This is a genomic window from Nonomuraea sp. NPDC049714, from assembly GCF_044465295.1.
Lineage (GTDB): Bacteria > Actinomycetota > Actinomycetes > Streptosporangiales > Streptosporangiaceae > Nonomuraea.
On record NZ_JBITLM010000003.1, the window covers coordinates 657,079 to 769,436 of the forward strand.

Below are 112,358 nucleotides of genomic sequence, written 5' to 3' on the forward strand. Positions count from 1 at the left end.
CATGGCCAGGGCGGGGAGCAGGACGGTGCTGCGCGTCGGCGGCCCGGCGACCGCGATCGGCCTGGTGGCCGTGGCGTTCGCGCCGAACCTCCCCCTGCTGCTGGCCGCGGCGGCGCTCTTCGGCATGGCCTTCGGGATGATCGACATCGCGATGAACGCCCAGGGCTCGACCGTCGAGCGCGCCCACGGCCGGCCGTTGATGAACGGCATGCACGCGGGCTGGTGCGTCGGCGCGATCGCGGCGGGGGCGACGGGCAGCCTGTCCATCGCCCTGGGCCTGTCGTTCACCGCCAACGTGGCGCTGATCGGCCTGGTCTCGCTGCCGGTCATGGTCATGCTCGGCCGCACCTACCTGCCGGACGCCCCGGTGGCGGGGTCGGCCGGTGCGGCTCGCCGCCGGCTGCCGCCGGTCGTCTACCTGCTGGGCGCGCTGATGTTCTTCGCGTTCATGGTCGAGGGCACGGTCGCGGACTGGAACGGCCTGTTCATGCGGGACACCCTCGGCGCGCCGGAGGCGCTGGCCGCGCTCGGCTACCCGATCTTCGAGGCGGGCATGCTGATCGCCCGGCTCAGCGGTGACCGGCTGCGCTCCCGGTTCGGCGTGCGGGGCATGCTGACCGTCTCCGGCCTGGCCACGGCCGGGTTCTTCGCGGTCGTGCTGGCCGCTCCGGCGCCGATGGTGGCGCTGGGCGCGGTGTTCTTCGTCGGGCTGGGCGTGGCGACGATCTCGCCGTTGACGCTCTCGCTGGCGGGCACCGCCACCGACACCCCCGGCCCGGCGATCGCGCAGGCGGGCGCGATGGGCTATGCGGGGCTGCTGCTGGGTCCGGTGGTGATCGGCTTCCTGTCGGACGCCACGTCGCTGCGTACCGCGCTCGGGCTGGCGGTCGTGCTGGGCCTGCTGATCGCGGCGGCCGCGCGCTTCCTGCCGCGTGAGGAGCCGGTGGCGTCGCCGCCGGTTCCGCTGCGCGAGCCCGCCACGGTCGGCTGAACGGTGACGAATGTCATGGCGCGACGCTGCGAACCTCCCTGCTCATAGCTGAGATCGCACACTGCCGGAGGGTGGCGGCCCACCGGCAGTGTGGGGCAGATGAACACGACAGCGATCGAGGTGCGGGATCTGCACCAGAAGTACGGCGACTTCGAAGCCGTCAAGGGGATCGGCTTCGAGGTCGGCCGTGGCGAGTTGTACGCGCTGCTGGGCACCAACGGCGCGGGCAAGACGACGACCCTGGACGTCCTGGAGGGTTACCACGCGCCGACGAGCGGCCAGGTGCGGGTGCTCGGGCACGACCCGCTCACCGAGCGGGCCGAGGTGCGGCACCGGATGGGCATCGTGCTCCAGGAGGCCGGCTTCTACAAGGACCTCACGGTCGCCGAGACCGTGGACGCCTGGCGGCGGTGGACGCCGCACGCCCTGGACCGGGGCGAGGTGCTGGATCGGGTGGGGCTGGCGCACCGGCGGCCGGTGCGCGTCACCCAGCTCTCCGGCGGGGAGAAGCGGCGGCTGGACCTGGCTCTGGCGGTGCTGGGGCAGCCTGACGTGCTCTTCCTGGACGAGCCGACCACCGGCCTGGACCCGGAGGCGCGGCGCAACGTGTGGGAGCTGGTGCGCACGATGGTCGCCCAGGGCACGACCGTGCTGCTCACCACCCACTACCTGGACGAGGCGGAGCAGCTCGCGCAGCGCCTGGCGATCATGCACGAGGGCCGGATCGTCACCGAGGGCACCCTCGCGAACGTGCTCGCCGAGCGTGGCACCCGCATCACCTTCCGGCTGCCCGCCGTGCGGCCCAGTGAGCTGCCGTACGGTCCCGGCCTGGCCCTGCGCTCGGTGAAGCAGGACGGCGAGGCGTTCACCGTCGAGACCCACGAGCCGCAGGAGGACCTGCGCACGCTGCTGGCGTGGGCGTACGACAAGGGTTTCGAGCTCGGCGGCCTAGAGGTGCGCAGGCCGTCGCTCGAAGAGCTCTTCCTTGAGGTCGCGGAGACGGAGAGGGTCGCGCCATGAGCTGGTTGTCGATGGTGTGGGCGCAGGCGAGGCTCAACCAGACGGTCCTGCTGAGGCAGCGCGGCATGGCGTTCAGCGTGCTGCTGCTGCCGCTGTTCCTGGCGTTCGTCAACACGGCCAACGCGCGGCCGGAGGACCTGGTGAACGGCGTGCCCGCCACGGCGTTCGCGGCTGTGGGGGCGATCGCGGTGGTCTTCCCGTTCTCGTACATGACGATCGCGACGAGCATCGTGGTGCGGCGCGAGGAACGCGTCTACAAGCGGCTGCGCGGCAGCGCCCTGCCCACGAGCGCGATCTTCGCGGGTGACATCCTGCACGCGACGCTGGTGGGCGCGGTGCAGGCCGTGGTCATCCTGGTGTACGCCGTCGCCGTGGTGGACGCGCCGATGCCGCGGAACATCCCGCTGATGCTGCTGGCCTTCCTCCTGGGCGCGGCGGTGTTCGCGGCGCTGGCGATCGGAACGGCAGGGTTCATCCCCAATTACGAGGTCGCCCAGCTCGTGGCGCTGCCGGTGCTGTTCATCAGCCTGGTGGCCGCGGGGGTCATGTTCCCGCTGTCGATGCTGCCCGAGTGGGGGCAGCAGATCTCGGAGCGGCTGCCGCTGACCCCGGTCGTGTCGATCTTGCGGACCGCCTTCCTGGGCCGCGACTTCGCCCGGGAAGGCGCCCCGGCGATCGACTTCCTGGAGTCCTTCCAGGTCTCGGCGGCGGGGCTGGGGATCGGCCTGCTCTGGATCGGGCTGGGATTGTGGCTGACCCGTCAGTACTTCCGGTGGGATCCCCGCCGGGCATGACCGTCATAATGCGACCAATGACTGCACCAGTCGTGAGTACCAGGGTCATCGCCGCCGTGGCGGTGGCCCTGTTCGCCGGTTCCATGGTCACGGCGCTCGCCCTGCCCACCGTCTCCCTTGCGATGGAGACGGGAGTGGGCTCGGCTCTGCCGATGGCAGGCGTGTTCGGCGTGCTGCTCACCGCCTGCTACTCGCGGGTGCTGTGGGCGGCGTTCCTGCGCCGGCTGACCTGGCGGCACTATCTCGACGTGAGCGTGGTCGGGGTCTTCGCCTACGGCATGCCGCTCTTCGCGGGGCCGGAGTGGATCGCGCTGCCGATGGCGTTCATCTCCGTGGCCACGGTCGTGTTCACCAGGCCCGCCGTCACCTGGGCCGTCACGCTCACCTCGATCGCCGCCACACCGCCGCTGCTGCTCTTCGTCGGCCTGCCGCTGCCGCTGGCGCTGCTCTACGGGCTCGGGGTGCTGCCCTTCATCGCGCCGATGACGTACGGCGTGGCCTGGCTCTGCCACGTGATCGACGACCTGCGCGAGGCGCGCGCCGAGCTGGCGCGCCGGGCGGTGGACGAGGAGCGGATCCGCTTCGCCCGCGACCTGCACGACACGCTCGGCCACACCCTGCACGCCATCGCGCTCCGCGCCGAGCTGGGCGAGCGGCTGATCACCACGGACCCCGGCGGCGCGGGCGCGGAGCTGGCCGAGATCCAGCGGATCGCCCGCACCGCCGTGCACGACGTGCGGGAGGTCGTCCGCGGCTACCGGGCCACATCGCTGGCCACCGAGCTGGACGGGGTCGCGGCCGTGCTCCGGGCCGCCGGCATCGCCTGCGACCAGCCCGAGCTCCCCGACGGTCTGCCGGGCCATGTGCACGAACCGCTCGGCTGGGTGGCGCGGGAGGCGGTCACGAACGTGCTGCGGCACAGCGCCGCCACCTGGTGCGAGGTCACCGTGCACACCGAGGAGGGGAACGTGGTGTTGGAGATGGCGAATGACGGCGGGCCGGCCAGCGCCCGGTTCGCCCACGGCAACGGGCTGACCGGCCTGGCCGAACGGGTCAAGGCGGCCGGCGGCACGCTGGTCGCCGAGTCGGGCGGCGGCCGGTTCCGGATCAGCGCGACCGTCCCTCTGGAGGCGCCGTGATCAAGCTGCTGCTCGCCGAGGACCACCACCTGGTACGGGGCGCGTTCGTGGCGCTGCTGGGCGCCGAGCCCGACATCGAGGTCGTGGCCGAGACCGGACGCGGCGACGAGGCCGTGCGGCTCGCCGTGGAGCTGCGGCCGGACGTGGCGATGCTCGACATCGACATGCCGGGACTCGACGGGCTCACCGCCGCCGAGCGGATCCACCAGGATGCGCCCGGCTGCCAGGTGGTGATCGTGACCGGGCACGGGCGGCCCGGCTACCTGCGCCGGGCGATGGCGGCGGGCGTGCGCGGCTTCGTCGGCAAGGACAACCCGGCGGCCGCGCTGGCGAAGGTGATCAGACAGGTGCACGAGGGCGGCCGCTACATCGACCCGGAGCTGGCGGCGGACGCGCTGTCGATGCGCGAGTGCCCCCTGACCCCACGTGAGCTCGACACCCTCCGCGCGGCCTCCAGCGGGGCTCCCGTGTCGCGGATCGCCCGCGAGCTGAGCCTGTCGGAGGGCACCGTGCGCAACTACCTGTCCTCGGCGGTGACCAAGCTGGCCGTCGAGAACCGGCACACCGCCGTCCGCCGTGCCCGCGACATGGGCTGGCTGTGAACCTGTGAGTTCCCGGTGAGTCGGGCGCCCCTCCTCCCCTGACGCTCCACCCCTCACAGAACCCTCACAGACTCCCTCAGATCGCCTCCAACCCGGCAGGCCAGGCTGGCCGCATGATTCAGCTGAACCAACTGACCAAACGCTACGGCGAAGTGACCGCCGTGGACCACCTTGACCTGACCGTACGGGCCGGCGTGGTCACCGGCTTCCTGGGTCCGAACGGCGCGGGCAAGACCACCACGATGCGCATGATCCTCGGGCTGGACCTGCCCACCTCGGGCTCGGTGACCATCGACGGGCGGCTCTACCGCGACCTGCCGACGCCGCTGCGCGAGGTGGGCTCGCTGCTGGACGCCCAGGCCGTGCATCCGCGCCGCAGCGCCCGCGACCACCTGCTCTACCTGGCGCAGAGCAACGGCATCAAGGCCGGCCGGGTCGCCGAGGTGCTCGACATCGTCGGGCTCTCGGACGCGGCCCGCCGCAAGGCCGGGGACTTCTCCCTCGGCATGTGCCAGCGACTGGGCATCGCCGCCGCCCTGCTCGGCGACCCGCCCGTGCTGCTGTTCGACGAGCCGGTCAACGGACTCGACCCCGAGGGCGTGGTGTGGATCCGCACCCTCATCCGCTCCCTGGCCGCCGAGGGGCGCACGGTGCTGGTGTCCAGCCACCTGATGAGCGAGATGGCGCTCACCGCCGACCGCCTCGTGATCGTCGGGAAGGGCCGGCTCATCGCCGAGGCGGACACCGCCGAGTTCACCACGACCGGCGAGGAGGTGTTCGTCCGGACCGACGATCCCGCCTTCGCCCGGCGGCTGGAGCTCGTGGGCGCCCAGGTGCTGTCCCAGGAGGGCGGATTCGTCGTCGCCGGCATCACCGCGCCCGACATCGGCCGGCTGGCCGCCGCCGAGGGCGTGACCCTGTACGAGCTGACACCGCGCCGTACCTCGCTGGAGACGGCGTTCATGGAGCTCACCCGCGACAGCGTCGAGTACAGCGCCGGACAGGGGGCCGCGCGATGAGGGGCATGCTGCTGGCCGAGTGGACCAAGTTCAGGAGCGTGCGCTCCACGCCGATCCTGGCCGCCGCCATCGTGGTGATGTCGGGCGTGTTCGGCTGGATGTTCGGCAACGTGGGCGCCACCCGTTATCTCGAGGGCACGGTGCAGGAGCAGCTCGACTTCGTGCCGCTGCACGCCGGGACCCGGGGAATCCTTCTGGTGCAGCTGTTGGTCGCGGGGCTGGGCGTGCTGGTGGCCACCTCCGAGTACAACTTCGGCACGATGCGGGCGAGCGTCGCCGCCGCGGGCCGCCGGGAGCGGCTGCCCGTCGTCAAGAGCGTGCTGGTCGTGCTGGTCGTGCTGCCCGTGGGGCTGGTGTCCGCGCTGACGGTGTTCCTGACGAGCCAGACGACGCTGGCGATGGCCGGGGCGCCACGGGCCTGGTTCGGCGACCCCATGGTGATCAGGTTCCTGCTCCTGACGCCGGTTGTCCTGGCGCTGCTGGCGCTGTTCGGGCTGGCGCTCGGGTTCCTGCTGCGGGGCACTGCCGCCGCGGCGAACGTGAGCACCGCGTTCCTGCTGATCCCGGCCCTGAGTGAGATAGCCCCCGCGGTGCACGGCTTCGTCGTCATCTACTGGCCGAACGCCGCCGGCTTCCAGGCCATGGCCATGGTCGAGGCCTCCAAGCTCGGGATCTGGGCCGGGCTCGGCCTGCTGCTCGCCTTCGTGGCCGCCATGCTGACCGCCACGCTCGTACGGTTCCGCACCCGCGATGTCTGACTCCCTGTGGGGGGCGTTGACCGGGGTGGTGGCGGTGCTCGCCATGACGGCGGTCGCCGCCGCCGGCCTGGCCCAGACCGGCCTCGGCCTGGAGACCCTCCCGGAGGCGCTCACCCTGGCCGTGGGCGCCACCACCTCCCTGACCGGCCTGAGCCTCCCCCTGCTCGTCGACGGCATGCCCCTGGGCATCACCCTGACGGGCGCGGCGGTGCTGTCCCTGATGCTCCCCCACGGCATCGCCCCTTCGGCGGGCGCGCGGGGGTTCGGGTTGCGGGCCGGTGGGGCGGTGGGTGGGTTCCTGGTGGCGCTGGCCATCTTCTCGCCGCCCGCCCTCGGGGCGGGGGCCGCGTGGGTGGTCGTGGTGCTGGGGCTGACGTGGCTGGGCTCGCGGCGGGCGCCGCTGCCCGGCGCCGTGGCCCGGTGGGTACGGCCCGCGCTGCCGGCGGCGTGTGCCGTACTCCTCACGCTGGCGGCGGTCACCGTCGCCGGCGGGCAGGTCGTCGCGGCCGTCAACGGGCCGGTCGGCGGCGGGATCATGCTCGCCGGGCCGAACCTGCTGGCGGCCGTGCTGTCGTCGGGCAGCGGCGTGACCTGGACGCTGTCCGTCCCCCGGCAGCTCGGCGGCGACCTCCTGCCCGGCCTCGGGGTGACGGCCCTCGCCCTGGCCGCCGTGGTGACGGTCATCGCGGCGCAGGCCACCCGTCAGGCGGACCACCCGGCGCGGCCGGCCGGCGAGATGGCCGGTGGGACGGCGGGTGGGACGGCGGGTGGGACCGCCAGTGGGACGGCTGGGGTCGGCCGCGTGGCGTGGCTGGGCGGTGGGATGGCCGTGGTCGGCGGCGCGCTGCCGGCGGTGCTGACGTGGGTCGCCGAGGTGTCGATCTCGCTCGGCCCGGTGTCCTTCGGCGCTGCCGGGCGGCTCGCGCCGCTGTCCGTGCCGGCCGCTGCGGCGCTGGGGGCGCTGGCCGGATTCGGCGCCGCACTCGTACGGCCTCGTAAGGTGAAGACGGGCTGAAGGGGAGGGCCATCGGGTGCGTGCGGAAACAGGCGAACGGCTGCTCGTGGTCGACGACGAGCCCACCGTCAAGGAGCTGCTGTCGGCGACGCTGCGCTTCGCGGGCTTCACCGTGACCTCGGCCGACAACGGCAGGCAGGCCCTGGAGGCGGCCCGCCGCGAGCCGCCCGACCTGGTGCTGCTCGACGTCATGCTGCCGGACCTCGACGGGTTCGAGGTGATCCGCAGGCTCAGGTCCCTGCCCCGGGGCGGCGGCAGGCCGGGCCCGGTGCCGGTGCTGTTCCTGACCGCCCGCGACGGCACCGCCGACAAGATCAACGGTCTGCGGCTGGGCGGCGACGACTATGTGACCAAGCCGTTCGACCTGGAGGAGCTCCTGGCCCGGATCAGGGCCATCCTCCGGCGCACCGGCGCGTCGCCGGGCAACCACACGCTGAAGGTCGACGACCTGGAGGTCGATCCCGACGGCCACCAGGTGACCAGGGCGGGAAGCCCGGTGCGGCTGTCGCCGACGGAGTTCAGGCTGCTGCACTACCTGGCGGAGAACGCGGGGCGGGTGCTGCCGAAGGCGGAGATCCTGCAGCAGGTGTGGCGCTACGACTTCGCCGGCGACTCCAGCATCGTCGACACCTACATCAGCTACCTGCGCCGCAAACTCGACACCGGTGACGTCAAGCTCATCCACACCGTGCACGGCGTCGGCTACGTCCTGCGGAAGCCCAAACGATGATCGCACGGCTGTCGCTGCGCGCCCGGCTGCTCGCCATCACGGTGGCGCTGCTGGTGGCCGGGCTGGCCGTGATCAGCTCGGTGGTGGTCCGGCAGCTCGAAACCCAGCTCCTGGCCAGGATGGACGCCCAGTTCAGCCCCCTGGCCTCGGCCCTGGCCGCGCTCTCTCCCGAGGTTCTGGCTCAGTGGCAGCAGCGGGCCGCCGCCATCCCGGCGCGGCTGAGCGTGGACGAGTTCGCCCTGGCCGACAAGGCGTACATCGCCTTCCTGGCCGCCGACGGCACGCTGGTCCAGAAGATGGGCATGGGCGGCGAGGTCGCGCTGCCCAGGCTGGACACCGCCGCCGTCAAGGCAAGGGGGAGCCACCCCTTCACCATCGACGACGCGACGGGCGAGCGATGGAGGGTGCTGGCGGTGCCCTCCCGCGCGGGCGAAGGGGTGTCGCCCTTCCTGAACCTGAGACAGGAGGCGTCGCCCTCCGAAACGCCCGCAGAAGCGCCCGCCGAAGCGCCCTCAGAGGCGCCCGCCGACGCCCCCGGCTACGCCACGGTCGCGGTCGCGGTCTCGCTGGAAGCGATGGACTCCACCGTCGACCGGCTCCGCGCGGCCAGCCTGGTGGCCGGCTCGCTGCTGCTGGCCGTACTCGCCGTGGTGGGCGGGGTGGCGATCCGCGCGGGGCTGGCGCCGCTGCGGCGGGTCGAGGAGACGGCGGCGGCGATCGCCGCAGGGGACCTGACCCGGCGCGTGCCCGAGCCCGCCGCGCCCGGCACCGAGGTCGGCCGGCTGACCCGCTCGCTGAACGGCATGCTCACGCAGATCGAGCAGGGCTTCGCGGCCAGGGAGGAGTCCGAGGCCCGGATGCGCAGGTTCGTCGCGGACGTCAGCCACGAACTGCGCACTCCGCTGTTCGGCATCAAGGGTTTCTCCGAGCTCTACCGGATGGGCGGCACGGACGCCGAGGCGGCGCTGGCCCGCATCGAGAGCGAGTCCGGCCGCCTGGCCCGCCTGGTGGACGACCTGCTGCTGCTGGCCGCCCTCGACGAGCCCGAAGGCGTGGCCGCCGCCCTGGAGCCGACCCCCATGGACCTGCGCACGCTGGCCGCGGACGCCAGGCACGACTTCGCCGCCCTGGACCCCTCCCGGCCCATCACCTTCACCGGCCCGGACGGCGGCCCGGCGGCGAGCGCCCCGGTGCTGGGCGACGAGGCCAGGCTGCGCCAGGTGGTCAGCAACCTGGTCGGCAACGCCGTCACCCACACCCCGGCGGGCACCCCGGTCCGCATCGGCGTCGGCACCGTGGGTGCCGAGGCGGTGCTGGTCATCGAGGACTCCGGCCCCGGGCTGAGCGCGGAGGAGGCCGCCAGGGCCTTCGACCGCTTCTACCGGGCCGACACCTCCCGCGCCAGGACGACGGGCGGCGCGGGCCTCGGGCTGGCCATCGTCCGCTCCATCGTCGCCGCCCACGGCGGCCGCGTGGAGATCCGCTCGACGCCGGGCCGGGGCGCGGCCTTCCAGATCCTGCTTCCGGCCGTCACGTCGTGAGGCGGTAGTCCCGGCTCAGTGCGCTGGACAATCCACTCGATATCCAGTTATCCACACCGTCTCTTGTCCGTTGATTCTTTACTCCGAAGATCTCACCGCCCGGACGCGCCCCGGATAGCATCGGCGCCAGAAACAGGCTCCCCGAAAGGGATGGAATTCATGGGCAAACACGAGAAGAAACCCGCACCCGCGAACCGACCGGTCGAGAAGCCGAAGCCGGACCCGGCGCCGCAAACCAGCCCCGCAGAGCCCGGTAAACACGGAGGAAAAGACGGCTGATGAATATCGGTGAGCGTATTGCCGCCCTCACCGACTCATCTGCGGGCCTTGACGACCGGTGGCGGGAGGCGATGCATGCCGTTCCCCGCCACCGGTTCGTGCCGGACAGGGCCTGGTGCCATCCGGACAACGGCTCCGGCCACCTGATCGACAGGAGGACGGGTCCGGAGAGATGGATCGAAGCCATTTATTCCGACGCGGCGATCGTCACCCAGATCAATGACGGGGCGGCCGACGTAGGAAGCGGCAAAGGCGATTACACATCCTCGTCGTCCGCACCCGGCATCGTCGCCGCCGAGCTCGGACTTCTCGCCCCCGGCGACAATGACAAGATTCTGGAAATCGGCCCGGGAACCGGCTGGACGGCGGCATTACTGGCACATCGTCTCGGCGACGCGAATGTGACCAGGAGCCGACGTGGCCATCGCGGGGCTGCTGCCAGATCTGTACGACGCGCATGCCGATGAGGAAGACGGTGGCTTCCGGCTGTGGCTGTGGTCGGACGACTCCGAGGCGCAGACCCTTCAGGCGCCCGGCTACGACCGATTCTCGGTCTTCCAGCGAGGGCCGCACGACCTGTGGGACGAGCTCGAAGTCGCATACCGGCAGTGGCTCGCGTGGGGAAGTCCCGGCCGGGACAGGTTCGGCATGAGCGTTACCCCGGAGGGGGCAGTACGTCTGGCTCGACTCGCCCGACCGACGTGTACGGCTCCGCGCGTAGGCGGAGCCGTACACGAAGGAACTACTTGCGCTTGTTCACCTCGTCGGTGAGCTGGGGGACGACCTGGTGCAGGTCGCCCACGACGCCGTAGTCGGCCAGCTCGAAGATCGGCGCCTCGGGGTCCTTGTTGATCGCGACGATGGTCTTCGCGGTCTGCATGCCGGCCCGGTGCTGGATGGCGCCCGAGATGCCCGCGGCGATGTAGAGCTGCGGGGAGACCGTCTTGCCCGTCTGGCCCACCTGGAACTGGTGGGGGTACCAGCCCGCGTCCGTGGCGGCGCGGGAGGCGCCGACGGCCGCGCCCAGCGCGTCGGCCAGGCCCTCGATGACCGAGAAGTTCTCGGCCGAGCCGACGCCACGGCCGCCGGAGACCACGATGGCGGCCTCGGTCAGCTCGGGGCGGGCGCCCTTCTCCTGCTTGACGCGCTCGACGACGCGGGCGGCCTTGGCGGAGTCGGACAGCGTCACCGAGACCTCCTCCTCGGCACCGGCCCCGGCAGCGGCCTCGGGGGCCGTCGAGTTGGGGCGTACGGCGACGATCGGGGTGCCTCTGGTGACCTTGGCGTGCACGTTGACGCCGCCGCCGAAGATGGACTGCTCGGCGACGAAGCCCTCGCCGAGGCCGACGGCGTCGGTGATGACCCCGGAGTCGGTCTTGACGGCGAGCCGTCCGGCGACCTCCTTGCCCTCGGCCGTGGCGGCCACCAGCACGGCGGCCGGCGACTTGGCGGCCACGAGCTGGGCGAGGAGCTCGGCCTTGGGGGCGACGACGTAGCCGACGATGTCCCCGGAACCGGCGACGTAGATCTTGTCCGCGCCGTACTCGGCCAGCTTGGCCTTGGCCTCGGCGGTGATGCCGGGGCCCGCCCAGACGGCGGCGGGCGTGCCGAGGGAGCGGGCGAGGGTCAGCAGCTCCAGCGTGACCTTCTTGACCTCTCCGTCGACCTGCTCAACGAGAACGAGAATCTCCGACATATCAGTAACCCCCGTTCTCAGATGAACTTCTTGGCGGCGAGGAACTCGGCGACCTTGGCGCCGCCGTCACCCTCGTCCTTGGCGATCGTGCCGGCGGCGCGTGGCGGCGCGGCGGCGAAGTCGACCACCTGGGACCAGGAGGCGCCGAGGCCCACCTGGGAGGCGTCGATCTCGGCGTCGGCGATGGCCAGCGTCTGAACCGGCTTCTTCTTGGCCGCCATGATGCCCTTGAAGGACGGGTAACGCGGCTCGTTGATCTTCTCGACCACGGAGACGACGGCCGGCAGCGTGGCCTCGACCTTGTCGAAGCCGTAGTCGGTCAGCCGCTGGACGGTGATCGACGAGCCGTCGACGTCGACCTTGTTGGCCAGCGTGAGCTGCGGCGCGCCGAGGCGCTCGGCCAGCATCGCGGGCAGCACGCCGGTGCGCGCGTCGGTCGACTCGGAGCCGAGGATGACCAGGTCGAACCCGATCTTCTTCAGCGCCTGGGCCATCGCGTAGGAGGTGCCGAGCGCGTCGGAGCCGTGCAGCCCGTCGTCGAAGAGGTGGACCGCCTTGTCGGCTCCCATGGCCAGGGCCTTGCGGATGGTCTCGGTGGCCTTGCCCGGACCCATGGTGAGGACGGTCACCTCGCCGCCGTGGGCCTCCTTGAGCTTGAGCGCCTCCTCGACCGCGTACTCGTCGAGCTCGTTCACCACGCCGTCGACCGCGTCACGGTCGAGCGTGTTGTCTTCGGACCGCAGCTTGCGCTCGGTCGCCGTGTCGGGGACCTGCTTCACGCAGACGACGATGTTCATGGCCGGTGGCCGACCTCCCGTATTCGCGTGCGCCTCCGCGACGTTGCGGTGGGCGCCGGATGCATGCTGTCCAGACTGCCAGGTGCCCCGTGGGGGCGGTGACAGCGGGTGCCCTCGGCCCCCGCGGTCATGTTACCCACGAGTAGCTTACGCGCAAACACGCGAAGCCCCTTTCGGCACCACCATACCGAATTATGTTCCGTTGCTGGGCAGCGGGGCCGATCAGGCGGAGAGCAAGAAGACGATCCCCACCACCAGCGCCGTGCCGGCGAACAGCGCCAGCACCGCCGTGCTGAAGAAGGCGCTCAACGCCAGCGAGAGCCCCAGCGTCCCCGCCACGCCGGTGAAGTCGGCGACGATCCTGCCCTTCCTGAACGGCCCTTTGGTGACCAGCGCCACCCCCGCGTCCACCACCACGGCCAGCGCGAACGCGGCCAGCAGGAACAACGCCACCTCCGGCAGCGGCTCCTGGGCCGCGGCCGCCAGCAGCGACACGAACAGACCCGACCCGACCAGCCAGCGCCTGCGCACCTTCTCCCGGTGCCGGGCCCTGGACAGCTCCGCCGACTCCACCCGCCGGTCCCGGCCCGGCCGCCATTCGCGCGTGGACAGGTGGTGAACGTCACTCTCCTCGCGCCGCGCCGTACCCATGGAGAACCGGGACAGGCGGCGGGCGCGCGGGGCCGCCGCCACGCCCAGCCGGGCGCAGATCCCCGCGGCCGTGGGCCGGGCCGCCGGGTCGACGGACAGGCACTCGCGCAGCAGCGGCTCCAGCCAGCCGGGCACGCCCTCCAGATCGGGCTCGTGGTGGACGACGCGGTAGGCGACCGCCGACGCCGGCCCCTGCCCGTACGGCTGGCGGCCGGTCGCGGCGTAGGCCAGCGTCGCGCCGAAGGAGAACACGTCCGCCTCCGGCCCCGCCGCACCGCCCTCCAGCACCTCCGGTGCTAAGTAGCCCGGCGTGCCGACCACCGCGCCGGAGGCGGTGACCGACAGGGAGTCGAGCGCGCTGGCGATGCCGAAGTCGATGACGACGGGGTCGCCCTCGGTCATCATCACGTTCGCGGGCTTGAGGTCGCGATGCACGACCCCCGCCTCGTGTACGGCCAGCAGCGCGTCGGCCAGGCCGGTCGCCAGCGCCCGCAGGTCGGCCACCGGCACCGGGACGGAGCTCAGCGGCCTGCCCTGGACGTAACGGGTGACGAGGTAGGGCCTGGCGCCCTCCAGCGAGGCGTCGAGCACCTCCGCCACGTGCGGCCCGCCCACCCGCCGCATGGTCTCCACCTCGCGGGCCAGCCGCGCCAGCGCGCCGGCGTCGGCCGCCACATGTGGGTGCAGCACTTTGACGGCGACCGTGCGGCCGTCCGGGTCCAGGGCGAGGTGCACTTGGCCGAACCCGCCCGCGCCCAGCCTCGACAGCAACTCGTAGGGGCCGAGGTGCTCGCTCATACCCCTTCTCTCCCCCCGCCGCGGGGCGGGGACACTCAGGACCAGGGAGACAGGAACCCGAGGTTCAGGTCCTTCAGAAGGTCGTCGACCAGGCCGGTGATCAACCCGGTCGCGCTGTTGCGGGCGCTGGCGGTCAGCTCGTCGATCACCGTCTCGGGGGCCCGCCACGGATCCCACACGGTCTCCGCGCCCAGCGCGAACATCACCGCGAACAGCGCGACCGTGCCGGCGACCATGGCGGCCGCCAGGGCCGCGCCCGGAGTGCGCAGCACGCCGGTGAGCGTGCGGGTGACCGCCTTGCGCGGCGCCCCGCCGCCCGGCAGCACGAACAGCCCGGCCGTGAAGGCGCCGGCCGCGTAGGCGGCGGCGTCGTTCACGGAAAGCCCGCCGCCCCACCGCAGCACCCCCCAGACGCACGCCCCGAAGGCGATGGCCAGCGGAACGTGGACCAGGCTCACCAGAGAGGCCTTGACCAGCGCCCATGGCGTGCCCACCAGCACGAGCAGCGGATCGGCGGCACTGCTGCCACGCACCTGACGCCGCTTCACCATGTCACCGAACAGGTATTCGCCCACCCTGAAGACCACCGCGAGCGCGATCGCCACCGCGCCCACCATGACAGGCATCATCACGGTCAGCGCGATCAGCGAGACCAGCAGCAGCAGCCCGACGAACTGGCTGCCCGCCAGATAGCGCTTACGCTCGGTCGCCGGCGCGGGAGGCGGCGTGTAGGGCCTGACCTGCTGCTGAGGCGCCGGCGGCTGCGCCGGCTGGTAGGCCGTCGGCCGCGGCGCGGGGTAGCCGGCCACGCGCTGGTCGGCCCTGGGCGGCCTGGCCGACATCGGCGCCGGGATGTAGGGCGGCGGCCGCTCCTGCCTGGCCGGCTTCACCTCACGCGCCGGGCGTTCGTACTCGACGGGCGGCAGCAGGTCGGAGTAGGCGTCCATGGTCCGCGTACGGGACGGCACCCGCTTGGTGCGGCCCGGCCCGTCGTCCGGCGCCGGTTGGTTGAACGTGGTCACCGACGGGTCCAGCGCGCGGGCCATCTTCAGCAACTCGTGGGCGTTGGGCCGGGCGGCGGGATCCACCTGGAGGGCCCGGAGCAGCCAGCCGCGCAGCCACACGGGCGCCTTGTCGAGCTGTGCCCGCCCTTCCATGATGTTGTAGCAGACCGCTTCGAAGGTGCCGGTGCCGAACGGCGGCGCGCCGACCGCGGCGAAGAACACCGTGGAGGCCAGCGAGTGCACGTCGGCCGCCTGAGTGATCTCGGAGTCCCGGATGATCTCGGGCGCGAGATAGCCGGGAGTGCCGACGAACATCCCCGTCTGGGTCAGCCGGGTGGCGTTGACCAGATGGGCGATGCCGAAGTCGATGACCAGCGGCTCGCCGTCGACGAGCATGACGTTGGAGGGCTTGAAGTCGCGGTGGATCACCTCGGCGGCGTGGATGGCCACCAGGGCCTGGCAGAGCCCCTGGGTCAGCCTGATGAGCTGGCGCGCCGACAGCGCGCCCTCCTCCAGCACCGTCGCCTCCAGCGTGCGGCCGGGAGCGAAGCGGGTCACGACGTACGGCTGACCGCCGACGAGCTCGGCGTCGACCACCTCGGCGACGTGCGGGCTGCGCACCCGGCGCATCGTCTCGACCTCGCGGGTCAGCCGGTCGCGTGCCTTGAGGTCGGCCGCGACGTGCGGGTGCAGCACCTTGACGGCGACCTCGCGGCCCTCACCGTCGAGCCCCAGGTGGACAACCCCCATGCCGCCCTCGCCGATCTTCCTGACCAGCCGGTAGGGCCCGAGCCGCTCTGGCGTCTGGGTGTCGCCCGTGCTCATCGGCACCTGCCCCGCGTCATCCCCCCGAGTCCCCCTTCAGATCGTTGAGCAGCCCGACCACCGGTCCGACGTCCACCGGAGCCCATATGGCCCTCCTCGTGTTGTCCCCGAACGTGCTGACTGCGAGGATCAGCGAGAGCGCGGCTCCTGCCGCGAAGACTCCCGCCATCACCATCGCCGCTGTTCTCGAGGGTACGAGGGACGACAGCGTCCTGCGCATCTGTCTGCCGGGCCCCTCCACACCCGGGCCCGCGCAGACGGTCCACAGTGCCACCGCGCTCCCCCACGCCAGAGCGTTGTACGGGCTCATCCCCGCCACCACCGTGAGCAGGAGCGTCACCGGCAGTCCAAGGATGAGCGCGTAGAGGAACAGGGCGAGCGTGATGCCCGCCGATTTGGCCAGCGCCTTGGGGAAGGCGAACACCCTGATGACGTCGAGCGACGCCGCGCCGGTCGCCCGGAGCTCCGGCTGGGCGAGGTCGGCGGCGCGCAGCAGCACCGCGACCGGGATCGCCAGGATCGCCACCACCACCGGGGCCAGGGACGCCAGCACGATCATGATGATCAGCAGCATCGCGCCCGCCACGCCGTACGCCGCCGAGCGCTGCAGCGCCTGCCCGGGGATCGCGCCGGGGATGAACGGCTCGCGCTTGGTCCTGAGGTCGGGCTGGAACTGACCCTGCACCGGGATGTAAGGCGGCGGCTGGACCGGGTTGCCCCTGCCGTAGTCGGGCCCCTCGGGACGCACCCGCCTGGTCGGCATGTCGCCCTCACGCGACGGCCCCGCCTGCCCGTGGCTCGCCTCGCGGGGCGGGGCGGCCTGGCCGTGGCTCGCGGCCTGCGCGGGCGCCTGCTGCCAGGGCAGGCTCGGCTGGGACGCCGCCTCCCGCTGCATCTGGCGCAGCTCCTCCGGGCTCACCCTGCGGGTGGGCCACGGGTCGCCCTGTTCGGGCAGCAGCGAGACGTACTGGTGGTCCTGGCCCGGCGGCCCTTGCTGGACCGGGGGCTGACCGTGCGGGTGCTGGCCCTCGACGAGCTTGCGCGGCGTCATCGGCGGCGTGGAGGCGTCCCACGGCGGCTGGGCCGAGGACACGTCCTGCGGGCGCGCCCAGCCGTCCCCCGGCGCGTCATGCGGCCCGCTACCGGGCTGCACCCCACCGCTGGACTGGTGCCCGCTGCCGGACTGGAACGCGCCGCCGGGCTGGGGCCCGCTGGGCTGCGACCCGCCTCCAGGCTGGGGCGCACCGCGAAACTGGGGGCCGCTGCCGGGTTGGGGGCCGCTGCTGGGCTGAGGGGCGATGCGGGGCTCGTAGGGGCGATCGGCGCCGTACGGCGGCGTGACGGCGGGATCGCGCGGCGGGAGCAGGCTCTCCACGGGCGGCGGCTCGGCGTCGGGGCGCGGCACGGTGGAGATCTCGTCGGGCATCCCGCCCGGCGGCTTGGTGAGCATCCGCGCGGTCTGCTCGGCCAGCTCGGCGGCCTTGGGCCGTTTGCCAGGGTTGCGCTGGAAGGCGGCCTTGAGCAGCGGCTGGATGGCCGCCGGGGCGGCGCTGACGTCGGCCTTGCCCGCGGTGATGTTGTAGAAGATCATCTCCAGCGTGCCCTTGCCGAAGGGCGGCTGGCCGGTCCCGGCGTACAGCAGCGTGCCGGCCCAGGCGTGGATGTCGACCTCGGGCCCGGCCTCCTGCCCCTCGATGATCTCCGGCGCGAGATAGCCGGGCGTGCCGATGAACATGCCCGTCTGGGTCAGCCGGGTCGCGTCGACCGCCTGGGCGATGCCGAAGTCGATCAGGACGGGCTCGCCGTCGAGGATCAGCACGTTGCCCGGCTTGAGGTCGCGGTGGATGACGCCGACCGAGTGCACGGCGGCCAGCGCCACGGCGATCCCATGGCCGATCCGCACCAGCGCGGGCAGGTCGAGCGGCCCGTCGTTCTTGATGATCTCGTCGAGCGGCCGGCCGGCCACGTAACGCGTGACGATGTAGGGGCGATGACCGGTCACGTCGGCGTCGAGCACCTCGGCGATGTACTTGCTGCGCGCCCGGCGCATCGTCTCGACCTCACGCGAAAGCCGCCGCCTGGCGACTTCGTCACCGGCGACTTCGGCGCGCAGGACCTTGACCGCCACCTGCCGTCCCTGAGGGTCGACAGCGAGGTGGACAACGCCCATTCCGCCTTCACCGAGCCGCCTGAGCAGCCGGTAAGGGCCGAGTCGGTCATCGTTCATGGCATGAAGCACCATACCGGCTTAATCCCCGCCCACGAGATGAACCACGAGGCCACATTCCCAGTCGTACAACGTCCAGACAGGGCCCATCGGTTTCCCAATCAACGGTCTCGAATTGGCTTCAGTTGGCCAAACTGATCACGTCGGCACTCTTCAGCGAGGCCAGGGCGGCCCCGGAAACGGCGAGCTTGGAGCGGCGCACCCCGCTGCCGATGACCACGTCCGGGTGGTCGGCGACGGCCGCGTCCACCAGGATCGGCCAGTCGTCGGGCAGTCCGATCGGGGTGATGCCGCCGTACTCCATCCCGGTGAGCTCCACGGCCTGTGCCATCGGCGCGAAACTCGCCTTGCGCGCGTCCAGGTGTTTGCGCACCACGCCGTTCACGTCCACCCGCATCGTGGCCAGCACCATGCAGGCGGCGTAGCGGACCTCGCCGCCGCGCCTGGCCGCGACGACCACGCAGTTGGCCGACGCGTCGAGCGCCACGCCGTAGCGCTCGCAGAACGCGGCCGTGTCGGCCAGCTCGGGGTCGATCTCGGCCACCCTCGCGCCGTCGACCTCCCGCACGGCACGCGCCACCGGATCGGCCAGCAGGTCGTCCCGGTCGGTGGCGGGCACCCAGTCCAACGTCATCCCAGCTCCTCGATCGCTCTCCCAGGACCCTACGCCGGTCACGGGAGCGGCGTGCGCCGTCACGGCGTCCGCAGCACCCGCTGGTGCAGCTGGGTGACGGCACTGCGGGCCGACTGCATGGCCCCCGCCTGCCAGGCGATCAGATGGGTGAGCCAGTCGCCCGCGAAGTACACCCTTCCGCTGGGACGTTGCAGAAGAGTGAAGGACGAATCAATGGCCGGCCAGCGCACCCAGCCGCCCTGGATGTGCTCCTGGCGCTCCCAGGCGATGGAGGCGGCCGACAGCACGTCGCCGCGGTACTTCTCGCCGTGGATCTTCTTGCCCTGGGTGAGCGCGCGCCGCCGGCGGTCCTCGGGGGTGAGCGCGCCGTACAGCTCGGCCTCGGCCCCGGTGTTGTAGTAGCCGACCACTACGCCGCGGGTGGCGTGGTAGTCGTGCGAGGGGTACCAGATGTGCGTGATGTCCAGGTCGGTCTCGGTGATGCCGCCGTAGATCCGATCCTCGATCTCCCACCAGCGCCTGCCGTACTCCAGGCCGATCTTGCCCGCGGCGACGGGGACGGGCGTGCGGAGGGCGGCCGTGACGGGCTCGCCCAGGTTGTGCGGGATCTTCGCCAGGACGTGCGGCGGGAGGGTGGCCACGCAGTAGTCGGCCGTCATCCGGCCGCCCCGCCAGGTGACCTCGACGCCGTCGGCCAGGCTGGTGATCTGGGTGACCTGGGCGCCGGTCCTGATCCGGTCCGCGCCCACCGCCTCGACGAGCCGGGTGACGATCGCGTCCATCCCGCCGACGGGCTGGAACATCGGTGTGGCCTGGTCGTAGCCGAAGTCGTTGGTGATCGCCCGGCCGGTGCCGGCGGCGAGGACCTGGCTCAGCGTGCCCGGCGCGCCGAGCGGGGCGCCGGCCTCAAGGCCGGGGAGTTCGGCGTAGCCGCGCCTGGTGGAGCCCTGATAATCGAGCTTGGGGCCGAGGTCGCCGAATCTCCTGAGGAAGTCCAGCAGCCGCTCCCGGTCGCTTTCGGTGAGCTTCTTGTCGAGCGCGCCGAGGTCGGTCGCCTTGGCGAGCAGCTCGGCGACATATCCGTACATGTCGGCTCGGGCCGCTCCCGACCGCATCGTCTGGCCGCTGGTGTGCACGTAGGCGTGCGCGTTGCGGTTCACGAACGTCTCGATGGGGATGCCCAGCTCGCGGCAGTAGTCCAGGGTGACCATCCACGGCGCGATCCGGGCGGGCCCGGCGTTGAAGTAGACCCCCTCGCCGAACGTCACCTGCTGCGGCGGCCCGTTCAGCTCGGTCAGCCGGTCCCCGCCGCGTAACGTGCGGTTCCGCCCTCCGGCGCTGCCCCTGGCCTCCAGCACTGTGCAGTCGTAGCCGGCCTTGCCCAGCTCGTAGGCCGCGGTCAGCCCCGCCACCCCGGCCCCGAGGATCACCACCTTGCCCGCGGCCCTGCCCCGCAGCGAGAAGTCGCTCGCCCGCGGCGGCGTGAACGCCCTGTCCTGCTCGCCCGGCGCCAGCCCGAGCGCCCCCATGGCGGCGTACATCGCGCCCGCGCCCCCGGCGGCCCCGATGCCCACCAGCAGCCCGCGCCTGGTCAGCGCCGCGCCTTCCATGTCAGCTACTCCCGGACGCTCAGCCGTACGGACCGCTGCCGCAGGCGACCTGGCCACCGATGGTGGCGAAGATGCCGAACAGCGCCATGATCTCCGTGTAGTCGTCGGTGGTGAACTCGGTGTGCCGCGACCCGACCGACTTGACGCCGGGAACCAGCGCCACAGCGGCCGCGATGGCGGTGGAGTTCCACTCCACCCCCAGCGTGTACGGCGCGGGAATCGTGTAGGGCGTGAAGTCGCTCAACCGATTGAGTGCTTTCACCGTGGCCTCACGGATGCGGGCCTGGGCCACGCTCGGCGGCAGCAGCTCGGCCGAGAACTTGTCGATGCCCTTCTTGACCGCCACGGTCTCCACGTCGCCGAGCAGCTCACGCGCCTCCTCACCGACCGCCTCGTCCCCGGTCACCAGCACGACGGGCACGCCGTGGAAGCCGGCGCACGCCGCCACCACCCGCGTCTCGCCGCACTCCTCGCCGTTGAGGTAGACGTTCTGGATCTCCTTGCCCATCCAGGTGTGGTTGAGCACGCCGTGCCGCACGCCGGCCCGCGCGTGGTAGCCGACCAGGCAGGCGGCCTGGAAGGACCCGTCGAGCCCCTGCGCCATCCGCTGCGCCTTGCCCGGCCCGCGGATCAGGCTGGCACGCGGGTCGAGCAGATCGATCCGCAGGTTCTTGGTCGACCCGTGCGCGTCGTTGACCAGCGCCCGGTCGGCGCCCGCCGCGAACGCGCCGTCGATGACGGCGTTGGCGTCGGCCGTCATCAGCTCGCACCCGCGGTCGTAACCGCGCTTGCCCGCGTGCATCTCCTCCGGATCGGTCAGTCCGGTGACGCCTTCCATGTCGACCGACAGGTAGACCCTCATTCGCCGCTCCCGTTCATTTCACCGCATTCTTCCGGCTGGGCGGCGCGGGTCCACCGGCGGTGCCCCACGTCTCCACCCGGAGCGCCTCCTCCCGCGTCATGAGGCCGACCTCCGACGTCATGAAGGCGGCCGCCCTGCCGCGCCAGGGGGCGGCGATCTCCTCGATCGCGGGCGGGTAGCAGTGGTCGAGCCAGGTCGTGGACTCCTCGGTGGCGTCGAAGTGGTGCATGACCCCGCCGAAGAGGGTCCGCTCGATGCCGGGGACGCGGGCGAGTCCGTACTCGACCATCTCCTGACCGCCGTACGGGGGCGGGCGGAGCCACTTGGCGGCTCGCGGATGGTCGGCGGTGATGGGCGTGTCGAGCGGGCGGCGCTCGACGGCGGCCTGGATGAGCTCCTTGTACAGGCACTTGGCGCAGGTGCGGCAGGGGCCGGTGGCGCCGGTCAGGCACCACCGGACCTGGTCCTTGAGGTCGGACTCCAGGGCCAGGCGCATGGTGACGGCCTCGCTCACGCCGCCCACCGGCAGCACGATGTGCACGCCCGCCGAGGCGAACAGCCGTCCCCACGCGCCGTGCGGCGCCCACATGGGGTTGTCCGGGGTGTACCGCTTCAGGTAGCGGCCGCCGCCCAGCCAGCGGGAGCCGAGCTCGTAGCCGAAGGCCAGGCCGCCGAGGTCCAGCCGGTCGGCCAGCAGCAGCGCCCCCGCCGCGACCGCGTGGTGCTCGGGGTAGCCGGGCCTGGGCTCGGCCAGGGTGAACTCCAGGTCGGACGGCACGACGGAGAGCTCGCGCCCGGTCTTGCCCGCGAGGTCGGCCAGCACGTCGGAGCGGTAGTGCGGCCAGCGGTTCGGCACCCGGTCGTGCGAGACCCGTTTGAAGTGCACGAACGGCGCTTCGGGGTAGATCGTCGCGGCGGCCACGGAGTCGGCGCCACCGCTGTAGGAGATCGCCAGCCGCCGCCCGGCCGGGCGCGGCTCGGCGCCCACGGGCCCGGCCTCGATCCCCCAGCCGTCGTGCAGCGCGGCGGCGAGGTCGGCGGAGACGGCCCGGTCGAAGGTGATCCGGCGGCGCGTCCACGGCGCGACGACGGTCCAGGCGGCGACCGCGAACAGGTCGGGGTGCGCCTCGTCCGGCACGTCGTGCACGGTGCAGGTGTTGATGGCGAGCTTGACCGGATGCCCGTCCGCGGCCCTGCCGGTGATCTCGTCCTCGGGGTCCAGGCGGAAGGTCAGCCTGCCCCCGTCCCAGCTCACGCGCACGGCCGCTCCCCGCCGGCGGGCAGCCGGGATCTGATCTCGTCGATCGCCTGCCAGACGAGCACCTCGTTGCGCAGCAGCCCGTCGAGCGCCTTGGCGGTCTCCTGGGTGAGCTTGCGCGTCTGCTCGAAGGTGGCCTTGTCCACCCCGCCCTTCACCGGCGGCCCGGCGCTTCTCAGCCGCTCGACCTCGCCCTGGAGGGCGGCCATCTCCCGGCGCAGGGTCTGCACCTCCCACAGGGCGTCCCTGATGTCCTGACGATGGTCAGTTACGGAGATGTAGCGGGAGTCGAACCAGCTGCGCACCGCCGAACGCAGCCGGGCGGGGACGAGGACGCGCTTCATGAAACGCCACCATAGTGGCAAACCAGCCCCGGCCAGGACGCGCTTGTCAAGATCGGCATGGGTGCCGCAACTGACCGTTCCGGGGACGGAGACCTTGACACGGGTGTTGACGTGAGCGCCGTCCCCGCTTACGTTTTCCGACGTTCGGCGAAATTTATCGTTACGAACCCGAAACTTTCGGAGGCGCCCATGTTAAGAGGCGTTGTCGCGACCGTCCTGCTCGGCTTCACGGCGGTCAACCCGGCCCACCCCGGCGATCCGCCCACGATCACCGTGCACGAACACGTCCGGCACCAGCGGATCGACGGGTTCGGCCTGTCCCAGGCCTTCCGCCGCAACGAGCTGCTGCGCGCGCTGTCGCCGGAGCAGCAGCGCGAGATCCTCGACCTGTGGTTCGACCGCCGCAAGGGCGCCGGACTCAGCATCCTGCGCCTCGGGATCGGCTCCTCCCCCGCGGGCAGCCCGTACGACCACATGGTCTCCATCCAGCCCGAGGACCCAGGCGGCCCGGAAGCGCCGCCGAAGTACGTCTGGGACGGCGACGACAACAGCCAGGTCTGGGTGGCCAAGGAGGCCAAGGCCTACGGCGTGCGACGGTTCTTCGCCGACGCCTGGAGCGCCCCCGGCTACATGAAGGACAACGGCGACGACAAGAACGGCGGCACCCTGCTGCCCGAGTGGCGCGAGGCGTACGCCCGCTACCTGACGCAGTACACGAAGTTCTACGCCCGCGAAGGGATCAGGATCACCGATCTCGGGTTCACGAACGAGCCCGACTACACCGCGTCGTACGCCTCCATGCGCTTCACCCCCGAGCAGGCCGCCGAGTTCGTCAAGGTGCTCGGGCCGATCGCCAGGGGCGTCAAGGTGACCTGCTGCGACTCCTTCGGCTGGAACGAGGCCAAGGCGTACACGGCGGCGATCGAGGCCGATCCGCAGGCGCGCCGCTGGGTGAAGGTCCACACCGGCCACACCTACGCCAGCCCGGTCGACGGCCCCCTGCCGACCGGGCGGCACACCTGGATGTCGGAGTGGAACCCGAACGGCGACACCTGGAACGAGAACTGGGACGACGGCAGCGGCTACGACGGCCTCACCATCGCGCAGGCGGTGCACGACGCGCTCACCCTCGGCAACGTCAACGCCTACGTCTACTGGTTCGGCGCCTCACGCGGCGCCACCCGCGCCCTGATGCAGATCGACGACGTGGCCAAGACCTACCGGGTGTCCAAGCGGATGTGGGCGCTGGCCGCCTACAGCAGGTTCATCAGGCCGGGCGCGGTCCGCCTCGGCGCCTCGGCGGCCGACCCCGCGCTGAAGGTCTCGGCGTTCCGCAACCCCGACGGCTCCGAGGTGATCGAGGTGCTCAACACCGGCGCCACGGCCCTGACCTGGAAGGGCGTGCGCGGCAGAGCCACCTCCTACCTCACCGACAACGCCAACTCGCTCACCCCACGGCCGGTCGACGGCTCGACGGTCACCCTCCAGCCACGCGCACTCACCACCATCGTCGTCAAGGGACACAGATGAGACCACTGATCCTCGCTCTGACGCTGGCACTCGCCGTGCCGGCCATCGCCTTACCCGCGTCCGCCACCGGACCCGAGCACGGGCCCGAGCACGGGCACCACCGCGTGGACGACCTGCGGGACCTGGCGCGCAAGCTCCACATCAGCATCGGCTCCGCCGTGGACGTCGCCGCCCTGCGCGCTGAGCCGGACTACCAGGCCAGGCTCAACCGTGAGTTCGACCACATCACCGCGGAGAACGCGATGAAGTGGGAGTCGGTCGAGCCCGAACGCGGCGTGTACGCCTGGGAGGACGCCGACGAGGTGGTGCGCAACGCGCGCCGCCACGGCCAGCAGGTGCGTGGGCACACGCTGGTCTGGCACAACCAGCTCCCCGCCTGGCTGACCGGCGGCGTCGAGGACGGCACGATCGACGCCACCGAGCTCAGGAAGATCCTGCGCGACCACGTCACCACCCAGGTCCGCCGCTACAAGGGCAAGATCCGAGCCTGGGACGTGGTCAACGAGGCCCTGAACGAGGACGGCACGATGCGGCAGAGCATCTGGCTGACGCACCTCGGCCCCGGCTACATCGCCGACGCCTTCCGCTGGGCGCGCCGCGCCGACCCGCGCGCCAAGCTCTACCTGAACGACTACAACGTGGAGTGGAACGCGCCCAAGATCGAGGGCACCCTCAATCTCATCAAGGAGCTGCGGGCGCAGCGGGTGCCGATCGACGGCATGGGCTTCCAGGGCCACCTCGGCATCCAGTACGACTACCCGGGCGACTGGGCGAACGTCATGCGGCGCTTCGCGGACCTCGGCCTGGAGATCGCCGTCACCGAGCTCGACGTGCGCATGGTGCTGCCGGTGACGCCGGAGAAGCTCGCCACCCAGGCGGAGTACTACGGCAGGGCGCTGAGCGACTGCCTCAGCGTGCGGGCCTGCCGTGAGTTCACCGTCTGGGGCTTCACCGACCGGCACTCCTGGGTCCCGGGCTGGTTCGACGGTGAGGGCTCGGCGTGCCTGCTGGATGAGAACCTCGCGCCGAAACCGGCCTACGACACGCTGCTGACCACCAGAAGGGTCAGCGGCCCGTGAACTTGGGGGTGGACTTCTCGGTGAACGCCCCCATGCCGATCTTCGCGTCATCCGTCGCGAAGAGCCCGGAGAACTGGAGTCGCTCGATCTCCAGCCCGGTGTCGAGGTCCACCTCCAAGCCCTGGTCCACGGCCTGCTTGGCGGCCTTCATGGCGACCGTGGGGCCGCCGGTGAAGGTGGCGGCCCAGTCGCGGGCCGCTTGGTAGACGTCGGCGTCGGGGACGACCCGGTCCACCAGGCCGATGGCGAGGGCTTCAGCGGCCGGCACGTGCCGGCCGCTGAAGATGAGGTCCTTGGCCCGCGCCGGGCCGATCAGGCGGGGCAGCCGCTGGGTGCCGCCGGCGCCGGGGATGATGCCGAGCTGGATCTCGGGCTGGCCCAGCTTGGCGGACTCCCCCGCGACGCGGAAGTCGGCGCACAGGGCGAGCTCGCAGCCGCCGCCCAGGGCGTAGCCGGTGACGGCCGCGATGACGGGCTTGCCGACGTGGGCGACGGCGGTCAGGCAGTCCTGCAGCGCGCGGGAGTGGGTGGCCATGTCGGTATAGGACATGGCGCCCATCTCCTTGATGTCGGCCCCCGCGGCGAAGACCCGCTCGCCGCCGTAGAGGATGACCGCGTGCACCAGCGGGTCGGCGTCCACGGCCCGCGCCGCCTCGGCGATCTCCCGCTGGACCTGGGCGTTGAGCACGTTCATCTTGGGACGGTCCAGCTTGATCGTGGCGATCTGGTCGGCCACCTCGACGTTCACGAACTCAGCCATGATCCGACCCTACAATGCCATGGCTGAAATATTCCTTCGCAAAAACTCTCGCCGAAGAAGGAAATCATTGAGACGCTGACTCGGTCCAGAACCCCCCAGTCAAGGAGCGGTACATGCGCAGAGCGCTGGCGATCGCCGCGGTCGCCATCCTGCCCTTAGTGAACACCCCGGTCGCGCGGGCCGCGGAGCCGGACGACCGGCAGCGGGCCTTCAGCGCGGCGGCCGAGGAGTTCCAGGTGCCCGAGAGCGTGCTGCTCGGCGTCTCCTACCTCGAGTCACGCTGGGACGCCCACGCCGGGCGGCCCAGCAACGACGCCGGATTCGGGCCCATGCACCTGACCGACGCCGCCGCCTACACCGGGACCAACCACCACACCGAAGGCGCGGAGGACCCGCGAGGCGACGACAGCCGGCCGCAGCCCGCCCCCGCCCACACACCCGCCCCGGCCGAGATCCCCGCCGCGCTGCGCACCATGGAGAAGGCCGCCCAGCTCACCGGGGAGAGCCACGAGGAGCTCCGCACCGACCCGGCGGCCAACATCAGGGGCGGCGCGGCCCTGCTGGCCGACTACCAGAAGTCCCTCGGCGCGCCGCTCAGCGACGACCCCGGCCAGTGGTACGGCGCGGTCGCCCGCTATTCGGGGGCCGCGGAGTCGGAGGCGGCCAAGTTCTTCGCCGACGAGGTCTTCGCCACCATCAAGGCGGGCGAGGAGCGCGTCACCGACGACGGCCATCGGGTCAGGCTCGCGCCGGTCCCCAGGCTGTCCACGGTCTCCGCCTGGCTGGAGAAGATGGGCCTGCGCCCGCCGCGCCGTGACGGCGTGGAATGCCCGCGCACCATCTCCTGCGAGTGGATGCCCGCCGCCTACCAGGAACTGCCGCCGGACGACTACGGCAACCACGACCTGGCGAACCGTCCCGTCAACCAGAAGATCGACTACATCGTCATCCACGACATGGAGGGCTACTTCGCCCCCTCGATCGGCCTGGTCCAGGACGCCACCTACGGCGCGAGCTGGCACTACTCCCTGCGCTCCACCGACGGGCACATCGCCCAGCACATCAAGACCAAGGACGTCGGCTGGCACGCCGGCAACTGGTACGTCAACGCCAAGTCCATCGGCCTGGAGCACGAGGGCTTCCTCGCCGAGGGCGGCTCCTGGTACACCGAGGCGATGTACCGCACCTCGGCCAAGCTGGTGCGCTACCTGGCGGCCAAGCACCGCGTGCCACTGGACCGGGCGCACATCATCGGCCACGACAACGTGCCAGGCACGCTGCCGACCACGGTCAGGGGCATGCACGAGGACCCGGGCCCCTTCTGGGACTGGGCGCACTACTTCAAGCTGCTCGGCGCCCCCCTGCGCCCGTTCGGCGGCCCGAAGTCGGGCAGCGTCATGATCAGGCCCGACTTCGCCACCAACAAGCCGCACTTCTACGGCTGCGACCGCGCCGACCCGGAGGCGGACTGCCCGCCGCTGAGCGCCGGCACGGTCTGGCTGCGCACCGCGCCGCGCGAGGACGCGCCGCTGGTCAAGGACATCGGCAAGCACCCGACCGGCGAGTCCCTCTACAGCGTGTACGACCACAGCGCCAGGGCCAGCACCGGTCAGCGCTACGCGGTGGCCGAGCGGCAGGGTGACTGGACGGCGATCTGGTACCTCGGCCAGAAGGCCTGGTTCCACAATCCCGCCGGGGCACGGACCGCCATCCCGTCGGCGGGGCCCGTGGTGACGCCCAGGCCGGGCCTGGCGACGGTCCCGGTGTACGGCAGGGCTTACCCGGAGCAGGAGGCCTACCCCGAGGGCATCCCGTACCAGGCGGTCACCCCGCTGCAGTACACGTTCTCGGCGGGCGAGAAGTACACGCTGTCCGGGCCTGCGGCGGCGGAGTACTACCGGGCCGTCACCTTCGACCCGGCCGGCCACACGGTGGTCCGGGGCACCACGAAGTATCTGCAGATCCAGTTCGGGCACCGGGTGATGTTCGTCAAGGCTGACGACGTGCGGGTGTCGTTCGCCTGGTGAACTCCGCGACGGCGCGCCTGGTGCTGGTGAGAGCCTCCTGCGAGGAGTCGAACGTGCGCTGGGCGACGCCGACGAAGACGCAGTCGACGACGAGGAGCTGACTGATCCTGCTGGCCAGGGCGCCGGGGCGGAACTCCGTCTCGCGCCCGGCCGAGATGAGCACGTGCTCGGCCAGCTCCGCGATGGCGGAGCGGGGGTTGTTGGTGATCGCGACGGTGGTCGCGCCGGCCTCCCCCGCCCGCCGCAGCGGCTCGATCACGTCGGGCGTCTCGCCCGAAGTGCTGATGCCGATCGCCACGTCACCGGCCTTGAGCAGCACCGCGCTGGTCAGCGCCAGGTGGGCGTCCTGGAAGGCGTGGCTCGACAGGCCGATGCGCAGCAGCTTCTGGGCCATGTCCTCCGCCACCAGCCCCGAGGCGCCCACACCGTAGGCGTCGACCCTGCGGGCGCCCACGATGGCGTCGACCACCAGGCCGAGCCGCTCCGAGGTGAGTTGGGCGACCGTGTCGTTGATCGCCTCGGACTCGGCCCTGGCCACCTTCTGGATGACCTCCGACAGCGGGTCGTCGGGCGCCAGGTCGCCGGGCACCAGCCTGTCGGGCTGGGCGGCGGCCGCCGCCAGGGCCAGCCGGAGCTGTGGATAGCCGGCGAAGCCGAGCAGCCGCGCGGTGCGCACGATCGTGGCCTCGCTGGTGCCGGAGGCGGCCGACAGCTCGGTGATGGTGCTCTTCGCCACGGTCGCCGGGTCTTCGAGGATCAGGCGGGCGACGGTCCTGGCGGCCGGCGTCAGCGACGGCAGCACACCCCGGACCGTGGCCACCAGATTGTCTGCCCGCAGGCTGTTGCCGCTGTCGTCCACAGTTCCGATTATGCCGGTGCCGGTGCATTGGTCCACCGGCACCGGATCACCGCAGGATGCCGTTGGTCATGCCGGCGGGCTCCTCCGGCACCGCGATGAGGCCCAGCTCGGCCCGCGCGGCGGCCAGTGGGTGGTGCGGGACGGCCCGGACGGTGTAGCCGAAGGCGCCGGTCCGATCCAGCGGCACCACACCGCTGTAGTGGGCCCGGCCGTCGTCCTCCACCTCGCCGGCGGTCAGCTCCAGATAGGCGGGACGGATCAGCTCGTCGTGCGGGCCGACCTTGCCGTACGCGGCCTCCACCAGCAGGTCGCCCGGCTCCAGGTCGCCCAGCGCGACGGTGGCGCGCAGCTCCAACGCCGCGCCCACCTCCGGGGTGTCGCCGACGCCGGAGGCCTCCACGTGCTCCACCCGCACGCCCGGCCAGGCCCTGGTGACCCTGAGCCGCCAGGCGGCGAACGCCTTGGCGGCGGCGTGGGAGTCGGCCGACAGCGCCTGGGCGGCGCGGGCGGCGGGCGAGTAGAGGCCCACGACGTAGTCGCGCAGCATCCGCCCGGCCAGCACCTTGGGCCCGAGCGAGGTCAGCGTGTGCTTGACCATCTCCATCCAGCGGCGCGGCAGCCCGTCGCCGGCCCGGTCGTAGAAGCGGTCGGCCACCTCGTGCTCGATCAGGTCGTAGAGGGCGGTCGCCTCCAGCTCGTCCCGCCGGTCGGGGTCGTCCACCCCGTCGGCCGTGGGGATGGCCCAGCCGTTGGTGCCGTCGTACCACTCGTCCCACCAGCCGTCGCGGATGGACAGGTTGAGGCCGCCGTTGAGCGCCGACTTCATGCCGGAGGTGCCCGAGGCCTCCAGCGGGCGCAGCGGGTTGTTGAGCCAGACGTCGCAGCCCTGGACCAGGAGCTGGCCGAGCGTCATGTCGTAATCGGGCAGGAAGACGATGCGGTGGCGCACCTCGGGACGGTCGGCGAACTTGACGATCTGCTGGATCAGCTTCTTGCCGCCCTCGTCGGCCGGGTGCGCCTTGCCGGCGATCACGATCTGCACGGGCTTGTCCGGGTCCAGCAGCAGCTCGGTCAGCCGCTCCGGGTCCTGCAGCATCAGCGTGAGCCGCTTGTAGGACGGCACTCGCCGGGCGAACCCGATCGTCAGCACCTCGGGGTCCAGCACGTCGTCGACCCAGCCGAGCTCGGCAGGGGACGCGCCCCGGTCGCGCCAGGACCGGCGGAGCCTGTCCCTGGCACCCTGGACCAGGCGGGCCCGCAGGACGCCCCTGATGTTCCAGATCTCGGCGTCGGGGATCTTCTGGACGTTCTCCCAGCCGCGCCCCTTCTCCAGCAGCGAGGGCACCTCGCGGGCGGCCAGCTCCATGAACTCGCGCCCCACCCAGGTCGGCGCGTGCACGCCGTTGGTGATCGAGCCGATCGGCACCTCGTCCAGGTCGAATCCCGGCCAGAGTTCTTTGAACATGTCCCGGCTGACCTCGCCGTGCAGCTCCGAGACGCCGTTGACCCGCTGCGCCAGGCGCATGCCCATGACGGCCATGTTGAACCTGGCGGGGTCGGCCTCCGCGCCGAGCGCGAGGATCCGCTCGACCGGCACGGTCGGCCAGGCGTTGTCGCCGCCGAACTGGCGGGCGATCATGTCGACGGGGAAGCGGTCGATGCCCGCCGGGACCGGCGTGTGCGTGGTGAACACTGTGCCGGCGCGCACCACCTCCAGCGCCTCGTCGAAGGAGAGCCGGGCCTCGGTGAGCTCGCGGATGCGCTCCACGCCGAGGAAGCCGGCGTGGCCCTCGTTGGTGTGGAAGACCTCCGGCTCGGCGTGGCCGGTGACGCGGCAGTAGGAGCGGATGGCCCGCACGCCGCCGACGCCCAGCAGCAGCTCCTGCATCAGCCGGTGGTCGGTGCCGCCGCCGTAGAGGCGGTCGGTGACGTCACGGGCGGCGTTGTCGTTCTCGGCGACGTCGGAGTCGAGCAGCAGCAGCGGCACCCTGCCGACCTGCGCCACCCAGACCTGCGCGTGCAGCGCCCGCTCGCCGGGCAGCCCGATGCGGATCTTGACCGGGGCGCCGTCGTCCTTGAGCAGGCTCAGCGGCAGCCCGCCCGCGTCCAGCGACGGGTAGTGCTCCAGCTGCCAGCCCTCCGGCGACAGCGACTGGGTGAAGTAACCATGGCGGTAGAGCAACCCCACGGCCAGGATCGGCACGCCCAGGTCGCTGGCCGCCTTGAGGTGGTCTCCGGCGAGGATGCCGAGACCGCCGGAGTACTGCGGCATGGCGGCGGCGATGCCGTACTCGGGGGAGAAGTAGGCGATGGCCCGCGCGCCGTCGGGTTGCGTCTGGTGCCATCGGGGCGCGGTCATGTACTCCCGTAGGTCGTCGGCGGCGTCGGCCAGCCGGCGCAGGAATCGACGGTCGGCGGCCAGCTCGGCCAGCCTCTCGTGACTCACGGCGCCCAGCAGCGCGACCGGGTCGTGGCCGACCTGCTCCCAGAGGCCGGGATCGACCTCGGCGAACAGGTCCAACGTCTCTGGATGCCAGGACCAGCGCAGGTTGTGCACGAGCTCGCCTAGTGCGGCCAGCTCCGCGGGCAGGACGGTCCGGACGGTGAACCGGCGGATAGCTCTCACAATTTCGAACCCTACGGGCTAGGAGGGACCTCTGAGTCCTTCACCCCCAGCAGAGACGTTCAAACCCCTTTCCTGGACGAAGCATGAAGACGGACGATTGGGGCAACTTTCTCCAATGTCGGCTCTCCCGGTGACACTCGGGAGGTACATCCACTGCTGCCCAGAATTTACATGCAAGGATCGTTCCTGTAACGGAAAGCCTCCGGCGGTACCGAGTGTGCCGTCGCAACCTTGAAATGCGATGATCGGACGAATTCCCATCACGGACATCTCCCCCGTCGTCGACTGCGGGCAGTGGCCCGCCAAGGCGGTCGCCGGCGAGACCTTCGGGGTCTCGGCGACCGTGTTCAGAGAGGGCCACGACGCCGTGGCCGCGGGCGTGGTGCTCACCGCGCCCGATGGGCAGCGCGGCCGGCTGAGACGGATGCGCGAGCTCGCGCCGGGCACCGACCGCTGGGCGGTCGAGGTCTGCCTGCCCAGCGAGGGCGACTGGCTGTTCCGGGTGGAGGCGTGGAGTGATCCGATCGCGACGTGGCTGCACGACGCCGAGATCAAGATCCCTCGTGGCCTGGACAGCGATCTGATGTGCGAGGAGGGCGCCCGGCTGTTCGAGCGGGCCGCCAAGGCCGTACGGCCGGCCGACTGCCCGGGGCCCAACGGGCACCCGGCCGGCCAGCCGGCCACGGCCGCCAAGAAAGGCAACGGCAAGGCCGCCAAGAACGGCACCAAGAACGGCAACGGCGGCAACGGCGACAGCCCGTGCGGGCACCGGGCGGCGCTGCTGGCGGTCGCGGCCACGCTGCGTGACGAGGAGCTGGACCCCAGGGCCCGGCTGTCGGTGACGCAGCTTCCCGAGACGGCCTCGCTGCTGGAGGCGCATCCGCTGCGCGACATGGTGACCAGGGCCAGGCAGCAGCGGGTCAGGGTCAGCAGGCGCAGGGCGCTGTACGGCTCCTGGTATGAGTTCTTCCCCAGGTCCGAGGGCGCGGTGGTGAACGAGGCCGGCATCAGCAAGTCCGGAAATTTCCAGACTGCTGCCAAGCGTCTGCCCGCGATCGCCAAGATGGGCTTCGACGTCGTCTACCTGCCGCCCATCCATCCGATCGGCACCACGTTCCGCAAGGGCCGCAACAACACGCTCAGCCCCGAACCGGACGAGCCGGGCTCGCCGTGGGCGATCGGCTCGGAGGACGGCGGCCACGACGCCGTCCATCCCGACCTGGGCACCCTGGCCGACTTCGAGCAGTTCGTGAGCCGTACTCGTGAGCTGGGCATGGAGGTCGCGCTCGACTTCGCGCTGCAGTGCTCCCCCGACCACCCGTGGGTCAAGGAGCATCCGGAGTGGTTCACGATCCGGGCGGACGGCACGATCGCCTACGCCGAGAACCCGCCGAAGAAGTATCAGGACATCTACCCGATCAACTTCGACCGGGATCCCGAGGGCGTCTACACCGAGGTCAAGCGGGTGCTGCGGCACTGGATGGACCACGGCGTGCGGATCTTCCGGGTGGACAACCCGCACACCAAGCCGGTGTCCTTCTGGGAGCGGCTGATGGCCGACATCCACGCCACCGACCCGGACGTGCTCTTCCTGGCGGAGGCGTTCACCCGGCCGGCGATGCTCCAGACGCTGGCCAAGGTGGGCTTCCACCAGTCCTACACGTACTACACCTGGAAGAACTCCAAGGCGGACGTGGAGGCGTACCTGTCGGAGCTGGCGCACGAGACGTCGTCGTTCCTGCGGCCCAACCTGTTCGTCAACACGCCGGACATCCTTCACGAATACCTGCAGCACGGAGGCGTACCGGCCTTCAAGATCAGAGCCGTGCTGGCCGCTCTCGCCTCGCCGACCTGGGGCGTGTACTCCGGCTACGAGCTCGCGGAGAATATCCCAGTACGTCCAGGGAGCGAGGAATATCTAGATAGTGAAAAATATCAGTACAAACCTCGTAATTGGGTTCTAGCGGAGCGAGAGGGGCGCAGCATGGCACCTCTCATCACGCATTTGAATTTGTTTCGAAGAGCCCATCCCGCACTGCAGGAATTGCGTAATCTACGATTCCACCGGGTCGACCAACCGGACATCATCTGCTTTTCCAAACGACTCCCGGGCGCCTATGACACGGCCACACGAAGGCACGGGCTGGGCGACGTCGTTCTGGCGGTGATCAATCTGGATCCGCACCACACCCACGAGGCCACGGTCGAACTCGACCTGCCCGCGATCGGGCTCGACTGGAACGCCGAGTTCGTCGTCGACGACGAGCTGTCCGGAGAGTCCTACCGCTGGCGCCAGAGCAACTACGTGCGCCTCGACCCTCACATCCAGCCTGCCCACATTCTCACCGTACGAGCCTCGCCACGGTAGAACTGAATTCAGCGGGGAGTCTTCAACGTGTGTGTTAGCGCCTCCCTCATGAGCCCCCAAGGGGAGAGCTCATGAGCTCCACACCCATACCCAACTCCTTCGACGAGGAGAAGCCGCGCGATCCTTACTGGTACAAACGCGCGGTCTTCTACGAAGTCCTGATCAGGGGCTTCGCCGACTCCAACGGAGACGGCACGGGCGACGTCAAGGGCCTGATCGAAAAGCTCGACTATCTCCAGTGGCTCGGCGTGGACTGCCTGTGGCTGCTGCCGCTGTACGAGTCCCCGCTGCGCGATGGCGGTTACGACATCGCGGACTTCATGAAGATCCTTCCCGAGTTCGGCGATCTCGGAGATTTCGTGAGACTCGTCGACGAGGCGCACAAACGCGGCATGCGCGTCATCGCGGACCTCGTGATGAACCACACCAGCGACGCCCACCCGTGGTTCCAGGCCTCCCGGCACGACCCCGAGGGGCCGTTCGGCGACTTCTACGTCTGGTCCGACACCGACACCGCCTACTCCGACGCCCGGATCATCTTCATCGACACCGAGACGTCCAACTGGACCTACGACCCGGTGCGCGGCCAGTACTACTGGCACCGCTTCTTCCACCACCAGCCGGACCTCAACTACGAGAACCCGGCCGTGCAGGACGCGATGCTGGAGGTGCTGCGCTTCTGGCTGGACCTGGGCATCGACGGGTTCCGGCTGGACGCGGTGCCCTACCTGTTCGAGGAGGAGGGCACCAACTGCGAGAACCTGCCGAGGACGCACGAATACCTCAAGCGGGTCCGTAAGGAGGTCGACCGGATCTACCCCGACCGGGTGCTGCTCGCCGAGGCCAACCAGTGGCCCTCCGACGTGGTCGAGTACTTCGGCGATCCGGTGGGCGGCGGGGACGAGTGCCACATGGCCTTCCACTTCCCGCTGATGCCGCGCATCTTCATGGCGGTCCGCAGGGAGTCTCGTTACCCCATCTCGGAAATCCTCGCACAAACCCCGAAAATCCCTGAAAACTGCCAATGGGGGATTTTTCTCCGCAACCATGACGAGCTCACCCTCGAAATGGTGACGGACGAGGAACGCGACTACATGTACACCGAGTACGCCAAGGACCCGCGGATGCGGGCCAACGTCGGCATCCGCCGCCGCCTGGCGCCCCTGCTGGAGAACGACCGCAACCAGATCGAGCTGTTCACCGCCCTGCTGCTGTCGCTGCCGGGCTCGCCGGTGCTCTACTACGGCGACGAGATCGGCATGGGCGACAACATCTGGCTGGGCGACCGCGACGGCGTGCGCACCCCCATGCAGTGGGACCCCGACCGCAACGCGGGCTTCTCCGACTGCGACCCGGGTCGGCTCTACCTGCCGGTCATCATGGACCCGATCTACGGCTACCAGGCCCTGAACGTCGAGGCGCAGCAGAAGAGCGCCGGCTCGCTGCTGCACTGGACCAGGCGCATGATCGAGATCCGCAAGCGCCATCCGGTGTTCGGGCTGGGCGAGTTCGCCGAGCTCAACTCCTCCAACCCGAGCGTGCTGGCGTTCGTCCGCGAGCTGGGCGACGACCGCATGCTCTGCGTGAACAACCTGTCCCGCTTCCCGCAGCCGGTGGAGCTGGACCTGCGGAGGTTCGTCGGCGTCTCCCCCGTCGAGACCATGGGCGGAGTTCCTTTTCCACCGATTGGCGAGCTTCCGTATCTTTTGACACTTCCTGGGCATGGGTTCTACTGGTTCACCCTCCCACCGGCCATCACCCAGGAGGAGTAAGACGTGCTGGACGAGCTCCTTGCCGCATGGATCGGACATCAGCGCTGGTTCGGTGGCAAGGGGCGCCCGATCGACAGTCTGTCGATCGATTCCGACGTCGCCATCGAGGCCGGTGACCCCGGCCTGCGCCACCTGATCGTGTCGGTGTGGCAGGAGGGCTCCCGCGAGCGGTACCAGCTCCTGCTCGGCATGCGCACCGAGCTTCCCGACACGCTCCAGCACGCCCTCATCGGCCAGTGCGGCCCGTACGCCTTCGCGGACGGCCCCTCCCACCCGTGGTGGCACGTGTACGACGCCGCCCACGACCCGGTGCTGACCCGATGGGTCCTGGAGTCCATGGCGGGCGACACCGAACAGGGCACCGAACATGGCCGGGTGCGGTTCGAGCACCTGCCCGGCGTCGAGATCGACCCCGGCATCCGCAGCATGGTGCTGGGGGCCGAACAGTCCAACACCTCGCTCGTGTACGGCGAGACGTACATCTGCAAGCTGTTCCGCCGGCTCATCCCGGGCGTCAACCCCGAGCTGGAGGTCGTCACCGCGCTGGCCGCCCGGCACGCCCCGCACATCGCCCAGCCGTACGGGTGGATGGAGACCGACCTCGACGGCACCGCGACCACGCTGGCGATCCTGCAGGAGTTCCTGTCCAACTCCACCGACGGCTGGGACCTGGCGCTCACCAGCGTGCGTGACCTGTACAACTCGCTGCCCGGCGTCACCGCGGCGGAGGCCGGCGGCGACTTCGCCGCCGAGGCGTCCCGGCTGGGCGCCGCCACCGCCCGCGTCCACCACGAGCTGGCCGAGGCCTTCCCGACGGACACGGTCGAGACGCACGAGATCAAGCGGATGGCCGAGGGCATGCGGCGCAAGCTCGGCCGGGCGGCGGCCGAGGTGCCGGAGCTGCGCGAGCACGTCGGCATGCTGGAGGACGCCTACCACCGGGTCGAGGAGCTGACCACCGAGGTGCCCGTCCAGCGGGTGCACGGCGACTATCACCTCGGCCAGGTGATGCGCACCACCGCCGACTGGGTGGTGCTCGACTTCGAAGGCGAGCCGGGCCAGCCGCTGGCCGAGCGCAGGGCACTGTCGTCGCCGCTGCGCGACGTGGCCGGGATGCTCCGCTCCTTCGACTACGCCGCCAGGCATCTGCTGGCCGGCCATGCCGAGGCGGACAAACTGGAGCCCAAGGCCGACCAGTGGGCCGAGCGCAACAAGGCCGCGTTCCTCGACGGATACGTCGAGGGGGGCGGCACGATCACGGTCTCGGACGCCGCCCTGCTGCACGCGTTCGAGCTGTCCAAGGCGGTGTACGAGGTGGTCTACGAGTCCCGCAACCGGCCCTCGTGGGTCGGCATCCCGCTGGCCGCGTTCCGTTAGCCCAGCTCCTCCTGGAGGATGGGCGCGCCCTCGACGACGCTGTGGATGCCGATGACGCTGACGATCGCGAGCACCTCCATGATCTCCTCGGGGGTGGCGCCGTACCCGATGGCGTTGCGCATGTGCAGCTTGAGCCCCGGCTGGTAGAGGTGCGTGGCGGCGGCGTCGAAGGCGATGTAGATCAGCTCCTTCACCTTCGGCTCCAGCACGCCGGTCGTCCACGGCACACCGGAGAAGTCCAGGTACGCCTCGAACAGGTCCGGGTCCAGCTCCAGCAGGCCGTCCCAGAAGTCGTGCCAGTAGCCGCGCTTGTGGGTGAAGTCGGCCTTCAGGCGCTCCCGGCGCTCGTCGAGCGGGGCCGGTCCGGTGCGCAGCCCCTCCTCCTCCAGCACTTCCAGCAGCAGCGGCACGCCGATGTTGCAGGCGTGGATGCCGAGGGTGGCGGTCAGCTCCAGCACCTCCATGATCTCCTCGGCGGTCGCGCCGTGGCTCAGGGCGGCGCGGACGTGCTGGCGGATGCCGGGGTGGTAGAGGTGGGTGGCCGCGGCGTCCATGGCGATGTAGACGAGCTCCTTGACCTTGGCCGGCAGGTGCTCCCTGGTCCAGGGCACCGCGGACAGGCGCAGGTAGGACTCCAGGAAGCCGGCGTCCAGCCGGAGCATGCTCTCCCACGACTCGCCCCAGGTGCCGCGCACCCGGATGAACTCGTCCTTGATCTTCTGCTGCTCGGGGGTGAGCGTCATCGGGTGGGTTCCTTTCACTCGTCAGTCCGCCGGCGTCCACGCGCCCGCGCCGCCGCCGCGGGTCACGGTGTTGACCATGAACGCGCCGCCGTCCGCGGACACGACCTCTCCGGTGACGTACGCCGCGTCGTCGCCGAGCAGGAAGGCGACCACGCCGGCGATCTCGTCAGGGGTGCCGACCCGCCGCATGGGCACGGTGCCGCCCCGCAGCGACAGCGTGCGGACGCGGTCGGCGTGGCCGGACGAGGCGAACAGGCCGGTCGGCACCAGGCCGGGGGCCACCGCGTTCACCCGCACCCCGCGCGGCCCGCCGTACATGGCGGCGCCGTGCACCAGGCCCAGCACGCCGTGCTTGGACGTCTGGTAGGGAAGCTGGTCGTCGGCGCCGCGCAATGAGGAGATCGACGCGGTGACGACCACCGCGCCGCCCGTCTCCTGGTCGCGGTAGCACCGGAAGGCGGCGCGCAGCCCGAGGAAGACGCCGCGCAGGTTGACCGCGATGACCTGGTCGAAGTCGGCCGCCGCCACATCGGGCAGGGGCGCCATGGTGCCGAGCACGCCGGCGTTCAGGTGGTGCAGGTCGATCTTGCCGAACTCGTCCAGGGCCGCGGCGATGTAGGCGTCCACGCCCTCCTCGGTGGCGACGTCCGCGGCCACCGAGACGGCCAGACCGGGCAGGCCGTCCACCACCGAGGCGGCGGCGTCGCCGTCGACGTCCACCACGACGACGTCCGCCCCGTCCCGTGACAGGCGGCGGGCGGTGGCCGCGCCGATGCCGCTGCCGCCGCCGGTGACCACGGCCACCTTCCCGGCCAGCGAGCTCCTGAACTGCTCCTGCTCCAGCCCCTGTCCCTGCTCCTGCGGCTGCTTCTGCTGCTGCTCCTGCTGCTGGTCCTGCTGCTGGTCAGCCAACGCGCACCACCTGTCCGCCGGCGCCGAGCAGCGGCGGGAAGCGCCGCATCACGTCGGCGTCGTGCCCCGCCACCAGCACCTCGCCGGGCTCGCCGGTCATCTCGCGCAGCTGCTCGTAGGCGCGGTAGGTGCCGGTCAGGTCGGTGAGGTAGGTGAACGGGCGGTCCAGATCCACCTCCTCGTAGAAGTGCGCGGCGTCGGAGGCGAGCACGGCGTGGCCCGTCTCCGTCGCCACCCGCACGACGAGCTGCCCCGGCGTGTGGCCGCCGACCGGGATCACCTCGATGCCGGGCGCGACCTGGGTGGCACGTTCCACGAGCGTGGCCCGCCCCTGCGCGCGGACCTCGCGCAGGTGCGCGATCTCGTTCTCCTCGACGGTGCAGGCGAACTGCGGGCGATCGGCGTACGGGCCGGTCCAGAAGTCGAACTCCGCCTGCGCGATGACCACCTCGGAGGAGGGGAACGCGTCCAGGTTGCCCATGTGGTCGTAGTGGGCGTGCGTGATGATCACCTGGGGGGAGGCCTCGGCCCGCACGTTCAGCGCGGCCAGGGCGGCGAGCGGGTCGGCCAGCTCGACGCGCGGCAGGCGGTGCGCCTTGGTGGCGGCGTTGTAGCCGGTGTCGATCACCACGGTGTGCTGGTCGTTCCTGGCCACCCAGAGGTAGAAGTCCAGGTCGATGGGCGAGTCCGCCTCGCGGTACACGTGGTGGTTGAAGAAGGTCGCGGCGCGTGAGGTCGCGCGGGTGCCGTAGCGGATGGCCAGCACCTCATACGTGGTGCCGCTCATCGGCTCACCAGCCCGCCCGCGTTCGTGCCGAGCATGCGGCGGACGTCGCCCTCGGGCAGCCCCGCGTCCAGGAGGCCGCGCGCCCCGCGCCGGAACAGCGTGACGGGCAGCGGGTTGTTCTGCTGGCCGGAGTCCGACGACAGCACGGTCTGCTCGGTGCCGACCGCCTTGATGAAGGCCAGCAGCTCGTTCAGGTCCCTGCGGCGCTCGGGACGGCCGAAGTACATCACCAGGCAGTGCTCGATGTGCGCGCCCTGCCGGGCCCACTGCGCGGCCTGCTCGACGGAGGCTCCGACGACGAAGCAGGGATGATTGACCAGCATCCGCTGCACGCCCTCCTGCTTCGCGGCCTCGATCAGCTTGGTCGTCTCCTCGACGCCCAGGTGGCCGCAGGTCATGATCGCCTGCTCGGCCGCGATGACCGACAGGATGTCGCGCACCTCGGGCAGCACCTTGCCGTCCGGGCCGAGGATGGTGATCACGTCGTTGGGGCGCAGCTGCACGACGGAGGTGGGGAAGCCGGTGTCGTGGGTGCGGTGGTGGTCGATGTGCGCCGCCGAGGACAGGGTGGGGAACCACACCACCCGGCCGCCCATCCGCAGGGCCAGCTCGACGGCGTGCGGGTTCAGGCCGCCCACGGTCTGGTTGAGCGCGATGCCGCCGAAGACCCGTACCGACAGCTCGTCCAGCCCGGCGGGGCCGAGCGCCAGGATGTCGGTGACCATGCTGTGGTGGTGGGACTTGGCGACGATCGCCTCGAAGCCGGCGCCCTCGGCGTCCGTGGCGGCGTCCAGGAGGGTCATCCGCCTGGGGAACGGGCTCGGCCCGGGGTGCTGGTGCAGGTCCACGGCGCCAACGAGGAGCGCGTCTGCCTCCGGGTCGGGGTTGAGCCGGTCGCCGTCGAGCTCCGGGTCGAGCAGCGAGGCAGTGGGCGGGGTCATGCGGTCTCCTCGTTCGGATGTGAATCGGTCGACGCGGTCACCAGCACCTGGTGGGCGGGGTCCCAGTAGGCGGTCACGGTGCTGCCGGTCCTGATGCCGGTCATGATGTCGGGGGAAAGAACGGCGCAGCCCGTCGTGCCGTCGCCGTAGTCGAGCTCGGCGCGCTGGTGGGTGCCCTGGAAGAACACGCCGGTCACCCTCGCCGGGACGCTGTTCGCGCCGGTGGGCACGTCGGTGGGGGCGGCGGCCAGGCTCAGCCGTTCGGGGCGGACGACCAGGTCGCTCTCGGCGGGCACGCCGTCGCCGTCGCGCACGGCCCACTTGTGCCCGGCCCACTCGTACACGCCGCCGGGGCGCAGCCGGCCGGTGAAGAGGTTGGACTCGCCGAGGAAGCCGGCCACGAACCGGGTGCCGGGGTCGCGGTAGAGGTCGGCCGGGGTGCCGATGCGCTCGACGCGTCCGGCGTTGAAGACCGCGATGCGGTCCGACAGCGACATGGCCTCGTCCTGGTCGTGCGTGACGAAGACGAAGGTGAGCTTCAGCTCCTCGTGCAGGCGCTTGATCTCCTGCTGGAGGGTCTGCCTGAGCTTGCGGTCCAGTGCGCTGAGCGGCTCGTCGAGCAGCAGGACGGTGGGCGAGAAGACCACCGCCCTGGCCAGCGCGACCCGCTGCTGCTGGCCGCCCGACAGCTCGCTCGGCCGCCGCCCGCCCATGCCGGCCAGGTCGACCAGGCGCAGCGTCTCCTCCACCCGCCGGGTGATCTCCTCCTTCGGCACCTTGCGCTCACGCAGGGGGAAGGCCACGTTCTGCGCGACCGTCATGTGCGGGAAGAGCGCGTAGCTCTGGAAGACCATGCCGAACGCGCGCCGGTGCGGCGGCAGCGGCGCGATGTCGCGCCCGTTCAGCTTGATGGCCCCCGAGGTGATGTCGGTGAAGCCGGCGATCATGTTGAGCGTGGTGGTCTTGCCCGAACCGCTCGGCCCGAGCAGGGTGATGAACTCGCCCGGCGCGATGTCGATGTTCACGTGGTCCACGACGAGGGGCCCGGAGCCGTACCTCTTGCACAGATCCGTCAGCTCGATGCGTCCGTCTCCGGTGGTCATTGCCTACCTGCCTTTCCTCGGCGCGCGCCGATCACCTGCGCGAGCAGGATGGGGACGCTGACCAGCACGACCATCAGGCTCGATGCCGCCGAGATGGTGGGGTCGATCTGCACGGTCACACTGTTGAACATCTGGACGGGGAGAGTGAGCGTGCTGGGCGACTGCAGGAACAGTGCGATCACCACCTCGTCGAAGGAGGTGATGAAGGCCAGGACCGCGCCGGAGAGCACGCCCGGCAGCGCCAGCGGAAGGGTGATCTTCCTGAAGACGGACAGCGGCCCCGCGCCGAGGCTGGTGCCGGCCTTCTCCAGGGACGCGTCCATGCCCTGCAGGCGGGCTGTCACCGCGATCACCACGAACGGCAGCGCGATGGCCGTGTGCGCCAGCGCGATGCCGATCAGGGAGCCGGTCAGCGAGAGCCGCAGGAAGGCCGAGAAGACCACCAGGGCGATGAGGATGTTGGGGATGATGATCGGGGACAGCAGGAACCCGGTCGCCACGCCACGCGTCCTGGTGCCCAGCATGCCCAGACCCAGTGCCGCGGCGGTGCCGAGGGTGGTGGCCAGCAGGGTCGTCAGCAGCCCGACCTGCAGGGAGTTCAGGATGGCCGTGCTCCACTCGGGCGAGGTGAACAGCCGCTCGTACCACTGGAGCGACCAGCCCTCGGGCGGGAACTTGAACGTCTGCGACGAGGAGAAGCTCATCGGGATGACGACGAGCGTCGGCACCGTCAGGAACAGGCCCACGATCACGGACACGATCTTCAGCCAGGGACGCGCGTTCATCTGTCACCTCCTGCGGCCACGGCGTGCGCGGCGACCGCCGTGCCCGCGCCCGCCAGTCGCCTGCTGGCGCCCAGCGCGATCAACGTCACGACCAGGATGAGGACGCCCATCGCGCCCGCGCCGCCGAAGTCGAGCAGGTCCCTGGTGCGGACGCTGATGATCTGGGCGATGAGCGCGCTCTGCGGGGAGCCGAGCAGCGCCGGCGTGACGTAGAAGCCGAGGGCCAGCACGAAGACCAGCGACGCGCCCGACACCACGCCGGGGAGCGACAGCGGCAGGTACACCTTGCGGAAGGTCGACATGCGGCTGGCTCCCAGGCTCTGCCCGGCGAGCAGCAGGCGACGGTCGATCTGCTGCATGACGCTGAACATCGGCAGCACCATGAAGGGCAGGAGCACCTGGGTCATCGACAGGGCCACGCCCGTCGCGGTGCCGAGCAGCGTGACGCCGCTCAGCCCGACCAGGCCGAGGATGCCCTGCACCACGCCGCCGTCCTGGATCAGGACCATCCACGCGAAGTTGCGCGCCATCATGCTCGTCCAGAAGGGCACCAGCACGACCGTCACCATCACCGCCCGCGTGGTGGGACCGGCCAGCGTCATCATGTAGGCGTACGGGTAGCCGAGCAGCAGGCCCACCAGCGTGACGATCAGGGCGACGAGCAGCGTACGGCCCAGCACGCGCAGCGTGTAGCCGTCGGTGAAGAGCGAGAGGTAGTTGCCCAGGCCCGGTTCGGGGTCGGTGAAGCTGCCGATGATGATGTCGAGCAGCGGCAGCACGAAGAACAGGACCAGGGCGACGAGGGCGGGCAGCAGGAGCAGCAGCGCTGCGGCCCGCCGCCGCCGGGCCGCTGGGTGGCGGCCGGCCGGCGGCGCGGGGGCGGCGGTCGGCGGAGACGCGGTAGAGGCCGGCATCGTGGTTACCTAGCTGACCTTCCAGCTCGTCCAGCGCTTCGTGACCATGTCGGTGTTCTCGATCCACCAGGGCTTGTCCTGCTCGAGCAGGGTGCCGCGGTCGGGCAGGAACGCGTTGAAGTTCTTCTGCACGTCGCTGTAGCCGATGCTGGTGATGTCCACGTCGGTGCGCGCGGGCGCCGTCCCGGTCAGCTTGGCGTACGCCGTGGCCTGCGCCGGTTCGGTGATGAAGGCGAGCGCCTGCTGGGCCAGCGCCTTGTTGGCGGTGCCCTTGGGGATCACCAGGGCGCCGATGTCGACGGTGGTGAAGTCCCAGACGGCCTTGAGGTTGGCGCCGCTCTGGGCGGTCACGATGCTGCGGGCGGTCACGGTGAGGACCATCGAGCCCTGCTTGTCCACCATCATCTGCTGGATCGCGCCGTAGCTGGGGGCGAAGACCAGGGACGACTTGATGGTGTCGAGCTTGCGCAGCGCCCGCTCCAGGTCCAGCGGGTACACCTTGTCAGGCGCCACGCCGTCGGCCACCAGGGCGGCTTCGAGCAGGCCGCTCTTGGGATAGTCGTGCACGATGCGCTTGCCGGGGAAGCGTTCGACGTCGAAGAAGTCCGCGATCTTGCTGGGGGCTTCGCCCTTGAACATGTCGGCGTTGTAGCTGAACACGTTGGCGTAGCGGTAGGTCGGTACGAAGCAGTCGTGGGTGGTCCCGGGCGGGAACTTGCTCCGGTCGAGCTTCGGGTCGTCAAGCTTCTCGTAGAGCTCCCCGCAGTAGGCACCGGCGTAGATCCAGCTCATGTTGGCCAGGTCCCAGCTGGTGTTGCCTGACGCGACCATGGCCTTGACCTGGGCGGCGTCCGCGGGGCTCACGTTGACGAACTTGGTGCCGGTCTTGGCCGTGAAGGGCTCCTGCAGAGCCTTCTTCTCGTCCTCCTGGAACTGGCCTCCCGTGCTGGCCCAGGTCAGAGTGTTGGCGTTCGCGTCGGTCGAGGAGTTCGAGCCGCACGCCGCCGTGGCGGCCAGCAGCGCACCGGTGGCCATCAGGGCCAGAAGTTGGTTGTGCCTCATGTCGTTGCCTTTCTTGAGTGGAGAGCCGTCACGGCCAGGGGGACGTCACGGCTCCGGGTCCACCCCCGTCACTCGTCCGCGGCCGGCGCGCACCGGACCACGGCTGCGGGAGAGCGGTCGGTCACTCTCCCGCGCGCTCGAGTGAAGCGCTCAGTGCCTGGTGGATGGCCTGCGCGCCCTCACGCAGCGTCATCACCACATCGCTGTCGTCCTCTTCCGGTACGAGCTGGGTCACGCCGACCACTGCCAGCGCGGCCACGACACGGTCGGCGGCGTCCCGGATGGGCACCGCCACCGCTCGCACTCCCTCGTTGGCGCTCGATCGGATGGCGACGCCGGTCCTGCGTACCTCTTCAAGCCCGTCGGATTCCTGCCCGGCTTCCGCCGCCTCATGACGGAAGCGGTAGAAGGACTGGTCCTGGAAGGCGCGGAAGATACAGTCCTGGGCCGTCCCCGCCCGCAGAACGCTTCCTGTCCTTATCGAGACGTGAGCCGTCCGGCTGCTGTCCTCGTGCACCTGGGCCACCACCGCCTGCCGGCCGTTCCAGATCGTGAGGACGACCGTGTGCCGGACCCGCAGGCTGATCTCCTCCATGACCGGGCGAGCCAGGTTGACCACGCCCAGCCGGGACAGGGCCATGGTGCCCATCTCGGCGAGCAGCGGCCCGAACTCGTAGCGGTTGCGGTCACGGCGCTGGAGCAGGCCGTGGTTCTCCATCGAAGCCAGGTAGCGGTGCGCCGTGGACTTCCCCACGCTCAGCTCCTGGGCGGCGGACACCAGATCGATGGTCCCGGCCTCGCCGAGCAGCCGCAGCAGCTGGACCACTCGGGCGACGACCTGGAGGTCACCGCTGGGGATGTCGGGGATTGTCACGTGCGGCCCTCCCGCGTTCGACCCGGATCAACTTGTGTCCCGCAATGCGGTTCTTCGGTTCGCTCATCCGGTACGTCGGACTGTAGAACACGCCCCACCGGGGCCGTCAAGGTTTCTGCGACATTTCGACTTCAAGAAAAGTAGGTGTTCAAACAGGACTCTTGACGCAGAGCATCCAAAAGCCTACCGTCGCCCCTATCCCGCTTACTAGAACTCTCATCCCTCATAGAGGGACAGGAGGATCCATGCGCATGCTCCAACGCCTCCGCGAAAGCAACCGGTGCCTGATCGGGACCTGGGTCAAGATCCCCGCGCTGGAAACCGTCGAGCTGCTGGCCCGCGCGGGCTTCGATTTCGTGGTCGCCGACATGGAGCACAGCCCCATGACCCTGGAGTCCACCTACCGCGCGGTCGTCGTCGCCCAAGGGCTCGGCATGCACGCCCTGGTACGCGTGCCCGATGCCGGCGGCAGCCACCTGCAGCGCGTCCTCGACACCGGCGCCGACGGCATCCTCGTCCCGCACGTGACCGGCCCGGACGACGCCGGGCGCGCGATGAACGGCATGCTCTTCCCCCCGCGTGGCGGGCGCGGCCTCGGCACCACCTCCCGCGCCGGCGCCTGGGGGCTCGACTCCACCGCTGACTACGTCCGGCGAGGCGACGAGGAGACCCTGCGCATCCCGCAGCTCGAAGACCTCTCCGCGCTCGAACAGGCCACGGAGATCCTCGACACGCCAGGGCTCAACGCCGCCTTCCTCGGCATGGGCGACCTGACGATGTCCACCGGCCTGGCCGCCGACGACCCGCTCCTCCAGCGGCACACCGGCGAGCTCCTGGAAGCCGCCCGCGCCCGGAACGTGCCGCTCGGCACCGCCTGCCGGGACGCCGCGGCCGCGCGCCAGGCGGCCGAGCGCGGCTTCTCCTTCGTCATGATCGGCAACGACGCGGGCATCTTCGGCACCGCCGCCGCCGCGATCCGCCGCGACGCCGCCGTCTCCCACCCCTAGAAAGGACCCCACCATGCCCTACGATCCGAGCGACGCGCGCTCAGCCCTGCCCACCGCGACGGCGACGCGGAAACCGGCCGGCGTCTACTCGCCCGCGAGCCACGTGAAGTTCTACGAGCTGCCCCCCACCACCACCGACGGGGACACCCGCACCTGGTACGGCCGCAGCCAGCACCTGGTGATCGGCTACACCGACCTGGTCACCCCCACCGGGTTCACGGTGCCCGAGACCTCCGACGAGTGCGCCGTACTGATCCCCGAGGCGGACGCGTCCGCGACGATCACCATCGACGGGACGGCCACAAAGGTCGGCGGGCAGACGCTCACGTTCATCCCGCCGGGCGCCGCCGACGTCCGGCTCGACGGCGGCGGCCGGGTCATCACCATCTTCACCGCCCGCTCCGGAGCCGCCCCGGCCGAGGCCGCCAACGCCGCCGCCTACGACGAGCCGCACCCCGGCGTCGCCCCGCTGATCTCGTGGCCCGACCCGGTCGGCGGGTTCCGGCTGCGCACCTACGACCTCGACGTGCCCGGCCTGACCGAGCCCGCCTTCCGCATCTTCCGGTGCAGCTCGTTCATGGTGAACTTCACCCATCCCCGCACCGGCCCGCGCGATCCCGCCCGGATGTCCCCGCACTCGCACGACGACTTCGAGCAGTGCTCGCTCGTCATCGACGGCGCGTTCACCCACCACCTGCGCTGGCCGTGGACCACCGACCTGAGCCAGTGGCGCGACGACGAGCACGAGCACTGCGACAGCCCGTCGCTGACGATCATCCCGCCCCCCGCCGAGCACACCAGCCAGGCGACGGCCGCCGGCGTCAACCACCTGATCGACATCTTCTCCCCGCCCCGCACCGACTTCTCCCTCATGGACGGCTGGGTGCTGAACGCCGCGGACTACCCGATGCCCGAGGCCGCCTCATGAGCCGGATCCCCCCGATCGGCCCCGACGACCTCGACGCCCGGCAGTGGAGCATCTACGACGCGCTGGTCAACGGCCGCCGCGCCACCCAGACCAGGGCCTTCCCCATCGTGGACGAGAGCGGCGCCCTCACGGGACCGTGCAACGCCTGGCTGCTCAACCCCGCGATCGGCAGCGCCTTCGAGCAGCTCGGCGCGGCCGTCCGGTTCGAGATCTCACTCAGCGCCCGCAGCCGCGAGCTCATCATCCTCAGCGTCGCTCAGCACCGCGACAGCCCGTACGAGCTGTACGCCCACCGGCTCGCCGGTCCCGCCGCCGGACTGTCCCAGCAGGAGGTCGACGCGCTGTGCGACGGCACGGACCCCGGCTTCACGGACGAACGGGAACGCGCCGTGCACAAGACCGCCCGCATCCTGCTGCGCACCGGAGGGCTCGACGACGACGCCTACGAGCGCGCCGTCACCGCCCTCGGCACCGACGGGCTCTTCGAGGTCACGGTGATCGTCGGCTGGTATCAGCACATCGCCACGCAACTGGCCGTCTTCGACGTCCGGCCACCGGTCCAGCCCTGAAAGGGGGCCAGCTCGTGCCCGGAGGAACCAATGTGGCGATCATCGGCGGGGGCTTCGGCGGCATCGCCGCCGCCGTCAAGCTCCAACAGGCCGGGATCACCGACTTCACCATCTTCGAGCAGTCACCGGCCCCCGGCGGAACCTGGTGGGACAACCGGTACCCGGGCTGCGAGGTGGACATCCCCTCGCACGCCTACTCCTTCTCCTTCATGCCCTACGACTGGCCGCGCACCCACGCGACCCAGCCGGAGCTGCAGGTCTACGCCGAGGCGGTGGTGGACCGCTTCTCGCTGCGGCCCCGCTTCCGGTTCGGCGTCCGGGTCGAGTCGGTCGTCTGGGACGACGACGCCGGGCACTACCTGGTGACCACCGACGACGGCGAGCAGCGGCCGTACCGCTTCGTGATCAGCGCCGTCGGGCTGCTGAACGTGCCCCGCTACCCGTCGTGGCCGGGCCTGGACGAGTTCGGCGGCGTGTCGTTCCACACCTCCCGCTGGGACGCGGAAACGGATCTGACCGGCAAGCGGGTCGCCGTCGTCGGCACCGGATCCACCGCGGTGCAGATCGTGCCCGCCATCGCCCCGCTGGTCGAGCGGCTGGAGGTCTTCCAGCGCGAGCCCGGCTGGGTGGAGCCCAAGGGCGAGCGGACCTTCACCCCGGCCGAACGGGTCCGCTTCCAGCGGCTGCCCGCGCTGCGCCGGCTCTACCGGCTCAAGCTCTTCCGCGACTCGATGCGGCGCTTCAAGGCCTACGACACGGGCGGGCGCGAGCAGCGCAGGATGCGTGAGCTGTGCCTGCGCTACATCGACTCGGCCATCGACGATCCGGCCGTGCGCGCCGCGGTCACCCCCTCCTACCCGTGGGGATGCAAGCGGCCGATCTTCGCGAGCGGCTTCTACCCGGCGCTCAACCGGCCCAACGTCGACCTCGTGCCGCACGCGGTCACCAAGGTCACCGAGAAGGGCGTGATCGACGACCAGGGCACCGAGCACCCGATCGACGTGCTCATCCTGAGCACCGGCTTCCAGCCCACCAGGTTCCTGTCCGGGTTCGCCGTGACGGGCCGGCGGGGCAAGGAGATCCAGGAGTTCTGGGGCGAACGCCCCCGCGCCTTCCTCGGCGTGACCGTGCCCGGCTTCCCCAACTTCTTCATCATGTACGGCCCCAACACCAACGGCGGCTTCTCCATCATCGCCCAGCTCGAACGCCAGGCCGAGGTGGCCGTACGGGCCATCCGCCGGGTCCACAGGAGCGGCGCCAAGCTGGTGGACACCGACGAGCGGGCGTTGGACCGGCACGTGAGCTGGGTGGACCGCCAGCTCGCCAAGCACGCCTCGGCCATGGACGCAGGCTGCAACAACTACTACCACTCGTCCTCGGGCGCGAACGTCACCCAGTGGCCCCGCACCCACCTCGTCTACTACCTGCTGTGCCGCACGCTGCCCAGGCGCGGCCTGGTCTACCAGGGATGGCGGGCATCACCGGAGAGGAAGTCATGACCAGCAGATTCGAGGGCGCGGTCGCCGTCGTCACCGGAGCCGCCTCCGGCATCGGCGCGGCCACCGCGAGCCTGCTGTCGCGCCAGGGCGCGTCGGTCGTCGTGGTGGACGTCGAGCTGGAAGGCGCCCGGCGGGTCGCCGACGGGCTGGCCGGTCCCGCGCTCGCCGTACGCGCCGACGTGTCCGACCCCGACGACACCGACGCCTACGTGGCCGCCGCCGTCGAGCGGTTCGGCCGGGTGGACCTGCACCACCTCAACGCCGGCATCGTCGGCACCTTCGACCGGCTGCCCGAGATCAGCGTCGAGGACTTCGACCGGGTCGTGGCGGTCAACCTGCGCGGCGCCTTCCTCGGCGTCCGCGCCGCCTTCCGCCAGTACGCCGCACAGGGCGCCGGCGGGGCCATCGTGCTGACCGCGTCGATCGCCAGCCTGCGCGGCAGCCACGACCTGCTGCCGTACGAGTCCTCCAAGCACGGCGTGCTCGGCGTCATGCGCGGAGCCGCGATGTACGGCGGCCCGCAGGGCGTGCGGGTCAACGCCGTCGCGCCGGGGCTCGTCCCCACCGGCCTGTTCGCGGGCTCGGCCGGCAGCCCCGGCGCGGGCGACGACCTCAGGCGACGGGGCACGACCGTCCCGCAGCGGCGCACCGGCACCTCCGAGGAGGTCGCCGCGGCGGTGGCCTTCCTGCTCAGCTCCGACGCCTCCTACGTCAACGGCGAGGTGCTGTCGGTGGACGGCGGCTCCGCCTGGGTCAACACCGTCCGCCCCGGCGGCGGCGCCGGAGCGTGGGATCCCACCGCCGTGGACGAGGCGGCCCGCGTCATCACCCCGAAGGGAGCCGGTGCGTGAGCGATCACCACGAGAAGGGACGGCGCATGAGCGTCGGATTCGTCGGCCTGGGGAACATGGGCGGCCGCATCGCCCGCCGCCTGACCGACGCCGGGCACCCCGTACTCGGCTACGACCCCGCGCCCGGCAGCGCGGAGCGCGCGGGCGCGAGCCCGGCACGCGACCTCGCGGAGATCGCGGGCGCCGCCGACCAGATCCTGCTCTCGCTGCCCGACAGCCGGGCCGTGGAAGCGGTCGTGCTCGGCGAGGGCGGCCTCCTGGAGCACGCCCGAGCCGGCCAGACCATCGTCGACCTGAGCACCACCTCCCCCGGCTCCACCCGGCGCATCGCCGCGCTCGTGGCCGCCAAGGACGCCCGCTATCTCGACGCCGGTGTCTCCGGCGGCGCCGCCGCGGCCGAGCGGGGCACGCTCACGCTGATGACCGGCGGCGACCAGGAGGCGCTGGACCGGATCCGGCCCCTGCTGGAGACGTTCGCGCAGAAGATCTTCCACCTGGGCGGGCCGGGCACGGGCCACTCGGCCAAGCTGCTCAACAACTTCCTCAACGCGGTCAGCCTGGCCGCCACCAGCGAGGTCATGGTCGCGGGCCGCAAGGCGGGGCTCGACCCGCGCACCCTCCTGGACGTGCTCAACGCCTCCAGCGGCGCCAACTGGGCCACGGCCAACCGCTTCCCGCACATCGTCGAGGGCGACTACCTGGAGGGCGGCCTGACCTCCACCCTGATGACCAAGGATCTCGTCCTGTACGTGGACCACCTGCACGACCTCGGCGTCCCCACCCTGAACGCGGCCGGCCCGCTGGCCGCCTTCGGTCTGGCCGCCAACCTCGGCTACGCCGACCAGATCAGCAACCGCGTGGTCGACGCCATCGGCGACGTCTCCGGCGGAGTACGCGTACACGGAGGAACGTCATGAGAATCGTCCACGGACGCGCCGCCGGAGAGGTGTCCGTCGTCAAGTCCGCCACGTTCGTCGGCACCGTGTGGGCCGACCCGGTGCTGCCCACCACCGACGGCACCACGATCAACCTCGTCACCTTCACCCCGGGAGCCAGGACCAACTGGCACGAGCACGCGGACGGCCAGATCCTCCAGGTGCTGGCCGGGCAGGGCTGGGTCTGCGCCGAGGGCGGCCCAGCGGTCAAGCTGCTGCCCGGCGACACGGTCTGGGTGCCGCCCGGCGAGCGGCACTGGCACGGCGCGACCGACACCACCCTGATGACGCACACCGCCATCTCCCTCGGCCCCACCCACTGGTACGACGAGGTCAGCCCCGCCGACTACACCGCTGCCCACGATGAGGAGAACCGATGAGCGACCGTTTCGAAGCCGGCCTGGCGATGCGCAAGGAGGTGCTCGGCGAGGCGCACGTCGAGCGCTCGCTCGCCGCGGTGACCGACTTCAGCCGGCCCGTGCAGGAGCTGGTCACCGAGTACTGCTGGGGCGCGGTCTGGACGAGGGAGGGCCTGGACCGGCGTACCCGCAGCCTGCTCAACCTGGTCATGCTCACCGCGCTGAACCGTGGGCACGAGCTGGCGGTGCACGTACGCGGTGCGATCACCAACGGCGTCACGGAGGCGGAGATCCAGGAGGCACTGCTGCAGACGGCCGTCTACGTCGGCGCGCCGGCCGCCCTGGAGTCGTTCCGCATCGCCGAGCGCACCCTCGGCGAGCTGCGCGAAGAAGGGGTGAAGAGCCCCTGAACGCCACCCCGCTCCGCCCCGGCGACGACGACCGTCCCCTGAACGGCACCCCGCTCCGGCCCGGGGCCACGATCGGCTTCGTCGGATTGGGCAACATGGGGCTGCCCATGGTCCGCCGGCTCATCGCGGCCGGCTACCGCGTCAACGGCTACGACCGGGCCGAGGCCGCGTCCGAGGCCCTGGTCGCGGCGGGCGGCACCGCCGTGCCCGCCGCCTCCGCCACCGCCCGCGACGCCGAGGCCGTGGTGCTCATGCTGCCCGACTCCGCCGCGGTGGAGGCCGTCATGGACGGCGACGGACTCCTTCAGGCGGCCGCGTCCGGAACCGTCGTCATCGACATGGGCTCGTCCCGTCCTCTGAACACCCGGGCCCTGGCGGCGCGGGCGGCCCTGAGGGGCGTCCGGCTGGTGGACGCGCCCGTCTCCGGCGGCGTCAAGGGCGCCGGGAACGGCACGCTCACCGTCATGGCCGGAGGCGAGCCGGCCGACGTCGACCGGGTGCGCCCGCTGCTGGAGGCCGTCGGCCGGCGTGTGCTGCACCTCGGGCCCGCCGGCGCCGGGCACGTGCTGAAGGCGCTGAACAACCTCATGTCGGCCACCCACCTGCTCCTCACCAGCGAGGCCATGCTCGCCGGGCAGCGCTTCGGCCTGGACCCGGCGACCATGCTGGAAGCCGTCAACGGCTCCAGCGGGCGCAGCGGCTCCACCGAGCGCAAGTGGCCGGACCACATCCTGCCGGAGACCTTCGACTCGGGCTTCGGCCTGCGCCTGATGCTCAAGGACATGCGCATCGGGGTCGAACTGGCCGAGGCCACCGGCGTCACCCCGAGACTCGGCCGGGCGGCGACCGAGCTGTGGTCCGACGCCGCCGACCACCTACCCCCCACCGCCGACCACACCGAGATCGTCAACCGCCTGCGCCAACTCCTCGACGAGGGTTGACCACCCGCTACGCGCACGGGCTCCAGCCGCCGCTCAGCGCAGTTCCTCGATCAGCCCCTGCAGCCCTTCGGCGCCGTGGCCGCGTGCGACGCGCTGGTCGATGATCGCCTTCAGGGGCAGGAGCAGGTCGGGCTTGACGCCCTGCTCCTCGAAGGCACGCACCAGGCCGGCCGCGCCGACCCGGTTGATCTCCAGGTTCGACACGTCGGTGCTGTAGTCGCCCGCCTCGATCTGCTCGGCCAACTGAGGCATGGTGCTCGCCATCGCGTTCAGCCACGGAACCAGCAGCGTGCTGGTGAACTCGACCACCGGCACCTTCTCCGAGGCCACCAGCGCCACGGCCTCCAGGACTCCGGCGAACTGGCCGTACATGCCGGTCAGCATGGCCAGGTCCAGCAGCGGGGCCAGGCCCGGGTCGGCGCCCACGAAGCGCGGCTCGGCCATGATCCCCAGCGTGTCCCGATGCCCGTCGAAGGCGGCCTGCGAGCCGCTGTAGAGGATCAGCGCGCCGGGGTTGCCGATCATCTGGGGGACGGCCATGACGCCGCCGTCCAGGTAGTCGCCACCCCGCCCGGCCACCAGCCGAGCCGTCTCACGGGCTTCCGAGGGGCGGCCGTTGGTGAGGTTCACCAGGACGCGGCCGTCCAGCGGGACGTCCGTCAGCAACGCGTGCACCGCCACGTAGTCCAGCACGCACACGATCACCAGCGGGCTCGCCGCCACCGCCTCGGCCACCGTCGCCGCCCGTGTCGCGCCCCTGGCGACCAGGTCGTCGCCCTTGCCCGCCGAGCGGTTCCACACGGTGACCTGGTGGCCCGCGTCCAGGAGGGAGCCGGCCAGCGCCTGCCCCATGAGACCGAGGCCCAGGATCGAAATAGAGTTCGACATTTCCGCATTTCCTTCTACGAGGTGTTGGACTGACACCACGATGCGGAACGACGGTTATGGTGCGGTTCGGAGATGGTTATGGGGGGGCGGATGAGGTTCGGGGTGCTGGGGCCCCTGGCCGTGTGGACGGCGGCCGGGGAGCCGGTCCAGGTGCCCGAGGTCAAGGTCCGCGCGCTCCTGGCCGACCTGCTCGTGCACCGGGGCGTGCCCGTGTCCACCGACCGGCTGATCGAGGACCTGTGGGGCGACCGTCCGCCCGGCAACGCGCCCGCCGCACTCCGCGTCAAGGCCTCCCAGCTGCGCAAGGCGCTGGCCGACCGCGACGTGGTGACCTTCCAGCCGCCGGGCTACCTGCTCCGGGTGGCCGCCGAGGAGGTGGACGCGGGCCTGTTCCAGGCCCTGCTCGGCCGCGCCGGGCACACGACCGACCTCACCGTACGACGTGCGCTGCTGACCCGGGCCCTGGAGCTGTGGCGAGGAGAGGCGTACGGCGAGTTCGCCGACGAGGAGTTCACCAGGACCGCCATCGCCAGGCTGGACGAGCAGCGGCTGGTGGCGATGGAGTCTCTCGCCGAGACCCGCCTCGGCCTCGGCGAGCACGACCTGCTGGCGGCGGAGCTGACCGACCTGGTGCGACGGCACCCGCTGCGCGAACGCCTGCACGCCGTACACCTGCGCTCCCTCTACCGCGCCGGCCGTCAAAGCGAGGCCCTCACCCGTTACGCCGCCCTACGCGCCCGACTGGCCGACGACCTGGGCATCGATCCCGGTCCGGAGCTGGCAGCGGTACACCAGGCGATCCTGCGCCAATCGCCCGACCTCCACACCCCTGCCCTCCCCCGCACCGAGCTTCCCACCCTGCCCACCGGCCCTCGCACCAACCTCCCCGCGACACTCACCGCCCTGGTCGGCAGACGGGAAGCGGTGGCAGAGGTCCGCTCCCTCCTGACCACCACCACCAGGCTGATCACCCTCACCGGCCCCGGCGGCGTCGGCAAGACCCGCCTGGCCCTGGAAGTCGCCAACCACCCCGAACCCACCCCCACCGGGCACGTGGGGGTGGCAGATCCCCTCTCACCCCCGGCCCAGCACCCTGCCCGAGAGACCGCTGGCATGGGGTTCGGGGGCGGGGTGTGGCTGGTGGAGTTGGGGGCGGTGCCCGTACAGGGGCGAGGGGGTGTGGCGGACGCGGTGGCGAAGGTCCTGGGGGTGCGGGACGACATGCCCGGCTCCTTGACCGACCGGCTGGCCACGGCGTTGCGGGGCGGGCGGACGCTGCTGGTGCTGGACAACTGCGAGCACGTGGTGGACGAGGTCGCCGAGCTGGCGGGGGCGTTGCTGCGGGCGGCGCCGGGGCTGCGGGTGCTGGCGACGAGTCAGGAGCCGCTGCGGGTCGCGGGCGAGACGGTGTGGAGCGTGCCGCCGCTGACGCGTGAGGCCGCCGCCGAGCTGTTCCGCGCGCGGGCGGGCGTCCGGCTGGACGACGACGCCGCGGTGGCGGAGATCTGCGAGCGGCTGGACGGGATCCCGCTCGCGCTGGAGCTGGCCGCCACCCGGATGCGGGCGCTGACCCCGCGCCAGCTGGCCGACCGGCTCGACGATCGGTTCCGGGTGCTCGCCTCGGGCCGGCGAGGCGCGCCCGCCAGGCAGCAGACGTTGCGCGCGATGATCGCCTGGAGCTGGGAGCTGCTCACCGACGCCGAACGCCTGGTGCTGCGCCGCCTGGCCGTGCACACGGGCGGGTGGACCCTGGAGGCGGCCGAGGCCGTCTGCGCGGACTCGGACCTGGACGTCGTGGACGTGCTGACGCGCCTGGTGGACCGATCCCTGGTGGTGGCCGAGCCGGCACAGCCGCTCGACGGCCCGTCGGAGGTGGCCCGATCAACGCACTCCGTCCACCGCCCGTCGGAGGTGGGTGGGCGGCGTTATCGGCTGCTGGAGTCGGTGGCCGCTTACTGCCGGGAGCGTTCGGCCGAGGCCGGGGAGCTGGACGTGGTGCTGCTCCGGCATACCCGCCACTACGCCGACCTGGCCGAGCGCGCCGAGCCGCACCTGCGCGGGCGCGAGCAGCGCCGCCTGCTCGCCGTCCTCGACGCCGAGAGTGACAACATCCGCGCCGCGATCGAGGCTTCGGTACGTCTCGGCGCGGCGGAAGAGGCCGTCCGGCTGGTGAACGCGACCGCCTGGTACTGGGTGCTGCGCGGCAGGCTGGGCGAGGGCCGTCGGGCGCTGGAGTCGGTGGTGGCCATCTCCGGCGACGCCCAGGCCCGGATCTGGCTGACCGGCCTGTCCCTCCTCGCCGGAGACCCCCGGCAACCCGGCACGACGCAGCCCGTCACCGAGGACAGGACATCGGGTCAGGGTGAGTTGCGGTGGTTCGATACCGGGTTGTTCGAGGCTGTCGAGGATCCGCTTGCGCGGGCCAGGGCGCGGTGGTTCGCGGGGTTCACGTTGTTCGGGTTCGACGACCTGTCGGCGAGTGTGCGGCTCATCGACCAGGCGCTGGGTGAGTTCCAGGCGCTGGGCGACACCTGGGGCACCGCCGCGGCGCTGAACGTACGGGCCAGATGGGCGGCGATGCGCGGCGACGTGGCGGCGCTGCGGGAGGACGGCGAGCGGGGGCTGGTGCTGTTCCGCGAGGCGGGCGACCGGTGGGGTGAGATGCGGGCCGTGGAGAACCTCAGCACGCACGCCGAGATCACCGGCGACTACGAGCGCGCCGCCGAGTTGCGACGCGAGGGACTGCGCAGGGCCGAGGAGCTGGGGCTGTGGAGCGCGGTGTCGGACGCGCTGTCCCGGCTGGGCCGGATCGCCCTGCTGACCGGCGACCACGCGCTGGCGGAGGACTACCACGAGCGGGCCAGGGTGCTGGCCGTGTCGCAGTCGAACCGGCCGGCCGAGGAGTTCGCCGAGGTGGGGCTGGCGCTGGTGGCCAGGAGGCAGGGGCGGCTGGATGAGGCGGAGCGCCGGCTGCGCTCCCAGCTGGGGTGGGTGCGCGAGGTGTCGGGCGATCCGGGGGCGGCGCTGATCCTGGCGGAGCTGGGTTTCGTCGCCGAGCGGCGCGGCGACGCGGCGGGCGCGCTCGGCCTCCACCAGCAGAGCCTGGCGGCTGCCCGCAAGGTCGGTGACCCGCGCGCGGTGGCGCTGGCGTTCGAGGGGCTCGCGGGGGCTCGGGCGCTGGAGGGACGGCACGAGGAGGCGGCGCGACTGCTGGGCGGGGCCGCCGCGCTCAGGGAGTCGGTGGGAGCGCCCCTGCCTCCCGCCGAACGCGGCGACGTCGACCGCATCACCGAGGCTGTACGCCAGGCCCTCGGCGACGAGGCGCTCACCGCCGCGCTGACGGCCGCCGCCCAACCCAACGAAACCTTCTGAATCGGACCGAGGGCTGCCCGGAAGGCTGGAGGTGCGGGTAGGGCGCGTCACTCAGCCGAGTGCGCCGGTTCCCGGACCAAGGGCTCTTCGGACGGCTGGAGCGCGGATGGGGGGACGTGGCGGAGGGTGGTCACGGCGAGGGCCGCCGCCGCCATCAGCACCACGGCGCTCACCGCCGCGGTGACGGCCAGGCCGTCGGTGAAGGCCGCGCGGGCGGCGGCGAGCAGCGCGTCCGCCACCTCGGCCGGCCGGCCGCCGGCCACCGCCACCGCACCGCCGAGGGTGTCCGTGGCGACCTCCGCCGCCTGCGCGGGAACGCCTTCCGGTACGTCGAGCACGCTGCGGTAGACGGCGGCGGCGATGCTGCCGAAGACGGCCAGCCCGACCGCGCCGCCGAACTCCTGGACCGTCTCCGACAGGGCCGCCGCCGAGCCCGACCGTTCGGGCGGCGCGGAGCCGATCACCATGTCGGTGCCCAGGACCAGCATCGGAGCCGCCCCCAGGAAGAACACGAACTGCCCGGCGACCAGCAGCCAGAGCCCGGCTTCCGGCCCGGCGGCGGAGAGGGCGGTGAGCAGCAGGATGCCGGCGGCCGAGAGCACCAGGCCGGTGGCCGCGACCAGGCCGGGCCGGAGCCGCCGGGCCAGCATCGGCGCGAAGACGAACCCGGCGATGACCGCCAGGGTCGGCGGCAGGCTCCACAGCCCTGCCTCCAGCGGTGACAGGCCGAGCACGAGCTGCATGTACTGCGCGGCCAGCAGACCGATGCCCGGCCCGGTCAGGATGACCAGCATGAGCGTGCCCAGTGATCCGCTGAAGCGCCGCTCGGCGAAGAGCTTCAGGTCGAGAAGAGGGCCGGGGATCGTCCGCTGTCGCCGTACGAACACCAGGGCGAGGACGAGGCCGGAGAGCAGCGCGGCGAGCGCGGCCACGCCGGGGCCTTCGGCGGCGAGCTCCTTGAGACCGTAGATGACCGCGAGGGCGGCCACGATCGACAGGCCGACGCTGGCCAGGTCGAGGCGGTCGACGGCGGGCGCCCGGTATTCGGGCAGCAGCAACGGCCCGGCGACCAGCAGCACGACCATCACCGGCACGCCGAGCAGGAACACCGACCCCCACCAGAAGTGCTCCAGCAGCAGGCCGCCCACCAGCGGCCCGATCACCATGCCGCCGGTGAAGCCGACCATCCACACGCTGATCGCGGTGGTGCGCTGGGCGGGGTCGTGGAACATGTTGCGGATCAAGGACAGCGTCGACGGCATCAAGGTGGCCCCGGCCACGCCCAGCAGTGCCCGTGCCGCGATCAGCACCTCGGCGCTGGGCGCGAAGGCGGCCAGCGCCGAGGCGACGGCGAACGCGGCCGCGCCGATCAGCAGCAGGCGCCTGCGGCCGATCCGATCGCCCACCGTGCCCATCGTGATCAGAAAGCCGGCGATGAGGAACCCGTAGATATCGTTGATCCACAACAGCTGCGCCCCGGTCGGCCGGAGGTCCGCGCTCAGCGCGGGCACCGCCAGGTGCAGCACGGTCACGTCTATGGACAGCAGCAAGGTCGGCAGGATGAGGACGGCCAGGCCGATCCACTCCCGCTTGCCCGCACGTTTCATGTTCATGCATGGAAGGCTAGGAGCTCAAGCAAACTTGAGGTCAACTGATCGAAGTGGTGTTTACGGGCCGGATAAACCCAAGATTCAGCACTTTCGGTGATTGTCGCGGTGAATGCGGGCAGTGGCTGGGTTGGACGGTCGCCGTAGGGCAGGGTAAGGAACATGCCGATGAGGACAGAGCTCGACCGCCTCGCGGGCGGGGCGCATCATGATCCGCACTCCGTGCTGGGAGCGCACCCCGTCGCGGGCGGGGTCACTTTCCGCGCGCTGCGCCCGCTCGCCGAACGTGTCCAAGTGGTGCTGGAGGACGGCACCACGCATGACATGAGACACCAGGCGCATGGGGTGTTCGAGACCACTGTGCCGGGACTGGACAAGGTCCCCGGCTACACCCTGAGCGTTCAGTACGCCGGGGGTGAGCCGCATGAGACGAGCGACCCCTACCGCCACTGGCCCACGCTGGGCGAGGTGGACCTGCACCTGATCGGCGAGGGCCGGCACGAGCGGCTGTGGGAGGTGCTCGGCGCGCGGGTGATGGAGCACCAGGACGCGGCCGGCACGGCGTTCGCCGTCTGGGCGCCGAACGCCCGTGGCATCAGGGTCGTCGGCGACTTCAACCACTGGGACGGCACCGCCTACCCGATGCGCTCGCTGGGTCGTTCGGGGGTCTGGGAGTTGTTCGTCCCGGGCATCGGGGCGGGTGAGCGGTACAAGTACCAGGTGCTGGGCGCCGACGGCGTGTGGCGGGACAAGGCCGACCCGATGGCCAGGCGGACCGAGGTGCCGCCGCAGACGGCGTCGGTGGTGGAGCAGTCCCATTACGTCTGGCAGGACGCGGAGTGGATGGCCGAGCGCGGCGACAGGCAGGCGCAGCGCAGCCCCACCAGCATCTACGAGGTGCACCTGGGCTCGTGGCGGCCCGGCCTGTCCTACCTGGAGCTGGCGGACCAGCTCTCGGAGTACGTCGCGGACCTGGGGTTCACGCATGTGCAGCTGATGCCGGTGGCCGAGCACCCGTTCGGCGGGTCATGGGGTTACCAGGTGACCTCCTACTACGCGCCGACGGCCAGGTTCGGCACGCCGGACGATTTCCGCCGGTTCGTGGACGAGATGCACCGGCGGGGCATCGGGGTGCTCCTCGACTGGGTGCCGGCGCACTTCCCGATGGACGACTGGGCGCTGGCCCGCTTCGACGGGACCCCGCTGTACGAGCACGCCGATCCGGGGCGGGGCGAGCACCCCGACTGGGGGACGTACGTCTTCGACTTCGGCCGCAGGGAGGTGCGTAACTTCCTGGTGGCCAACGCCGTCTACTGGCTGAAGGAGTTCCACATCGACGGCCTGCGGGTGGACGCCGTGGCCTCGATGCTCTACCTGGACTACTCCCGGCGCGAGGGCGAGTGGACGCCGAACGTCTACGGCGGCCGGGAGAACCTCGACGCGGTCGAGTTCCTCAAGGAGATGAACGCGGTCTGCTACCGGGAGGCGCCCGGCATCATCACCGTGGCCGAGGAGTCGACGGCCTGGCCGGGTGTGTCGCGGCCGGTGCACCTGGGCGGGCTCGGGTTCGGCTTCAAGTGGAACATGGGCTGGATGCACGACACGCTGGAGTATCTGCGGCACGAGCCGATCTTCCGGCAGTATCACCACCACCAGATGACCTTCTCCCTCATCTACGCCTACTCCGAGAACTACGTGCTGCCGCTGTCGCATGACGAGGTGGTGCACGGCAAGGGCTCGCTGATGGGCAAGATGCCGGGCGACGAGTGGCAGCGCTTCGCCCAGTTGCGGGCCCTGCTGGCCTTCATGTGGGCGCATCCGGGCAAGCAGCTGCTGTTCATGGGCGGGGAGTTCGGCCAGGGCTCGGAGTGGTCGGAGGAGCGCGGGCTCGACTGGTGGGTGCTGGAGTTCGACGGGCATCAGGGCGTGCAGCGGCTGGTGCGCGACCTCAACCGGTTCTACCGTGAGACGCCCGCGATGTGGGAGCAGGACACCCAGCCGGAGGGGTTCCGGTGGATCGACGCCGACGACGCGCCGGGCAACACGCTGTCGTTCCTGCGCTACGCGGACGACGGGTCCGCGGTGGCGTGCGTGGTCAACTTCAGTGGCGGGCCGCACGAGAGCTACCGGCTCGGCCTGCCGTACGGCGGGCAGTGGACGGAGGCGGTCAACACCGACGCCTACGAGTACTGGGGCAGCGGGGTGGGCAACCTGGGCTCGGTGGATGCCGTCGAGGAGCCCTGCCACGGCCTGCCGTACTCCACGACCCTGCGGGTGCCGCCGCTGGGGGCGGTGTGGTTGTCGAGGCCGGCGCCGAGCGGCGGTACGACCTGAAAGTCTGATGAGAAAGGGTTTGCAGGGGCTGTGCGGTCCTGACAAATCACCGTAAACTCCGAGATCATCCCGTCTCGGAGGACGCCGGTGCGACTTCGCCCCCTGATCGTGTGCTCGATGGTGCTGGCTCTGCTGCCCGCGGTGCCCGCCTTCGCCGATGATCCGACGCCGACGCCCACCCCCAGTGTCGCCCAGAGCGCTGAGGAGAAGGTGGAGGAGGGCTTAGCCGTCGACGGCGGCACCGTGCGCGCCATCGTCGAGCTGACCGACCCGGCGCAGCACGCGCCGGTGGCCGGCCGGGCGGCGGCCGACAGCGTGGAGGTCCTCCTCCAGCCGGCGAGCCAGCCGTTCATGGTCGTCGAGGGCACGGCCGAGGAGCTGGCCGCGCTCGCCGAGGACTCCCGGGTGACCTCCATCCACCGGGATCGCGCCTATCCGCCGTCGCTGGCCTCCAGCCTCAAGCTGATCGGCGCCGACCAGGCGCACGCCGCGGGCCACACCGGCAGCGGCCAGAACATCGCCATCCTGGACACCGGCATCGACCGCGATCATCCGTTCTTCGCGAACCGGATCGTCGCCGAGGCCTGCTTCTCCGCGACGGACTCGGACCTGGGCGCCGAGTCGCTCTGCCCGAACGGGCAGATCAGTGAGACCGGGCCCGGCTCGGCCGACGCCGCCACCGCCAAGTGCCAGGCCGGCGGCGTGAACCTGTGCGAGCACGGTTCGCACGTCGCCGGCATCGCGGCCGGCAGCGGCGGCGTGGCGCCCGGCGCGGGGATCATCGCGATCCAGGTCTTCAGCCGGGTCAACGACGAGGAGATCTGCGGCGAGCCGTCCTGCCTGCTGGCTTTCGAGTCGTCGCTGCGGCTGGCCATGGAGCACGTGGCCGCGATGAGCGAGCCGATCGCGGCGGTGAACCTGAGCCTGGGCGGCATGCCGTCCGACGTCTCCTGTGACGACAGCGAGGAGGCGCGGGCCTTCAAGCCGTCGATCGACGCCCTGCTCGCCAAGGGCACGGCGACCGTGGTGGCCGCGGGCAACGAGTTCTTCGAGGGGGCCTCCTTCCCCGCGTGCATCTCCTCGGCGGTGGCGGTGGGCGCCAACGACGACGGCGACGCCATCGCCGACTTCTCCAACCGGGGCGCGCTGGTCGACCTGTTCGCGCCCGGTGTGGACATCGAGTCGTCGGTGCCGGACGACCAGATGGCCGTGCACAGCGGCACCTCGATGGCCGCCCCGCATGTGGCGGGCGCACTGGCGCTGCTGAAGGTCCAGTCGCCGCAGACACCGATGCCCGAGCTGATCGACAAGCTGAAGACCACCGGCAGGCCGTACGTCTATCAGGTGGACGGCGCGGAGGTCCGCACGCCACGCCTGGACGTGGCCGCCGCGCTGAACGGCACGGCCCCGCAGCCGGAGATCAGCCAGAACCCGCCGTCCGCTCCCGGCCCCGGCCCTGACGACCCGAACCCCGACCCGGATCCCGGCACCGACCCGGAGCCGGACCCGACGGGCAGCGGGCCCACGCCCGAGCCTCCGGTGGACGACGAGCCGGACCCGACGCCGATCCCGCTGCCGACCGTCACGGTCACGGTGACCGTCACGGTGACGCCGACGCCGACCACCACCGCGAAGGCCCCGGCCGTCTGCACGCGTGGCACGGCCACCAAGCGGATGACGGCCAAGCAGTGGGCCGTGGAGATCCACCGGAACAGCGGCAAGATGTCCGACCCGACGCTCACCTGCTATCTGCAGCTGGCGCACAAGGCCAGCAAGGTCTTCCCCGAGCTGACCAAGGCCTCGTCGCTGGGCAAGGCCTACCGGGTGCTGAAGGGCGCCAAGGCCGCCAAGCGGCAGCTGGACAGCGCCCTGCTCACCGGCTGGCTCAACTGGGCCCACGGGGTGAACAGCACCAAGACCCTTAAATCCTCGGAAAAGGTACGGCTGACCAGTAAGTCCACGAGCGCGGCCCTCAAGCGGGCAGCCACGAATATCACTAAATCTCGCTAAAGAGCACCTTGGCGGTTGCCTACCTCCGCCAACATTCGCATCTCTAACCTCCGTCACTTCGACAACCGAGGCATCACCGACAACACCCGTGGGGATCTTCGCCAGGACTTCCCCCGTCCGTCTGTGCTACCTCGGAGGATCGGTGCGTTCACGCTCACTCACGGCAGGCGTCCTGGCGCTCGCCACGGCCACGGCGGTGCTCACCGCAGCCCAGCCCGGCTATGCCCATGCCCACGTCCCCGACGTCGGTGACCCGACCATCAGTCCCGGCCTGATCGCCGAGCTCAGCAGCCGGCCGAAGGTGCGCTCGATCGTCGAGCTGAACCCGGGCGAGAGCGTCAGCACCGTCGCCGGCGACGTCGAGAAGATCTCCGCCACGGCCAGCGTGCTGGAGGCCACCCGCTCCCCGCACTTCTTCGTCGCCGAGGTCGACAGCGCCACACTGGCCGGGCTGCGGAAGGACCCCCGGGTCAGGTCGGTGTACCCGGACACGCTCAGCCAGGCCTTCCTGGACACCAGCACCAGGGCGATCTCGTCGGACGTCGCCAACGCGGCCGGCTGGACCGGCACCGGCACCACCGTGGCCGTCCTGGACACCGGGATCGACCGTGACCATCCGTTCATGGCCGGCCGGATCGTGGACGAGGCCTGCTTCTCCACCTCCGACCCGAGCTCCGGGGCCGTGTCGCTCTGCCCGAACCGCCAGTCCAGCCAGACCGGCCCCGGCGCGGCCGACGCCGAGACCGCGCAGTGCCTCGTCGGCGGCGCCAACCGGTGCGCCCACGGCACGCACGTGGCGGGCATCGCGGCGGGCCGGGCGGTGGCGGGGGCGCCCGCCAACGGCGTCGCCCCGGCCGCCGGCATCCTGCCCGTCCAGGTCTTCAGCCGCTTCGACGACATCCAGACCTGCGGTGGCGCGGCGCCCTGCTACATGAGCTACACCTCCGACCAGAAACTCGCGCTGGAGTACGTCGCCCGCGTGGCCAGGACGCACAACGTGGCCGCGGTCAACATGAGCCTCGGCGGAGGCGGCCCGCACCGGCAGCACTGCGACGCCGACCCGCAGGCCGCCGCCCTGAAGCCCCAGTTCGACGCGCTGCTGGGCGCCGGGGTCGCGCCGATCGTCGCGGCGGGCAACGCCGGCTGGCGGGACGCCGTCGCCTCCCCCGCCTGCATCTCCAGCGCGGTCGCCGTGGGCGCCACGAACGACAACGGCCAGGTCGTCACGTTCTCCAACCGGGGCAGACTGCTGGACCTGCTCGCGCCGGGCGTGCGCGTCACCTCCTCGGTGCCGGACGACGCCTACCGGTCGCTGAGCGGCACGTCCATGTCGACGCCGCATGTGGCCGGGAGTTTCGCGCTGATGAAGCAGGCGTACCCCACCCTCAGCCCGGCGCAGGTCCTTCAGCGGATGCAGGCGACCGGCACCCCGATCACCTACAACCTCTTCCCTCCGCGCGTCACCACGGTTCAGGTCAACGTCGGTGCCGCCACCGCCGGAGCACGCGTCTGAGCCGGTGTCCGCTTCGGCAGTAGTTGGCCGCCCATGGCCGACTACTGCCGCTTAGGGTGGCTCTATGGACGCAGGCAAGGCGATCTTCGAAGGCATCGACAAGCTCCGTCAGCGGCGCACCGCGCCCCTGGTTCTCGAGCTCGACCTCACCGAGGGGCTGACGGAAGGACCGCCTTCCGACCCGCTCGCCGCGGTGCTGTCCATGCGCAAGCCCCGTCTGGCCGACGTGCTGTCCGGGCTCAAGCGGGCCGTCAAGGACCCGCGGGTCAAGGCGCTGATCGTGAAGATCGGCGGCAACCCGATCGGGCTGGCGATGGTCCAGGAGCTCCGCCAGGCCGTGGTCGCCTTCCGCGCCTCGGGCAAGCTGACGGTCGCCTTCGGCGAGACGTTCGGCGAGTTCGGCGGCGGCACCGTGCCCTACTACCTGGCCAGCGCCTTCGAACGCGTCTACCTGCAGCCCAGCGGCGACATCGGGCTGACCGGCGTGGCCCTGGAGCAGCGGTTCGTCAAGGGGGCGCTGACCAAGCTGGGCGTCGACTACGAGATGGGCCAGCGGCACGAGTACAAGACCGCCGCCAACACCTTCACCCAGGACCACATGACCGAGCCGCACCGCGAGTCCATGGCCCGCATCGTGGAGTCGGTCACCGAGCACCTCGTCGCGGGCATCGCCGAGGGCCGCCGGCTCGACCCGGCCAAGGTCCGCGAGCACATCGACCGGGGCCCGTTCATCGGCCGCGAGGCGCTGGAGGCCGGGCTGGTCGACGGGCTGGCCTACCGGGACGAGGTGTACGACGAGGTCAAGCAGTCCACCGGCGGCGACACCCACCTGCTGTACGTCTCCCGCTACGCCCGTGGCGCCGCCGCACGCAAACTGCCGCAGCCGACCGCCGCCGGCATCGCCCTCATCCACGGCATCGGCCAGATCCGCACCGGGCGCAGCGGCCGCAGCCCGCTCGGCGGAGGCGGCGCGATGGGCTCCGACACGATCAGCGCCGCACTGCGGGCCGCCCGCCGCGACGAGCACGTCAAGGCCGTCGTCTTCCGGGTGGACAGCCCCGGCGGTTCGTATGTCGCCTCCGACACCGTCTGGCGGGAGGTCGTGCTCACCCGCAAGGTCAAGCCGGTCATCGTCTCCATGGGCGACCTGGCCGCCTCCGGCGGCTACTTCGTCGCCATGGCCGCCGACATGATCGTCGCCCAGCCCGGCACGCTGACGGGCTCCATCGGCGTCTTCGGCGGCAAGCCGGTGCTCTCCCAGCTCCTGGAGCGGATCGGCGTCAACACGGAGCTGGTCGCCGAGGGCGCCAACGCCGGCATGTTCTCCACCTCACGCGCCTTCTCGCCGGAGCAGTGGGAGCGGGTCAACGCCTGGCTGGACCGCATCTACGACGACTTCGTCGGCAAGGTGGCCCAAGGCCGCGACCTCACCCGCGACCGGGCCCACGAGCTGGCCCGGGGCCGCGTCTGGACCGGCGCCGACGCCCACGCCCGTGGGCTGGTGGACGAGCTCGGCGGCCTGGAGGACGCCATCGCCCTGGCCAGGAAGCGTGCCCGCCTGTCCGACGACGCCCCGGTGCGCACCTTCCCCCGCCTCAACCCGCTGGAGCGGCTGCGCGGCCCGGACTCCAGCGACGACCGGGCCGCCGCACTCACCCGGATCCGGCTCGACGCCTGGGGCCCCCTGGCCCGCCTCTCAGCCGAACTCGGCCTCCCGGCCACGGGCCCCCTCACCCTCCCGGCGTGGTACACGATCCGCTGACCGGGTACGCCGGCCACCCGGCCATGACATACTCCCCCGGTCGGCATGGGCTCCATTACCAGGGCGTTGCCGATATCGTCGGCAACGCCCTCAGCGTTGGTCGGGGTGGGTGACCGGCTCCACTGTGAGCAGGCCCTCCAAGCCCTTGAAGTCGCCGGGATTGACCGTGTAGAGCGGCAACCGGTTGGCCACCGCCACGGAGGCGATCAGCAGATCAGCGGTGTTGCTTCTGGGATTGCGGCCTGCCTCTTTGACGGCCGTGTAAACCCGTCCGAAGGCGCGAGCCGCCGCGACGTCGAACGGGATCGGCTCGAACTCCGACTCTACGCGGGCGAGCACGTCCTGCCTGCTGGCCCGCTTGAGGGGGTCGTCAGCCACCAGCGGCCCCACCGCGAGCTCGGCCAGCGTCACCGTGCAGATGGCGGGACGCTCCGGCAACTCCGCCGGATCCAACCGCGCAGCGAGAACCAAGATGTTGGTGTCGAGAAGCCCGGCCTCCTCGCCGATCACGTGGCGCTCCTCTTGGCACGCTCCCAGGGATCGTAGTCCTCGTCGTTGAAGGCGGTCCGCACGTCGTCCTCGAACTCCTTGTCGTCAATGACCGGAGCATTCGCGAAAACCGCCATGAGCCGTTCTTTCGGGACGAAGGTCCGGCGGCGGCTTATGGGGGTGACGGTCGCGATCTTGTGACCGTGGCGTGTCAGCGTGAAGGACTCGCCTCGCTCGACGGCGTCCATGATCTCGCTCGCCCGGTTCTTCAAATCGCGCTGGTTGATCTCGGGCGGCTCGTGCCATGCCTCGCTCATGGGAAAATCATATCCGGCCATCCCACAGCGTGCCACCTGGTGGGACAAAGGTGGATGAGGCGGACATCATCCGCATGGAGAGCTAGCCGCCCACCGCGCGATAACGGCCGCGTAGGCGTACCAAGGGCTGGAGGGTGGGGGTCACGTACGAGACGGCGAGGACGGTCGCGATGAAGAGGGTGTGGTCGCCGGCGGGCACCACCTGGGAGGTCTCCGCCTCCAGGGCGGCGACGCCGCCCTCCACCACCAGCGCGTCCGAGTGCGGGCCGCGGTGGTGCGGGGTGCCCGCCACCAGGTGGCGGGCGCCGGGGCGGCCGGCGGCGGCGAACCTGCTGGCCATGGCCGCCTGGCCGGAGGACAGCAGGGAGCACGCCCAGCGGTCCCGCCGGAGCAGGACCTCGTTGAGGTAGCCGCCGCTGTCCAGGCTGACCAGGACCAGCGGCGGCTCCAGCGAGACGGAGGCCAGCGCCGAGACGGTGACGCCCAGGTCGTCGCGGCCGTCGCGGACGGTGATGACCGCCACGCCCCCCGCGAGCTGTGCCATGGCGTCGGTGAACTCGCTCACGGCGAAGGCCTCCTGGGAACGGGACGGGTCAGCCGAGGCCGTTGGCGGTCAGCCATTCCTTGGCCACCGTCGCGGGCTCGTCCTTGTTGACAGAGATCTTCTGCATCATCTCCAGCAGGCCCTCGGTCGTCAGCTTGGCGGAGACGCCGTTGAGGGTGGTCCTGACGGTGTCGGTGGCGCCGGCCTTGTAGAGCAGCGGAGTCACGTTCTGGGCGGGGAAGATGTTCTTGGTGTCCTCAAGCGGCACCAGGTCGTTGGCAGTGATCTTGGGGTCGGTGGAGAAGACGTTGCCGACCTGGATCGAGCCGTCCTTGATGGCGTCGGCCGTGGTGGGGCCGGTGGGCTTCCACTGCTTGAACTCGATGCCGTAGACGTCCTTGAAACGCGTCTCCCAGCGCTTCTTGAACTCCGGCGGACCGCCCACGATCATGCCCTTCGACACCTTGGCCAGGTCTTCCATGGTGGTGAGCGACTGCTTGGTCTGGGTGTCCTTGGTGACCGACAGGGTGTCCTTGTCCTCGGCCGCGGCGGCGTCGAGCACTTCCAGCTCGGCCGGGAGCTTCTCCTTCAGCGCGGTGTTGATCTCCTCGGTGGTCGCCGCCGTGGTGGCCGGGTCGATGAAGGCCAGCAGATTGCCGTTGTACTCGGGCACCAGGGTCAGCCCGCCGCTCTTGACCTGGTCGTAGACGACCTCACGGCTGCCGATCCGCGGCTTCTCCTCCACCTGGACGCCCTTGGCCTCCAGCGCCTGGGCGTAGATCGACCCGAGCAGCACGCTCTCGTCGAAGTCGAACGAGCCGATCACGACCGGGCCGCCGGCGGCGGCCGACCCCGTGGCCGAGCCCGTGGGCACCGCGCTCGTGGTCTGCAGCGGATTGCCGCCGCCACCGCCGCAGGCGGACAACGCGAGTGTCGCGGACAACAGCATGGCCGCCGCGCTGAACATACGTCTCACAAGAAAACTCCTTTGGTACGACACATCAACGAACCTTCAACCGCTGGCTCACCCCCGGGGAGACGGTCACCCTCTGCGCGAGCATGAAGGCGAGCTGCACCACGAGTGCGAACAGCACAATCAACACAGAACCACCGACAACGCTGGAGTAATCCTGGGTCGCGAATCCATCGATCATGAAGCGCCCCAGCCCGCCCAGCCCCGTGTAGGCGGCGACGGTCGTGGTCGCCACCACCTGGATGGCGGAGAGCCGGAGCCCGAGCAGGATCAGGGGCAGCGCCACGGGCACCAGCACCCGCCCGAGCACCTGCCCGCCGCGCAACCCCATCCCGTACGCCGCGTCACGCAGCTCGGGGTCTACTCCCCTGATGCCCTCAAAGGTGTTGACCAGGATCGGCGGCACGGCCAGCAGCACCAGCGGAATGATCACCGGCCAGATGGACGCGGTGCCGAGCAGCAGCACGAACAGAACGAGGATGCCGAGCGTGGGCAGCGCCCTGGCCAGGTTGGCCGAGACGACCACGAGCACCTCGCCCCGGCCGGTGTGGCCGATCAGCAGCCCGAGCGGGATCGCGATCAGCATGGCCAGCGCGAGGGCCAGGACGGAGAACTCCAGGTGCTCCAGCAGCCGGACGGGAATCCCGTCGGGCCCGGACCACCGGGCGGGGTCGCCGAAGAAGTCGCTCAGCCAGTTCACGACGCCCTCCTCGCCCGCACCCACGGCGTGAGCAGCCGCTGGCAGAGGATCAGCAACCCGTCGACGACCAGCGCCAGCACCACGATCAGCACGATCCCGACGATGACCGGCGGCAGGAACGGGTTCTGGTAGGCCCTGGTGAAGAGCATGCCGAGGCCGCCCTGGCCGATCAGCGCGCCCACGCTCACCAGGCTGATGCTGGAGACCGCCACCACGCGCAGCCCGGCGAGCACCACGGGCGCGGCGATCGGCAGCTCCACCTGGAGCAGGCGGCGCAGCGGCGTGAAGCCCATCGCCACCGCCGACTGGCGGACGTGGTCGGGCACCGAGCCGAGCCCGTCGACCACCGCCGGGATGAGCACGGCCATGGCGTAGAAGGTCAGCGGGATGATCACGGTGATCGGGGAGAGCCCGGTGACCGAGATCAGCAGCATGAACACCGGTAGCGACGGCAGCGCGTAGATCACGTTGAACAGGCCCGACGTCGGCTGGTAGAGCCACCGCCAGCGCACGCTGGCCAGCCCGAGCGGCAGCGCGAGGACGAGCCCGGCCACGATGGGCACCAGCGACATCAGCAGGTGGTCGCCGAGCAGGTCGCTGATGCTGCCCACCCGGCCGGTGGCCCAGTTGCGGGCGAACCACTCCCAGAGTGTGGGCGGGCCGTCATCCATCGGCGGCCTCCGCCATCGCCTGGTCCAGCGCCTTCCTGGTGAGCACGCCGGCGACCTGGCCCGTCTCGTCCACGGCCACCGCGTTGCCCGACGGCGACAGCAGCGCCGCGTCGAGGGCCGAGCGCAGCGGGTCCTGGCCGTACAGGAACGAGCCGAACCGCTCCAGCTCGCCGGGCCGCTCCTTGGCGATCCAGCCCACCGGCCGGTCGTCCGGGGTGACGGCGAGCAGCCACGGTTCGTCCGTACTGCCCTCGAACCCCTCCGGGACGGTCAGGTCCGTGCGCAGCGGCAGGCCCGCGGTGGACACGAACTGCAGGCGGCGGATGCCCCGGTCACGGCCGAGGAACTCGCGGACGAAGTCGTCGGCCGGCTCCGACAGCAGCGTCTTCGGGTCCGCCAGTTGCGCGAGCGTGCCGCCGACGCGCAGGACCGCGACGCGGTCGCCGAGCTTGATGGCCTCGTCGATGTCGTGGGTGACGAAGACGATGGTCTTGTTCAGCTCCGCCTGGAGCCGGAGCAACTCCTCCTGCAGGCTGGTGCGGACGACCGGGTCCACCGCGCTGAACGGCTCGTCCATCAGCAGCACGGGCGGGTCCGCGGCCAGCGCCCTGGCCACGCCCACGCGCTGCTGCTGGCCGCCGGAGAGCTGGAACGGGTAACGCTCGGCCAGGCCCACGTCGAGGCCGACGCGCTCCAGCAGCTCCATGGCCCGGTCACGGGCCTTCTTGCGGCTCCAGCCGAGCAGGAACGGGACGGTGGCCACGTTGTCCACGATCTTGCGATGCGGGAAGAGCCCGGCCTGCTGGATGACGTAGCCGATGCCCCGGCGCAGGGTGGGCGGGTCGATGCTGCGCACCGGCTCGCCGTCGAGCAGGATCTGTCCTTCCGTTGCGTCGATCATCCGGTTGATCATCCGGAGAGACGTCGTCTTGCCGCAGCCCGACGGGCCGACGAACACGGTGATCTCGCCTGTAGGAGCCTCCAGGCTGAGACCGTCGACGGCGACGGTCCCGTCTGGATAGCGTTTGGTGACAGCGTCGAACGTGATCACGCGCGACCTTCCGCTTCAGGGCAGGGTCGCGGCCCCCCTGCCACGACCGCCGCATGATCTCTTGGGCCCCAGACTACGGCGATCCGACCGGGTCTGTCCTGTCGCCCCATGCTTAAACGCTTCACTGACCAGCTATTCCCTACGAATTATCGATCTGGTAGTGCGCCGGACCAGGGTGTGTTGGCATGATTGCCTCCATAAACCTCCGACGCCCCCCAAAGCGTCCGCTTCTCCACTAAGAGGGACCGGTCACGTGACTCACTCGATCACCGAGCAGCGCTCGCGCCCCGAGCTGGTCGCAGAGCTGTACGACCGGCACGCGGCCGGGCTGTTCGCGTACTGCGCCGACCAGCTCGGCGACCTGGGCTCCGCGGGTGACGTCCTGGTGGCCGTCCTCGGCGGCGTGCCCATGACGGGCGGGCAGCCGGCGCCCCCGCGTGCCGCCCTCTACGCGTTCGCCCGGCGCGAGATCCACCGGCGGGACGTCGTCTACGCGCCTCCCGTGGTCGACCCGCTCATCGACCCCGCCTCCGCCCTGGTCGAGCGGGCGCTGAGCGAGCTGCGCCTGCAGCAGCGCGAGGTGCTGCTGCTGACGCAGGTCTGCGGGCTCAACCGGACCGAGCTGGCCTGGGTGCTCGACGTGGCGCCCGACACCGCGGAAGAGCTAGCGGTCAACGCCGCGAACCGGTTCAAGCAGTCGCTCGGGCAGGCGCTGGCCGCCGCCGAGAAGCGGGTACCCAAGCCGATCGCCGACATCTACATCGCGCTGAGCGTCGCCCCGCTGCGCGACGTGCTCGGCCGCCTGCCGTGGCCGACGCCGCCGGGCACCCTGCGCATCCACTTCGCCGGATCGCTCTCGGCGGCCCCGGCGCCGCTGTTCGTCAAGCCGCGCTGGCCGGTGCCGCCCAACTGGCCGCTGCCGCTGGGCGAGGCCGACCCGGCGAGCACCACCAGGCTCTTCCCCGCCGAGCTGCTGACGCCCCCGTCGTCGTCGCGCACCCCCGAGCACGACGCCACCACGGCGCCGATGCCGAAACTGCGCCACCCCGGCGCCGAAGGCCCGGCGCCGTTCCCGTCGCAGGTCCGCTTCGGCGAGAAGCCGACGCCCTTCGCCGCGTTCGAGCCGCGCCGCAAGAAGCCCGGCGGGCAGCCTCCGAAGGCGCAGGACGAGCGGCCGTTCGTCATGCGGACACCGATGCCCGCCGACGTGCTCGACGACCTGCCGCCCAGGCCGCAGGCGGCGCCCGCGACCGGTGACGTGATCCTGCCCATGGACGTGCCGCCCGCGACGGGCGATTTCCTCCTGCCCAGGGACGCCGGCCCGCTGTTCACCCCCCGGTCACCGGCGAAGGAGCGCGACCGGGAGCCGGTCTACCGGATGCCGATGCCCGCCCCCGCCGACACCCAGCCGATCGCCGCCGTATCCATGACCGCCGCGACCGCGGCGCGCGAGCCCGAGGCCGTCAAGAGCGAGTCCTGGCCGCCGCCCCGCACGGCCGCGACCCCCAAGCCGTCCGGGCAGCAGAAGGCAGCGGCCGGCAAGAAGCCCGGCAGCACCAGGCCCGGACTCGACTCGCACGACACCCGCAAGCCCGTGGTCCGCAAGGCGCGGCCGGCCCAGGGCCCGCCCAAGCGGCGTCCGAGCAAGAAGCGGCGCTCGCGCCACCTCGACTGGGCCTGGGAGCTGATCGGCTTCGTCATCTGCGTGGTGATCGCGATGATCGTGTTCTTCTCGGTGCCGACGATCCTCAGCCCCTGACGCTCAGGGAGCCGACAGGATCAGGCCGCTGGTCGGCACCCCGGTGCCGGCCGTCACCAGCACGTTGGCGACCCCGCCCACCTGGTTGACGGACGTGCCCCGGATCTGGCGCACCGCCTCGGCGATGCCGTTCATCCCGTGGATGTACGCCTCGCCGAGCTGGCCGCCGTGCGGGTTCACCGGCAGCCGGCCGTCGAGCTCGATGCCGCCGTCCTTGAGATAGTCGGCGGCCTCCCCCTTGCCGCAGAACCCGAGCTCCTCCAGCTGGGTCAGCACGAACGGGGTGAAGTGGTCGTACAGGATGGCGGTCTGGATGTCCGCGGGCGTCAGCCCGGACATCTCCCACAACCGCCTGCCGACCACTGACATCTCCGGCAGGCCGGTCATGTCGTCGCGGTAGTAGCTGGTCATCATCATCTGCCCGGCGCCGGCTCCCTGGGCCGCCGCCGTGATCACCGCCGGGGACCGGCGCAGGTCGCGGGCCCGTTCGGCGGACGTCACCACCAGCGCCACCGCGCCGTCGCTCTCCTGGCAGCAGTCGAGCAGCCGCAGCGGCTCCACGATCCACCTGGACTCCTGGTGCTCCGCCAGCGTGATCGGGCGCCCGTGGAACCAGGCGGCCGGGTTCGTCGCCGCGTGCCTGCGCATCGCCACGGCCACCCGCCCGAAGTCCTCGGAGGTGGCGCCATAGGCGTGCATGTACCGCTGGGCGAACATGGCCACCCAGGCGGCGGGCGTCATCAGCCCGTACGGCACGTGCCAGCTCATCTCCAGCCCCTGCGACGACGGCTGCCCGCCGACCCGGGCGTCGGGCTGGCCGAAGCGCCGGCCCGAGCGCTCGTTGAAGGCCCGGTAGCACACGACCGTGTCGGCGGCCCCGGTCGCCACGGCCATCGCCGCGTGCGCCACGGTGCCGCAGGCCGCGCCGCCGCCGTACTCCACGCGGGAAAAGAAGCTCAGCTCGCCGATGCCCACCTCCCTGGCGACCGCGATCTCCTGGTTGGCGTCCTGGGTGTAGGTGACCAGGCCGTCGACCTCGGAGGGCGACAGCCCGGCGTCATCCAGGGCGGCGAACACCGCCTCGGCCGCCAGCCGCAGCTCCGACCGGCCCGAGTCCTTGCTGAAATCCGTGGCGCCGATGCCGGCGACGGCCGCGCGGGCTCTCAACACGTTCGCTCCTTGCGTGATGGCGCGGCCGTCACCGGCGTGCGGGAAGGACGAGGGCGACGGTTCCGGTGGCGTGATCCCCGAGGCTGACCTTGCCGCGGACCTCGACCGTGATCTCGCCGGACTCGATCGAGGTGACCGCGCCGGTGAAGAGCAGCCGGTCGCCGGCGTAGGCCGGGACGCCCAGCTTGACGTTGATCCGCCGGATCACCGCCTCCGGGCCCGCCCAGTCGGTGACGTACCGCTCGACCAGCCCCATCGTGGTCAGGATGTTGAGAAAGATGTCCTTGGAGCCCTGCGCGCGAGCGCCTTCGACATCGTGGTGCACGGGGGTGAAGTCCATCGTGGCCAGCGCGGTGGAGACGACCACCGTGGGCGTGAGGTCGATCGACAGCTCGGGCAGCACCGAGCCGAGCACGACCTGATCTTCGCTCAACGTCCGCATCACGGCTCCCGTGGCGCCCACATGGGCAGAACCAGTTCGTCATCCATCGAGCGGTACGTGACCCGCACCGCCATACCGATACCCACTGCCTCGGGCGGGCAGTCCACGATGCCGCCCACGATCCGCACGCCTTCGGGCAGGGCCACCACCGCCACGACGAAGGGCGGCTCCAGCCCCGGCACCGGCGGATGGTGGTGCACCACGTAGCTGTAGACCGTGCCCTCGCCGCCGGCGACGACATACGCGCGGTCGGTGGAGCGGCAGTGGGGGCAGACCGGGCCGGGTGGATGGCGCAGCTCACCGCAGCCGGCACAGCTCTGCACGCGCAGCTCACCCTGCCGCACGCCGTCCCAGAAGAACGCGGTGTCCCTGTTGACGGCGGGCCTGAGCGGATACGGCTCGCGCGGCACCACCGCCGCCGGCGGGCGGAACTTGAGCACCCGGAACATCATCTCCGCCACCGCCTCGCCCGACTCGGCATACCAGGTGATGTTCCAGGTGGCGAAGTACCCCTCGCCGAGCGCCGTCCGTTTCGGCCCGGCCAGATCGGTGAAGCGGGTCGCCGAGGTCAGGCGCTCGCCCAGCCGCGCGTACCGGTGGTAGACCTGCTCGCAGTTGGTCGCCACCACGCCGGTGAAACCGGCGGCGTCCAGCGCGGCCATGACGTCGTCCACCGGCGAGTGCTGCCCGGCGTCTCGGCGCACCCCCTGCATGGTCCACACCTGCGCCATCGCCGGCGGCGCGATCCCCTGGTCGAGGTAGACGGGATTGGTGTCGCCCATCGCGTCCAGCCAGTGCCTGATCATGGGGACGTTGACCGGGTCCGCCGCCGGGGCGCCCGGCACCTGCCCGAGCGCGGCCTGCTTGACGGCCAGCTCGTGCAGGTCCCTGTCGATCTTGTCATCCATCGGGTCACTCATCGGGGCGGCCTCGGCAGGTTCAGGCCCAGCATGGCGATCAGCTCCCGCTGCACCTCGTTGACGCCGCCGCCGAAGGTGAGGACGACCGCGCCCTTGGCCCCGTGGTCCGTCAGCTCGATCAGCCGGGCCGTCTCCGGGTCGGCGGGGTCGCCGTAGCGGGCCAGGATGTCGCCGATCAGCCTGCCGGTCTCCTGCATCCGCTCCGAGCCGTAGATCTTGGTGGCCGACGCGTCGGGCGCGCCCAGCCAGCCGAGGTCCATGTTGGCGGCGACCTGCCAGTTGAGCAGCTCGTTGGTGCGGAAACTCGTCCGTACCACGCCGAGCGCTCGCCGTACGTCGGGCTCGTCCGCCAGCCCGGTGCGGCGGGCCCAGGCGAGGAAGCGGTCGTAGGCCTGGCCGAGGTTGCCGGCGGGGCCCAGGGTGACGCGCTCGTGGTTGAGCTGGTTGACGATCAGGTCCCAGCCCTTGTCCACCTCGCCCACGACCATGTCCACCGGGACGCGCACATCGGCGTAGTAGGTGGAGTTGGTGTGGTGGCGGCCGTCCATGGTGACGATCGGGGTCCAGGAGTAGCCGGGGTCGGCGGTCGAGGCGATCATCATGGTGATGCCCTTGTGCTTCTTCGCCTCGGGATCGGTGCGCGTGGCCAGCCAGATGTACTGGGCGTAGTGGGCGCCGCTGGTGAAGATCTTCTGGCCGTTGACGACGTAGTGGTCGCCGTCGAGCACCGCCGTGGTCCGCAGCGAGGCCAGGTCGGTGCCCGCCTCGGGCTCGCTGTAGCCGATCGCGAAGTGGCACTCGCCCGCCAGGATGCTCGGCAGGAACCGGTCCTTCTGCTCCTTCGTGCCGTACTGCATGAGGGTGGGTCCGACGGTCTGCACGGTGATGATCGGGTACGGCACGCCGGCGCGGGCGATCTCGTTGGCGAAGATCTGCTGCTCAAGGGGGCCGTGGCCACCGCCGCCGTACTCCTTGGGCCAGCCGAGGCCCAGCTTGCCGTCCCTGCCGAGCCTGCGGCAATGCGCCATGTACGCCTCGCCGAACGGGTCTTCGGCGATGTTCTTACGGTCCTCGGCGGTCAGGCAGCCGGCGAAGTACTCGCGCAGCTCATCGCGGAGCCTGCGCTGGTCAGGGGTCAGGTCGATCAGCATCAGGCGAGCCCTCCGATCAGGTCGAGCTGGACGTCTCCACTGCCGAGCCGGTGGGCCAGGTGCATGGCGTGCGCGAAGTAGCGGTGCAGCGGGTAGGTCACGTCGAGCCCGAGGCCGCCGTGCAGGTGCTGGCAGGTGTAGAGCGCCTTGACCGCCTCGCTCGTGTGGAACGCCGCGATGGCCAGGTCCTCCTCGGCGGGGAGTCCCTCCGCCAGCCGCCAGGCGCCCGACCACATGGCCACGTCCAGCGCGCGGCCGGCGATGTAGACGTCGGCGATCTGCATGGTCACCGCCTGGAACTCGGCCAGCGCCCGGCCGAACTGCTTCCGGGTCCTGATGTACTCGGTGGTGAGCCGCAGCGCGCCCGCCAGCACACCGGAGGCCTGCGCGACGGCGGCCGCCGTGTACAGCTGCCGCACCCCTTCGATCGCCTCGGGCCCCGCCACCCGCTCGGCCGGGGTGCGGTCGAGCGTGATCGTGGCCGTGGGCTCCCCGGTGGAGGCGAACTCGGGCGCCGCCGGTGGCGCGTGCACCAGGAACAGACCCTGATCGGCCGTCACCAGCACATCGCCTTCGGCATGGGCCACACCGCTCTTGCGCCCGCTGAGCAACCAGCCGCCGGCCACCGGACCCGATCCGCCCGCCCCCGCCACCGGCTCGGCCGCCACCGGGCCTGATCCGCCTGCCACCGGCTCGGCCACGGTCGTGGGAGGGGCGGTGAGCGCCCGGCCCGGCTCCCTGATCGCCACCGTGGACACGGCCGTCCCGGCCACCCGCCGTTGGTGCTCGCGGGAGCCGTACCTGCTGACGGCCAGCGTGCTCACCAGCGTGGCCGCCAGGGGCCCCGGCGCGGCCCGCGCCCCCGCCTCCCGCAGCACCACGGCCAACTCGACCGGCCCCAGCCCCGCGCCGCCGGCGTGCTCGGCCGCGCAGACGGCCGTCAGGCCGGCCTCCCGCAACGCCTTCCACAACCTCTCGTCGTACGGCCTGCCGCTCTTCTCGTGCGACTCCAGCCGCTCGTGAGAGGCCTCTTTCGCCAGTACGTCCGAGGCCAGGGCGCGCAGCTCCTCCTGGGTCTCGTCAAGCTTGAAATCCATCAGTGCCGCCCCAGGGGACCGTCGCCTTGAGGCGACGGGGGAATCGGGAGCGGGAGGGCCGTCAAGGCCCGAGCGTGCCCTGGCCTGTCTGGTTCGCGCATCACGGATGTCCTTCCTGGTTTTGTCGGCGCCGGCCGATATCGTGGTTGTCATTACCGAGCGTGATGGGAGGTGGGTGTGCGCAGGTCGTTCAGGTTCGTGTTGCGTCCCACCGCCCGGCAGGTTGCGGCGCTGGCGGCGTGTCTGGAGGATCACCGGCAGCTGTACAACGCCGCCCTGGAGCACCGCCGTGCCGCTTACGCCAAGGCGGGCGTGAGCATCCGGTACGGCGACCAGTCCGCCGAGCTGAAACACATCCGGGGCGATGACCCCGATGGGCAGGGCCGGTGGTCGTTCTCGTCCCAGCAGGCCACGCTGCGCCGTCTGGACAAGGCGTTCCCTGCGTTCTTCGACCGCGTCAAGGTCGCCCGCACGCCGGGGTTCCCCCGGTTCAAGGGCCGGGGCCGGTTCGACACGGTTGAGTGGCCGAAGGACGCAACGTGCGGGCACACCGCGCACGCCGACGTGAACGCGGCGATCAACATCTTGAGGGCAGGGCTTGCCCTTCGCCAGGCTGCACAAGCGGCTTAGCGAGAAGCCGCTCTCTTCAGGGAGCGGAGGAGTCACCAATCCTCCAGTAGGTGGTGCCGGCCATGCCGGATGAACTCGCCCTCGATCGCCGCGACGTCCTCCGGCCCCAGTAATCGCGGCTCGGCACGGGCTCCCGGCCACCACCAGACGGGGTCGGGGGTACGCCAGGCCTCCTTGGCCAGGAGCCGCTTGATGACCTTGTGCGAGGGCGTCTGGGGCAGCGCGCGGCACAGCCGTACATAACGGGGCAGCGCCTTCGCCCCGAGATCCCGCCGCGCAGCCAGGAAGGCGGCGAACGCCTTCGGATCGAACCCCGCAGGATCGGACGCGGCAGGAACGGGCAGTGCGGAGTCGGACAACGCGGAGTCGGACAACGCGGGGTCGGACGCTGCCGGGTGGGGCGTCTCTGTGGCGGTGCTCAGCACCAGGGCCGCCATCACCTGGTCGCCGGCCTGGGCGTCCGGAACCGGGTAGACCGCCGCCTCGACCACGCCTGGGAACTCCCGTACCGCCGCCTCTATCGGGGCGACGGCCAGGTTCTCCCCGTCCACCCGGAGCCGTTCGGAGCCGCGCCCGGCGAAGAACACGTAGCCGTCGCCGTCGGCGTAGGCCAGGTCGCCGGACCAGAACGCGCCGTCGCGGACGCGCTCGGCGTCGGCCTCCGGGTCGTTGTAGTAGCCCTCGAACAGGCCCAGCCCCGCCACGTTGACCAGCTCGCCGATCGCCTCGTCCGGGTTGCGCAGCCGTCCTTCCTCCAGCACCGCCGTGGCGCACCGCTCGCCGGTGTACGGGTTGCGCACCTCGACGCCCTCCGGGAGCCTGCCGAGGCTGCCGGGCGGGCCCGACGGGTCGGGAGAGACCGAGATCGCCGTCTCCGTGGACCCGAACGCGTCGATCACCCGGCAGCCGAAGCGCTCCCCGAACCGCCGGGTCGCCGACGCGCTGCCCTCGTTGCCGAAGGCGATCCTCAGCGGGTTGGCGGCGTCGTCGGGCAGCTCCGGGGTGGCCAGCACGTAGGACAGCGCCTTGCCCACATAATGCAGGTACGTGCCCCCGTACCGTCTGATGTCGGGCAGGGTGCTGGAGGCGGAGAACGTCCGGCGCAGCGCCAGCGCGGCCCCCGAGACCACCGCCGGGGCGTACGCGGCCATGATCGCGCCGGAGTGGAAAAGCGGCATCGAGCAGTAGACGACGTCGTCGGGGGTGAGGAGCGCGGCCAGCGACATCCCCGGCAGCGCGATCTTGCGCTGTGTGACGCGGACGGCACGCGGGCGCCCGGAGGTGCCGGACGTGAAGATCAGCATCACCAGCTCACCCGGCCTGGGCACGCCCATCACACGCCGACCCGGGCCGCGCCGACCCGGGCCGTGCCGACCCGGGCCGTGCCAACCCTGCTCATGCCCGCCCGGATCGGGCTCGTCCGGGCTGAGGCCGTTCTGCTCGGTTCGGGCTTGGGGTGGGTGGGACAGGGCCGAGACGGGGACGGGCTCCACGCCGGTGTCGTGGGCGACCTCACGAGCCAGGGCCTCGTAGGGCTCGTCCCACAGCAGCACGTCCACGTCGGTCGCGCGGGCGTCGCGGGACAGCTCGGCCACCGACCGGGTGCGGTTCAGCGCGACCACCACGTGCCCCGTCAGCGCCGCCCCGCCCAGCAGGAAGACCAGCTCGGGCACGTTGTCGCAGAGCACGCCCGCATGGACGGGACGGTCCTGGCCGGGGCGGCCACGCCGGTCCAGCCAGGCCCCAGCCCGCCGGCAGGCGCGCACATACTCGCGCCACGACCATCGCCGATCCTCGAACAGCAGCCCGGGACGGTCGTCCTCCTCCCGGGCCGCCAGCAGGGCGGCGAGGGTGTCCGCGGTCATGGTGCCTCCACCAAGCGCTCGGTCGAACCGCAAACTAGAACAGATTCTAAAATCTGTCCAGAGGTAACCCGTTACGACAAGTCCCGATATATGCCTGTAGCGCTAGAGACATGCATCTATAGGCGCCGTTTGTGACCGACGAGTAACAAGCCCGGCCGCTGACAAATCAAGTAACGTGTTCTCATGCGCACCCCGCAGGCGGCCATCGCCACGCCCCCCAGCGACACCGAGGGGACCATGGAGCACGAGCCCAGCAGCGGGCACACCAGTGGGCCCGGCGTTGGGCCCGACAGCGGGCCCGACAGTGGACCCAACGCCGGGCACAGCGTCCGGACGCGTAGCCAGCACCAGCGCCGCAAGCGCATCGTCCAGGCGGCCGCCGCGCTGGCCTCACGCGGCGGCGTCGAGGCGATGCAGATGCGCACGGTCGCCGAGCGTGCCGGCGTGGCGCTCGGCACCCTCTATCGCTACTTCCCGTCCAAGATGGACCTGGTCGTGGCGGTCGTCGGCGAGGAGATCGACCTGCTGGAGAGCAGCATCGAGCGCAGGCCGCCGAGCGCCTCCACCCCCGCCGGGCGCGCGGTCGACGTCCTGATGCGCGCCACCCGCGGCCTGATGCGCGAGCCGGAGCTGGCCGACGCGCTGATCCGCTCGCTGATCCTGGCCGAGGTCGAGACCCCGTTCGGCGACCGGATGGCCGGCCTGCTGCTCCGCGTCTCGGCCGGCGGCATCGGCCGTGACCAGGCGAGCGAGGAGCAGATCGCGCTGGCCGGCTCCCTGTCGAGCATCTGGGTGCAGGAGCTGCTGGAGATGCTGCGCGGGCGCCGCACCTACGAGCAGATCCAGCGCCGCATCGAGATCGCCTCCGACCGGCTGCTGAGCGACTTCTAGACAGGCGTGGGAAGCGTAGGCGTGGAGAGCATGTCCGGGGGCGTGGGCGATGGCGTGGGCGGGGAGAGCTTGAAGGTGCGGCGGTAGGCGTGGGGTGAGACACCGACCGCCGCGTGCAGGTGCTGCCGCAGCGAGGCCGCGGTGCCGAGACCGGCGCGCTCGGCGACGGCGTCCACCGGCAGGTCACTGCTCTCCAGCAGCCGCCTGGCCAGCTCGACCCGCTGCAGGGTGAGCCACTGGCCGGGGCTGGTGCCGACCTCCGAGCGAAAGCGCCTGGTGAACGTCCGCCTGCTCATGCCGGCGTGCCGGGCCAGATCCTCCAGCCGGAGCGGCTCGCCCAGCCGCTCCAGGGCCCAGGCCCTGGTGGGGGCCGTCCCTGAGTCGGACAGCTCGGGCATCGGGCGTTCGACGTACTGCGCCTGGCCGCCGTCCCGCCACGGCGCCACCAGGCACATGCGTGCCACCTGGTTGGCGACCTCGCTGCCGTGGTCGCGGCGCAGCAGGTGCAGGCAGAGGTCCACACCGGCGGAGGCGCCCGCCGAGGTGAGCACGTCGCCGTCGTCCACGAACAGCACGCCGGGGTCCACCCGCACCTGGGGGTACAGGCGGGCGAAGTGCTCGGCCTGCTTCCAGTGGGTGGTCGCGGACCGGCCGTCCAGCAGGCCCGCCGCCGCCAGGACGAAGCTGGCGACGCAGATCGACACCACCCGCGTTCCGGGACGCAGGGAGGTCAGCGCCGCGAGCAGGCCCGGGGGCAGCTCCTCCGGGCCGGTGATGTCGGAGAAGGCCTCAACTGCGGGAATGACCACGGTGTCGGCCGTCGCGAGCGCGGCGGTGTCGTGCTCGACCATCACCGAGTAGTCGGCGGCCGTCACGACCGGGCGGCCGTCGAGCGAGCAGGTGACCACCTCGTAGCGCGCCTGGCCGTCGGGGGTGAACGCGCCGCCGAAGATCCGGGACGGGATGCTGAGCTCGAACGGGATCACACCGTCGAGCGCGAGGACGGCTACACGATGCATGGCCCGATTTTTGCACATATTGGCCTTCGGGTCACTCGCCGAACGCCGCCGCGTCCAGCAAGCTGGTCCACATGAAGATGCGTGCGATCAGCCAGGACACCGCAGGCGGTCCAGAAGTGCTGAAGATGGTGGAAGTCGACAAGCCCGCCCCCGGGCCGACCGAGGTGCTCGTGCGGGTGAAGGCGGCGGGAGTGAACCCCACCGACTGGAAGAGCCGGGCCAGTGGCAACGTGTGGGGCACGCCGCCCCCGTTCGTGCTGGGCTTCGACGTCTCGGGTGTCGTCGAGGCCGTCGGATTCGGCGTGGCCCTGTACAAGCCGGGCGACGAGGTCTTCGGCATGCTCCGCTACCCGGTGGCTCATGGCGCCTACGCCGAGTACGTCACCGCGCCGTCCAGGCACTTCGTCCGCAAGCCCGCCGGCATCGACCACACGCAGGCGGCCGCGATCCCGCTCGCCGCCCTCACCGCCTGGCAGGCGCTGGTGGACGTCGCGGGGGTGACGGCCGGCAGGCGCGTGCTCGTGCACGCCGCCGCCGGCGGGGTCGGGCACCTCGCGGTGCAGATCGCCAAGGCGCGCGGCGCGTACGTGATCGGCACGGCGAGCGCCGGCAAGCACGACCTGCTGCGCGGTCTCGGGGCCGACGAGCTCGTGGACTATCACGAGCAGGACTTCGCCGAGGTGGTACGCGACGTCGACGTGGTGCTGGAGGCCATCGGCGGCGACTACGCCATGCGTTCCCTGCAGACGCTGCGCGAGGGCGGCACGATCGTGTCCCTGCTGGGGATGAGCGAGGAGGTGGCGGCCCGGGCGGCCGAGCTGGGCATCCGGGCGGAGGCCATACTCGTCGAGCCCGACCACGCGGCGATGCGGGCCCTGGCGGCGCTGATGGAGGCGGGCAAGCTGCACGCGGAGATCGCCGCGGCCGTGCCCCTGGCCGAGGCGGCCAAGGCCCACGAACTCGGCGAGACGAACCGTACCACCGGCAAGATCGTCCTCACCGTCCCGGACTGACCCGAATCCCTTACGACCTGCACCCCGAAGAAGGACGGGATCCCGGTCTGCCGATGGCCCGGCCCCGGCCCGCGTCCCGGTCTGCCGGCGGCTTGGCCTGGTTCCCGTCTCAGTCTGTCGATGGCTTGGTCTGGGTCCCTTCTCAGTCTGTCGGTGGCTTGGCCTATACAGGAGGTATGAGCGACAAGCCATCGAGCGAAGATTTCCTCCGCCTGGCTGATCCCATGCGACGTGAGCTGCTCGCGCACTGCTACCGCATGCTCGGCTCGGTGCACGACGCCGAGGATCTGGTGCAGGAGACCTACCTGCGGGCGTGGCGCGGCTACGAAGGCTTCGAGGGCCGCTCCTCGCTCCGCACCTGGCTCTACCGGATCGCCACCACCCAGTGCCTCACCGCGCTCGACAGCCGGGGCCGCCGGCCGTTGCCGACCGGTCTCGGCGCGCCGGCCGCCGAGCCGACCGCGCCGCCGGTCGAGCGGGGTGAGGTGCCGTGGCTGGAGCCGGTGCCCGACGGGATGGTGGGCGCCGGGGGCGACGACCCGGCCGCGATCGTCACCGCCCGCGAGAGCATCCGGCTCGCGCTCGTCGCGGCCCTGCAGTATCTGCCGCCGCGCCAGCGGGCGGTCCTCATCCTCCGGGACGTGCTCAAGTGGCGGGCGGCCGAGGTCGCCGAGGTGCTCGACACCACCACCGTCGCCGTCAACAGCATCCTGCAGCGGGCCCGCGCACAGCTCCAGGAGGTGGCGCCCAGCCTCGACGACCGGCCGCAGCCGCTGACCCAGGAGCAGCAGGCCCAGCTCGACCGCTACATGAAGGCGTTCGAGAGCTACGACATGCGCGCCATCACGGAGCTGCTCACCAAGGAAGCGATCTGGGAGATGCCTCCCTTCGACGGCTGGTACCAAGGCGTGGAGGCGATCGTCGCGCTCATCACGACCAACTGCCCGGCGCGCGGCCCCGGTGATCTGCGACTGGTGCCCACCTGGGCCAATGGGCAGCCGGCGTTCGGCATGTATCTGCGCGAGGGCGACCACTATCGGCCGTTCGCGCTGCCCGTGCTCACCTTCACCGGCTCGCTGATCAGCCACGTGTCCATGTTCTTCGACCTCAGCTTGTTCGAGCTGTTCGGCCTGCCCAGCACCCTGGACGGGGCTTTCGCGACAAAGTAGAACGGGTTACAGTCTCGGCCAGAGCATCGTTCTGGAGGCGACTGTGGGCACACCGGTGATCGTCGAGGCCGTCCGTACTCCCATCGGCAAGCGCGGCGGCCTGCTGGCCGACCTCAAGCCGCAGCAGGTGCTCGCCACCGCGCTGAACGGCCTCCTCGATCGTTCAGGGATTGACCCCGCCCTGGTCGAGCAGGTGTTCGCCGGGTGCGTCACCCAGGCGGGCGAGCAGGGGGGACACGTCGGGCGGCACGCCTGGCTGTATGCGGGGCTGCCCTACCAGGCGGGCGTCACCACCGTCGACGCGCAGTGCGGGTCCTCGCAGCAGGCGGTGCACCTCGCCGCGGCGCTGATCCGCGCCGGCGTGATCGACGTGGGCGTGGGCTGCGGGGTCGAGGTGATGAGCCGGGCGCCGCTCGGCAGCAACGTGTTACCGGCCAAGCCACGGCCGGACGATTGGAGCATCGACCTGCCCGACCAGTTCACCGCCGCCGAGCGCATCGCGCGGCGACGCGGGCTCACCCGTGAGCGGCTCGACGCCTTCGGCGCCCGGTCCCAGCAGCTCGCCGCGAAGGCCTGGTCCGACGGGCGGTTCGAGCGCGAGATCGTACCGGTGGGTGAGGTCACCCGCGACCAGGGACTGCGCGAGACCACCGCCGAGAGCCTCGCCGCGCTCAAGCCCGTCCGGGGTGAGGGCACGCTGCACACCGCCGGCACGTCCTCGCAGATCTCCGACGGCGCCGCCGCCGTGCTGGTGATGAGCGAGGAGGTCGCCGTCAGGCACGGGCTGCGGCCCCGGGCGCGGATCCTGGCCCAGGCGCTCGTCGGCGCGGAGCCGTACTACCACCTGGACGGGCCGGTGGACGCGACGGCGAAGGTGCTCGCGGCGACCGGGATGGCGATGAGCGACATCGACCGGTTCGAGGTGAACGAGGCGTTCGCCTCCGTGGTGCTGTCCTGGGCGAGCGTGCACCGGCCGGACCTCGACCGGGTCAACGTCAACGGCGGCGCGATCGCGCTCGGCCACCCGGTCGGGGCCACCGGCGCACGACTGCTCACCACGGCGCTGCACGAGCTGGAACGGTCGGACTCGGCCACGGCGCTGGTGACGATGTGCGCGGGCGGCGCGCTGGCCACGGCCACGATCATCGAGCGCATCGCTTGAGGGGACAGAGCCGGATCATCCGTATCCAAGTTCCGCGTCTCTCCCCCACAATCTACGCAAGACGCACGACGGGGGATCTTCGATGAGCAGATCGCGGCGCAGGCCGTACGCAGAGCAGCGCCCGCAGGACCTCGGCGGCGGGGTGTGCAGCGTGCCGGTGCCGATCCCCGGCAACCCGCTGGGCTACACGCTGGTGTACGCCCTGGAATCGCCCAAAGGGCCCGTTCTGGTGGACGCCGGGTGGAATCACCCGGACGCCTGGGCGGCGCTCAGCGGCGGGCTGGCCGGCCTCGGGATCGACGTGGCGTCGGTCAGGGGCGTGGTCGTCACCCACTTCCACCCCGACCACGCCGGGCTGGCCGGGCAGGTGCGGCAGGAGTCGGGCGCCTGGATCGCGATGCACGAGGCGGACGCGGCGCTGGTCGAGCTCATGCACGGCCTGTCCGACGACGCCCACCGGGACTTCCAGTCGGAGATGCTGAAACTGGCGGGCGCGGGCGCCGACGAGATCGCGGCGGTGCACGCGGGCCCGGCCAGACCCGCGACCGAGCCCACCGGCGCGGCGAGAGCCGGAGGCCGGGAGTCGAGGAGTGCTGCGCCGCAGGGGAGGCAGGTGCCGGCGATGCCCGATCTGCGGCTGCGGGACGGGGATCTGATCGACCTGCCGGGCAGGAAACTGCGGGCCGTGCACACGCCCGGACACACCCCCGGGCACATCTGCCTGCACCTGGAGGACGCCGACCGGCTGTTCACCGGCGACCATGTGCTCCCCGACATCACCCCACATGTCGGCATCTATCCCTATGACCGGACCGATGTGGACCCATTGGGTGATTTCCTGGAGTCACTCGGCCGAGTGGGCGAGCTCGGCATGCTCGACGCCCTCCCCGCCCATGAGTGGATATTTCCCGATGTAGCAGCACGGACGGCACAGATCCGCCACCATCACGAGGAGAAGCTCGAACGGCTGCACGCCCAACTGTCCGAGCGCGCCGAACCGCCGACCATTTGGGAGACCGCCGCCATGATGACCTGGAACAGGCCCTGGGCAGATCTGCCGCCCGTGCTGCGCGGCATGGCGGCCGGCGAGGCCGCGGCCCATCTGCGCACCCTGGAGGCCCGCGGCGCGGTTCGCCGCCTGTCCGGCGACGGCCCGGTGCGCTTCAAGGCCATAGAATCCTAGACGTCCGATGTCTAGGGAGAAGAGCGTGGCGGTCACCGACGCGGCCATCGACAAGATCAAGCAGATGATCCTCTCCGGCGAGCTGACCCCCGGCGACCGGCTGCCGAAGGAGTCCGACCTGGCCGAGCGGCTCGGCCTGTCACGCAACTCGCTGCGCGAGGCCGTACGCGCCCTCGCCCTGATCAACGTGCTCGACGTACGCCAGGGCGACGGCACCTACGTCACCAGTCTGGAACCGCGCCTGCTGCTCGACACCATGTCGTTCGTGCTGGACCTGCACCGCGACGACACCGTTCTGCAGTTCTTCGAGGTGCGCCGCATCCTGGAGCCCGCCGCCACCGCGATGGCCGCCGAGCAGATGACCGAGCCGGAGATCGAGGAGCTGCGCGCGATCCTTGAGGCGCTGCCCCCCGATCCCACGATCGAGGAGCTCGTCGCCAACGACCTGGAGTTCCACCGGCGGATCGCGGTGGGGTCGGGCAACAGCGTGCTCTGCTCGTTCATCGAGAGCCTGTCGGGCCCGACCACCCGGGCCCGGATCTGGCGCGGCCTGACGCAGGAGGGCGCGATGCGGAAGACGCGGGAGCAGCACGCCGCGATCTACGAGGCCATCGCCACCCGCCAGGCCGACGTGGCCCGCTCCTGGGCCACGGTGCACATCGCGGGTGTGGAGGCGTGGCTGCGCAAGGTGCTTCCCTAGGGGGTGGCCCCGAGGTCGATGGCGTTGGGGTCGGGCAGGTCGCGGGGCAGGTTCTGGGCGTCCTCCCAGTCGATGACCTCGTCGGCGGCCGGCGGCGGGATGATCTGCCAGCGTCCCCAGTCGGAGTAACGGGTGTCGACCCGCTCCAGCACCGCGCCCTTGACCGAGATCGTCTTGGCCGTCAAGCGCTTGATCAGGCCGTTGCCGTCGGTCCAGAGCCGCCATTCGATCTTGATCTTGGCGTTCTTCTTCGAGGTCACGCCCTCCTGGTCGGCGGCGTAATAGCTCTTGGCCACCTTGCTCAGCTCGGCGTAGGTCACGTCACCGCGGTAGAAGAATCCACCCGAGACGGGCTTTGCGGTCGCGCCCTTCATGGTGACCTTGAGAACGGCCGGGTCGAACACGTTGATCGTCTGCTCGGTGATCAGGGACTCGGGCTCGATCTTGAGCTTCTCGCCGTACTTCAGGCCCATCCAGTTCTTGCCCTCGGGCAGTGACTCGCCGGCCAGATAGTAGGTGTCGTCGGCGACGATGAGCCGCGCCTCCGGCTCGACGTTGTTGAGCCGGTCGTCGTTGTGGACGTTCCACCCGGTGATGTACGCCGCCAGGGGGCCGCCGGTCCCGAGCTGCACCTGCCCATGGCGTCGCACCCTTACCTCGCCCGAGCCGCTGCGGGAGATCTCGGTGAAGTCGACGCCGCGCTCGGCGCGGAACTGCTTCTTGAGCGCCTGCACGGGGTCCGGAGCGGCGGTCTGCGCGACGGCGGCGCTCGGCGCCCACGCGAACAGCGCGGCGGTCGCCATGACCATCCAACGTCTCATGGGAGTCTTCATCCTCATCGGGGCTGGGGGAGAGATCATTTTCGCACGCCATTACGGGGTAGTACGCCCATATGGCTGACAAACTCACGAAATATCGGAGCAAACGCGACGCCAGCCGTACCCCCGAGCCCGTCCCCCAGACACCCCCGGAGCCGCAGGGCGGCGACGCCTTCGTCATCCAGGAGCACCACGCCCGCTCCCTGCACTGGGACCTGCGCCTGGAGCACGACGGCGTGCTCGCCTCCTGGGCCATCCCCAAGGGCCTCCCCGACGACCCCGGCACCAACCACCTGGCCGTGCACACCGAGGATCACCCCATGGAGTACCTCACCTTCCACGGCGAGATCCCCCAGGGCGAGTACGGCGGCGGCGCGATGACCATCTGGGACCAGGGCACGTACGAGCTGGAGAAATGGTCCGACCGGGAGGTCAAGGTCGTCCTGCGCGGCTCGCGGGCCAGCGGTCGTTTCGTGCTCTTCCAGACCAACGGCAAGAACTGGATGATCCACCGGATGGACCCCCCGGCCCGCGACCCGCTGCCGGACCTGTCCCCCATGCTCCCTGCCGAACGCGCCCGCCCGCCCCGCGACCAGGCGGCCTACGCCTACGAGTTCGCCTGGGGCGGGCGCCGCCTCCTGGTCCCCATCGAGGGCGGCCGCACCACCGCCGCCCGCGAGCACCCCTGGCTGCGCGCGCTCGCGGAGTCGTTCGGCAGCAGGACCGCCCTGCTGGACGGCGAGCTCGCCACCCTCTCGGGCGCGGAGGTGCTGGTCTTCTACGACCTGCTGTACGACGACGGCCGCTCCCTGGTGGACCAGCCCTACACCGTACGCCGCACCGCCCTGGAAGCCCTGAACCTGTCGACCTCCCACTGGCAGACGGCCCCGTCCTGGCCCGGCCAGGCCCACCCCGTCCGCCAGGCGGCCGAACAACAGGGCCTGCCCGGCGTGGTGGCCAAACGCCTCGACTCCCCGTACGAACCAGGCGAGTCAACAGCCTGGCTCTTCATCCCGTCCTGAGCGACCGATCCACCACCGAACCGGCGACCAGACCACCACATCAGCGGCGACCAATGCGTCAGCATGATTGCGACCATTGCGCCAGAGTGACTGCGTCCAAACAACCACGTAGCATCCGTCCAATCACCACTCACCAAGCGTCCAAACCACCACAGCAGAGGTCGTCCATGCCATGCTTAACTCATGGTGAGCACTCCTCTGGGCAGGGTGGTCAGGCGACATGCCACACGTGCCGTGACTGAAGCCCTGGCAGACACCCGAGTGGTCTTGGTGAACGGTGCCCGCCAGAGCGGCAAGAGCACGCTCGTCAAGCAGATCACGAGCGAGAGGTCCGCTGAATGGCGGGATCTGGATATGAGCTTCGTCCGCCAGTCCGCGATGGCGGATCCGGACGGTTTCGTGGACTTCTCCCCGATCATGGTCATCGACGAGATTCAACGAGTACCCGAGTTGTTGCTCGCCATCAAGGCTCGGGTGGACGCTGACCCACAGCCGGGTCAATACCTATTGACAGGTTCCTCCCGCCTCCTGGCGTTGCGCACGCTGCCGGACACCCTCGTCGGGCGGATGGAGACCATAGAACTCTGGCCCTTCTCCCAAGGAGAGATCGACAACACGTCTGACGGGTTCGTTGATTCCATCTTCGATCAGGGTGCCGCCCTGCAGCACAACTCCACCGTGACACGCAGCGAGTACGCGGACAGGATCGTGCGTGGCGGCTTCCCCGAATCCGTGGCTCGGGCGAGCGACCGCAGACGGCAGCACTTCTTGAGCTCCTACGTGGGCGATCTGATCAGCCGGGACATGACAGCGCTTCTCGAAGTCGAGCGGGTGGCGGAGATGCGTACGCTCATCCGTCTACTCGCCGCTCGTTCTGGCCGGCTTCTCGTCGGCCAAGCCCTCGGGAGAGAGGCGGGGCTATCAGCTACCACGACCTCGCGCTACCTGAATCTTCTTGAGGAAGTCTTCCTGATCAAACGCATCCCGGCCTGGTCCAGGAATCTGGGCAATCGCGCCATCCGGACTTCCAAGATGGCGTTCGTCGACTCAGGGGTCGCGGCGCATCTGCTCGGCGCTGACGCTCGAGGCCTCATCCGCCCTGGCGGACCTTTCGGACCGCTTCTGGAGGGATTCGTCCTTATGGAGCTCGCACGTCAGCTGACCTGGGCCGATGAGCAGGTGGACCTCTTTCACTACCGCACCAAGGACCAGGTGGAGGTAGACGCGGTCCTGGAGAACAGACGGGGCCAGGTCGTCGGCATCGAGGTGAAAGCGTCCTCCACTGTCCGGGCGGACGATTTCAGAGGGTTGCGGCATCTTGCCGACCGACTCGGGGAGGACTTCCTCGCCGGGATCGTGCTCCATACCGGCACCCTGACGCTGCCTTTCGGCGACAGGATGCGGGCCATGCCGGTGAGCGCGCTGTGGGAGGTCGGGTAGGCGATACTCGAGCGATGCACATTACCGAAATATCCCCTGATCAGGCCGGGCTGCTCGACCTGCAGCACGCGGCGTACAGAGTGGAAGCGCAGATCATCGGGGACGACCGGATCCCGCCCCTGCACGAGACGCCGGACGACCTGCTGGCCCTGCCGCTCTCCTGGCTGGGCGCCTTCGACGACGAGGGGCGGCTGGTCGGCGCGGTGGCGTGGGCGCGGACCTCCGACGAGGTGGACCTCGACCGGTTGATCGTGCACCCCGGCGCGCATCGGCAGGGGATCGGGCGGACGCTGGTCAAGGAGGTCATGGCCAGGGCGGAGGGGCGCGGGATCGTGGTGTCCACGGGCCGCGGCAACGCTCCCGCGCGGGCGCTCTACGAAGGGCTCGGGTTCACGTTGCAGGGCGAGGCCGAGCCGGTGCCCGGACTGTGGATCGTGCGCTACGCCTGCTGAAGGAGGCCTTCGGCCCGCAGGTCCCGCCATAAGACGTCCGGCACCGGGCGCCGGCGCAGGGCGAAGTTCGTACGGACCTCCTCAGGGGTGCGGGCGCCCAGGACGACGGCGGCGACCGCCGGGTGGCGCAGCGGGAAGGCCATCGCCACCTGGGGCAGCCGTACGCCGTGCCGCTCGCAGATCGCGGCGACCCGCCGGGCGCGCTCGACGAGCGCGGGCGGGGCGGGGGCGTAGTCGAAGGTGCCCGAGGGCTCGGGGGTGGCCAGCAGGCCGCTGTTGAAGACGCCCGCCGCCAGCACCCGCACGCCCCGCTCGGCGCAGGCGGCCAGCAGGGGCAGGCCCGACTGGTCGAGCAGGGTGTAGCGGCCGGCCAGCATGACCACGTCGATGTCGGTCTCCTGGACGAACCGCAGCGGCGCCTGCCACTGGTTCATACCGACCCCGATCGCCTTGACCACGCCCTGCGCGCGCAGCTCGGCCAGCGCCGGATAGGCCTCGGCGATCGCCTGGTCGACGTGCGCGTCGGGGTCGTGGATGAGGACGAGGTCCACCTGGGGCAGGCCGAGCCGCTCCAGGGACTCCTCCAGGGAGCGGCGCACGCCGTCGCGCGAGAAGTCCCAGACGCGCTCGTACGTGGCGGGCACGTCGAAGCCCTCGTCGTCGCGGCCGCCCCGCGAGGAGGGCACCAGCAGGCGGCCGACCTTGGTGGACAGCACGTAGCCGGAGCGGCCGGCGAGCGCCGCGCCGAGGCGGCGTTCTGACAGCCCGAGTCCGTAGTGCGGCGCGGTGTCGAACAGCCGGACGCCGCCCTCCCAGGCCACGTCGATGGTGGCCCGCGCCTGCTCGTCGGTCACCGCCCGGAAGAGGCCGCCGATCGGCGCGGTGCCGAGCCCGTGGCGGGGCAGCTCGATCACATCAGCTCCTGGAGTCGTCCGAAGTCGGGGGCCGGAGGCGGAGCCCCTGCATGCCGCCGTCCACGGCCAGCGCGGTCCCGGTGGTGGCGCCCGCTTCCGGGCCGGCCAGATAGGCGATCGCCGCCGCCACCTCGTCGGCGCTCACCAGACGGCCCATGGGTTGCCGGGCGTTCAGCGCCGCCCGCTCCGCCTCGGGGTCGTCGGCCGCGTCGAGGAGCCGCCCGACCCACGGGGTGTCCGTGGTGCCCGGGTTCACGCAGTTGACCCGGATGCCCTCGCGTACATGATCCGCCGCCATCGCGAGCGTGAGCGACTGCACCGCGCCCTTGGTCGCGCTGTAGAGAGCGCGGCCGGGCAGGCCCGCCGTGGCGGCCACCGAGCACGTGTTGACGATCGCCGCGTGCTCGGACCTCCTCAGGTACGGGAGCGCCGCGCGGCTCACCCGGACCATGCCGAGGACGTTGACGTCGAACACCGTGCGCCACTCGTCGTCGTCGTTGTCCTCGACGGTGCCCTGGGCTCCGATGCCGGCGTTGTTGATCACGATGTCGATGCCGCCGAGCCGCTCGGCCGCCTCCGCGACGGCCTGCCGTACCTGCGCGTCGTCCCGCACGTCCACCGCGATGCCGACGAACGGCTCGCCGGGCGGGTGCAGGTCGAGGCAGGCGACCCGCATCCCCCGCCCGGCGAGCAGGGTGGCGGTGGCCAGGCCGATGCCCGAACCGCCGCCGGTCACGATGGCTTTGAGGCTCATCTCCAGACCTCTCCGCCAGGGTAGGTGTGGGCGGTGATCGACGCGGCGTGCATCTCGGCGCTGAACCCCGGGGCCGTGGGCGCCCGGTAGCGGCCGTGATCGATCACCACCGGGTCGGCGAAGTGCTCGTGCAGGTGGTCCACGTACTCGATCACGCGGTCGTCCATCGCGGCGCTGACGGCCACGTAGTCGAACATCGCCAGGTGCTGCACCAGCTCGCACAGCCCGACGCCGCCCGCGTGCGGGCAGACCGGGACGCCGAACTTGGCGGCGAGCAGCAGGATCGCGATGTTCTCGTTGACGCCGCCGACGCGGGCGGCGTCGAGTTGCAGGTACGACAGCGCGCCGGCCTGCAGGAGCTGCTTGAACACGATCCGGTTCTGGACGTGTTCGCCGGTGGCGACCGGGACGGGCCTGATGCCCTCGGCGATGGCGGCGTGGCCGAGCACGTCGTCGGGGCTGGTGGGCTCCTCGACCCAGTGCGGGCGGAACTCGGCGAGCGCGCGCACCCACGCGATGGCCGAGCCGACGTCCCAGCGCTGGTTGGCGTCGATCGCGATGGGGTAATCGGGACCGCAGACCTCGCGGGCCACCCTGAGGCGGCGGATGTCGTCGGCCAGGTCGGCGCCGACCTTGAGCTTGATCTGGCCGAAGCCCTGCTCCAGCGCCTCCTGGCAGAGGCGGCGCAGCTTGTCGTCGTCGTACCCGAGCCAGCCGGGGGAGGTGGCGTAGGCGGGATACCCATCGGCCATAAGCCGATTTATCCGCTCTTCCTTGCCGCTTTCCGCATTTTTCAGGATCTGGAGGGCTTGGTCCGGGGTCAGCGCGTCGCTCAGGTACCGGAAGTCGACGAGGCCGACGATCTCCTCCGGCGACATCTCGGACAGCAGCCGCCAGACCGGCTTGCCCGCCCGCTTGGCCTTCAGGTCCCACAGGGCGTTGACCACGGCGGAGATCGCCATGTGCATGACGCCCTTCTCCGGCCCGAGCCACCGCAGCTGCGAGTCGTGGACCAGCTCCTTGTAGAGCCCGCCCAGGTCCTCGACGTCCCGGCCGAGCACGTACGACTCCAGCGCGCCGATCGCGGCCGTCTGCACGTCGTTGCCCCGCCCGATGGTGAACGCGAACCCGTGCCCGGCGAACCCGTCGTCGGTCGTCAGCACCACGTAGGCCGCGGAGTAATCAGGGTCGGGGTTCATCGCGTCGGACCCGTCGAGCTCACGCGAGGTGGGAAAGCGCACGTCGTGCGTCCGCATCCCCACGATCTCGTACGCCCGCGCGCCGTGCTCCGTCATGCCTGGCCCACGCTCTGCCGTTGTCTCCCGAGCCCGCCGATCTCCAGCTCGACCACGTCACCGGCGCGCAGGTAGGGCTGACCGGGCATGCCCATGGCGACTCCGGCGGGGGTGCCGGTGTTGATCACGTCGCCCGGCTCCAGCACCATGAACCGGCTCAGATAGCGTACGACCTCGGCCACGTCGAAGATCATGTTCTTGGTGTCGCCGTTCTGGCGCAGCTCGCCGTTGACCCACAGGCGCAGCGGCAGGGCCTGCGGGTCGCCCACCTCGTCGGCGGTCACCAGCCAGGGGCCCATCGGGTTGAACGTCTCGCACGACTTGCCCTTGTCCCACTGGCCGCCGCGCTCAAGCTGGAACTCCCGCTCGGACACATCATTGGCCACCGCGTACCCGGCCACGACGTCGAGCGCCTCCTCCCGGGACTCCAGGTAGCGGGCCCGCTTGCCGATGACGACCGCGAGCTCGACCTCCCAGTCGGTCTTCACGCTGTCGCGCGGCACGAGCACCTCGTCGTACGGCCCGACCAGGGTGTTGCTCGCCTTCATGAACACCACGGGCTCGGCCGGCACGTCGGCGCCGGACTCGGCGGCGTGGTCGCTGTAGTTGAGCCCGATGCACACGATCTTGCCCGGCCGCGCGATCGGCGCGCCGATCCGCAGCCCCTCGGCGTCGATGACGGGCAGCGCGTCGCGTTCGAGCGCCTCGCGCACCCGAGCCACGCCTCCGGAGGCCAGGAACGCCCCGTCGATCTCCGGCTCTCCGATGTCGCGCAGGTCACCGGCGTCGTCCATGACCACCGGCCGCTCCTGGCCGACGGCTCCTACTCGCAGCAGCTTCACAACGCATCCTTCGTCAGACATCGGATGTCTCTTCCCTCCAGATGCTGGTGGGGAGGCTGCGGGCATGTCAAGGGGGTGCGCACGGGTTCGCGTTCCTCCTTGACGGTCGTACAGTGCCGTAATAGAACACGTTGCAATACCAAAAACCAAGCGCTTGATCAAGAGGGTGAATCCGGGTGCACATCGACCTCGTAGACCAGGACAACTACGCCGCCGCGGGACCGCCGCACCAGCAACTCGCCTGGCTCCGCGCCAACGACCCCGTCCACCGGCACCCTGGTGAGCCGGATTTCTGGGCGGTCACCCGCTACGAGGACGTGGTGCACGTCTCCCGGCACTCCGAGTTGTTCTCCTCCTCCAGGAAGCTGGCGCTCTTCGCGGAGATGCCGGAAGAGCAGATCGCCATGCAGCGGATGATGATGCTCAACCAGGATCCGCCGGAGCACACCCGGCGGCGCTCGCTCGTCAACCGGGGCTTCACCCCGCGCACGATCGGCGCCCTCGAACAGCACATCCGTGACATCACCGACGACCTCCTGGACAAGTGCGGCAGCGAGGCCGACTTCGTCACCGAGGTGGCGGCGCCCCTGCCGCTGTACGTGATCTGCGAGCTCCTCGGCGCCCCGGTGACCGACCGCGACAAGATCTTCGCCTGGTCCAACCGCATGATCGGCGCCCAGGACCCGGACTACGCGGACTCCCCGGAGGAGGGCAGCTCCGCCGCCATGGAGGTCTACGCCTACGCCAACGAACTCGCCGTCCAGCGCAAGGCCAACCCTCGCGACGACATCGTCAGCAAGCTCCTCCAATCCGATGAAAAGGGCCAGACGCTCGACGAGACCGAGTTCGACCTCTTCGTCCTGCTGCTCGTCGTGGCGGGCAACGAGACCACCCGCAACGCGGCCTCGGGCGGCATGCTCGCCCTCTTCGAGCACCCCGACCAGTGGGCCCGCCTGGTGGCCGACCCCGGACTCGCCGGCACGGCCTCCGACGAGATCGTCCGATGGGTCTCCCCCGTCAACCTCTTCCGCCGCACCTCCACCACCGACCAGATCCTCGGCGGCCAGGAGATCAAGGAGAACGACAAGGTCGTCGTCTTCTACTCCTCCGCCAACCGCGACACCAGCGTCTTCCCGGACGCCGAGGTCTTCGACATCGGCCGCTCCCCCAACGCCCACATCGGCTTCGGCGGCGGCGGCGCCCACTTCTGCCTCGGCAACCACCTCGCCAAGCTCGAACTCCGCGTCCTGTTCGAGCAGCTCGCCCGTCGCTACCCCAAGCTCCGCCAGACCGGCGAGGCCCGCCGCCTGCGCTCCCACTTCATCAACGGCATCAAGGAACTCCCGGTCAAGCTGCACTAGGGGCTGCCGCGAAAGTGCTGGTCGCTGTCCAAGGCGCGATCAGCCGGGGAAAGCACCTGGGTCGATAGGCCATGGTTTCGCGCTGGAACCATCTGCTGCAGAGGAGTGCCGTTGAGCAAGACAGTGCCGGTGATCTCCGACGGCGCGATGTTCTGGGCTTATGACGTGGCGCTCGGGGTTCTCTTCATCGAAGCGGCGCGAGTCGGTGCGGAGACGCCGGCGGACCTCCGGCCCTCGTGGTGGCCGGAGCTGGAGCGGGGTCTCCGCACACACGCGTTGGCGGGCAGCGGTTTCGCCGTCCTGCTGGACGACTTCAGCGAGGATCGGCGACAGCTGCTCCTGCAGTGTGTCGTGGAGGCGGCCCGCCGGATCGAGGCCCGCGGCGGCGTGGACCGGGCCGAAGTCTCGATCTGGTCCGAGCTGGAGGAGAGTGCGACCAGCTTCCTGCGCGGTGCGGAGCACATCGACGCGGCCCCGCTTGTCGAGCTGGCAGAGGCTCTGGTCGATCTGGCTGCCGGCACCCTCCCTCCCGCTCCGGCTGAGCGGCACTGGTACTACGGAACTCCAGAGGGCCGGACCGTGCAGGGCGGATAGCAACGCGCTGGTCACAGCCATTCGTTGACGGCGGCGACCAGCCCGGTCACGTGGTGGCACGCTCCAACAGGGGTCCGGCCGGATTCCGCGTCTTGTTCCGGGTCCGGCTACGGACTGACCGCTCAGGTGAACGCGGACCGGATGACCTGCCCGGCCATGGGCGTGCGGTCGAGCTCCGCCTTGACGTCCGCGAGGGTCTGGGCGGCCAACGCGTCGTAGTAAGCCTGCTCCGCGCGGCGCATGGCCGTCTTGACGGGGCATGGACCGTCCGGTGGCGGGGAGAGCTCGCCGATCTTGCCGCAGCAACGGATCTCGGTGCAGTGGAAGAGGTACGCGTCACCCTCGATGGCTTCGACCACGTCGAGGAGAGTGATCTCACCGAGCGGCCTGGCCAGGCGGAAGCCGCCACGCGGCCCGGGAACGGAGGTCAGGAGCCCCGCCCTGACGAGTTGCTGCAACTGCTTGATCAGGTACGGGGCCGGCAGGCCGTGAGCCTCGGCGAGCTGACCGCTGCCCACCGGGCCGCCGCCGATCATGTCCAGGTTGAGGAGTGTGTGCAGGGCCCACTCGACGCCCTTGGCCATTCTCATGATGTGGACATCCTATGTCCGGAACCGAGCTGTCGCCTAATCTTGACATTTAATATCCAGGATATATAACGTCCAGGATGTACGGCGGACCGCGTTCGACGAGCCGGGAATCGGTCCTGGCGGCGACGTCCGCACGCACGTCAAAGGGGAGAAAGCATGAAGGACATCCTGGTCATCGGTGGCGGTTTCGCCGGCGTGTGGAGCGCGGCAGGAGCCGTTCGCGCCGCGCGCGCGGCCGGAAGCACCGGGGACGAGCTGCGCGTGACGCTGGTCAGCGGCGGCGACGACCTGGTCATCCGTCCGCGCCTGTACGAGGACGACCCCGAGACCATGCGGGTTCCTCTGGACCGCGTCCTCGGCCCGATCGGGGTACGCCGCCTCACCGCGACGGTGACCGACATCGACACCGAAGCCCGTACCGTCCGCACGGTCGGGCGGGACGGCACCGGCCAGACCCTGTCCTACGACAAGCTCGTGCTGGCGACCGGCAGTCAGCTGGTACGCCCCACCTTCCCCGGCGCGGGGGACGTCTTCGACATCGACACCCTGCCCGCGGCGGCCGCGCTCGACCACCACCTGCGGCGCCTGCCCCAGCGGGAGCCCTCCGACGGCCGGTACACGGCCGTCGTCGTGGGCGCCGGCTTCACCGGCCTGGAGATCGCCACCGTCCTGGGTGAGCGCCTGCGGGCGATCGCCGACGGGCAGGGCGCCCGCGAGACAGTACGGATCGTCCTGGTCGACCGCGCCGACGTCCTCGGCCCGGAGCTCGGCCCAGGACCTCGCCCGCACATCGACGGCGCGATCGACCAGCTGAAGATCGAACGACGTCTGGGCTCCACCGTGGCGTCAGTGACCCCTGAGAAGGTCGTTCTCTCGGAGGGCGAGGTCATCCCGGCGGCGACCGTCATCTGGACGGCCGGCATGGCCGCGAGCCCGCTCACGGCCCAGATCCCGGGAGAACGCGACCACCTGGGCAGGCTGACCGTCGACAGCTACATGCGGGTGATCGGAGTCCCCGACGTGTACGCGGCCGGCGACACGGCGGTGGCCGCCGCCGAGGACGGGCACTACACGATCCAGAGCTGCCAGCACGCCCAGCCGATGGGCAAGTGCGCCGGATACAACGTGGCAGCCGGACTCCTCGGGACCGACCTCCTGCCTTTCACCGCTGACCCCTACAGCAACGCCCTGGACCTGGGGTCCGCCGGCGCCGTTCTCACGAACGGCTGGGAGCGTACGGTCACGGCGACCGGCCCTGAGGCCAAGACCATGAAGCAGGACATCAACACGAAGTGGATCTACCCGGCGGTCGACGACCCGGAGCAGATCCTCGCTCAGGCGAGCCGCCTCCTCAACAGCTGACGTCCTGCCGGGCTATCCGGCGTTGACGCCCGCCGGGAGTATGCCCGTAGGTGCGGCGGTACACGCTGAGTCGAAGGTCGTGGACAAGTTCTCCTCGACCAGCCTGCAGGCACCACTCGGTCCTCCCGGATCGGCGCGTCATAGCAGGAATCGAAAGAGCGGACTGGAGGCGTCGATGCGTTCGATCCGGAGCGGGGCGGCCTCCATTCGCTTCAGCAGACCCGGCAGGTCGTCGGGGGCGGTCAGCTCGATACCGACCAGGGCGGGGCCGGTCTCGCGGTTGTTGTGCTTGACGTACTCGAACAGGGTGATGTCCTCGTTCGGGCCGAGCACCTCGTCGAGGAATCGGCGCAACGCGCCCGGCTCCTGGGGAAACTCGATCAGGAAATAGTGCTTGCGCTCCTCGTGGATCAGGGCGCGTTCGACGACCTCGGCGTAACGGCTGACGTCGTTGTTCCCGCCGGAAAGCACGCAGACCACTGTGGCGGAGTCCGGGATCTCCACCAGCCCGAGAGCGGAGCCGGCGAGCGCACCGGCGGGCTCGGCGATGATGCCGTCGGTCTGGTAAAGGGCCAGCATCTCGCTGCACACCCGGCCTTCCGGCACAGCGACGAGCTCGACATCCGCGGCCGCGATGATCGGGAACGTGATGTCCCCGGCTCTGCGCACGGCTGCGCCGTCGACGAAGGTGTCGATCTCGCTCAGGGTGACGGGCTTTCCGGCGGCGAGTGCCGCGGCGACGCCGGCGGCGCCCTGAGGCTCGACGCCGATGACCCGAGTGCGCGGGTGCCGCCGGCCCAGCCACGCGAGGGAGCCGGCCAGCAGCCCGCCGCCGCCGACAGGCACCACCACCACGTCCGGGCCGGTGCCGAGCTGCTCCACCGCCTCGCGGATGACGGTCCCCTGGCCGGCGATGGTCCGCGCATCGTCGAACGCCGGCACGATCGTCGCGCCGGTCGCGCGGGCATCGGCGGCCGCGGCGGCCGCCGCCTCGTCGTAGGTGTCGCCGCCCAGGACGGTTTCGATCATGCTGCCGCCCAGCGCCGCGATCCGGTCGCGCTTCTGGCGCGGCGTCGTGCGCGGCAGATACACCCGGCCGTGTACGCCGAGTGCCGAGCAGGCGTAGGCCACGCCCTGCGCATGATTGCCGGCACTGGCGGCGACCACCCCGGCCGCTCGCGCGATGCCGTCCAGCTGCGCGATCAGGTTGAACGCGCCACGCACCTTGTAGGAGCGCACGGTCTGCAGATCCTCACGCTTGAGCCACACCTCGGCGCCCATCGCATCGGAGAGGCGCGTGTTGCGTTCGAGTGGCGTCGTCCGCACCACACCGGCCAGGCGCCCTGCGGCATCGTCCACGGCATCGGCGTCGACCGGAACGCCGCTCGTCGTCATCGCCGTGCCTCCGGCTCGATCGGCGCGATGGCCCAGCGACAGCGGCATCGGGCGTCCGGCGGCGGGGCAGAGACGAGCACAGGTTGCGGGATCACCATCTACGTAATAGCTGATCTGGGTAGACGAGCCAAATTCATCCCCTCCGATGGCTGGATTTCCACAGAACTTGGCTCGGCATCGGCTCTGCCCCGGCCTCGCCCGGCGATCGCGTCACCGCTGTCCGACGTCCGAGACGAAGCCGGCGGCCGTCCGTACGCGCATCGTCCTCGGATCCGGCCCACCGAATCGGGCCGACCAGATCGCCCCCGCCGAAATGCTTTCGGGTGGCACTGGTGAGGGGGTCCACACCCAGATGTGCGCCGCCGTCCGGCGGCAGGCGACGGCCTGGGGGATCGCGCGGGTGACGCGGCGGGCGCGATCGATCAGCGGCGAGGCGGGGGTGTTCACGCCGTCCAGGATGCGCGCCCGCCGCCACCGGCCGATCGTGCGAACGAGGTTCTGTGGAGAACATCGCGTCATCCACAGGCAGGCGCCGCAAAGGGCCGCTCTGCCGTACCGAGCTTTTTCACAGCGTGGCGATGTGCTGTGCTGCCCCGTCGGGGCGCTGCCAGGCGCTCTTGAGCGTGCTCAGCCGCCACGGCGTCAGCCTCAGCACCGTGATGCTCTCGTCGCGATGATCCACCACGCCCAGGATGCGCGGATCGTACCCGAGCGGCTCCTCCGCGCCGGCGAACAGGTCCCACACCTTCCGCCGAGTCGCCTCATCGCCGGCGAAGGCCGCCTCACACTCGGCGACCGCGACCTCCTGGGCCGGGTCCCAGTAGGAGCACGACACGAACGGCGTACGCGCCAGGTGGGCGACCTTGAGCGGTGTGGGCCTGGTGAACACCAATCCGACGAGCTCCCCGCCCGCCTCCTCCCAGTAGGGGTGCACCACACGGGAGCGCGGCCGGCCCCGGCTGTCCACGGTGACCAGCGTGCACCACACGATCCGATGGGCGACGCGGACGAACTCCGCACGCATGGCCGCCGGTGGTTCGCTAGATTTCACAACCATGGTTGTGAATCTTACTCCAGAATCCCTGGACCTCTCCTTGGTGAGCCTGTTCGCCGGCTGGGCGATGGCGGACGAGGTGCAGCGACGGCTGGCCGCGGACGGCTTCGGCGAGCTGCGGTTCAACGACGGCGTGATCATCCAGCACGTGCTCGCGGGGCCCCTGTCGATCACCGCGCTGGCCGAGCGGATGGGCGTCACCCAGCAGGGCGCGTCGAAGGCCGTCGCCGACATGGAGCGCCGTGGCCTGCTCGCCCGAGAGCCGTCCCTCGACGACGCGCGTACCAGGCTGCTCCGTCTTACCCAGCACGGCGAGGCGGCGGTGCGCGCCGCCCGCGCCCACCGCGCCGCACTCGAAGCCGAACTGACCGAGGAGTACGGCGCGGCCCGCGTCACCGACGCCCGCGCCCTGCTGTCCGCCATCCTCAGCCGCTTCGACCAGGACGACTCCATCCGCCACCGCAGAGTTCGCCCACCCGCCTGACCATCGCCCATCACCGACCGCCGAACCACCCGGAGGGCAACCGAGACAGAACAACAGCACCGGGCAAAAGCCAGCCTTCACGACCAGCGCCCCACGGACCGCCATCAGACAGGCGGCCCCACCACTCACACCAGCGCGCGCAACTCCGGCAGGACCTCCAGGGCCAGCCGCTCGGCCTGGCCACGGGGATCCGGACCGGCGGGCATGAAGTTCATCGAGGTGAAGCCCAGGGCCGCCAACGCCCCGAGCCGATCCAGCACGGCCTGCGGGGACCCGGCCACCACCGACGGCGAGCCGGAGCCCGTACCGATCTCGAAGGGCACGTTGTAGACGCACCGCACCGGCCGCCCCTGCGCGGCCGACAGGACCCGCTCGCGCATGACGGCGGCCTGCTCCGGCGGCGCGAACCCGAGCGAGGGGATCCACCCGTCCGCCAGCCGGCCGGTCGCCGCCAGCGCCCGGTTCCCGTAAGTGCCGAGCCAGATGGGGATCGGCGTGTCCGGCTTGGGCTCCATGGCGGCCTGCTCGGTGTGGTAGCGGTCGCCCCTGTAGGAGAACTCCGGCTGCGACCACAGCCCGCGCATGATGTGGATGGCGTCCACCATCCCGTCGACCTTCTCCCGCGGCGTGGGCACCCCGAGGCCGAACGCGCGGAACTCCTCGTCGGAGTAGCCGCCGCCGAGCCCCAGGATGAGCCGTCCTCCGGAGAGCCGGTGCAGGCTCTCGGCCATCTTGGCGACCATCGCGGGCGGCCGGTACGGCACGCCGAGCACCCGGGTCGCGATCTTGACCCGGGAGGTGGCGGCGGCCACCCAGGTGAGCATCGTCCATACCTCGTAGCTCGGCTCGGTGCCCGACGGGTGGTCGGAGGTGGAGACGAAGTCGTACCCGAGCTCCTCGGCGGCCCGCGCGTCACTCACCGGATCGGCCCCCTGAGCGGCCGAAGCCGAGATGCCGAGCCCGAACAGCGGCGTGGTCATGGCAGCCCCTCCCTATGACGGTTTACATGTAAACCTAAAGCCGCAGTTGGTTACACGTCAACCAAACAGAACTAGGGTGGGAGCATGGACGAGCCCCGCTGGCTGGACGATGCCGAGTTCCGGGCGTGGATCGGCTATCGCCGGATGAGGTTGCTGCTCGACGCCCAGGTCAGCCGCGACCTGCTGCACGACTCGGGGCTGTCCGCGCCCGACTACGACGTGCTGACGGCGCTGACCTCGACCACCGATCACCGCTGGCGGCTGACCAAGCTCGCCGAGCGGATGCTCTGGTCCAAGAGCCGGTTGTCCCGGCACATCTCACGGATGGAGCAGCGCGGGCTGGTCACCCGCGAGGAGTGCGAGTCCGACGCCCGGGGCGCCATGGTCGTGCTGACCGAGGGCGGGCTGCGGGCCATCGAGGCGGCGGCGCCGGACCATGTCGAGTCCGTGCGCCGCCATTTCATCGACCTGTTGACCAGGGAGCAGATCGAGGTGCTCGGCACGGTCGCGGAGACCGTGCTCGCTCACCTGTCGGAGCCACCCACCGAGGTCAGCTGAGCCAGATCGGGCTCCAGTCCGCCATCTCGACGAAGCGGCGCAGGTCGGCCAGCCCGGAGACGCTGCCCAGCCAGCCCGCGTAGGGCGTGCGGTCGAAGCCGCTCTGGACCAGGGTCAGCCGGGTCTTGCCGCCGCTGCCCTCCAGCTCCCAGGTGCCGACGCCGACGGGTCCCCAGTCGACGGACATCTTGCGGTCGGTCTCCAGCTCCAGGATCTTCGCCGGCTCGCCCTCGGCGTCGAACCCGCCCATGGCGTAGCGTCCGCCGACGCGCGGCTCGATCTCGATCGGGTAGCCGAACCAGCGGGTGACCGCCTCCGAGTCGATCAGGGATGCGTACACCTTGGCCGGCGGGGCGTCGATGAGGACCTCCGCGCGCAGCTCGGCGGAGGTGAAGTCGGGCTTGGGCGTGAGGGCGCGGCCCTCGAAGTGCTCGACCAGGTTGGCCAGCACGAGGTACCAGTAGGTCTGCAGGACGCCGCGGACGTTGCTCTCCTCCATGGCCTCCTGCATGTCGAAGTGGCTCTGCGACACCGACACGATCGCCGCGTCGGGCCCGTCCTCCTCCACGGCGAACTCCGTCGTCGTCTCGACGCCGTCGAGCGTCCAGGCGAAGCGCACCGTACGGTCATCGGCGTGCAGCAGCCGCTGGTGCGGCGCATCGCCCTCAGGCGTGAAGCGGCCCCAGAACTCGAAGCGGTCGGGCAGCTCCACCTCGACGTGCTCGGCCAGCCACACGCGCAGGGTGTCCGGGTCTGTCAGGGCGTGCCGCACCTGCTTGACGGGGGCGGGGACGCGGGCACGGATGATCATCGGGTCACTCATGGTCTTCTCCCTTGGGATAACAGGCGACGGCGAGCTTGAAGGCGTCGCCTTCGTCTCCGCCATAGCGGGTGAACAGCTCCCGCATCATGGTCTGCAGGTCGTTCAGGAACTCCTGCCGCTTTTCAGGCTGAACGTGAATCTCTCCGGACAGGCCGATGGACGGCAGCTCCGGCGCGGTCCTGTCCAGCGCCGCGATGTCGGCCTGAACCTCCTCCATCAGGTCGAGCAGATAGCCGAGGCTGAGCTCGTCGCGCGCCTTGGTCAGCCCGATCCGGCCGACCAGTCGCGGCGACAGCCAGTAGGAGCGGGCGGCCGCCTGGTAGATGCCCTCGTTGATGCCGCGCACCCGGCGCTCGGACACCAGGTCGACCAGGCCGGCGTCCACCAGCCGCTTGACGTGGTAGTAGACCCGCTGCGGGGTCTGCCCGAGCCGGACCGCGACCTCGCCGCAGGTGCCGGGCTCGGCGAGCTGCCGCAGCACCTCGACGCGCTGCGGCTTGAGCAGCGCCTCGGCCTGCTCGATCTCTTCTAGGTACAGGACATCTCTCATCGCAAAAATGAGTCTTTACGTAAAAATGCTTTTTGTCAATGAGGCATGCCGAGAATCGGCCGGGCAGAGATGAGATCAGGGCCAGGAGCCTTCCTGGTCGGGGTCGCCGCCGTTGGTCAGCAGCTGCAGGTCGGACTCGACCATCATGGCCACCAGCTCCTCGAAGGACACCGTGGGCTCCCAGCCGAGCTGGACGCGGGCCTTCTTCGGGTCGGCGCACAGCAGGTCCACCTCGGCCGGGCGGTGCAGGCTCTGGTCGGTGACGACGTAGCGCTCCCAGTCCAGCCCGACCGCCGCGAACGCGGCCTCCACCAGCTCCTTGACCGACTTCATCCGCCCGGTGCCGATGACGTAGTCCTCCGGCGTCTCGGCCCGGAGCATCAGGTGCATGGCACGGACGTAGTCGCCCGCGTAGCCCCAGTCGCGCCGGGCGTCCAGGTTGCCGAGGCGGAGCTCGGCGGCCAGGCCGAGCTTGATGCGCGCCACCCCGAGCGAGACCTTGCGGGTGACGAACTCGGCCCCCCGGCGCGGTGACTCGTGGTTGAACAGGATGCCGGAGACGGCGTACATGCCGTACGACTCGCGGTAGTTCTGGGTGAGGAAGTGGCCGTACGCCTTGGCGACGCCGTAGGGCGAGCGAGGGTGGAACCCGGTCGTCTCCGTCTGGGGCGTCTCACTGACCTGCCCGAACATCTCAGACGACGAAGCCTGATAAAAGCGGATCTGGCCGGAGGGGCGGCCGCCGCGCGACGCGCCCGAGCAGACCCGGATGGCCTCCAGCATGCGCAGCACGCCCATCCCGGTGACCTCGGCGGTCAGCTCGGCCTGCTCCCATGACATCGGCACGAAGGAGATCGCCCCGAGGTTGTAGACCTCGTCGGGCTGAACCCGTTCCACCGCGGAGATGAGCGAGCCCTGGTCCAGCAGGTCGCCCCGGATCACCTGGACGTCGGCCAGCAGCCTGCGCATCCGCGACAGCCGCGGGTTCGCCTGGCCGCGGGCCAGCCCCCACACCTCATATCCCTGACCGAGCAAGTGCTCCGCCAGATAGGAACCGTCCTGGCCGGTGATGCCGGTGATCAGAGCGCGCCTGGCCAACGGGGTCCTCCAACTATCGCTGCCGCGTCCGTTGCGACGGAAATGTACGCCATGCCCTCAGATCCATCTAGAACACGTTCTACCGAACCACGCTCGGTCACGGCAACGTCGCAGTTCGCACGGCATATGGCTGCCGCTGCGAACAATTCCAGACGACCTACCGAATGGTAGCCTTCTCGGACTAAGGTCATCTTTCACGGTACACGCCCTTCTCTGGGCCTACCGGGCGGAGAAAGGGGTGTCCGTGAGTGACACGCTGCGGATCGCACTGCTGTCCTACCGCAGCAAACCCACCTGCGGCGGCCAGGGCGTCTATCTCCGCCATCTGAGCCGCGAGCTGGTCGCTCTCGGTCACCACGTCGAGGTCTTCTCCGGCCAGCCCTACCCCGAGCTCGACGAGGGCGTGATCCTGCGGAAGGTGCCGAGCCTCGACCTCTACCGCGACGAGGACCCGTTCAGGACCCCCAAGCTCGCCGAATACCGCGACTGGATCGACCTCCTGGAGGTCGGCACCATGTGGACCGCCGGCTTCCCCGAGCCCCTGACCTTCACCCTGCGCGCCCACCGCGAGCTGAAGAAGCGCGTCGGCGACTTCGACGTCGTCCAGGACAACCAGACGCTCGGCTACGGCCTGCTCGGCATCCAGAAGCTGTTCCCGGTGGTCGGCACCATCCACCACCCGATCAGCGTGGACCGGCGGATCGAGCTGGAAGCCGCCAAGGGCGCCAAGAAGCTGACCATGCGCCGCTGGTACGGGTTCGTCCGGATGCAGGCCAAGGTCGCGCCCCGGCTGAGCCCGATCCTGACCGTCAGCGAGTCGTCGCTGGCCGACATCCACCGCGACTTCAACGTCCCCCAGGCGAACATGCGCCTCATCCCGCTCGGCGTCGACACCCGCTACTTCCACCCGCGCCCGGACAAGCCCCGGCGCAAGGGCTCGATCGTGGCCGTGGCCAGCGCCGACTCCCCCATGAAGGGCGTCTCCACGCTGCTGCGCGCGGTGGCCAAGCTCGCCACCGAGCGCGACGTGAACCTCACCGTGGTCAGCAAGCCCACCCCCGGCGGCCCCACCGAGAAGCTGGTACGGGAGCTGTCGCTGGAGGACCGGGTCTGCTTCGTGCACGGCATCTCCGACGACGAGCTGGGCGAGCTCATCGCCACCTCCGAGATCTCAGTGGTGCCGTCCCTGTACGAGGGCTTCTCGCTGCCCGCCGTCGAGCACATGGCCTGCGCCACGCCGCTGGTCGCCAGCCGTACGGGAGCGTTGCCCGAGGTCGTCGGCGACGCCGCCGTCCAGGTCGCGCCCGGCGACGCCGAGGAGCTCGCCGCCGTGCTGCGCCGCCTGCACGACTCGCCCGAGGAGCGCCAGCGGGTGGGCCAGGCCGGATACGACCGGGTCATGGAGCGCTACACCTGGCACGTCGTCGCCAAGAAGACCGTCGAGGCCTACCGCGAGGCCATCGCGGCCCGTCGTACCCGCTGATCAGAGGAGATCGTCCAGTGCTGACCGTCGACTTCGACCGGCTGCCCGTCGGCCCCGGCGTACGCGTGCTCGACCTGGGGTGCGGCGGCGGCCGGCACGCCTTCGAGGTGCTCCGCCGAGGCGCGGACGTCGTCGCGTTCGACATGGACCAGGCCGAGCTCGACAACGTGGCGGCCATGTTCGCCGCGATGGACAAGGCGGGCGAGGTGCCACCCGGCGGCACCGGGGAGACCGTCCAGGGCACGGCGCTGGACATGCCGTTCGACGAGGGCGGCTTCGACCGCGTCATCGCCGCCGAGGTGCTGGAGCACATCCCCGACGACATGGCGGCGATGGCCGAGATCTTCCGCGTGCTCAGGCCCGGCGGCACGGCCGCGATCACCGTGCCGAGCTTCCTGCCCGAGCGGATCTGCTGGGCGCTCGACGAGGACTACCACACCGCCCCCGGCGGGCATGTGCGCATCTACACGCTGGCCGAGCTGTCGGCCAAGCTGAAGGCCACCGGGTTCGTGATCGGCCCGCACCACCACGCCCACGGCCTGCACGCGCCGTACTGGTGGATCAAGTGCGCCGTCGGCGTCAACAACGACGACCATCCCGTCGCGAAGGCGTACCACGAGCTGCTCGTCTGGGACATCATGAAGCGCCCCGCCGCGACCAGGATCGCCGAGGCCCTGCTCAATCCGGTCATCGGCAAGAGCGTCGTGCTCTATGTCAGGAAGCCCGCGGCGTGATCTCCCGCGAGCAGGTCGTCCAGACGGCCGAGAGCATCGCGGCCATCCAGCGGGAAGACGGCGGAGTGCCCTGGCCGGAAGGGCACGTCGACGCGTGGAACCACATCGAGTGCCTGATGGCCATGACGGTCGCCGGGCTGGACGAGCCTGTACGCAGGGGCTACGACTGGCTCGCCAGGCACCAGCGCGACGACGGCTCCTGGCCGATGAAGCTGCTCGACGGGGTCGCGATCGAGGCTGGCGGCGAGTCCAACCACGCCGCCTACATCGCCGTCGGGCTCTGGCACCACTTTCTCGTCACCGGTGAGCGGTCCTTCGCCGAGCGGCGGTGGCCGATGGCCAAGGCGGCGCTCGACTACGTCGCCGGGCTGCAGACCGAGCGCGGGGAGATCGTCTGGGAGCGTGACGCGCGCGGCCAGGCGGCCACGTACGCGCTGCTGACCGGCTGCTCCTCCATCCACCAGGGGCTGCGCTGCGCTGTGCTGCTCGCCGACCAGCTCGGCGACCCCCAGCCGCACTGGGAACTGGCCGCCGACCGGCTGGCGCACGTGCTGGCCGCCCATCCGGAGGCGTTCGCCGACAAGAGCCGCTTCTCGATGGACTGGTACTACCCCATCCTGGGCGGCGCGGTGCGCGGCGCGCAGGCGTGGGAGTCGCTGGAGCGCGAGTGGGCCACGTTCGTGGTGCCGGGGCTCGGCATCCGGTGCGTGTCCGACCAGCCGTGGGTGACGGGCGCGGAGACGTGCGAGCTGGCGCTGGCCCTGGACGCGGTGGGCGACAGCGGGCGCGCGGCGACGCTCTTCGCCGACATGCAGCATCTACGGCACGAGGACGGCTCCTACTGGACCGGCTGGCAGTTCGCCAACAGTAAGCACTTCCCGCACGAGCGGTCCGGATACACCGCGGCCGCCGTGGTGCTGGCCGCCGACGCCCTGGGCGGCCTGACGGGCGCCTCCGGTGTCTTCCGCGACGCCGCCGCCGTGTCGGTGGCACAGCCCGATGGGTGCGGCTGCGCCCCGGCCCGCCGCTGACTCCGCAAGGGGTTTTGCCGCTTCTTTGCCGGGGAAAGCGTGGCGGCTCGATGGATGCCCGCATTGGGGTCACTAGTTTCGGGAGTGGCCGTACGAGGCGTCTTCGGGGGAAGCGTGGGCGACACGGGCACAACATCGTTCTTGGAGCAGGTCGGGATCCAGCCGACGCTGACCCCGGTCCGGGGCTGGCGGAGGTTTCTGGTCAAGGATCCTCGCGAGTCCGATCTGAGCAGACGGAGGTTCCGGCTTACCCGAGGGCCTTCTCGGGCGGTCATTGAGAATGCGGAAAAGTCGTATCTGTATGGCTTCAACGCAGTTATCTCACGGGAAGTTGTGAGGATCGATGAGATTTCCTGTGAGCAGCAAGCCTTCGCCTTCGAGGGGGCGGGGGCGGCGTGCGCGGTGCTCGATCTGATCACCGCGACTCGGGGCCGGCGCCTTCATGAGCTACTGTCCGGCCCCGGGGCACGTCACCAGTTCGCCGTCCATCTCGGCGTCGGCCGGGGCTACGCGATGCTGCGCCTGCGGCCGATCCGGGCGTCCCGGCGGGCCCATCCGCTGCTGCGGTGGTTGGCCCTCGACGGGTTCGGCTTCGGCTGGAGCATGGCGCGGGCGGACCGGATGGTGGGCGAGCGGGCCATGCCCGACCTGCTCACCAGGTCCCACTGCGCGCTCTTCGACCAGGGCCTGGGACGGCTGCTCTGGTACCACGACTGCGCCTCGCCCGACGACGTGGCCGCCAGGATCGCCGCGTACCCGGTCAGCAGGCGGGCCGCGCTGTGGAGCGGGGTCGGGTTCGCCGCCGCCTACACGGGCGGCGCGGAGGCCGACGAGCTGTGGTGGCTGACCGAGCACGCGGGGGCCGACGGGTTCCGGGGGCATCTGGCCCAGGGCTGCGCGTTCGCGGTCGCGGCCAGGACGCAGGCCGGGCCGCTGCCCGATCATGTCGCGCAGGCTGTGCCGATCCTCGCGGGAGGCACTCCGGGAGAGGCGGCCGGCTGGGCGGACAGCGCGCTCATCGCGCTCGGTCACGACCCGCGCGGCCACGAGGACTTCCAGGCCTGGCAGGCGCACACCCGCAGGATGTGGGCCCGCCGCCACCAGACCGTCTAGATATCGCCAGCGCCGCCTGAAAGCCGCCTGAAAGCCGGCTAGATGCCTGGAGCGACCCGCTCCAGAACCCGCAGCGAGCCCTCGGCGCGCACCTCGGCGAACGCGCCGGACGCCAGGGCGCGCAGGTAGACCCGGTAGGGCGCCTGGCCGCCGTCGGCCGGGTCGGGGTAGATGTCGTGGAAGACCAGCGCGCCGCCCGTCATGACGTGCGGCGCCCAGCCTTCGTAGTCGCGGGTGACCGGCTCGTCGGAGTGGCCGCCGTCGACGAACAGCATGCCGAGCGGCGTACGCCAGAGCGCGGCCACCCGCTCGGACCCGCCGACGATCGCGATCACCTCGTCCTCCAGGCCCGCGGCGGCGATCGTGGCGCGGAAGACCGGCAGCGAGTCCATCTTGCCGAAGCGGGGGTCGACCAGCTCCGGGTCGTGGTGCTCCCAGCCGGGCTGGATCTCCTCCGAGCCCCGGTGGTGGTCGACGGTGACGACCACGGACCCGGCCTGCCGGGCCGCCGCGCCGAGGTAGATGGCGGACTTGCCGCAGTAGGTGCCGATCTCGCAGATGGGACCGCGCGCGCCGTAATCCCGGGCCGCCTCGAACAGGGCCAGGCCCTCCTTCGACGGCATGAAACCCTTGGCGTCCTCGGCGGCTCGCAGCAGCTCAGGCGGCATCGTCATAGCCCTGCACCCTAGTAGAACCGAACAACATTCCGGCGTCCTCTTGCCCGCTATAATGGAACCTGTTCTACTAGCAGGCGTGAATCAGCGTACTCGGATCGCCATGTCGGAAGACGAGGTCACCGCGTTGCTGGAGGGGGCACGCAAGCTGCAGCTCGCGACCATCAACCCCGACGGCACGCCGCATCTGGTGACCATGTTCTACGGGATCGACAAGGGCCGGATCACCTTCTGGACCTACGGCAAGTCCCAGAAGGCCCGCAACCTGGCGCGCGACCCCCGGGTGAGCTGTCTCATCGAGACCGGCGAGGACTACGCCGAGCTGCGCGGCGTCCTGGTGTACGGCCGGGTCACGGCGATGGACGACGCCGAGGACGTCATGGCCGTCGGCATGGACGTCGCGCGCAGGATGACCCCGGGGGTGACGGACGAGCTCCTGCTCCCCTACGTCGAACAGACAGGCCGCAAGCGGGTCGCTTACGTGGTCGAGCCCACCAAGATGGTCTCATGGGATCACAGGAGGCTCTCGTGAAGGTCAAGGTGGACGAACTGGTCTGCGAGGCCAATGCCGTGTGCATGGGACTCGCGCCCGAGGTGTTCGAGGTGGACGACGACGATCAGCTCCACATCCTCCTCCCCGAACCACCTCCAGAACTGCGGGATCGCGTACGCCACGCGGTGCGGTCCTGTCCGAAAGCCGCACTTTCCGTTGAGGAATAGCCGGGAAGGAACCCCCCATGCGCGCCGCACTTCTGCATGCCGTAGGCGATGACAAGCTCGACATCCGCGATGACGTCACGCTGGCCCCCGTCGGGCCCACCGACGTCCGGGTCCGGATCAAGGCCACCGGCGTCTGCCACTCCGACCTGTCGGCCATGACCGGCGTGCTGCCCCAGCCCGTGCCGCTCGTCCTCGGCCACGAGGGCGCGGGCGAGGTGGTGGAGGTCGGGGAGCACGTCTCCACGGTCAAACCCGGCGACCACGTGGTGATCAGCTGGCGCCCGGCCTGCCAGGAGTGTGACCTGTGCCTGGGCGGCCAGCCGTACCTCTGCCTGAAGTACATCATCGAGTCGTTCACCAAGGGCAACTTCCGCTTCGGCGGCGGCACCACGGCCTTCGGCATGGCCGGCTGCGGCACCTGGGCCGAGGAGATCGTGATCCCGTGGCAGGCCGCGATCAAGCTCGACCCCGAGGTGCCGTGGGAGGTCGGGGCGCTGATCGGCTGCGGCATCACGACCGGCGTCGGCGCCGCGATCAACACCGCGAAGGTGCGGCCGGGCTCCACGGTCGCGGTGATCGGCTGCGGCGGCGTCGGCCTGTCGGTGATCCAGGGCGCCCGCGTGTCCGGCGCCCGGACGATCCTCGCGGTGGACCCGCTGGAGTCCAAGCACACGCTGGCCAAGAAGGTCGGCGCGACCCATGCGGTCACGCCCGAGCAGGTGCCCGCCGCGCTGAACGAGCTCACCGGCGGCAACGGCTTCGACTACGGCTTCGAGGTCGTCGGCAAGTCGGCCACCATCCAGAACGCCTGGCAGATCACCCGCGCCGGGGGCGACGTCATCGTCGTCGGCGCCGGCGCGGCCGACGACATGGTCTCCTTCTCCGCCTTCAACCTGCTCTTCGAGGGCAAGAACCTGCTGTCCAGCCTGTACGGCGAGTCAGACGTACGACACGACTTCCCCTACTTCGCCAACCTGTACAAGGCGGGGCAGCTCGACCTGGAGTCGATGATCAGCGCCCGGATCCGGCTGGCCGACCTGAACGACGCGGTGGCCGCGCTGAAGAGCGGCGAGGTCCTGCGCCAGATCGTGGTCATGGACTGACCCCTGACGTGGGGGGGGGGGGGGGGGGGGGGGGGGGGGGGGGGGGGGGGGGGGGGGGGGGGCGGGGCGGGGCGCGGGGGGGGGGGGGGGGGGGGGGGGT

At 70.9% G+C, this 112,358-nt stretch carries 106 protein-coding genes (1 of these 106 running past the window's edge); 54 read left to right on the forward strand and 52 right to left on the reverse strand.

All coding sequences use genetic code 11. The features are described from left to right. From ACIBQX_RS16400 to ACIBQX_RS16450, 11 genes are all read left to right on the forward strand, one after another. Positions 1-991, forward strand: the 3' portion of a protein-coding gene (locus ACIBQX_RS16400) for an MFS transporter (protein ID WP_397005081.1). 194 nt of this gene lie to the left of the window's left edge; 991 of the gene's 1,185 nt are visible here — the last part of the coding sequence; its start codon lies beyond the left edge, outside the window; it ends in the stop codon at positions 989-991. Between the two features lie 99 nt (positions 992-1,090). Continuing rightward, positions 1,091-2,011, forward strand: a complete 921-nt coding sequence (locus tag ACIBQX_RS16405; protein WP_397005083.1) for an ATP-binding cassette domain-containing protein — start codon at positions 1,091-1,093, stop codon at positions 2,009-2,011. Continuing rightward, positions 2,008-2,805, forward strand: coding sequence for an ABC transporter permease (locus tag ACIBQX_RS16410; protein WP_397005085.1), 798 nt, complete (start codon positions 2,008-2,010; stop codon positions 2,803-2,805). The genes ACIBQX_RS16405 and ACIBQX_RS16410 overlap by 4 nt, the downstream gene beginning before the upstream one ends. 17 nt (positions 2,806-2,822) lie before the next feature. Beyond that, positions 2,823-3,944 carry a sensor histidine kinase gene (locus ACIBQX_RS16415; protein ID WP_397005087.1) on the forward strand — a complete coding sequence of 374 codons (1,122 nt, stop codon included), beginning with the start codon at positions 2,823-2,825 and terminating at the stop codon, positions 3,942-3,944. Continuing rightward, entirely contained in the window at positions 3,941-4,546 is a 606-nt protein-coding gene (locus ACIBQX_RS16420; protein ID WP_397005089.1) for a response regulator, read from the forward strand. The genes ACIBQX_RS16415 and ACIBQX_RS16420 overlap by 4 nt, the downstream gene beginning before the upstream one ends. Positions 4,547-4,659: 113 nt before the next feature. Next, the gene (locus tag ACIBQX_RS16425) at positions 4,660-5,565 is read left to right on the forward strand and encodes an ABC transporter ATP-binding protein (protein WP_397005091.1); all 906 of its coding nucleotides are present in this window, start codon (positions 4,660-4,662) and stop codon (positions 5,563-5,565) included. Further along, positions 5,562-6,323: a hypothetical protein gene (locus ACIBQX_RS16430; RefSeq protein ID WP_397005093.1), complete on the forward strand. Its 762-nt coding sequence runs from the start codon at positions 5,562-5,564 to the stop codon at positions 6,321-6,323. The genes ACIBQX_RS16425 and ACIBQX_RS16430 overlap by 4 nt, the downstream gene beginning before the upstream one ends. Continuing rightward, positions 6,316-7,338, forward strand: a complete 1,023-nt coding sequence (locus ACIBQX_RS16435; protein ID WP_397005095.1) for a hypothetical protein — start codon at positions 6,316-6,318, stop codon at positions 7,336-7,338. The genes ACIBQX_RS16430 and ACIBQX_RS16435 overlap by 8 nt, the downstream gene beginning before the upstream one ends. Before the next feature lie 16 nt (positions 7,339-7,354). After that, entirely contained in the window at positions 7,355-8,068 is a 714-nt protein-coding gene (locus tag ACIBQX_RS16440) for a response regulator transcription factor (RefSeq protein ID WP_397005097.1), read from the forward strand. After that, entirely contained in the window at positions 8,065-9,609 is a 1,545-nt protein-coding gene (locus tag ACIBQX_RS16445; RefSeq protein WP_397005099.1) for an ATP-binding protein, read from the forward strand. The genes ACIBQX_RS16440 and ACIBQX_RS16445 overlap by 4 nt, the downstream gene beginning before the upstream one ends. A 278-nt stretch (positions 9,610-9,887) precedes the next feature. Next, on the forward strand, positions 9,888-10,355 hold the full coding sequence (locus tag ACIBQX_RS16450; RefSeq protein WP_397005101.1) for a hypothetical protein: 468 nt from the start codon (positions 9,888-9,890) through the stop codon (positions 10,353-10,355). Positions 10,356-10,630: 275 nt separating this feature from the next. Here ACIBQX_RS16450 and ACIBQX_RS16455 read toward each other — a convergent pair whose 3' ends face one another. The 10 genes from ACIBQX_RS16455 to ACIBQX_RS16500 form a co-directional block, all read right to left on the reverse strand. Then, positions 10,631-11,584, reverse strand: coding sequence for an electron transfer flavoprotein subunit alpha/FixB family protein (locus ACIBQX_RS16455; RefSeq protein ID WP_397005103.1), 954 nt, complete (start codon positions 11,582-11,584; stop codon positions 10,631-10,633). 17 nt (positions 11,585-11,601) lie between these two features. Beyond that, the gene (locus tag ACIBQX_RS16460; protein WP_397005105.1) at positions 11,602-12,381 is read right to left on the reverse strand and encodes an electron transfer flavoprotein subunit beta/FixA family protein; all 780 of its coding nucleotides are present in this window, start codon (positions 12,379-12,381) and stop codon (positions 11,602-11,604) included. A gap of 222 nt (positions 12,382-12,603) precedes the next feature. Then, entirely contained in the window at positions 12,604-13,830 is a 1,227-nt protein-coding gene (locus tag ACIBQX_RS16465; RefSeq protein WP_397005107.1) for a serine/threonine-protein kinase, read from the reverse strand. A 35-nt stretch (positions 13,831-13,865) separates the two neighbouring features. Continuing rightward, positions 13,866-15,659, reverse strand: a complete 1,794-nt coding sequence (locus ACIBQX_RS16470; RefSeq protein ID WP_397005109.1) for a serine/threonine-protein kinase — start codon at positions 15,657-15,659, stop codon at positions 13,866-13,868. A 16-nt stretch (positions 15,660-15,675) separates the two neighbouring features. Beyond that, positions 15,676-17,886: a protein kinase gene (locus ACIBQX_RS16475; protein WP_397005111.1), complete on the reverse strand. Its 2,211-nt coding sequence runs from the start codon at positions 17,884-17,886 to the stop codon at positions 15,676-15,678. A gap of 121 nt (positions 17,887-18,007) precedes the next feature. Beyond that, positions 18,008-18,520, reverse strand: coding sequence for a YbaK/EbsC family protein (locus ACIBQX_RS16480; protein ID WP_397005113.1), 513 nt, complete (start codon positions 18,518-18,520; stop codon positions 18,008-18,010). Positions 18,521-18,579: 59 nt separating this feature from the next. Further along, the gene (locus ACIBQX_RS16485) at positions 18,580-20,130 is read right to left on the reverse strand and encodes a flavin monoamine oxidase family protein (RefSeq protein WP_397005115.1); all 1,551 of its coding nucleotides are present in this window, start codon (positions 20,128-20,130) and stop codon (positions 18,580-18,582) included. A gap of 19 nt (positions 20,131-20,149) precedes the next feature. Beyond that, positions 20,150-20,992, reverse strand: coding sequence for a M55 family metallopeptidase (locus tag ACIBQX_RS16490; protein ID WP_397005117.1), 843 nt, complete (start codon positions 20,990-20,992; stop codon positions 20,150-20,152). A gap of 13 nt (positions 20,993-21,005) precedes the next feature. Continuing rightward, positions 21,006-22,253 (reverse strand): DUF6395 domain-containing protein, encoded by a 1,248-nt coding sequence (locus ACIBQX_RS16495; RefSeq protein ID WP_397005119.1) that lies wholly within the window; start codon positions 22,251-22,253, stop codon positions 21,006-21,008. Continuing rightward, the gene (locus ACIBQX_RS16500) at positions 22,244-22,594 is read right to left on the reverse strand and encodes a hypothetical protein (RefSeq protein ID WP_397005121.1); all 351 of its coding nucleotides are present in this window, start codon (positions 22,592-22,594) and stop codon (positions 22,244-22,246) included. The genes ACIBQX_RS16495 and ACIBQX_RS16500 overlap by 10 nt, the downstream gene beginning before the upstream one ends. A 189-nt stretch (positions 22,595-22,783) precedes the next feature. Between ACIBQX_RS16500 and ACIBQX_RS16505 the strand changes: the two genes are divergently transcribed. Both ACIBQX_RS16505 and ACIBQX_RS16510 read left to right on the forward strand, forming a co-directional pair. Beyond that, the gene (locus ACIBQX_RS16505) at positions 22,784-24,124 is read left to right on the forward strand and encodes a glycoside hydrolase (RefSeq protein ID WP_397005123.1); all 1,341 of its coding nucleotides are present in this window, start codon (positions 22,784-22,786) and stop codon (positions 24,122-24,124) included. Beyond that, positions 24,121-25,203, forward strand: coding sequence for an endo-1,4-beta-xylanase (locus tag ACIBQX_RS16510; protein WP_397005125.1), 1,083 nt, complete (start codon positions 24,121-24,123; stop codon positions 25,201-25,203). The genes ACIBQX_RS16505 and ACIBQX_RS16510 overlap by 4 nt, the downstream gene beginning before the upstream one ends. On the opposite strand, the gene ACIBQX_RS16515 is transcribed toward ACIBQX_RS16510, so the two are convergent. Beyond that, positions 25,190-25,963 (reverse strand): enoyl-CoA hydratase/isomerase family protein, encoded by a 774-nt coding sequence (locus ACIBQX_RS16515; RefSeq protein ID WP_397005127.1) that lies wholly within the window; start codon positions 25,961-25,963, stop codon positions 25,190-25,192. The two genes, ACIBQX_RS16510 and ACIBQX_RS16515, sit on opposite strands and share 14 nt — an antisense overlap. A 113-nt stretch (positions 25,964-26,076) precedes the next feature. On the opposite strand from ACIBQX_RS16515, the gene ACIBQX_RS16520 reads away from it, so the two are divergent. Beyond that, positions 26,077-27,990, forward strand: a complete 1,914-nt coding sequence (locus ACIBQX_RS16520; protein WP_397005129.1) for an N-acetylmuramoyl-L-alanine amidase — start codon at positions 26,077-26,079, stop codon at positions 27,988-27,990. Here the strand turns inward: ACIBQX_RS16520 and ACIBQX_RS16525 are convergent. Next, positions 27,953-28,849 (reverse strand): MurR/RpiR family transcriptional regulator, encoded by an 897-nt coding sequence (locus ACIBQX_RS16525; RefSeq protein WP_397005131.1) that lies wholly within the window; start codon positions 28,847-28,849, stop codon positions 27,953-27,955. The two genes, ACIBQX_RS16520 and ACIBQX_RS16525, sit on opposite strands and share 38 nt — an antisense overlap. A gap of 46 nt (positions 28,850-28,895) precedes the next feature. Beyond that, entirely contained in the window at positions 28,896-31,475 is a 2,580-nt protein-coding gene (gene glgP, locus ACIBQX_RS16530) for an alpha-glucan family phosphorylase (protein ID WP_397005133.1), read from the reverse strand. A 241-nt stretch (positions 31,476-31,716) separates the two neighbouring features. Here glgP and ACIBQX_RS16535 point away from each other — a divergent pair, with 241 nt between their 5' ends. The 3 genes from ACIBQX_RS16535 (at position 31,717) to ACIBQX_RS16545 (ending at position 36,992) form a co-directional block, all read left to right on the forward strand. Then, positions 31,717-33,843 (forward strand): alpha-1,4-glucan--maltose-1-phosphate maltosyltransferase, encoded by a 2,127-nt coding sequence (locus ACIBQX_RS16535; RefSeq protein ID WP_397005135.1) that lies wholly within the window; start codon positions 31,717-31,719, stop codon positions 33,841-33,843. A 71-nt stretch (positions 33,844-33,914) separates the two neighbouring features. After that, the gene (gene treS / locus ACIBQX_RS16540) at positions 33,915-35,615 is read left to right on the forward strand and encodes a maltose alpha-D-glucosyltransferase (protein WP_397005137.1); all 1,701 of its coding nucleotides are present in this window, start codon (positions 33,915-33,917) and stop codon (positions 35,613-35,615) included. Positions 35,616-35,618: 3 nt separating this feature from the next. Then, complete coding sequence (locus ACIBQX_RS16545) at positions 35,619-36,992, forward strand: phosphotransferase (protein ID WP_397005139.1); 1,374 nt, start codon at positions 35,619-35,621, stop codon at positions 36,990-36,992. Here the strand turns inward: ACIBQX_RS16545 and ACIBQX_RS16550 are convergent. From ACIBQX_RS16550 to ACIBQX_RS16590, 9 genes are all read right to left on the reverse strand, one after another. Further along, the gene (locus ACIBQX_RS16550) at positions 36,989-37,735 is read right to left on the reverse strand and encodes a carboxymuconolactone decarboxylase family protein (RefSeq protein WP_397005141.1); all 747 of its coding nucleotides are present in this window, start codon (positions 37,733-37,735) and stop codon (positions 36,989-36,991) included. The two genes, ACIBQX_RS16545 and ACIBQX_RS16550, sit on opposite strands and share 4 nt — an antisense overlap. Before the next feature lie 21 nt (positions 37,736-37,756). Then, entirely contained in the window at positions 37,757-38,647 is an 891-nt protein-coding gene (locus ACIBQX_RS16555; protein ID WP_397005143.1) for an SDR family NAD(P)-dependent oxidoreductase, read from the reverse strand. Continuing rightward, a complete protein-coding gene (locus ACIBQX_RS16560; RefSeq protein ID WP_397005145.1) occupies positions 38,640-39,434 on the reverse strand; it encodes an N-acyl homoserine lactonase family protein in 795 nt (264 codons plus the stop codon). The genes ACIBQX_RS16555 and ACIBQX_RS16560 overlap by 8 nt, the downstream gene beginning before the upstream one ends. Further along, on the reverse strand, positions 39,431-40,375 hold the full coding sequence (locus tag ACIBQX_RS16565) for a DUF6282 family protein (RefSeq protein ID WP_397005147.1): 945 nt from the start codon (positions 40,373-40,375) through the stop codon (positions 39,431-39,433). The genes ACIBQX_RS16560 and ACIBQX_RS16565 overlap by 4 nt, the downstream gene beginning before the upstream one ends. Beyond that, the gene (locus ACIBQX_RS16570; RefSeq protein ID WP_397005149.1) at positions 40,372-41,478 is read right to left on the reverse strand and encodes an ABC transporter ATP-binding protein; all 1,107 of its coding nucleotides are present in this window, start codon (positions 41,476-41,478) and stop codon (positions 40,372-40,374) included. Before ACIBQX_RS16570 ends, ACIBQX_RS16565 begins: the two co-directional genes overlap by 4 nt. Next, positions 41,475-42,263 carry an ABC transporter permease gene (locus tag ACIBQX_RS16575; protein ID WP_397005151.1) on the reverse strand — a complete coding sequence of 263 codons (789 nt, stop codon included), beginning with the start codon at positions 42,261-42,263 and terminating at the stop codon, positions 41,475-41,477. The genes ACIBQX_RS16570 and ACIBQX_RS16575 overlap by 4 nt, the downstream gene beginning before the upstream one ends. After that, positions 42,260-43,177 carry an ABC transporter permease gene (locus tag ACIBQX_RS16580; RefSeq protein WP_397005153.1) on the reverse strand — a complete coding sequence of 306 codons (918 nt, stop codon included), beginning with the start codon at positions 43,175-43,177 and terminating at the stop codon, positions 42,260-42,262. The genes ACIBQX_RS16575 and ACIBQX_RS16580 overlap by 4 nt, the downstream gene beginning before the upstream one ends. 9 nt (positions 43,178-43,186) lie before the next feature. Then, a complete protein-coding gene (locus ACIBQX_RS16585) occupies positions 43,187-44,239 on the reverse strand; it encodes an extracellular solute-binding protein (RefSeq protein ID WP_397005155.1) in 1,053 nt (350 codons plus the stop codon). A gap of 121 nt (positions 44,240-44,360) precedes the next feature. Next, positions 44,361-45,113, reverse strand: coding sequence for an IclR family transcriptional regulator (locus ACIBQX_RS16590; RefSeq protein WP_397005157.1), 753 nt, complete (start codon positions 45,111-45,113; stop codon positions 44,361-44,363). A gap of 245 nt (positions 45,114-45,358) precedes the next feature. On the opposite strand from ACIBQX_RS16590, the gene ACIBQX_RS16595 reads away from it, so the two are divergent. The 9 genes from ACIBQX_RS16595 to ACIBQX_RS16635 all read left to right on the forward strand — a co-directional run bounded on the left by ACIBQX_RS16595 (position 45,359) and on the right by ACIBQX_RS16635 (position 52,612). After that, the gene (locus tag ACIBQX_RS16595; RefSeq protein ID WP_397005159.1) at positions 45,359-46,120 is read left to right on the forward strand and encodes an HpcH/HpaI aldolase/citrate lyase family protein; all 762 of its coding nucleotides are present in this window, start codon (positions 45,359-45,361) and stop codon (positions 46,118-46,120) included. Positions 46,121-46,133: 13 nt separating this feature from the next. After that, the gene (locus tag ACIBQX_RS16600) at positions 46,134-47,048 is read left to right on the forward strand and encodes a hypothetical protein (RefSeq protein ID WP_397005161.1); all 915 of its coding nucleotides are present in this window, start codon (positions 46,134-46,136) and stop codon (positions 47,046-47,048) included. Continuing rightward, positions 47,045-47,617 carry a carboxymuconolactone decarboxylase family protein gene (locus ACIBQX_RS16605; protein WP_397005163.1) on the forward strand — a complete coding sequence of 191 codons (573 nt, stop codon included), beginning with the start codon at positions 47,045-47,047 and terminating at the stop codon, positions 47,615-47,617. Before ACIBQX_RS16600 ends, ACIBQX_RS16605 begins: the two co-directional genes overlap by 4 nt. A gap of 32 nt (positions 47,618-47,649) precedes the next feature. After that, a complete protein-coding gene (locus ACIBQX_RS16610; RefSeq protein ID WP_397005165.1) occupies positions 47,650-49,116 on the forward strand; it encodes a flavin-containing monooxygenase in 1,467 nt (488 codons plus the stop codon). After that, complete coding sequence (locus ACIBQX_RS16615) at positions 49,113-49,967, forward strand: SDR family NAD(P)-dependent oxidoreductase (protein WP_397005167.1); 855 nt, start codon at positions 49,113-49,115, stop codon at positions 49,965-49,967. The genes ACIBQX_RS16610 and ACIBQX_RS16615 overlap by 4 nt, the downstream gene beginning before the upstream one ends. Continuing rightward, a complete protein-coding gene (locus ACIBQX_RS16620; RefSeq protein ID WP_397005169.1) occupies positions 49,964-50,884 on the forward strand; it encodes an NAD(P)-dependent oxidoreductase in 921 nt (306 codons plus the stop codon). The genes ACIBQX_RS16615 and ACIBQX_RS16620 overlap by 4 nt, the downstream gene beginning before the upstream one ends. Next, a complete protein-coding gene (locus ACIBQX_RS16625; RefSeq protein WP_397005171.1) occupies positions 50,881-51,282 on the forward strand; it encodes a cupin domain-containing protein in 402 nt (133 codons plus the stop codon). Before ACIBQX_RS16620 ends, ACIBQX_RS16625 begins: the two co-directional genes overlap by 4 nt. Beyond that, positions 51,279-51,671 (forward strand): carboxymuconolactone decarboxylase family protein, encoded by a 393-nt coding sequence (locus tag ACIBQX_RS16630; RefSeq protein WP_397005173.1) that lies wholly within the window; start codon positions 51,279-51,281, stop codon positions 51,669-51,671. The genes ACIBQX_RS16625 and ACIBQX_RS16630 overlap by 4 nt, the downstream gene beginning before the upstream one ends. A 71-nt stretch (positions 51,672-51,742) precedes the next feature. Further along, positions 51,743-52,612 (forward strand): NAD(P)-dependent oxidoreductase, encoded by an 870-nt coding sequence (locus ACIBQX_RS16635; protein WP_397005447.1) that lies wholly within the window; start codon positions 51,743-51,745, stop codon positions 52,610-52,612. 33 nt (positions 52,613-52,645) lie between these two features. Here the strand turns inward: ACIBQX_RS16635 and ACIBQX_RS16640 are convergent, their stop codons facing one another. Next, complete coding sequence (locus tag ACIBQX_RS16640) at positions 52,646-53,500, reverse strand: NAD(P)-dependent oxidoreductase (protein WP_397005175.1); 855 nt, start codon at positions 53,498-53,500, stop codon at positions 52,646-52,648. Positions 53,501-53,590: 90 nt separating this feature from the next. On the opposite strand from ACIBQX_RS16640, the gene ACIBQX_RS16645 reads away from it, so the two are divergent. Next, on the forward strand, positions 53,591-56,872 hold the full coding sequence (locus ACIBQX_RS16645) for a BTAD domain-containing putative transcriptional regulator (protein ID WP_397005177.1): 3,282 nt from the start codon (positions 53,591-53,593) through the stop codon (positions 56,870-56,872). 47 nt (positions 56,873-56,919) lie between these two features. Here the strand turns inward: ACIBQX_RS16645 and ACIBQX_RS16650 are convergent, their stop codons facing one another. After that, a complete protein-coding gene (locus ACIBQX_RS16650; RefSeq protein ID WP_397005179.1) occupies positions 56,920-58,485 on the reverse strand; it encodes an MFS transporter in 1,566 nt (521 codons plus the stop codon). 162 nt (positions 58,486-58,647) lie between these two features. Here ACIBQX_RS16650 and glgB point away from each other — a divergent pair, with 162 nt between their 5' ends. The 4 genes from glgB (at position 58,648) to sppA (ending at position 66,098) form a co-directional block, all read left to right on the forward strand. Beyond that, complete coding sequence (gene glgB / locus ACIBQX_RS16655) at positions 58,648-60,813, forward strand: 1,4-alpha-glucan branching protein GlgB (RefSeq protein WP_397005181.1); 2,166 nt, start codon at positions 58,648-58,650, stop codon at positions 60,811-60,813. An 87-nt stretch (positions 60,814-60,900) separates the two neighbouring features. Further along, on the forward strand, positions 60,901-62,823 hold the full coding sequence (locus tag ACIBQX_RS16660; RefSeq protein WP_397005183.1) for a S8 family peptidase: 1,923 nt from the start codon (positions 60,901-60,903) through the stop codon (positions 62,821-62,823). A gap of 142 nt (positions 62,824-62,965) precedes the next feature. Further along, positions 62,966-64,336, forward strand: a complete 1,371-nt coding sequence (locus tag ACIBQX_RS16665; RefSeq protein WP_397005185.1) for a S8 family peptidase — start codon at positions 62,966-62,968, stop codon at positions 64,334-64,336. A gap of 64 nt (positions 64,337-64,400) precedes the next feature. Then, entirely contained in the window at positions 64,401-66,098 is a 1,698-nt protein-coding gene (gene sppA, locus ACIBQX_RS16670; protein WP_397005187.1) for a signal peptide peptidase SppA, read from the forward strand. A 90-nt stretch (positions 66,099-66,188) separates the two neighbouring features. On the opposite strand, the gene ACIBQX_RS16675 is transcribed toward sppA, so the two are convergent. From ACIBQX_RS16675 to ACIBQX_RS16705, 7 genes are all read right to left on the reverse strand, one after another. Continuing rightward, the gene (locus ACIBQX_RS16675; protein ID WP_397005189.1) at positions 66,189-66,608 is read right to left on the reverse strand and encodes a type II toxin-antitoxin system VapC family toxin; all 420 of its coding nucleotides are present in this window, start codon (positions 66,606-66,608) and stop codon (positions 66,189-66,191) included. Continuing rightward, positions 66,605-66,904 (reverse strand): type II toxin-antitoxin system Phd/YefM family antitoxin, encoded by a 300-nt coding sequence (locus ACIBQX_RS16680; RefSeq protein WP_397005191.1) that lies wholly within the window; start codon positions 66,902-66,904, stop codon positions 66,605-66,607. Before ACIBQX_RS16680 ends, ACIBQX_RS16675 begins: the two co-directional genes overlap by 4 nt. 82 nt (positions 66,905-66,986) lie before the next feature. Then, positions 66,987-67,469: a flavin reductase family protein gene (locus tag ACIBQX_RS16685; protein WP_397005193.1), complete on the reverse strand. Its 483-nt coding sequence runs from the start codon at positions 67,467-67,469 to the stop codon at positions 66,987-66,989. A 28-nt stretch (positions 67,470-67,497) separates the two neighbouring features. Further along, entirely contained in the window at positions 67,498-68,415 is a 918-nt protein-coding gene (locus ACIBQX_RS16690) for an ABC transporter substrate-binding protein (protein WP_397005449.1), read from the reverse strand. Positions 68,416-68,449: 34 nt separating this feature from the next. Then, a complete protein-coding gene (locus ACIBQX_RS16695) occupies positions 68,450-69,121 on the reverse strand; it encodes an ABC transporter permease (protein ID WP_397005195.1) in 672 nt (223 codons plus the stop codon). Then, a complete protein-coding gene (locus ACIBQX_RS16700; protein ID WP_397005197.1) occupies positions 69,118-69,792 on the reverse strand; it encodes an ABC transporter permease in 675 nt (224 codons plus the stop codon). The genes ACIBQX_RS16695 and ACIBQX_RS16700 overlap by 4 nt, the downstream gene beginning before the upstream one ends. Next, positions 69,785-70,843, reverse strand: a complete 1,059-nt coding sequence (locus ACIBQX_RS16705) for an ABC transporter ATP-binding protein (RefSeq protein WP_397005199.1) — start codon at positions 70,841-70,843, stop codon at positions 69,785-69,787. The genes ACIBQX_RS16700 and ACIBQX_RS16705 overlap by 8 nt, the downstream gene beginning before the upstream one ends. Before the next feature lie 253 nt (positions 70,844-71,096). Between ACIBQX_RS16705 and ACIBQX_RS16710 the strand changes: the two genes are divergently transcribed. Then, on the forward strand, positions 71,097-72,602 hold the full coding sequence (locus ACIBQX_RS16710) for a hypothetical protein (protein ID WP_397005201.1): 1,506 nt from the start codon (positions 71,097-71,099) through the stop codon (positions 72,600-72,602). Between the two features lie 3 nt (positions 72,603-72,605). Here ACIBQX_RS16710 and ACIBQX_RS16715 read toward each other — a convergent pair whose 3' ends face one another. From ACIBQX_RS16715 to ACIBQX_RS16735, 5 genes are read right to left on the reverse strand one after another with little or no spacing between them, the layout of a single operon-like run. Continuing rightward, a complete protein-coding gene (locus tag ACIBQX_RS16715; RefSeq protein ID WP_397005451.1) occupies positions 72,606-73,769 on the reverse strand; it encodes a lipid-transfer protein in 1,164 nt (387 codons plus the stop codon). A 31-nt stretch (positions 73,770-73,800) separates the two neighbouring features. After that, entirely contained in the window at positions 73,801-74,214 is a 414-nt protein-coding gene (locus ACIBQX_RS16720; protein WP_397005203.1) for a MaoC/PaaZ C-terminal domain-containing protein, read from the reverse strand. After that, positions 74,214-75,122, reverse strand: coding sequence for a bifunctional MaoC family dehydratase N-terminal/OB-fold nucleic acid binding domain-containing protein (locus tag ACIBQX_RS16725; protein WP_397005205.1), 909 nt, complete (start codon positions 75,120-75,122; stop codon positions 74,214-74,216). The genes ACIBQX_RS16720 and ACIBQX_RS16725 overlap by 1 nt, the downstream gene beginning before the upstream one ends. An 8-nt stretch (positions 75,123-75,130) precedes the next feature. Then, a complete protein-coding gene (locus tag ACIBQX_RS16730) occupies positions 75,131-76,285 on the reverse strand; it encodes an acyl-CoA dehydrogenase family protein (protein ID WP_397005207.1) in 1,155 nt (384 codons plus the stop codon). Beyond that, positions 76,285-77,382, reverse strand: a complete 1,098-nt coding sequence (locus ACIBQX_RS16735; protein WP_397005209.1) for an acyl-CoA dehydrogenase family protein — start codon at positions 77,380-77,382, stop codon at positions 76,285-76,287. Before ACIBQX_RS16735 ends, ACIBQX_RS16730 begins: the two co-directional genes overlap by 1 nt. Before the next feature lie 177 nt (positions 77,383-77,559). On the opposite strand from ACIBQX_RS16735, the gene ACIBQX_RS16740 reads away from it, so the two are divergent. Beyond that, positions 77,560-78,012, forward strand: coding sequence for a helix-turn-helix domain-containing protein (locus ACIBQX_RS16740; RefSeq protein WP_397005211.1), 453 nt, complete (start codon positions 77,560-77,562; stop codon positions 78,010-78,012). Between the two features lie 32 nt (positions 78,013-78,044). On the opposite strand, the gene ACIBQX_RS16745 is transcribed toward ACIBQX_RS16740, so the two are convergent. Continuing rightward, complete coding sequence (locus tag ACIBQX_RS16745; protein WP_397005213.1) at positions 78,045-79,877, reverse strand: AMP-binding protein; 1,833 nt, start codon at positions 79,875-79,877, stop codon at positions 78,045-78,047. A gap of 183 nt (positions 79,878-80,060) precedes the next feature. Between ACIBQX_RS16745 and ACIBQX_RS16750 the strand changes: the two genes are divergently transcribed. Further along, complete coding sequence (locus tag ACIBQX_RS16750) at positions 80,061-80,768, forward strand: TetR family transcriptional regulator (protein WP_397005215.1); 708 nt, start codon at positions 80,061-80,063, stop codon at positions 80,766-80,768. Here the strand turns inward: ACIBQX_RS16750 and ACIBQX_RS16755 are convergent. Further along, positions 80,765-81,787 (reverse strand): GlxA family transcriptional regulator, encoded by a 1,023-nt coding sequence (locus tag ACIBQX_RS16755; RefSeq protein ID WP_397005217.1) that lies wholly within the window; start codon positions 81,785-81,787, stop codon positions 80,765-80,767. The two genes, ACIBQX_RS16750 and ACIBQX_RS16755, sit on opposite strands and share 4 nt — an antisense overlap. Before the next feature lie 77 nt (positions 81,788-81,864). On the opposite strand from ACIBQX_RS16755, the gene ACIBQX_RS16760 reads away from it, so the two are divergent. From ACIBQX_RS16760 to ACIBQX_RS16780, 5 genes are all read left to right on the forward strand, one after another. After that, a complete protein-coding gene (locus tag ACIBQX_RS16760) occupies positions 81,865-82,800 on the forward strand; it encodes an NADP-dependent oxidoreductase (RefSeq protein WP_397005453.1) in 936 nt (311 codons plus the stop codon). A 176-nt stretch (positions 82,801-82,976) separates the two neighbouring features. Next, positions 82,977-83,969 (forward strand): sigma-70 family RNA polymerase sigma factor, encoded by a 993-nt coding sequence (locus ACIBQX_RS16765; protein WP_397005219.1) that lies wholly within the window; start codon positions 82,977-82,979, stop codon positions 83,967-83,969. Positions 83,970-84,012: 43 nt separating this feature from the next. Further along, positions 84,013-85,131, forward strand: coding sequence for a steroid 3-ketoacyl-CoA thiolase (locus ACIBQX_RS16770; protein ID WP_397005221.1), 1,119 nt, complete (start codon positions 84,013-84,015; stop codon positions 85,129-85,131). A gap of 82 nt (positions 85,132-85,213) precedes the next feature. Then, positions 85,214-86,314 (forward strand): MBL fold metallo-hydrolase, encoded by a 1,101-nt coding sequence (locus ACIBQX_RS16775; protein WP_397005223.1) that lies wholly within the window; start codon positions 85,214-85,216, stop codon positions 86,312-86,314. A 25-nt stretch (positions 86,315-86,339) separates the two neighbouring features. Further along, positions 86,340-87,014 (forward strand): FadR/GntR family transcriptional regulator, encoded by a 675-nt coding sequence (locus ACIBQX_RS16780; RefSeq protein WP_397005225.1) that lies wholly within the window; start codon positions 86,340-86,342, stop codon positions 87,012-87,014. Here ACIBQX_RS16780 and ACIBQX_RS16785 read toward each other — a convergent pair. Then, positions 87,011-87,835 carry a hypothetical protein gene (locus ACIBQX_RS16785; RefSeq protein WP_397005227.1) on the reverse strand — a complete coding sequence of 275 codons (825 nt, stop codon included), beginning with the start codon at positions 87,833-87,835 and terminating at the stop codon, positions 87,011-87,013. The two genes, ACIBQX_RS16780 and ACIBQX_RS16785, sit on opposite strands and share 4 nt — an antisense overlap. A gap of 71 nt (positions 87,836-87,906) precedes the next feature. Between ACIBQX_RS16785 and ACIBQX_RS16790 the strand changes: the two genes are divergently transcribed. The 3 genes from ACIBQX_RS16790 to ACIBQX_RS16800 all read left to right on the forward strand — a co-directional run bounded on the left by ACIBQX_RS16790 (position 87,907) and on the right by ACIBQX_RS16800 (position 90,746). Continuing rightward, positions 87,907-88,854, forward strand: a complete 948-nt coding sequence (locus ACIBQX_RS16790) for a DNA polymerase ligase N-terminal domain-containing protein (protein ID WP_397005229.1) — start codon at positions 87,907-87,909, stop codon at positions 88,852-88,854. Between the two features lie 234 nt (positions 88,855-89,088). Continuing rightward, a complete protein-coding gene (locus ACIBQX_RS16795) occupies positions 89,089-90,294 on the forward strand; it encodes an ATP-binding protein (RefSeq protein WP_397005231.1) in 1,206 nt (401 codons plus the stop codon). A 14-nt stretch (positions 90,295-90,308) separates the two neighbouring features. Next, positions 90,309-90,746 (forward strand): GNAT family N-acetyltransferase, encoded by a 438-nt coding sequence (locus ACIBQX_RS16800; RefSeq protein ID WP_397005233.1) that lies wholly within the window; start codon positions 90,309-90,311, stop codon positions 90,744-90,746. Here ACIBQX_RS16800 and ACIBQX_RS16805 read toward each other — a convergent pair. From ACIBQX_RS16805 to ACIBQX_RS16820, 4 genes are read right to left on the reverse strand one after another with little or no spacing between them, the layout of a single operon-like run. Beyond that, positions 90,734-91,660, reverse strand: a complete 927-nt coding sequence (locus ACIBQX_RS16805) for an aldo/keto reductase (protein ID WP_397005235.1) — start codon at positions 91,658-91,660, stop codon at positions 90,734-90,736. The two genes, ACIBQX_RS16800 and ACIBQX_RS16805, sit on opposite strands and share 13 nt — an antisense overlap. A 1-nt stretch (position 91,661) precedes the next feature. Next, positions 91,662-92,414, reverse strand: coding sequence for an SDR family NAD(P)-dependent oxidoreductase (locus ACIBQX_RS16810; protein ID WP_397005237.1), 753 nt, complete (start codon positions 92,412-92,414; stop codon positions 91,662-91,664). Next, complete coding sequence (locus ACIBQX_RS16815; RefSeq protein WP_397005239.1) at positions 92,411-93,709, reverse strand: L-fuconate dehydratase; 1,299 nt, start codon at positions 93,707-93,709, stop codon at positions 92,411-92,413. Before ACIBQX_RS16815 ends, ACIBQX_RS16810 begins: the two co-directional genes overlap by 4 nt. Further along, positions 93,706-94,551, reverse strand: a complete 846-nt coding sequence (locus tag ACIBQX_RS16820) for a fumarylacetoacetate hydrolase family protein (RefSeq protein ID WP_397005241.1) — start codon at positions 94,549-94,551, stop codon at positions 93,706-93,708. Before ACIBQX_RS16820 ends, ACIBQX_RS16815 begins: the two co-directional genes overlap by 4 nt. Positions 94,552-94,727: 176 nt before the next feature. Between ACIBQX_RS16820 and ACIBQX_RS16825 the strand changes: the two genes are divergently transcribed. Together ACIBQX_RS16825 and ACIBQX_RS16830 are read left to right on the forward strand one after the other, a co-directional pair. Next, positions 94,728-95,912 (forward strand): cytochrome P450, encoded by a 1,185-nt coding sequence (locus ACIBQX_RS16825; protein ID WP_397005243.1) that lies wholly within the window; start codon positions 94,728-94,730, stop codon positions 95,910-95,912. Between the two features lie 111 nt (positions 95,913-96,023). Then, positions 96,024-96,506, forward strand: a complete 483-nt coding sequence (locus ACIBQX_RS16830; protein ID WP_397005245.1) for a hypothetical protein — start codon at positions 96,024-96,026, stop codon at positions 96,504-96,506. Positions 96,507-96,628: 122 nt separating this feature from the next. Here the strand turns inward: ACIBQX_RS16830 and ACIBQX_RS16835 are convergent, their stop codons facing one another. Further along, a complete protein-coding gene (locus ACIBQX_RS16835) occupies positions 96,629-97,096 on the reverse strand; it encodes an Rrf2 family transcriptional regulator (protein WP_397005247.1) in 468 nt (155 codons plus the stop codon). Positions 97,097-97,252: 156 nt separating this feature from the next. On the opposite strand from ACIBQX_RS16835, the gene ACIBQX_RS16840 reads away from it, so the two are divergent. Beyond that, positions 97,253-98,458: an NAD(P)/FAD-dependent oxidoreductase gene (locus ACIBQX_RS16840; protein ID WP_397005249.1), complete on the forward strand. Its 1,206-nt coding sequence runs from the start codon at positions 97,253-97,255 to the stop codon at positions 98,456-98,458. A 138-nt stretch (positions 98,459-98,596) separates the two neighbouring features. On the opposite strand, the gene ilvA is transcribed toward ACIBQX_RS16840, so the two are convergent. From ilvA to ACIBQX_RS16855, 3 genes are all read right to left on the reverse strand, one after another. After that, positions 98,597-99,901, reverse strand: coding sequence for a threonine ammonia-lyase IlvA (gene ilvA / locus ACIBQX_RS16845; protein ID WP_397005251.1), 1,305 nt, complete (start codon positions 99,899-99,901; stop codon positions 98,597-98,599). 162 nt (positions 99,902-100,063) lie between these two features. Beyond that, positions 100,064-100,300 (reverse strand): hypothetical protein, encoded by a 237-nt coding sequence (locus tag ACIBQX_RS16850; protein ID WP_397005253.1) that lies wholly within the window; start codon positions 100,298-100,300, stop codon positions 100,064-100,066. Positions 100,301-100,418: 118 nt separating this feature from the next. Then, positions 100,419-100,910, reverse strand: a complete 492-nt coding sequence (locus ACIBQX_RS16855; protein ID WP_397005255.1) for a pyridoxamine 5'-phosphate oxidase family protein — start codon at positions 100,908-100,910, stop codon at positions 100,419-100,421. Between ACIBQX_RS16855 and ACIBQX_RS16860 the strand changes: the two genes are divergently transcribed. After that, positions 100,909-101,391, forward strand: a complete 483-nt coding sequence (locus tag ACIBQX_RS16860; RefSeq protein ID WP_397005257.1) for a MarR family winged helix-turn-helix transcriptional regulator — start codon at positions 100,909-100,911, stop codon at positions 101,389-101,391. The two genes, ACIBQX_RS16855 and ACIBQX_RS16860, sit on opposite strands and share 2 nt — an antisense overlap. Before the next feature lie 125 nt (positions 101,392-101,516). Here ACIBQX_RS16860 and ACIBQX_RS16865 read toward each other — a convergent pair whose 3' ends face one another. Next, on the reverse strand, positions 101,517-102,371 hold the full coding sequence (locus tag ACIBQX_RS16865; RefSeq protein ID WP_397005259.1) for an LLM class flavin-dependent oxidoreductase: 855 nt from the start codon (positions 102,369-102,371) through the stop codon (positions 101,517-101,519). An 84-nt stretch (positions 102,372-102,455) separates the two neighbouring features. Here ACIBQX_RS16865 and ACIBQX_RS16870 point away from each other — a divergent pair, with 84 nt between their 5' ends. Continuing rightward, a complete protein-coding gene (locus tag ACIBQX_RS16870) occupies positions 102,456-102,929 on the forward strand; it encodes a MarR family winged helix-turn-helix transcriptional regulator (RefSeq protein ID WP_397005261.1) in 474 nt (157 codons plus the stop codon). On the opposite strand, the gene ACIBQX_RS16875 is transcribed toward ACIBQX_RS16870, so the two are convergent. The 3 genes from ACIBQX_RS16875 to ACIBQX_RS16885 all read right to left on the reverse strand — a co-directional run bounded on the left by ACIBQX_RS16875 (position 102,922) and on the right by ACIBQX_RS16885 (position 105,400). Continuing rightward, positions 102,922-103,752 carry an SRPBCC family protein gene (locus tag ACIBQX_RS16875; protein WP_397005263.1) on the reverse strand — a complete coding sequence of 277 codons (831 nt, stop codon included), beginning with the start codon at positions 103,750-103,752 and terminating at the stop codon, positions 102,922-102,924. The two genes, ACIBQX_RS16870 and ACIBQX_RS16875, sit on opposite strands and share 8 nt — an antisense overlap. Then, positions 103,745-104,302 (reverse strand): helix-turn-helix domain-containing protein, encoded by a 558-nt coding sequence (locus ACIBQX_RS16880; protein WP_397005265.1) that lies wholly within the window; start codon positions 104,300-104,302, stop codon positions 103,745-103,747. Before ACIBQX_RS16880 ends, ACIBQX_RS16875 begins: the two co-directional genes overlap by 8 nt. 75 nt (positions 104,303-104,377) lie before the next feature. Then, positions 104,378-105,400, reverse strand: coding sequence for a GDP-mannose 4,6-dehydratase (locus ACIBQX_RS16885; protein WP_397005267.1), 1,023 nt, complete (start codon positions 105,398-105,400; stop codon positions 104,378-104,380). A 238-nt stretch (positions 105,401-105,638) separates the two neighbouring features. Between ACIBQX_RS16885 and ACIBQX_RS16890 the strand changes: the two genes are divergently transcribed. From ACIBQX_RS16890 to ACIBQX_RS16905, 4 genes are read left to right on the forward strand one after another with little or no spacing between them, the layout of a single operon-like run. Further along, positions 105,639-106,883 (forward strand): glycosyltransferase family 4 protein, encoded by a 1,245-nt coding sequence (locus ACIBQX_RS16890; protein WP_397005269.1) that lies wholly within the window; start codon positions 105,639-105,641, stop codon positions 106,881-106,883. Between the two features lie 17 nt (positions 106,884-106,900). Further along, positions 106,901-107,617 (forward strand): class I SAM-dependent methyltransferase, encoded by a 717-nt coding sequence (locus ACIBQX_RS16895; RefSeq protein ID WP_397005271.1) that lies wholly within the window; start codon positions 106,901-106,903, stop codon positions 107,615-107,617. Further along, complete coding sequence (locus ACIBQX_RS16900) at positions 107,614-108,648, forward strand: prenyltransferase (RefSeq protein ID WP_397005272.1); 1,035 nt, start codon at positions 107,614-107,616, stop codon at positions 108,646-108,648. The genes ACIBQX_RS16895 and ACIBQX_RS16900 overlap by 4 nt, the downstream gene beginning before the upstream one ends. Before the next feature lie 54 nt (positions 108,649-108,702). Next, on the forward strand, positions 108,703-109,761 hold the full coding sequence (locus ACIBQX_RS16905) for a DUF1702 family protein (protein ID WP_397005274.1): 1,059 nt from the start codon (positions 108,703-108,705) through the stop codon (positions 109,759-109,761). Between the two features lie 38 nt (positions 109,762-109,799). On the opposite strand, the gene ACIBQX_RS16910 is transcribed toward ACIBQX_RS16905, so the two are convergent. Then, positions 109,800-110,429 carry a class I SAM-dependent methyltransferase gene (locus ACIBQX_RS16910; RefSeq protein ID WP_397005455.1) on the reverse strand — a complete coding sequence of 210 codons (630 nt, stop codon included), beginning with the start codon at positions 110,427-110,429 and terminating at the stop codon, positions 109,800-109,802. Positions 110,430-110,514: 85 nt separating this feature from the next. On the opposite strand from ACIBQX_RS16910, the gene ACIBQX_RS16915 reads away from it, so the two are divergent. The 3 genes from ACIBQX_RS16915 to ACIBQX_RS16925 are packed head-to-tail and all read left to right on the forward strand — an operon-like array spanning position 110,515 to position 112,258. Then, positions 110,515-110,967 carry a pyridoxamine 5'-phosphate oxidase family protein gene (locus ACIBQX_RS16915; protein WP_397005276.1) on the forward strand — a complete coding sequence of 151 codons (453 nt, stop codon included), beginning with the start codon at positions 110,515-110,517 and terminating at the stop codon, positions 110,965-110,967. Beyond that, the gene (locus ACIBQX_RS16920; protein WP_397005278.1) at positions 110,964-111,155 is read left to right on the forward strand and encodes a ferredoxin; all 192 of its coding nucleotides are present in this window, start codon (positions 110,964-110,966) and stop codon (positions 111,153-111,155) included. The genes ACIBQX_RS16915 and ACIBQX_RS16920 overlap by 4 nt, the downstream gene beginning before the upstream one ends. A gap of 17 nt (positions 111,156-111,172) precedes the next feature. Next, the gene (locus ACIBQX_RS16925; RefSeq protein ID WP_397005280.1) at positions 111,173-112,258 is read left to right on the forward strand and encodes a Zn-dependent alcohol dehydrogenase; all 1,086 of its coding nucleotides are present in this window, start codon (positions 111,173-111,175) and stop codon (positions 112,256-112,258) included. Positions 112,259-112,358 lie beyond the last annotated feature (100 nt).

Excerpts from the sequence above, each read along its gene's own strand:
- ACIBQX_RS16405 (WP_397005083.1), top strand. The coding sequence starts at position 1,091 with ATGAACACGACAGCGATCGAGGTGCGGGATCTGCACCAGAAGTACGGC.
- ACIBQX_RS16410 (WP_397005085.1), top strand. The coding sequence starts at position 2,008 with ATGAGCTGGTTGTCGATGGTGTGGGCGCAGGCGAGGCTCAACCAGACG.
- ACIBQX_RS16415 (WP_397005087.1), top strand. The coding sequence starts at position 2,823 with ATGACTGCACCAGTCGTGAGTACCAGGGTCATCGCCGCCGTGGCGGTG.
- ACIBQX_RS16425 (WP_397005091.1), top strand. The coding sequence starts at position 4,660 with ATGATTCAGCTGAACCAACTGACCAAACGCTACGGCGAAGTGACCGCC.
- ACIBQX_RS16430 (WP_397005093.1), top strand. The coding sequence starts at position 5,562 with ATGAGGGGCATGCTGCTGGCCGAGTGGACCAAGTTCAGGAGCGTGCGC.
- ACIBQX_RS16435 (WP_397005095.1), top strand. The coding sequence starts at position 6,316 with ATGTCTGACTCCCTGTGGGGGGCGTTGACCGGGGTGGTGGCGGTGCTC.
- ACIBQX_RS16445 (WP_397005099.1), top strand. The coding sequence starts at position 8,065 with ATGATCGCACGGCTGTCGCTGCGCGCCCGGCTGCTCGCCATCACGGTG.
- ACIBQX_RS16450 (WP_397005101.1), top strand. The coding sequence starts at position 9,888 with ATGAATATCGGTGAGCGTATTGCCGCCCTCACCGACTCATCTGCGGGC.
- ACIBQX_RS16455 (WP_397005103.1), bottom strand. The coding sequence starts at position 11,584 with ATGTCGGAGATTCTCGTTCTCGTTGAGCAGGTCGACGGAGAGGTCAAG.
- ACIBQX_RS16460 (WP_397005105.1), bottom strand. The coding sequence starts at position 12,381 with ATGAACATCGTCGTCTGCGTGAAGCAGGTCCCCGACACGGCGACCGAG.
- ACIBQX_RS16465 (WP_397005107.1), bottom strand. The coding sequence starts at position 13,830 with ATGAGCGAGCACCTCGGCCCCTACGAGTTGCTGTCGAGGCTGGGCGCG.
- ACIBQX_RS16470 (WP_397005109.1), bottom strand. The coding sequence starts at position 15,659 with ATGAGCACGGGCGACACCCAGACGCCAGAGCGGCTCGGGCCCTACCGG.
- ACIBQX_RS16475 (WP_397005111.1), bottom strand. The coding sequence starts at position 17,886 with ATGAACGATGACCGACTCGGCCCTTACCGGCTGCTCAGGCGGCTCGGT.
- ACIBQX_RS16480 (WP_397005113.1), bottom strand. The coding sequence starts at position 18,520 with ATGACGTTGGACTGGGTGCCCGCCACCGACCGGGACGACCTGCTGGCC.
- ACIBQX_RS16485 (WP_397005115.1), bottom strand. The coding sequence starts at position 20,130 with ATGGAAGGCGCGGCGCTGACCAGGCGCGGGCTGCTGGTGGGCATCGGG.
- ACIBQX_RS16490 (WP_397005117.1), bottom strand. The coding sequence starts at position 20,992 with ATGAGGGTCTACCTGTCGGTCGACATGGAAGGCGTCACCGGACTGACC.
- ACIBQX_RS16500 (WP_397005121.1), bottom strand. The coding sequence starts at position 22,594 with ATGAAGCGCGTCCTCGTCCCCGCCCGGCTGCGTTCGGCGGTGCGCAGC.
- ACIBQX_RS16505 (WP_397005123.1), top strand. The coding sequence starts at position 22,784 with ATGTTAAGAGGCGTTGTCGCGACCGTCCTGCTCGGCTTCACGGCGGTC.
- ACIBQX_RS16510 (WP_397005125.1), top strand. The coding sequence starts at position 24,121 with ATGAGACCACTGATCCTCGCTCTGACGCTGGCACTCGCCGTGCCGGCC.
- ACIBQX_RS16515 (WP_397005127.1), bottom strand. The coding sequence starts at position 25,963 with ATGGCTGAGTTCGTGAACGTCGAGGTGGCCGACCAGATCGCCACGATC.
- ACIBQX_RS16520 (WP_397005129.1), top strand. The coding sequence starts at position 26,077 with ATGCGCAGAGCGCTGGCGATCGCCGCGGTCGCCATCCTGCCCTTAGTG.
- ACIBQX_RS16535 (WP_397005135.1), top strand. The coding sequence starts at position 31,717 with ATGATCGGACGAATTCCCATCACGGACATCTCCCCCGTCGTCGACTGC.
- treS (WP_397005137.1), top strand. The coding sequence starts at position 33,915 with ATGAGCTCCACACCCATACCCAACTCCTTCGACGAGGAGAAGCCGCGC.
- ACIBQX_RS16550 (WP_397005141.1), bottom strand. The coding sequence starts at position 37,735 with ATGACGCTCACCCCCGAGCAGCAGAAGATCAAGGACGAGTTCATCCGG.
- ACIBQX_RS16560 (WP_397005145.1), bottom strand. The coding sequence starts at position 39,434 with ATGAGCGGCACCACGTATGAGGTGCTGGCCATCCGCTACGGCACCCGC.
- ACIBQX_RS16565 (WP_397005147.1), bottom strand. The coding sequence starts at position 40,375 with ATGACCCCGCCCACTGCCTCGCTGCTCGACCCGGAGCTCGACGGCGAC.
- ACIBQX_RS16570 (WP_397005149.1), bottom strand. The coding sequence starts at position 41,478 with ATGACCACCGGAGACGGACGCATCGAGCTGACGGATCTGTGCAAGAGG.
- ACIBQX_RS16575 (WP_397005151.1), bottom strand. The coding sequence starts at position 42,263 with ATGAACGCGCGTCCCTGGCTGAAGATCGTGTCCGTGATCGTGGGCCTG.
- ACIBQX_RS16580 (WP_397005153.1), bottom strand. The coding sequence starts at position 43,177 with ATGCCGGCCTCTACCGCGTCTCCGCCGACCGCCGCCCCCGCGCCGCCG.
- ACIBQX_RS16585 (WP_397005155.1), bottom strand. The coding sequence starts at position 44,239 with ATGAGGCACAACCAACTTCTGGCCCTGATGGCCACCGGTGCGCTGCTG.
- ACIBQX_RS16595 (WP_397005159.1), top strand. The coding sequence starts at position 45,359 with ATGCGCATGCTCCAACGCCTCCGCGAAAGCAACCGGTGCCTGATCGGG.
- ACIBQX_RS16600 (WP_397005161.1), top strand. The coding sequence starts at position 46,134 with ATGCCCTACGATCCGAGCGACGCGCGCTCAGCCCTGCCCACCGCGACG.
- ACIBQX_RS16605 (WP_397005163.1), top strand. The coding sequence starts at position 47,045 with ATGAGCCGGATCCCCCCGATCGGCCCCGACGACCTCGACGCCCGGCAG.
- ACIBQX_RS16615 (WP_397005167.1), top strand. The coding sequence starts at position 49,113 with ATGACCAGCAGATTCGAGGGCGCGGTCGCCGTCGTCACCGGAGCCGCC.
- ACIBQX_RS16625 (WP_397005171.1), top strand. The coding sequence starts at position 50,881 with ATGAGAATCGTCCACGGACGCGCCGCCGGAGAGGTGTCCGTCGTCAAG.
- ACIBQX_RS16630 (WP_397005173.1), top strand. The coding sequence starts at position 51,279 with ATGAGCGACCGTTTCGAAGCCGGCCTGGCGATGCGCAAGGAGGTGCTC.
- ACIBQX_RS16640 (WP_397005175.1), bottom strand. The coding sequence starts at position 53,500 with ATGTCGAACTCTATTTCGATCCTGGGCCTCGGTCTCATGGGGCAGGCG.
- ACIBQX_RS16645 (WP_397005177.1), top strand. The coding sequence starts at position 53,591 with ATGAGGTTCGGGGTGCTGGGGCCCCTGGCCGTGTGGACGGCGGCCGGG.
- ACIBQX_RS16650 (WP_397005179.1), bottom strand. The coding sequence starts at position 58,485 with ATGAACATGAAACGTGCGGGCAAGCGGGAGTGGATCGGCCTGGCCGTC.
- glgB (WP_397005181.1), top strand. The coding sequence starts at position 58,648 with ATGAGGACAGAGCTCGACCGCCTCGCGGGCGGGGCGCATCATGATCCG.
- sppA (WP_397005187.1), top strand. The coding sequence starts at position 64,401 with ATGGACGCAGGCAAGGCGATCTTCGAAGGCATCGACAAGCTCCGTCAG.
- ACIBQX_RS16680 (WP_397005191.1), bottom strand. The coding sequence starts at position 66,904 with ATGAGCGAGGCATGGCACGAGCCGCCCGAGATCAACCAGCGCGATTTG.
- ACIBQX_RS16690 (WP_397005449.1), bottom strand. The coding sequence starts at position 68,415 with ATGTTCAGCGCGGCGGCCATGCTGTTGTCCGCGACACTCGCGTTGTCC.
- ACIBQX_RS16700 (WP_397005197.1), bottom strand. The coding sequence starts at position 69,792 with ATGGATGACGGCCCGCCCACACTCTGGGAGTGGTTCGCCCGCAACTGG.
- ACIBQX_RS16720 (WP_397005203.1), bottom strand. The coding sequence starts at position 74,214 with ATGCGGACGTTGAGCGAAGATCAGGTCGTGCTCGGCTCGGTGCTGCCC.
- ACIBQX_RS16725 (WP_397005205.1), bottom strand. The coding sequence starts at position 75,122 with ATGGATGACAAGATCGACAGGGACCTGCACGAGCTGGCCGTCAAGCAG.
- ACIBQX_RS16730 (WP_397005207.1), bottom strand. The coding sequence starts at position 76,285 with ATGCTGATCGACCTGACCCCTGACCAGCGCAGGCTCCGCGATGAGCTG.
- ACIBQX_RS16735 (WP_397005209.1), bottom strand. The coding sequence starts at position 77,382 with ATGGATTTCAAGCTTGACGAGACCCAGGAGGAGCTGCGCGCCCTGGCC.
- ACIBQX_RS16745 (WP_397005213.1), bottom strand. The coding sequence starts at position 79,877 with ATGACCGCGGACACCCTCGCCGCCCTGCTGGCGGCCCGGGAGGAGGAC.
- ACIBQX_RS16750 (WP_397005215.1), top strand. The coding sequence starts at position 80,061 with ATGCGCACCCCGCAGGCGGCCATCGCCACGCCCCCCAGCGACACCGAG.
- ACIBQX_RS16755 (WP_397005217.1), bottom strand. The coding sequence starts at position 81,787 with ATGCATCGTGTAGCCGTCCTCGCGCTCGACGGTGTGATCCCGTTCGAG.
- ACIBQX_RS16760 (WP_397005453.1), top strand. The coding sequence starts at position 81,865 with ATGCGTGCGATCAGCCAGGACACCGCAGGCGGTCCAGAAGTGCTGAAG.
- ACIBQX_RS16765 (WP_397005219.1), top strand. The coding sequence starts at position 82,977 with ATGAGCGACAAGCCATCGAGCGAAGATTTCCTCCGCCTGGCTGATCCC.
- ACIBQX_RS16775 (WP_397005223.1), top strand. The coding sequence starts at position 85,214 with ATGAGCAGATCGCGGCGCAGGCCGTACGCAGAGCAGCGCCCGCAGGAC.
- ACIBQX_RS16785 (WP_397005227.1), bottom strand. The coding sequence starts at position 87,835 with ATGAGACGTTGGATGGTCATGGCGACCGCCGCGCTGTTCGCGTGGGCG.
- ACIBQX_RS16790 (WP_397005229.1), top strand. The coding sequence starts at position 87,907 with ATGGCTGACAAACTCACGAAATATCGGAGCAAACGCGACGCCAGCCGT.
- ACIBQX_RS16800 (WP_397005233.1), top strand. The coding sequence starts at position 90,309 with ATGCACATTACCGAAATATCCCCTGATCAGGCCGGGCTGCTCGACCTG.
- ACIBQX_RS16810 (WP_397005237.1), bottom strand. The coding sequence starts at position 92,414 with ATGAGCCTCAAAGCCATCGTGACCGGCGGCGGTTCGGGCATCGGCCTG.
- ACIBQX_RS16815 (WP_397005239.1), bottom strand. The coding sequence starts at position 93,709 with ATGACGGAGCACGGCGCGCGGGCGTACGAGATCGTGGGGATGCGGACG.
- ACIBQX_RS16835 (WP_397005247.1), bottom strand. The coding sequence starts at position 97,096 with ATGAGAATGGCCAAGGGCGTCGAGTGGGCCCTGCACACACTCCTCAAC.
- ACIBQX_RS16840 (WP_397005249.1), top strand. The coding sequence starts at position 97,253 with ATGAAGGACATCCTGGTCATCGGTGGCGGTTTCGCCGGCGTGTGGAGC.
- ilvA (WP_397005251.1), bottom strand. The coding sequence starts at position 99,901 with ATGCCGCTGTCGCTGGGCCATCGCGCCGATCGAGCCGGAGGCACGGCG.
- ACIBQX_RS16860 (WP_397005257.1), top strand. The coding sequence starts at position 100,909 with ATGGTTGTGAATCTTACTCCAGAATCCCTGGACCTCTCCTTGGTGAGC.
- ACIBQX_RS16855 (WP_397005255.1), bottom strand. The coding sequence starts at position 100,910 with ATGGTTGTGAAATCTAGCGAACCACCGGCGGCCATGCGTGCGGAGTTC.
- ACIBQX_RS16865 (WP_397005259.1), bottom strand. The coding sequence starts at position 102,371 with ATGACCACGCCGCTGTTCGGGCTCGGCATCTCGGCTTCGGCCGCTCAG.
- ACIBQX_RS16870 (WP_397005261.1), top strand. The coding sequence starts at position 102,456 with ATGGACGAGCCCCGCTGGCTGGACGATGCCGAGTTCCGGGCGTGGATC.
- ACIBQX_RS16875 (WP_397005263.1), bottom strand. The coding sequence starts at position 103,752 with ATGAGTGACCCGATGATCATCCGTGCCCGCGTCCCCGCCCCCGTCAAG.
- ACIBQX_RS16880 (WP_397005265.1), bottom strand. The coding sequence starts at position 104,302 with ATGAGAGATGTCCTGTACCTAGAAGAGATCGAGCAGGCCGAGGCGCTG.
- ACIBQX_RS16905 (WP_397005274.1), top strand. The coding sequence starts at position 108,703 with ATGCCCGCATTGGGGTCACTAGTTTCGGGAGTGGCCGTACGAGGCGTC.
- ACIBQX_RS16910 (WP_397005455.1), bottom strand. The coding sequence starts at position 110,429 with ATGCCGCCTGAGCTGCTGCGAGCCGCCGAGGACGCCAAGGGTTTCATG.
- ACIBQX_RS16925 (WP_397005280.1), top strand. The coding sequence starts at position 111,173 with ATGCGCGCCGCACTTCTGCATGCCGTAGGCGATGACAAGCTCGACATC.